The sequence below is a fragment of the Joostella sp. genome, assembly GCF_048266025.1.
GTDB lineage: Bacteria > Bacteroidota > Bacteroidia > Flavobacteriales > Flavobacteriaceae > Galbibacter > Galbibacter atrarenae.
In genome coordinates this window covers 115,344-230,686 of record NZ_JBLXAF010000006.1, presented here as the reverse complement: position 1 = coordinate 230,686, position 115,343 = coordinate 115,344, and the positions used below count along the sequence as shown (strand labels likewise).

Genomic DNA, 115,343 nt, shown 5'->3' with positions numbered 1-115,343 from the left:
CTTATTACTCATCATTACATATATTTTTACATAATATACTCCCCATTAACAACCTCTTCCGGAGGCGGTATTTTACTTTCTCCAAGCATTTCTAATAAATTGATTTCTATAGCTCTTGTTATTTGATTCAAAGAAATTCCCGAAGGAATCGCTTCGAAAGGATTTAAAAGAGCCATCCCAATTTTATGGGTAGTTAGAAACACATAACCTACAAGAATTCCTACTAATATAGACCAAGCGCCCATCCCATCTACTGCAGACCATGTTATACTTACAATAAATATCCAGATAAATACACGAGTATAGAAGTTATAAGTGGTAGGAAATACGGTATTTTTAATTCTTTCTGACATTCCCATTTCATCGCAAAAACCAACTATCATTTTATTTAACTCCAAAAACTTAAAACCATCTATATTCCCTTTATTATAATGCATTTCTAAGTCCTTAGATTGTAAGTTCAAAATTGCATTAGGAATATTAGACTCCTTCTCTACTGCCTTCCATTCTTCCTCGCAGAGGTAATTACGATACTCACGAGAAATAGTTCCTCTTAAACTTTCTTTAAGCGCATATACAAATGCAATATGTCGATAAATCATTCTAACTTTATCTTTCTTTATGCTTTCAGTAGTAACATCTCCTTTCATATAAAAGAAAACCTGTCTTCCAAAAGATCTAGAATCATTTACCAAAGCACCCCATATTTTTCTTGCTTCCCACCAACGATCATAAGCCTGATTATTATTAAAACCAATAAAAAAGGCTAAGGCTGTACCTAAAATAGTAGGTATCTTACTTGAAATAACTACTGAATCAAAAACATGGAGAGACTCTACATATCTATAAAGTGTATAAGCAGCAAGACAGGCTATTATTTCTATTAAAAAATGACGCCAAGTACCGCTTAAAATACTGTAAATATTAACTTTTTTGGAAACTAACATAAGGTTGGTAAATCTAATTTTAGATTAAATATACCTATTTAAAAGAAATTTAATACAGTTTACTTTTTAAAAATTCTGGCAAGCTCTTCATTATAATAGCATCCCAACCTGCGTCAAAACTACTACTCTCAAAATTAAGCCCTAAGGAAGAAAAATTCTCTATTCCACTATGTTTCAATCGTACATGCGTTATTCTATCTACAGAAGTTAATTGCCAACTCACAACAGATATTGCTTTGGAATATTCTGGATAACTCCAAGTATACCGGATTCTTTCCCCAGGAACAACTTCTAAAATTCTACATACATGTTTAAAATTTTTTCCGTTGGGTTCGTAAAAATAAAACTTATTCCCTTCTACTAATTTAAAATCTTGAATATTAAAATACCATTTTTTCATTTCTTCAGGATCTGTAATAGCATCCCAAAGTGTTGTTATAGCTGCATTAAATGCTATGTCTTTGACAATTGTTTGATCTTTCATTTTTTATCAATCTATTTAAAATTTAAAAGAATCAGTTTAGGGATCATCAACTCTAAAATAGCAATATATTATTCAGAAAAACAAAGTGAGATTTCTATAAAACCGCTACTTTTTATACATCAGAAATTAAATTCCTCACGATAGTGAACGAGCAAACCTATCTTATTATTGTAAAAATTAATCATAGAAATAAATCTTATTGCTGATAAAAAATTACTTCCAAATGAATATAAGCTGAAAGACAACAAATAACAGATGAATAATAGAAAAATTGAAAGGTTTTAGAGAGAAAAGCTACTAATAAAAAAGTACACTAAATACTCGAAAACACCATTTAATAAACGAAGAAAGTTAATTATTCAATAAAAAGTTTGCAACTTAGCACTATATTAATGTTAATAGGCTATAAATACGTATCTTTGCTGTCAATTTTTTTTATTGGCAACCATTTTTTACAACACCTATTAAAAATTTATTTATAAGAGTTAGTTGCAATAAAGTAATATTTTAGAGGGATGAAAATAGATAAAGCATTAGAAGATCACTTTGAAGAATTAGGTAATGACCATGCATCATCAGCGGCGGAAACTCCAATGAGAAAAGATGCTTTTGAAATATCTGATGACCAGAAAATAGAACAAATAGAATCACAAGTTTACAATATTTTAGAAACGTTAGGATTAGACTTAACAGATGATAGTTTACGCGGTACACCACGAAGAGTTGCTAAAATGTTTGTGAAAGAGATTTTCTCTGGACTTAATCCAGATAAAACACCTAAAGCTTCTACTTTTTCTAATAAGTATAAGTACGGAGAAATGCTTGTAGAAAAAAACATCACTGTTTATTCTACTTGCGAGCATCACTTACTTCCAATTGTTGGGAGAGCTCATATTGCATATATCTCTAACGGAAGTGTTGTTGGTCTTTCTAAAATGAATAGAATTGTAGATTACTACGCTAAACGTCCACAAGTTCAAGAAAGACTTACTATGCAAGTAGTACAAGAACTACAAAGAGCGCTAGGAACTAAAGATGTTGCCTGCGTAATTGATGCTAAACACCTTTGCGTAAATTCTCGTGGAATTAGAGACATAGAAAGTAGTACAGTAACTTCAGAATTTGGAGGTAAATTTAAAGAACCATCAGTAAAAAGAGAGTTTTTAGATTACATAAAGTTAGATACTGATTTTTAAGAATAAATTCTTCTAATCTAACTACAAATCTGCATATACAAATGTGCGAATACAACATTTTCGGACCGTTGAATATGCAGATAAAAAACTAACCTTTTTTAAGATATTCTCAAAAAAATCATTAAAACAACAATGCAACTATATCAAACCAACGAATTAAAAATTTATAATTCGATTACAGGAGAAAAAGAAGTATTTAAACCAATTACAGAGGGCTATGTTGGAATGTATGTTTGTGGACCTACCGTTTACAGTAATGTACACCTCGGTAATGTAAGAACTTTTATGTCTTTTGACCTTGTTTTTAGATACCTTAAGCACCTTGGATATAAAATACGCTACGTAAGAAATATCACTGATGCTGGGCACCTAGAGAATGATGCAGATGTTGGAGAAGATAGAATTGCAAAAAAGGCGAGGTTAGAACAAATTGAACCTATGGAAGTCGTGCAACGTTATACGGTAGATTTCCATAACACCCTTAATAAATTTAATAACCTCCCTCCTAGCATCGAGCCGACTGCTACTGGGCATATTATTGAACAAATTGAGGTAATTAATGAAATTATAGATAATGGCTTTGCTTATGTAGTGAATGGTTCTGTATATTTTGATGTTTTAAAATTTAATGAAACAAATGAATATGGGAAACTGAGCAAACGTAAAGTTGAAGACCTAATTCACAATACAAGAGAAACTGCTGGACAGTCTGAAAAGAAAAATCCACAAGATTTTGCACTTTGGAAAAAAGCAGAACCACAACACATTATGCGTTGGCCTTCTCCTTGGAGTGATGGTTTCCCTGGTTGGCATTTAGAATGTACTACAATGAGCACCAAATATTTGGGAGAACATTTTGATATTCATGGAGGCGGAATGGATTTAAAATTTCCTCACCACGAATGTGAAATAGCTCAAGCGGAAGCCTCTAAAGGAAAAAGTCCTGTTAATTATTGGATGCATGCCAATTTACTTACACTAAACGGGAAGAAAATGGCTAAATCTACTGGTAATAATATTTTACCAAATGAAATATTTACAGGTAATAACGATATTTTAGACAAAGCTTTTACGCCATCAGTAACCCGATTTTTCATGCTACAGGCTAATTACCGTAGTATTTTAGACTTTAGCAACGAGGCTCTTTTAGCTTCTGAAAAAGGATTTAATAGATTGATGGATGCCATACGCGCATTAGAAAGTTTACCAACTGCAAACACATCTACTTTTGATGTTAGCGCTTGGAAAAATAGCTGTTATAGTGCTATGAATGACGATTTTAATAGTCCGATTTTAATAGCAAACCTATTTGAAGCTGTAAAGCAGGTGAACTTAATTAAAGAAGAAAAGGCTTCTATTACCAAAGAAGACTTAGCTACGATCAAAGAAACCATGCATGCGTTTGTTTTTGATGTTCTAGGACTGCAAGACGAGAGAAATGCTCAAGACAATTCTTCAGATAAGTTAACTGGAACTGTAGAGCTATTAATTCAGTTACGTGCAGAAGCAAGAGCTAATAAAGACTTTGCCACATCAGATAAAATCAGAGATCAATTGGCTGCTTTGGGAGTTGAATTAAAAGATGGTAAAGACGGAACAACTTTTAGTCTAAACTAATTCTTAGGCTTTAGGCTTTAGGCTTTAGGCTTTAGGCTTTAGGCTTTAAAAATAAAATTTGTAGTCTAGCATTCAAAACATTGTAAACTTTAATATTTTAAGCTGATTCAATACATCTTATTAACTTTCAAACTTTTATACTTTAAAAAAACAAATTGCTAAAAAAAATACTCATAGCTCCTTTTATTTTTTTAGTTCGCTTTTATCAAGCGGCAATATCGCCATTTACTCCTGCTACTTGTCGATATTCGCCAACATGCTCTCAATATACGCTAGAAGCACTAAAAAAACACGGTCTTTTTAAAGGCGGCTGGCTTTCTGCTAAAAGGATTCTTAGTTGCGGCCCATGGGGAAGCTCTGGTTACGACCCAGTACCGTAACAAAAGAATTGAAACTGCTCTGCTATTTTCCTTTAACAAAACTTTGCGTTTATTCCTAAAATTTATCTTTACCATAAAACATCAATTAGTTATATTTACCTCAAAATAAACGAGAATGCACTTTTTAAGTATCACTTGGGATCCTAACGGGGTTCTTTTAGACCTTGGTTTTTTCCAATTACGCTATTATAGTTTAATGTTTGTTATTGCTTTTACATTAGGATGGTTCTTAATGCAAAAGATATACAAAAACGAAAACCAGTCGGAAGAAGCGCTAGATTCTCTGTTTATTTATATGGTTCTTTCTGTACTTATTGGCGCTCGATTAGGGCATTTTATTTTCTATGAGCCAAGTATGTTTTTAGAAGATCCACTTAGCATTATCTTACCATTCCAATTTAGTCCAACATTTGAGTTTACTGGTTTCCGAGGGCTTGCTAGTCACGGTGCAGCTATTGGTGTTATCATCGCTATGTATTTATACAGCAAAAAAGTGATAAAAAAACCAATGCTATGGATTCTAGACAGAATAACGATTCCTGTAGCTATTGGAGGCGTTTTTGTGCGATTAGGGAACTTCTTTAATTCAGAAATCGTAGGGAAGCCAACAGGAACTGATTACGGTGTAATTTTTAAGCAATTAGGAGAATCTTTTCCAAGGCACCCAGCCCAATTATATGAAGCTTTTGGATACGTATTCGTATTTATTATTTTGTTTTTCACGTATTGGAAAACCGATAAGAAAGACAAGTTAGGATATATGTTTGGAATGTGGTTGGTATTAACTTGGACAGTTCGCTTCATTGCAGAATTCTATAAAAAATCTCAAGGTGGATTCGAATCGGTTCTTGGCGTATTCTCCACAGGTCAATGGCTTAGTATTCCTTTTGTTCTTCTTGGGTTTTACCTTATGTTTTTCTTTAAACCGTCAAAAAAAGTATCATGATCAACTTTTTAATTCGCCTTTTATTAGCTTTTGTTTTTTTGTGCTTATCGTTAGTTAGTTGCAACACAAATTCTTCTCAAAAAGAAATAAAAACAGAAGAGGTTTCTTTCACTAAAGAAGGAGAATTATCTATTTATAAAGGGGATACGCTTATAAAAGACGGAATTGATATTGAGATTGCAGACAACGAATATGAGCGTCAAACGGGACTTATGTATCGCTCTTCCATGGAAGAAAAACAGGGAATGCTTTTTATATTTAAAAACGAAGAACCACGTAGTTTCTACATGAAAAACACTGAAATTTCTTTAGATATTATCTATATAAATAGTGATTTAAAGATTGTTAGCATGGTAAAAAATGCACATCCAATGAACGAATCATCACTTCCGTCTAAACTTCCTGCTCAATATGTATTAGAACTCAACGGAGGTACGGCAGATAGCTGGAAACTTACTGAAGGAGACCGCATAAGCTTTCAAAAAATATAATAAAACTATTATCAGCTTAAGCCTACCGAAGGTTTTGCATAAATCCTTCGATAAGCTCAGCATGATAATTTAATCACTTACAGAAGCTACGAAACTTCCACTTGAAACTTTTCTCGTAACGATTTAGCGGCACTTACCATGGCCACCAAAGCATCATTAGTTTCCTTCCACCCTCTTGTTTTCAATCCACAGTCAGGATTTACCCAAATATTTTTTATAGGCAATAAATCGGCTGCCTTCTTAATCAGATTTTCCATTTCCTCAGCATTAGGAACCCTTGGAGAATGAATATCATAAACCCCTGGCCCAATTTCATTAGGATATTCAAAATCTACAAATGCATCTAATAAATCCATTTGAGAGCGAGAAGTCTCAATCGTAATCACATCAGCATCCATATCTGCAATACTTTCTATGATATCATTGAATTCAGAATAACACATATGCGTATGTATTTGAGTTGCATCTTTTACCCCAGAAGCAGTAATTCTAAAGGCCTTAATTGCCCAATCTAAATACCCCTTCCAATCTGCTCTTCGCAAAGGAAGCCCCTCACGTATTGCAGGCTCATCTATCTGAATAATTTTAATTCCAGCAGCTTCCAAATCAACCACCTCTTTTCGAATTGCAAGCGCAATCTGATTCGTAGTTTCTTCTCTAGACTGATCATTTCTCACAAAAGACCATTGTAAAATGGTTACAGGTCCCGTTAACATCCCTTTTACAGGTAAATCTGTTAATTCTTGCGCATATGCTGTCCAAGCAACTGTCATTGGCTCTAACCTATCTACATCTCCGTATATAATTGGCGGTTTTACCGCTCTAGATCCATAACTCTGCACCCAGCCAAATTTTGTAAAAGCAAAACCATCTAGCTGCTCCCCAAAATATTCAACCATATCGTTACGCTCAAACTCGCCATGTACCAATACATCCAAACCGATCTCCTCCTGCCATTTTATAGCTTTTTTAATTTCCGTAGTAATAGCATCGTTATATTCGTCTTGAGATAATGAAGCATTTTTAAGTTTAGATCTCAGTAATCGCACTTCTTTTGTTTGCGGAAAAGAACCTATAGTTGTTGTTGGCAACAAAGGAAGCCTTAAACTCTCTTGCTGCAAAATCTGCCGATCCGTAAACTTACTATTTCGTTTACTCTGAGAAGGGGTAATATTACTAACCGCATACTGCACCTTTTCTTTGTGGATTAACTTAGATTCCTTTTTGGAAATCATCGCTTTTTTATTCTCCTCCAAAGCCTTTTTATTTGCATCACTATTAACTCCAGAAGCCAAATTCGAAATCACTTTCAACTCTTTGATCTTTTGCTTGGCAAAAGCCATCCAATTTTTAACCTCTAAAGGCAATGTAGTCTCATCTGTCTCATTATCGAGATCAAATGGAGTATGCAATAACGAACAAGAAGGAGCAAGTATCAACCTATTTTCACCTACTTTTTCTTTTGCCTCATTTAGCAACAACAAAGAAGCTTCAAAATCATTTTTCCAAATATTTCGTCCATCAACAATTCCCAAAGAGAATCTTAAACTACTTGGGGCGCTTTCTAACGAAGAAACCACTTCGTTACCTCCTCTTGTAAGATCAAGATGAAGAACGGCCACAGGAAGCTCTAAAACCCAATTTAAATTATCTCCGAGTGAACCAAAATAGCTAGTCAGAAAAAAAGATATTTCTGGAAATCTTTCAGCTAAAGTTGCATAAACAGATTGAAAAGCTTTGCGTTCCTTTTCATTTAAATCCATCACAAGAAACGGCTCATCCAACTGAATATTTTTAGCACCATTATCCTGTAATTCAGCAATAATTGCACAGTAAACAGGAAGCAATCGATCTATTAAATCCAAACGATGGAAGCCTTCTTCCTTTTCCTTCCCAAACAGCAGATAAGATACAGGACCTATTAAAACAGGCTTAGCTTCCACTCCCAATGCTATAGCTTCTTTATATTCTTGAACCGCCTTTGTAGAAGTATATTGAAATTCTTGATTCTTATAAAACTCTGGAACTATATAGTGATAATTGGTGTCGAACCACTTAGTCATTTCCATGGCAGTAATATCAAAACCATTTTTCTGATAGCCACGAGCCATGGCAAAGTAAAGATCCAATTGATTATCCTCTTCCAAAAGAACCTCAGAATAACGTGGCGGAATGGCTCCTAAAGCCAAAGACATATCTAATACTTGATCGTAAAACGAAAAGTCGTTTACAGGGATAAGATCTATACCGACCTCCTTTTGAAGTTTCCAATTTTCTGCTCGAAGACGCTTTCCTTCTTCCAACAGCGAATCAACATCAGTCTTTCCAGACCAATAGTTTTCACAAGCTTTTTTAAGCTCTCTTTTAGCACCTATTCGCGGGTACCCTAAATTTTGTGTGATCATTTTTTTGTTTTTAATCTATTAAACACTCTTGATCCTTTACAAGGCGCTTACGGACTAAAACAAAATTCAATAGCAGCATACACCAAATTAAAAATAAGGTGTAAAAACTATCAATTCTTGAATATTGCTTCAGGTCGCGAAAGCAGCATCATTTTAATTTCGGCAGGTCTCCTGGCTTGTAACATTTCTACCTCCTTCCCATCGTTAGACAGTGGATTTATTGATAAAAACTGGTTTGTTACTTACAGTTGCGCGACAGCTTGTGATTTTCACACAATTCCCTATTAATCTACGTAAAAGTAAAACCGCAATTAGATTGATCGATATGTAAAGAACTTATATCGGTGTAAAGCTACATAATATTTAAATAGAAAAGATATTCTTTAAAAACAGCTTCTATAAAAATTGTTATAAAAATGATTAGGGTAATTATCTTCTAGAAAAAAGAAGATACCAAGCTTTCCGCTCGTAGTATTTGCTATTACAAAGAAACTAAAGGAGAAGTCAGTAAAACAAGCTAAATCAAGGTTAAAAAGGGGTAATAGCAGAAAGAAATAGCAAAAGCTACCCGCTGCAATCCTTATTACAAAAAAAAAGAGCTACCCGAAATAGGTAGCCCTTTTAAGAAATTATATATTTTATAACTATTCAGTTATTTTATCACCTTTTTTCTTTAAAGTGTCAAACATAACTGGTGTTGCAATAAATAATGATGAATATGTACCTACAGCAATACCAACAATCATGGCGAACATAAACCCTCTTAAAGATTCTCCACCGAAGATAAATATTGATAATAACACTACTAATGTAGTTAAAGAGGTATTCAAGGTTCTACTTAAAGTGCTGTTCAATGCTTCATTAGCATTGTGTCCGCCTCTCCATCCTTTTTCTCTAACCACCTCTCTAATACGGTCAAATACAATCACGGTATCATTTAACGAGTAACCAATCACCGTTAAGATCGCCGCTATAAAAGCTTGATCGATTTCCATATTAAATGGCATGATGCTAGATGTAAGAGAGAAGATCCCTAATACTATTAAAACATCATGGAAAACTGCAACTACAGCTCCTAATGAGAATTGCCATTTACGGAAACGTAATAAGATGTATAAGAATACAACTGCAAGAGATCCTATAATAGCCCAAACTGCATTTTTCTTAATATCATCTGCAATTGTTGGACCTACTTTTATAGACTGTAAGATTCCAATTTTGTCCTCTCCACTACCTTTAGAAAAGTCTTCATAAGTAATACCTTCTGGAAGGTACTTTTTAACTGCTTCATAAAGACCTTTTTGAATCTCTATGTCAACAGCAGTTCCTTCTTCATCAACTTTATATTTTGTAGTAATCTTAACCTGATTTGCATCTCCAAAAGTTTTCACCTCTGTGTTTCCAAATACGTCATTAAGATCATTAGCTATATCAGAAGGATTCACTGGATTTACAAAACGTACTTGGTACGAACGTCCTCCAACAAAATCCACACCACCTTCAAGTCCTTTAGTCAATAAAGAACCTAAACTAATTATAATTAAGATGGCAGATATAATATAAGCTTTCTTTCTTTTTGCTAAGAAATCGAAATTTGGATTCTTAGGTAAAGATCTAGTTATAGAAGTTGTAAATGTTAATGGATTCTTACCTCCTTTTACATTCCATTCTACTAATAATCTAGTAACAAAGATTGCAGTAAATAAAGAAGTTGCGATACCTATTATTAAAGTAGTTGCAAAACCTTGGATAGGTCCTGTTCCGAACAATAATAAGATAATAGCTGTTAATCCTGTTGTAATATTTGCATCTAAAATAGAAGACAATGCATTACTAAATCCATCTGCAATTGCTTGCATTTGTCCTTTTCCTGCACGTAACTCTTCTTTAATACGCTCAAATATAATTACGTTGGCATCCACCGACATACCGATTGTTAAAACGATACCGGCAATACCAGGTAATGTAAGAACTGCACCTAATCCTGCAAGCACACCAAATATTAAAATAATATTAAATACAAGTGCGATGTCTGCAAAAATACCAGCTTTACCATAATATAGTAACATCCATAACAATACTAATACCATTGCTACGATGAAAGAGAACATACCACTACTAATAGCTTCTTGTCCTAATGATGGTCCTACAACCTCCGACTGGATAATGTCTGCAGAAGCAGGTAATTTACCAGCTCTAAGTACATTCGCTAAATCGTCTGCTTCTTCTAACGTAAAGTTTCCAGAAATCTCAGAACTACCTCCAGAAATTGCTCCCTTAGATACTCCTGGTGCAGAGTAAACAATATTATCTAAAACAATAGCAATATTACCTTGCTCTCTAAATGCTTTTCCTGTAAGTTCTTCCCAGATTTTAGCTCCACGAGAATTCATCTGCATAGAAACTGCTGGTCTTCCTGCCATATCATAAGCTTGAGAAGCATCTGTAATAACATCTCCGCTCATATCTGGAATGTTCTCACGATTAGCTTTCAACGCATATAATTCTACAACCTGTGTATCTTTAGGAGGAATCCCCCATGCGAATTTCACATATTGTAAGTTATTAGGAAGTTGTTGCCTAACTTGAGGCATTTTTAAATACTCATCGAATTTTGCAGTATCTTTAGTAGCAACCATTGCAACTACTGGAGAACCTTGCCCTCCACCACTAACGATAAGATCGAAAAGTGGATTCACTTGGTTTGCAACATCTAAAGAATCTTGATTTGCATCAGACAATAAAGAATCGATTTCAGAAGTAGCTTCTTCTTTAACATCATCCTTTTTATCAGTAACAACAATATCTTTTAAAGTATTATTAGCAGCAATTAAGAAAGGAGCTACTTGGTCTGCTTTATAAGTTTCCCAGAACTCTAATTGTGCTGTACTTTGAAGTAAATTCTGTACTCTATTTACATCTTTAGCCCCTGGTAATTCTACCAAAATACGTCCAGAAGTACCTAAACGCTGAATGTTTGGTTGTGTAACTCCAAACTTATCGATACGCTTACGCAATACTTCGAATGCAGATACAATCGACTCATCAATTTTTCTTCTAATAATTGGCTGAACTTGATCATCTGTCATTTGGAAGTTGATCTCTTCGCTCAACGATTTATTAGCAAAAATATCTGGAGATGCTAATTTTGTAGAACCAGCACTAGCCTTTTCAAATTCAGCAAAGAATAAGTCAACATAATCATCTTGACTATTTTTTGAAGCCTCATCTGCTTGCGCCAACGCTTTGTTAAAAACAGGGTCTTTAGTATCGTTCGCTAATCCTTTCAAGATATCTTTTACAGATATTTGAAGAATAACATTGATACCACCTTTAAGGTCAAGTCCTTTGTTTAATTCTTTTTCTTTTACCTCATTGTAGGTAAAATCAGCAAATCCAAGGCTAAATACCTCTTCATTTCCTAGGGAGTCTAAATACCTAGATTCTTCGGCTTCTCGCTTCGCTACGTAGTTCTCTTCTGCATCTGAAATCTTGTTTAACGCGTAAGTTTCAGCTTCATCATCTACCTTATTTGCAACAAAAGTAAAAGAAAGTTGATAAATACTTACAATACCAAACAAAATAGCAAACAGCCTAATAAGTCCTTTATTCTGCATTCTAAATTTATTTAATGGTCAATTTTAAAAACGGACAAATATAGCGTTTACGTTATGAACTGACAATTATTTTTTTGAAGATTTAAAGCACAAAAAAATCCTACAAAAAAATATTTGTAGGATTTTTCAATATCTAATCGAATTATTAGCTTTTTATAGCTCTAAAAGTCCATTTGTTTTTCTAACTCCATCTGCACTTTCTTGCATTTTAGTCTTCTCAGCATCAGATAGTTCTATTTCAACAATCTTTTCGATTCCATCTTTCCCTAAAATTACAGGAACTCCAATACAGATATCAGACAACCCGTATTCTCCGTTCAATAAAGTTGAACAAGGAAACATTTTTTTCTGGTCGCATGCAATTGCTTGTACAAGTCCAGATACCGCTGCACCAGGAGCATACCAAGCACTTGTCCCTAATAATTTAGTCAATGTAGCTCCACCAACTTTAGTATCTTCTTTTACTTGCTCTAAACGCTCTTCTGACAAAAATTCGCTAACAGCTACACTATTTCTAGTTGCCATACGCGTTAAAGGAAGCATTCCAGTATCACTGTGTCCTCCAATTACCATTCCATCAACATCAGAAATAGGAGCTCCTAAAGCTTCTGCTAAACGGTATTTAAAACGTGCGCTATCTAAAGCACCACCCATTCCGATAATTTTATTCTTTGGAAGTCCAGTTGTTTTATGAACTAAATATGTCATTGTATCCATTGGATTACTTACTACAATGATAGTTACATTTGGAGAATGCTTAATCAAATTACTAGAAACGTCTTTTACGATCCCTGCATTAATTCCGATAAGCTCTTCACGAGTCATTCCTGGTTTACGAGGAATACCACTAGTAATTACTGCGATATCAGAATCTGCAGTTTTACTATAATCACCAGTAGTACCAGTAATCTTAGTATCGAAACCATTCAAAGAAGCTGTTTGCATTAAATCCATTGCTTTACCTTCAGCAAAACCTTCTTTAATATCTAATATTACTACTTCTGATGCAAAATCTTTAATTGCGATGTACTCTGCGCAGCTAGCACCTACTGCTCCTGCTCCTACAACTGTAACTTTCATATTTTTATATATTATTTATTTAAACGATTCTATTGAAAACACAAAGCTACTAATTTTAACACAACAAGTAGCTTTGAAAAATATTAAATATGTTATAAAAAGAACACAAATTTTGGATATCTGTAATTTATTAGAAAGCTAAAAAGGTTATTGGCACAATAATTGAAAATATATCAAAACCTTTTTAGACTATAGAAATAAAACCCAATTATATGAAAACAACCACATTTAAAAACATTCTGATTGCAATCAGTTTTATTAGTTTACTCAGCTGCGCTTCTACAATAGATAAAGTTGTTGTAAATGCAATTTCTGCTCCAGATTCCGATATTAAAGTAAATCACCTTTTAATGCCAATGCCAAACGATCCGCACATGGCAATGACAGCAATTATGCCTCCTAAAGATGGAGATCAAGAAAGAGCAGATAGCTTGGCTAGAGTAATCAAAAAAAATATTACTAAATACAAAGATATAGAGGTTGCCAAGTCTGATGGATATGAATTTTTCCCTCCTGAACCTCCTGCTGATATGAATATTGTTCATCTTGTAAATAGAAAATTTTCAGCTAAAGAAAATAAAAAATTCAATTCTGAAAAGCCTGGATCTATTTTATACGAAAGAGATGGCAATGGATGGAAGCTTATCGGCGCTATGATAACTGCTCCTGTTGATGCATCAGAAAAAGAAATGAACGAAAGAGCTCCTCTTTCTGTAACGCAATGGCATTTACATAAAAATGTATGCGTCCCTAAACCTATTTGGGATGGAGAACAATGGAAGAAAACATTTCCTGACGGATCTCCTGTTTACGGACCTACAAGCAAAGTTACAACAGCTTCTGAATGCTCAAAATATCAAGGCCGTTTCTTGCCAGTTGTTTTTGGATGGATGACACATGCTTATGTTTTTGTTGACAACCCAGACGATGTCTGGAATCAAATGTACGGACACACAAGCAGTGAACACGACATGCATGGAGACCATCAAAAACATGAAAATCATTAAGCACATACAATCCAAAAAAAAAGTGCTGTCCTTTTAAAGGGCAGCACTTTTTTTATATCTAATCTATACCTTTAGTTAGGCATCAATATTTGCATAAACTGCATTCTTCTCTATAAACTCTCTACGTGGCGGAACCTCATCTCCCATTAACATGGAGAATACACGATCTGCTTCTGTACCGCTATCTATAGTTACTTGACGCAAAGTTCTAAACTCTGGATTCATTGTAGTATCCCACAATTGCTCCGCATTCATCTCCCCAAGACCTTTATAACGTTGAATCCCTGCGCTACCTCCGTATTGCTGAGCCAACTCATCTCGTTCTTTATCACTCCAAGCATATGCTTTCTTAGCTCCTTTTTTAACTAAATATAATGGAGGCGTAGCAATATATACATATCCTCTTTCTACCAATTCTCTCATATATCTAAAGAAGAATGTTAGAATTAAAGTAGCAATATGCGAACCATCGACATCGGCATCACACATAATCACTACTTTATGGTAACGTAGTTTATCAAGATTTAAAGCTTTACTATCTTCTTCCGTACCAATAGTAACCCCAAGAGCTGTATATATGTTTCTAATCTCTTCGTTTTCGAAAACCTTATGTTGCATTGCTTTTTCAACATTTAAAATCTTACCACGAAGAGGCAGAATAGCTTGGAAATTTCTATCACGACCTTGTTTAGCAGTTCCACCCGCCGAATCTCCCTCGACAAGGAATACTTCACATTTCTCTGCATCCTGTTCTGAACAATCTGATAGTTTCCCTGGAAGTCCACCACCACTCATTACAGTTTTACGCTGCACCATCTCACGAGCTTTACGAGCTGCGTGTCTAGCATGTGCTGCAAGAATTACTTTCTGAACTATTATTTTAGCATCGTCTGGATGCTCCTCTAAATAATTCTCTAGCATTTCTGAAACAGCCTGAGATACAGCAGATGTAACATCTCTGTTACCTAATTTTGTTTTCGTTTGTCCTTCAAATTGAGGCTCTGCAACTTTAACAGAAACAATTGCCGTTAGTCCTTCTCGGAAGTCATCCCCAGAAATCTCAAACTTTAATTTATCTAATAACCCTGAAGCATCCGCATATTTTTTTAACGTTGTAGTTAAACCACGTCTAAAACCAGATAAATGCGTTCCTCCTTCATGAGTATTAATATTATTTACATACGAATGTAAGTTTTCGCTAAAAGAAGTGTTATAAACCATCGCTACTTCAACAGGAATATCATTCTTCTCCCCTTCCATAGAGATCACATCACTAATTAGCGACTCACGAGTACCGTCTAAGAACTTTATAAATTCTTTAAGACCTTCTTCCGAATGAAATTTCTCAAATATAGGCTCTCCATCTTCTCCTTTAACACGCATATCTGTTAACGTGATAGTAATTCCTTTATTCAAAAAAGAAAGTTCACGCATACGACCCGCTAAAGTATCGTAACTATATTCTAATGTCTGCTTAAAGATTGTTGGATCTGGCTTAAAAGTAACCATTGTTCCTCTAAGCTCTGTATCACCTACAGACTTAACTGGATATAATGATTTTCCTCTCTCATATTCTTGTTCCCAGATAACACCTTCTCTATAAACCGTAGCTTTTAAACTTTCAGAAAGCGCATTTACACAAGAAACCCCAACTCCGTGAAGTCCCCCAGAAACTTTATAAGAATCTTTATCGAACTTACCTCCAGCACCAATCTTAGTCATTACAACCTCTAATGCTGAAATTCCTTCTTTTTTGTGAATATCTACAGGAATCCCACGACCGTTATCCTCAACAGTAACAGAATTATCTTCATTTATAACAACACGTATCGTATCACAATGTCCAGCTAAAGCTTCATCAATAGAGTTATCTACAACTTCATATACCAAATGATGCAAACCTCTTACTCCTACATCTCCAATATACATCGATGGACGCATACGAACATGCTCCATTCCTTCTAGCGCCTGGATACTATCCGCCGAATAATTGTTCTTTTTAATTTCTTCGCTCATAAAATTATCCTTTCTAAATTAATTGAAAAACCTAAAAAACAAGCAAAGAAGCTAGTCTCTTAAATCTCTTATATTAATACTTATTTTTGAAACATTTATACATAAAAAAATGCACTAGGTGCATCTTTTTGAATACTCACAAATATACGAAAATTAAGCCTGTTTTAAAAGCTTTTAAGCATAAAGCAGTTAAAATTATCAACAATTGTTGATTACTTAAAAAAGCTCTTAGAAGCTCTTAAAATTAGTTTAGAATGCATTTATTCGGATTTTAACATTTCCTAAAAACTCAAAAAACAACAAAACCTCTTAAACAAGAGGTTTTGTTGTTTTTATAATTTAAACAAACGACTATTTTCTACTTTTGGTAGGCATCTGCGTGAACTTTTGCTACCGCTCTTCCAGAAGGATCGTTCATGTTTTTAAAAGCTTCATCCCACTCTAAAGCAATCTGAGTACTACAAGCTACCGATGCTTCTTGAGGCACACAAAGTGCTGCTGCATCCGACGGGAAGTGTTCAGCAAAAATAGACCTGTAATAAAACTCTTCTTTAGAAGTTGGAGTTTGAATTGGGAAACGGAATTTAGCATTTGCTAATTGCTCATCGCTAACTTCTGCATTTACAACTTCTTTTAAAGTATCAATCCAACTATATCCTACTCCATCAGAAAACTGTTCTTTTTGTCTCCAAGCAACACTTTCCGGTAGATAATCTTCAAAAGCCTTACGAACAACCCATTTCTCCATACGCTCTCCGTTAATCATTTTGTCTTGTGGGTTAATACGCATAGCTACATCCATAAATTCTTTATCTAAGAATGGCACACGTCCTTCAATACCCCATGCAGCTAAAGATTTATTTGCACGTAAACAATCGTACATATGTAACTTACTAAGCTTTCTAACCGTTTCTTCATGAAACTCTTGTGCATTTGGAGCTTTATGGAAGTATAAATATCCTCCAAATAACTCATCTGCACCTTCTCCAGACAATACCATTTTTATCCCCATAGACTTAATCACTCTAGCCATTAAGTACATAGGAGTGGAAGCTCTAATGGTTGTAATATCGTATGTTTCTAAGTTGTAAACTACATCTTTAATAGCATCCAATCCTTCTTGAATTGTAAACTTAATTTCATGATGCACTGTTCCTATGTGATCTGCTACTTTTTGAGCAGCAGCCAAATCTGGAGATCCTTCTAATCCTACAGAAAAAGAATGAAGTCTTGGCCACCATGCTTCAGAAGTGTCATCAGATTCTATTCTTTTTTCAGCATATTTCTTAGCTATAGCAGAAGTAACAGAAGAGTCTAATCCTCCAGAAAGAAGTACACCGTATGGCACGTCTGACATTAATTGTCTGTGAACCGCTGCCTCTAATGCATCTTTTACTTCTTGAATGCTTGTTTCATTTTCCTTTACAGCATCATATTCTGTCCAATCTCTAACATACCATTTTTTAAACTCTCCATCAGAACTATGCAAATAATGCCCTGGAGGAAAAAGCTGAATTTTACTACACACACCTTCCAACGCTTTCAATTCTGAAGCTACATAAAAAGTACCATTTTTATCCCATCCAATATAAAGTGGAATAATCCCCATATGATCACGAGCAACAAAATACTCATCTTTTTCAACGTCATAAATAGCAAATCCAAAAATTCCATTCATTTCATCTATAAAGTCGGCTCCCTTTTCTTTGTATAACGCTAAGATTACCTCACAATCTGATTCTGTCTTGAAGTTATATTTCCCTTCAAACTGCTTACGAAGATCTCTATGGTTATATATTTCTCCGTTTGCAGCTAAAATAAGCTTACCATCATCGCTAATTAAAGGCTGAGTTCCAGAAGCTGGATCTACAATTGCTAAACGCTCATGCGTTAAAATAGCTTTTTCGTCACTATAAATCCCACTCCAATCTGGACCTCTATGACGTACTCTTTTAGACATTTCTAATAACTGAGGCCTTAAGTCTTCCGCCTTTTCTTTTAAATCGAATGCACAAACAATTCCACACATAACTATATATTGATTTTTTTATTTCTGATTATTTATAAGACAAATATGCAATACTGGTTTCAAATTACAAATGAATAAAGCATTATGACTTACATATATCAACTAAAAAGCATGATTATGATCGAATTTAAAATTTTATTTAAAAAAAATGAAGCTTTTTCATTAAAATTTGTAAGTTCTCGTAATTTTACTATACTATACTTATGTAAGATTACAAATAACTTATTAGCTTTAATCATTAAAAATTAAACATGAAAAAAACTATTTTCGCTATGTTATTCATAGCCGCATTATCATTCACAACACAAGTTGAAGCACAGAAATTTAGCGGACTAGACAAAAGTCCTGCTGATATTGCCTATTTTAAAGCTGATAAAAAGGCCCCTCCAATTATTAAGGTTGTTTACGGAAGACCTCAATTAAAAGGAAGAGTTGTTGGGATAGATTTAGCTCCATACGGAGATGTTTGGAGAACTGGAGCTAATGAAGCTACAGAAATTAAATTTTTCCAAGACGTTGCTTTAGGTGACACGCAAATTGCTGCTGGAACTTATAGTTTATTTACAATTCCAGGAAAAACAGAATGGACAATCATTATTAGCAAAGACACTGATGTATGGGGTGCTTATTCTTACAATGAAGCAAACGATGTTGCTCGTCTAAACGTTCCTGCTGGAAAAGGTGACGAGTCTTTAGAATCTTTTTCTATCACTTTTAGCAATACAGATACTGGCGCTAATTTAATTATGGGATGGGATAAGGCACGTGTAGAAGTTCCTTTTACTATAAAATAACAATAACTCCTTGAGTTATCTAAAAACACCCCTGAGGATATTACTTCAGGGGTGTTTTTTTATTTGTGAATAAGAAAATAACATACACTAAGTTACTAAACTCATTTACATTTACAGTTTTTCTTAAGTTTTTTAATATTCTTCTTCATCGATTTTGTCAATATTTTATAGGAAGTAGGAGCGAAAACAAAGTCTGGATCATCATCATCTTCATCTTTTGAAATAGAAACAGACCCCCTTGTATTTATATAATGAATCTGTGTTTGAGTTTTTAAATCATAAAAAGCAATAGACACCTCAGCAATATTATCATCATCAGCTAAAGGATTATCGTTCTCATAGCCCATTCCTGTAAATTCACTTTTTATTACTTTTCCTTCAACAGTAATTAGGTAAGAAGCATCTGTTCCTTCATGTAATAATTTTAACTCCTTTTCGCTAGGTTCAAATGGAATCTTTGATGTTATAAGATTTTTTTGTCGCTCTTGATGAACATCTACTATAGCATCCTTAGCACAATCTTTAAGAAAACCCATTAACGCCTCTTCCAACGCATCATTATCACAATTTTCACATGTAGCGTCATTTAATACCCATCTTCCTTGAGAAAAATCGAGAGCTCCTTTAGAGCCTAAACTCGTATTATAGGAAGCATGATAACAGGAGGCAAAAGAGATAACAACAATAAAAACAATGAATTTTCTAAACATAAGTACTTCTAATAGGAGTCTTAAATATAGAAAATTATTTCACTTGTTTTCCCCCTACAAAGGTTCTATTCACTTTTAGATTTGGAATGTCACTTTCAGGAACTTCCATTATATCTTTATTTAAAACTATAAAATCTGCAAACTTCCCTACTTCTATACTTCCCTTTTCATCCTCTTCAAAGTTAGAATATGCAGCCCAAATTGTCATTCCTTTTAAAGCCTCTTCACGACTTAAAGCATCTTTAATCTGAAAACCTCCCTTTGGATATCCCTTTGTATCTTTTCTAGCCACCGCAGCATAAAAAGTTAAAAATGTACTTACTCTTTCTACTGGAAAATCTGTTCCTAATGCTATCGTTCCAGCTTTATCTAATAATTTTTTATAAGCATACGCCCCCTTAATCCTTTCCGAACCTACTCTATCTTCTGCCCAATACATATCGCTAGTAGCGTGTGTTGGCTGTACAGAAGGAATTATATTATTAGAGAAATAATCGAAATCCTTTTCATCTACAATTTGAGCATGCTCTACTTTCCAACGTTTATCTTTTTTATCAGCTAATACTTTCTCATACGCTCTAAGCACCACAACATTTGCAGAATCTCCAATTGCATGTGTATTCAATTGAAAGTCTGTTTTAGACAATCTTTCAGCAAGACTATATATTTGATCAACTGGAGTTACCATTGCTCCAAAATGATTATGTTTATCAGAATAAGGGGATTTCATAGCAGCTCCACGAGATCCCAAAGCGCCATCGGCATATGCTTTTACAGAGCGCACATCCAACTTATCTGTTTTTAAAATTCCTCGATCTAAAAAGTAATCTACATTTTCTTTTGTATTACTTATCATTGCATACACTCTCATATCTATAGCACCAGACTTCTGTAAACTATCGATAAGTAAAATTGTTTCTTTATCAAGTCCGGCATCATTAACGGTTGTTAATCCATAATCAAAACAAATTTCTTGAGCATCTTGTAAAGCTTTAGTCGCTACACTTGTTGTGATTTCTGGAAGTATCTTATCCACAAGACTCATTGGATTATCTATTAAAACACCTGTAACCTCTCCATTTTCAATTACTATCTCACCACCATCAACCACAGTTTCTGCTGTAATACCAGCTAAATCCAATGCTTTCTGATTCACTAAATAAGCATGACCATCTATTCGAGATAAAACTACAGGCGTTTCAGGAAAAATAAGATCTAATTCTTCTTTGGTTGGAAACTCTTTTACTTCCCAATCGTTTTGATCCCATCCTCTTCCTATAATAAAATCTAAATGACGTTCATTTTGAAACTGCTGGATACGCTCTAAAACCTCATCATAACTTTCGGTGCCAACTAAATCTACATTTTGCTCTTGTAACCCTAAACCATAAAAATGACAATGTGCGTCTATAAACCCTGGATAAACTGGTTCTCCTTCAAAGTCCATAATAAGATCAGAAGTATATTTTTTTGAAATCTCTTCTGAAGTTCCAACAGCAACAAATTTCCCGTTATCAATAGCAAATGCTTCAGCTTTCGACATCGCACTATCAACAGTATAAACATTAGCATTTAAAACTACTAAATCTACAGTTTCGCTCTTAGCACAAGAAATCAATATTAAAAATGCGCTTAATAAAAATAGGTTTTTCATAAGTGAGATTATTAATGGTTTATTTGAAACAAAGATAAAATGTATTTTATAATATGGGTGTTTCTAACATAAGAATAGCGCCAAGAGCTTATTAAAATGTGAGATTAGAAGATTAATACACATAAAACTAATAATGTACCTTTGTAAAACAGAAGTAAATGAATGATACAAAGAATTACACAATTTTTAAAAAGCTATAATTTCACCAAAGGATTACTAATATCCACTGCGGCTTTTAGTGCTATTGCTTTTTGCTACTTTTATTTGAATATGACAATTGGAGCTGGCGCTGCTTTTGGTGTACTTCTTGCATCTTCGAGTGATATTCCCGGGAATAAAAAGCACCATATCTACGGAATATTAATTTCATTATCCTTAGCTGTAATTAGCTATATAACGATACATTTAACGATACCATACCCATATCTACTTATCCCTACTCTTGCTATTTTAGTTTTTGTAAATTCTTATATTTCCGTATATGGTTTTAGAGCTTCTTTAATTGCTTTTTCTGGACTCCTTGCTGTTGCATTAAGTTTTGCGCATCCGCTTACTGGTATTGATATTTTTTATAACGCCTTTTATATTATCGGTGGTGGACTCTGGTATTTATTAATTTCCTTGATTTTTGAAAACACTAGAACCAAGCAGTATAGTGAAGAACTTATTATTGAATGCATGCAGCTTACTGCGGAATATCTTAGTACTCGTGTAGCACTACTTTCTGCAATAGACAGAGAGAATGCATTAAATAAACAACTGAGTTTACAAAATGAACTCAATGAGAAACATGAAACTTTAAGAGCACTACTTTTAAGTCAGCGGCAACGATCTGGCTCCAGAAAATCTAGGAGACAACAACTCTTAGTTTTTATAGAGCTTATCGATATTTTAGAGTTTGCAGTAGCAAACCCCCTTAATTACAAAAAATTTGACAATAGCAGTGATGCCTTTAAAAAAGTAGCCATACAGATAGCATCTACAATGGAACTGGTTGCAAATAGGCTTCAACAGATCTCAGAATACATATCATTAGGGAAAGAGATTCCTGATGATACTGAAATTCAAGATTTATTAGCTACTTCCCACCAGTCTATAGAAAATTTAAAACTGAATATCGATCTCAAAAAAAATAGAGAGGAGATATTAATTCTGAGAAACCTATACGATTATACCGAACGTCAGTCTCAAAAAATAAATACAATTAAAAAAGTTGTAAAGGATAATGTTACCAATGAAATTTCAATTTTAAAAAGAAACGAACGCCTTAAGTTTATTACGAGTCAAGATTATAGCTATAAGATATTGCTTGAAAATTTCACTTTAAAATCTCCCATTTTTAAACACTCACTTCGTTTGGTAGTTACTGTTCTAGCGGGATATGCTATTGGAAGCATTTTTTCTCTACAACATGCCTATTGGATTTTACTTACCATAATTGTTATTATGAGACCTGGATATGTTCTTACAAAAGACCGATCTAGGCAACGTATTGTAGGTACATTAATTGGAGGAGCCATCGCAGGTGGAATTGTATTGCTTACCGACAATCAGACTGTGTACATTGCTATAACTTTTATAACAATGACATTATCTTTCACCTTTATTCAGCAAAATTATAAAGCCTCAGCTACTTTTATTACACTTACTATCATCTTTGTATATGCAATGCTGTCTCCAGACGCTATTACAATTATTAAATTCAGGATGATAGATACCTTAATTGGAGCTGGGCTTGCTAGTATTACAAACTTAGTTTTATGGCCTGCTTGGGAAAGTCAGAATATAACCAATCTAATCCAGCAGGCTGTACTCACAAATAAAAAATATTTAGAGGAGGTTAAGAATTTATATCATGATAAAGCTACCGTTAAAACGCCTTATAAAATATCTAGAAAACATGCTTTTATAGCCATTGGAAATCTACATGCTGGTTTTCAAAGAATGACACAGGAGCCAAAATGGAAACAACAAAATTTAAATAAACTATACGAAATTGTTGTAACTCAAAACACCTTACTATCTGCTACAGCATCTTTAGGAACTTATATACAGATTCATCACACTACTGATGCTACTATGTATTTTGACACTTATATGAAGGCAATTGATAATGAGTTGAATTATTGCGGCGGAATGCTTCAAAATAAACCTATTCAAAAAGAAGATGATCTGAATCTAGAAGAAGCTAAAAATTATCTAAATCAAGTATTTCGAGATTTATCTCAGCAAAGAAATAGTGAAATTGATGCTGGACTACTAGAAATCAATGCCGAGCTTAGAGAACGACTAAAAGAAGTTAGAATCATCTCTGAACAATTAGAGTGGCTACATAATTTATCGAAAAACTTACATACAGCCATTAAAGAGTATTCTAAACAATAAAAACACCCATAAAAAAAGAGTTAAGATAAATCACCTTAACTCTTTTATATTTTATTCGTAGTTCATATAAGACAGTAACAATTAATTCTACTTCCTAATTAACTTATTACTTTCTTACTTTCCTACTTTTCAACTTTTAACTTTTAACTTTTAACTTTTAACTTTTTTACTTTCAAACTTCTTAACTGTATCCTACAAATCAAATTTATAGGCTGCACCTGCTAAGATTTGAAATCCTTGTACCGGATAATTAACCAATCTATTATATTGAGAACCCGTTATATTATTCGCTTTTATAAATGCCGACCATTGAGCTGTAATATCATACCCAATATTAGCATTCAAATCGAAATAACCATCTAAATTCTCTATAGACAACTCCTGACTGCTAGGTAAAGTTATATTCCCGACCAAGTCTTTACGCTCACCTACATAAAAAGCATTCAATCCAGCAGACCATTTCCCTTTTGAATAATTTCCAAACAACGAACCTTTAATAGCTGGTAAATTCCATGCCTCAGTTTCATCATCTGAACTATAATCTGCAAACTCTCCGTTTATCCCCATTGTAAGGTTACGGTTTACGTCTACATTAATCTCTCCAAATACAGAAATAGTGGTAACGTCATCATAGATTACTTCAAATGAATTTCCATAAGCATATCCTTCATTATTAACGATTCCTGAATCATCTAAGCCATGAGAACTATTAGAGCGATACAAACCTTTATCATTTTCTTTTATGTACGATCCTCTTAAGTTGTAACCTACATTTGGCAGAAAACGTCCCTTAACCCCTGCGAAACCATTATACTTTTGGTCCGTTGGTGTTATATCTATTGTTGGAGAGATATAAGGATTCTCTTGAGCATAATCGTAATACGAGTTTTGTTGCAAGTCTCCTTTCACTCCTCCATATGCAGTCACATACTCTTCAACTATATTATAAGCTACATCTACTTCTGGATAGAAAAAGAAATCGCCATCGCTATTTTCGATATCTTGATTATAAACAACAGAAGCCCCTAAATTCAAGGTAAGTTTATCAGATAAAATCTGAATACTTGGAGTTACTCCTGCAAAAACATTGCTGTAATTTATATCATTTGTATTAGCATATTCTCTATCAAAACTCCCTCCTACATAATCTACTTCAACATCTAAATTCATCAACTCTTCTCCTACTGGAAATTGAAATTTTGGTTGTAAAACCGCTCTATTCTCTCCAGAACTAAATCCATCCCAAAAACGACGGTAATACACTTCTCCACCAGTAAAATAAGAATCTTCAAATTGCATATTCGCTCCTACAAAAGCCGTGTAATAGCTTTGCTTTTCATCAATATCGCTAATAACACTCTCCTGAATTTCTGCTGGCACACCATACCAATTGTAAATTTGATGCTTAAAACCTCCATTTACACCCCAGCTCATATAACGGTTTCTTTTTCTATAATATGCCTCCAAAGAAGTATCGTAAAACTTATCATCTAAAGCTACATCATCTATTCCTCCTTGTGAAGAATGGTGATTCAACATTAAGTCTAAGCTTTCATCTCTATTAAAATCACGACTCGTGTAAAAGTCTAGTTTTGCAGTATTATAATTCCCCAATCCTAAAGACAAATAGGAATTATATAAACGCTCTCTTGCCGCTTTCTGGAGTCCTGTTGCCTTTCCTTTTGAAGGTGTAAAAGTAGAAGCTACCGGCACAGAAAAAATAGTATAATTAATATCTTTTGTAGCTGTTGTAATAGAATCGTTTAAGGATGGTTTCTCCTGAATTTTATTAGCATCAGAAATAGTTGGCGTATATGGTTTTACCACATTTACCACTTCAGTTCCTATATCTTCCTCTTCTTTATTATTTTCTTTTTCCTGAGCCATTACAAAATAGCTGCTAGATAATATGAGTAGTGCACTTAGTATTAAATTCTTGCGCATTTTATATCGTGGTATATCGTTATCTCTTATTAATTGATTCGTTTGCATAAAACAAGCTTAATTTTGATTTGGATTAACAGAAGAATTTCTCTGAGCCTCTTTAGTTTTTATTATAGAGAGTTCCGTATTGGCCTCATTTACAATTTCTGGATACTGCGAGAAATTATCAATTACACTCTGTAAAATATAGGTTGCTTGAAAAGCATCATCCATGGCAAAGAAATTCTTAGCCATAATAATTAATCCTTTTGCTCCTGTTTCTTTATATGCTGAAAAGTCTTTTGCTAATCGTTGCGCTGCAACATTAGAAGCTTTATAATCTCCCTCTTTATTTTTAAAATAAGCATCATAATACAAAGCCTCTGCTCCTAGCTCTCCTGTAGCTATCTTTTGAACTTCTGCATAAGCCTTTTTAGCTTTTACTTCATCATCCGTAGCAATTGCAGAACGAGCAATCATGGTATAAGCATCACTTTTTATTCGATCGTCTACCTTTGGTGTATTCAATACCTTTTCGGCATAAGAAATAGTTTGCGGGTAGTTTTTCAATGCATAACTAGCTTTCATGATATTAGACTGTGCAAAGATGATATTTTGTTGAAAATCTGCTCCCTGCTCTAATTTCTTTAAAACTGTAATTGCTTTGTTATAATTCTTATTATCTAAATATATCTCTCCTACTCTTACATAAGATTCTTCAGAAAACTCATTTCTTTTCTCATTAACCACATACTCATAATGTGGTAACGCTTTTGCTTTATCTCCTTCTTTATAGTTTAGCTGAGCTAAGTAAAAATGTGATTTTAAAGCGTTCGTTCCTTGCGGAAATTCATTTAGATAAGCTTCAAAACCTTTCTCTGCAGCAGCATTTTTATCTTGTAAATATTGTCGCTCAGCAGCTTCAAAAGAAGCACTCTCCAACTCACTTTCTGTAACATTTACAAAATCTAATCCTTTTACCCATGAAGCATATTCGCCTACACGACCTTCATCTACATAAACTTGTTTTGCTGTAGAAACGGCTTGTAAAGATTCTGGAGTTCTCGGGTATTTACTAACAACTGCTTTAAACTGACTTAAAGCTTTCTCGTTTTCCCCTTTGTTATAATAAACAAGTCCCTCTTTTAAGATTGCTTTCGGCACAAAAGAACTCATACTATATTCGGAAGCTAGCTTCCCGTACGCATCGATTCCTTTTTGTGTTTGGTTATCATTTATGTATGTATTTCCAAGCTCGTAATAAGCATCATCTCTTAATGGAGATTTCGGAAAATCGTTTACAAAAGATTCTAATTCATTTATCTTCTTCTCATTTCTATCTACAAAACCATAGCTAATTGCTTTTTGGAAGTGTGCATAATCTGCTTGATCTCCTCCCAATTCTATCGCTTTATTATAAGCTTCCATCGCTGGCCAATATTGACTAGCTGCAAACTGACTATCTCCCATTCGCAAATAACTATCCTTTATTCGCTCTACATCATCTTTATTACCAGCAGCTATAAAAGATTTAAAATGACTAGCAGCCTCACTATAATCTTTTTGCTTGAAATAAGCATATGCTAAATTATAATCTAAGTTTTTAAATTCTGGAGTCTGCGCAGCCATTGCATTCTGATCAAACTGCTTAAAGCTAATTATAGCCTCATCATACTCTTCATTTAAATAAGACACTTCTCCATTCCAAAAAGTTGCTCTCGCTGTAAAAACTGGATCTTGTTGTTCTTTTGCTGATTTAGCAAAATACCCTTGCGCCTCATCATAATTCCCTTCATTATAAAGTTCTAATCCTCTATAAAAGGCTACTTTCTGATAGGTCGTTTTTGTACTGTAATTCTTATTACTTTCCAATAATTTTAAAGCAGCATCATAATTCTTAGATGTAATATATGAATCTACTAAAAGCTCTTGAATCTCTTGTGTATTTTCACTCTTTGGATATTCATTTAGATAATTACTAAGAACCAAAGGAGCACTCTGATAAGGATTCCCAATCTCATAACTCAAACGAGCATAATTTAAAAAGGCATCTTTTTTTATCTGAGCATCATAATCCATTTGTGAAGCATTTCTAAATGCATTTAATGCCTCTTGCTTTTTATCAGTCTCTAAATAACATTCTCCCAAATGATAATATGCATTTTGAGCTACCGAATTATTCCCCTCTACAATCTTATTAAATTGTCCGATTGCCAACTCATAATCTCCTTGCTTGTAATATGCATATCCTAGTAAATAGAAATCGGTGTTACTCCACTTTCCACTCTTTCCTTTATATTCTTTTAAATATGGAATGGCAGCCTCATATTCTTTTTTATTGAAATAACTCTCCCCTATAATTTTATTTAATTCTGAAAGTTCATTTCTATCTGCTGAATTTAATTGCTCTTTTCCTAAAGTGATTGCTTTATCAAAGTTTCCGAGCTTAAAATTCATATCAGCTTGGTAGTAAGATAAATTTTTATTCAACTCTTGATTACCAGAAACTTGATCAAAATATTCATTCGCCTGATTGTAATCATCTCCTTGGTACGCCATATACCCCATATAATATTTCGCCTGAGAACCGTATTTTGGAGAAGCAGAAACACGCTCTAAATACTCTCTAGCTGGCGCATACTTTTTAGCCACAAACAAAGAATATCCCTTTTTAAAGTTGAATTCTTCACGTTCAGAAGCACTCATCGATTGATCTTCAGCAAGATCATACCAATGTAAAGCATTTGGATATTTAGCCTGATTAAAATAATAATCGGCAACATCTAAATAAGCAGAATTTCTTTTTGTTGAAGTAGGATAATTAGTCACAAAGTCTTCCATCAACTTATCTGCTCCCAATTGATTGGTGCGAATCCCAGCGTTGGCAATATAATATGCAGCATTAGCTTCCGTTTCTGCATCTGTAGTAGCTCTCTTTACATTTTCGAAAATTACTTGGGAAGCCTGGTACTGCTTTTTGTTATATAAATCTAAAGCCTCATGAAAATCTTTTTGATCGTACGTGTAAATTTTTGATTGTTGTGCAAAAGAAAAAGTACTTCCAAGTACTAATAGCACAGTAAATCCTTTGTTGGTCAGATTCATAAAAATTAGTTTAATCCCTATATTTGGGTTTAATTATTTCGATGTTAAAACATCAATATAAGTTGATTCTATTTAATTTCAATATTTCGTAGCATATACTACAAAATCGTCGGTTTATTTATTCAAAAATACGTGAATGAACGTATTAATAACGTGGTTTTTTTGTTATAATTATCCTAAAGGAATAAATTCTGATATAGAATTACATATTATATTTACCTTTACAATAAGTTTTACCAAAAGTTATCTGATAATCTTAATATTACATTTGATATTTTTACTGAGATTGTTCTGATAGCATTATAAAAACTAAATTTAACTGTAGAAAACAAACAACCTTTACTAGAGACTATGAGTGAAATAATATTAGAATTAAGAGATGTTGCTATTTATCAAAAAGAGAATTTGGTTTTAAGTGAGATTAATCTTAATATTTCACAAGGAGAATTTGTGTATCTTATTGGTAAAACTGGAAGCGGAAAAAGTAGCTTCATGAAAACACTTTATGGAGACCTTCCTCTTACACAAGGCTCTGGTAGTATTGTTGACTACGATCTACGCTCGCTTAAAGAAAAAGAAATTCCATTTTTAAGAAGAAAATTAGGTATTGTTTTTCAAGACTTTAAACTACTTCCAGACAGAACTATAAACGATAATTTATTATTTGTTCTGAAAGCTACTGGATGGACAGATAAAAGTCTTATCACTGCAAAAATAGACGAAGTACTTACTAAAGTAGGAATGGCAACCAAAGGGTTTAAGTTCCCGCATCAATTATCTGGTGGTGAGCAACAGCGTGTCGCTATTGCAAGAGCTTTATTAAATGACCCTGAACTTATCCTTGCAGATGAGCCGACAGGAAACCTCGATCCACAAACAAGCGTAGAGGTTATGAAGGTATTGCAAGACATCAATAAAAATGGACGTACCATCTTAATGGCAACTCATGACTATGCCTTGCTATTAAAATTTCCTTCTAAAACCTTAAAGTGCGACGGAAGTAAAGTATTTGAAGTGGTTCAGAAAAACGTGTAACCATACAAGTATTTTTTAAACATGTATAATCCTTACAAACCATTTTTAAATTCCTTTTTTGAAATTATAACTGATTTCAAACATTCTTCTAAACGAGTTAATAAAGTATTACTAGATGATGTGAAAAAACACACTTCTAAAGAAGCAATATATTCTGCTGGAACCTCTCTTATTATAGGGGACTGGACTGGACCAACAGATAATGGATGGAAACTTAGCTTTCATACTGGCATAGATAAGTTTACGGTAAAAGAAAATTATAAAATTGAAATTGAAAAAATACTATCAAGAGAATTTGGATTAGCTTTCTCTCAATGCTACGAAGCTTTTGAAACATTTTTAAAAGATTGTATAGATTCTAAAATTATTCGTGACCCTAATTTTAAACAATCACTAAATTTTAAAAACTCATATTCAAGAAAAGAATTAAAAGGTGGTGATGAATTATTTAAATTAATCAAAAAAGCTAGCAATAATTTATTCAATGAATATTCAAGAGAAAATAACTGTAATTTCAAATTCAAAGAATTATTTAAGGTATATTCAGAAGTAAGACACTCTATAACTCATTCACAAAGAATACTAACTGTCTCAAAAATCCCTAAAACACCATATTACGTTGGATTGTTCGAGCACTTATTTCCTAATAACAAATTAGAAGGAGAAACTATAGAAATAAAACTTAATTATGAAATCCTCAATAGAAATTTAATATATTTCTCTGAATTTGCATTTCAAATTTTCAAAATACTAAGTCAGTCCGAAAGTTATGAATGGAAACATTAAGAACTAAATCTTCTAAATTTCTGTTTTTACTCTTTACTTTTTTCTTTCTTGATAAACAAATAATAGAAGTTTACTCCGAGAATAGCTGCATTAGTTATAATAATAGGGATGGAAGGCAACATCAATCCATAGATTACAAAAAATAAACATCCTATAGAATTCACAATTCGGAGCTTTTTAATCTCTTTCATAAAAAAAGAAAGCAACACCCCTAAAGAAGCGGCATAACCTATTAATTCTGTGATTGACGTATCTAAAAATTCCATATATATTTTATTAAACTATTAAGTTAAAAGCAAAAACTTTACATCTCTTTATAAAAATAAATATAGCTTAAAAGTTGAATTATTTTTAGAAAATATTCAAAAAACAAGGAATAATAATAACAATCTCTTATTTTTACGATATTAAGGATTACTTTTTTAGAGATAGATATATGGAAATTTTAGGAATAGATATAGGAGCTTCTGGAATGAAAGGAGCCATTGTAGATATAGAAAAAGGAGTATTAATGACAGAGCGATTTCGAATAGAAACCCCTAGACCAGCTACTCCAGAAGCTATGAAAGCTGTCATAAAAGAAATTGTAGATCATTTTAGTTGGAAAGGGCCTGTTGGCTGTGGCCTCCCTACAGTTGTTAAAAATGGAGTTGCCATTACCAAAAGTAATTTACACAAGAAATGGGTAAATGAAAATGCCCAAGCTCTTTTTGAAAAAGAAACAGGTCTCCCTTTTATAGTAATTAACGATGCAGATGCCGCTGGAATTGCCGAAATGAATTTTGGAGCAGGTAAAGGTAAAAAAGGGTTTGTTCTCACTATTACTATTGGGACGGGATTAGGCTCTGGAGCGTTCTATAACGGAGAATTGCTTCCTAATTTTGAATTAGGACAGATGTATTATAAAAAGCATAAAAACATAGAAAATTATGCTGCTAACTCCGTAAGAAAACTTAAAAATTTGAGCTTCAAGAAATGGGGTAAGCGTTTTAATAAATTCTTAAACCATGTAGATCTTATTTTATGTCCTGATTTATTTATCCTCGGTGGTGGCGGAAGCAAATATTTTGATGAATTCGAAAAATATTTAGACAAAAAGGTGCCAACCATAAAAGCAGAAACATTAAACGAAGCTGGTATTATTGGCGCTGCCTATGCAGCTAGAAAATTAGCTGCTAAAAAGGAAAACTAACATTAAAAAATTACTGTTCTATAAAACGAACAGGCTTCAAAACAATAAAAACTAAAAAGCGGATAGAAATTAAATTTCTATCCGCTTTGTTATATCAAATATCGCTTGGCGAATTATCCTATTTGTTTTCCAAAACGTTTACGATCTGTTTCTTTTAAATAGATCTTACGAATACGCATTGTTTTTGGAGTTACCTCAACATACTCATCTTTTTGGATGTATTCTAAAGCTTCCTCTAAAGAGAATTTAATTGCCGGAACAATTTTAGCTTTATCATCTGCACCAGAAGAACGTACGTTAGATAATTTTTTAGTTTTAGTAATATTCACAGTCATATCATCACTACGTGAATTTTCACCTACAACCTGACCTTCATAAATCTCTTCATTTGGATCAACGAAGAACTTACCTCTGTCTTGTAATTTATCAATAGAATAAGGAATTGCTTTTCCATTTTCCATAGAAATTAAAGAACCATTATTTCTTCCTGGAATCTCACCTTTATATGGTTGATATTCTAAGAAACGGTGATTCATAATCGCCTCACCAGCAGTTGCAGTAAGTAATTGGTTACGTAATCCGATGATACCTCTAGAAGGAATATTAAATACAATATTCATACGATCTCCTTTAGGCTCCATACTCAACATTTCACCTTTACGAAGCGTTACCATCTCTACAGCTTTTCCAGAAACACTCTCTGGTAAATCTATAGTTAACTCTTCTATTGGCTCACATTTTTTACCATCAATTTCTTTGATAATAACTTGTGGCTGTCCAATTTGAAGCTCATAACCTTCTCTACGCATCGTTTCAATCAATACTGAAAGGTGTAATACCCCACGACCGAAAACTAAGAATTTATCTGCACTATCAGTTTCATTAACACGAAGTGCTAAGTTTTTCTCAAGTTCTTTACTTAAACGGTCTTTAATATGACGAGATGTTACAAATTTTCCATCTTTTCCGAAGAAAGGCGAATCGTTAATTGTAAACAACATACTCATTGTAGGCTCATCAATAGCAATTGTTTTAAGACCTTCTGGCTCTTCAAAATCCGCAACAGTATCACCAATTTCAAAACCTTCAAGACCAACAATCGCACAGATATCTCCTGTTTGAATTTCGTCTACTTTTATACGTCCAAGACCTTCAAATACATGAAGCTCTTTAATTTTATTTTTCACAACAGAACCATCACGTTTTACTAACGATATGTTTTGCCCTGTTTTTAATTCTCCTCTTGTTAAACGTCCGATAGCAATACGTCCTGTAAAGCTAGAGAAGTCTAAAGAAGTAATTAACATTTGAGTATTTCCTTCTGGTAACTTAGGCTCAGGAATATGTTCGATAACCATATCTAATAAAGGCTCGATATTCTCCGTTTCATTTCTCCAGTCTGTACTCATCCAGTTATTCTTAGCTGAACCGTAAACTGTCGGGAAATCTAACTGCCACTCCTCTGCTCCTAATTCGAACATTAAGTCGAATACCTTTTCATGAACTTCCTCTGGAGTACAGTTTTCTTTATCTACTTTATTTACAACCACACAAGGCTTCAACCCTAAATCAATTGCTTTCTGTAATACAAAACGCGTTTGAGGCATTGGCCCTTCAAAAGCATCAACCAATAGTAATACACCATCAGCCATGTTTAATACACGTTCAACCTCTCCACCAAAATCGGCGTGACCAGGAGTATCAATGATATTAATCTTTGTATCTTTATAAATAACAGATACGTTTTTAGAAGTAATCGTAATTCCACGCTCACGCTCTAAATCGTTATTATCAAGAATTAAATCTCCTGTATTTTCGTTTTCACGAAATAATTGACAGTGATACATTATTTTATCAACCAACGTTGTTTTACCGTGGTCAACGTGCGCAATAATTGCTATGTTTTTAATAGAAGTCATATTATACCCTCGCTTTTAAGGGCGCAAAGGTAATGTATATTTATTTTAGATGAAGCATAAAATTAAAAATATTTAATTGTTTGATTTTTAATCTTTTATATTAGTTTTTAAGAATCTTCCTCAACGCGCTATATCCTTAAATATTAGCTTTTTATTCTTCTGAAGGAAAACCGATAAGAATCTTTGAAATTAGTGAGATTAAATTATTTCGTAAAACAGTATCTTTGTTAAATAAAATCTATTCAAAATGAAACTAGATAAAATCCCACAGATAAAACATACACAAGGTAATAACTTCTTTTTATTAGCAGGACCTTGCGCCATAGAAGGTGAAGAAATGGCGATGAGAATAGCCGAAAAAGTAGTGACTGTTACAGACAAGCTAGAAATCCCTTATGTTTTTAAAGGGAGCTTTAAAAAGGCAAACCGTAGTAGAATTGATTCTTTTACTGGTATTGGAGATGAAAAAGCACTTAAAATATTACGTAAAGTTTCTGAAACATTTAATGTGCCAACTGTAACCGATATCCATGAGATTAGTGATGCTACAATGGCTGCCGAATATGTTGATATTTTACAAATACCTGCTTTCTTAGTACGCCAGACCGATTTAGTGGTTGCTGCTGCAAATACAGGAAAAACTATCAACTTAAAAAAGGGACAATTTATGAGTCCTGAAAGCATGAAGCATGCTGTACAGAAAGTTTTAGATTGCAACAATGAGCAAGCATTAATTACAGATCGTGGTACAATGTTTGGCTACCAAGATATGATTGTTGACTTTAGAGGGGTTCCTACAATGAAGGAATATGCCCCTGTTGTATTAGATGTAACTCACTCATTACAGCAACCTAATCAAACTAGCGGAGTAACCGGAGGACGACCAGATATGATAGGAACTATTGCCAAGGCTGGAATAGCTGCAGGAGTAGACGGTCTTTTTATGGAAACGCACTTTGATCCTGCAAATGCAAAAAGTGATGGTGCTAATATGCTTCACCTTGATCATTTAGAAAAACTACTTACCCAATTAACAGCTCTTAGAAAGACTGTGAATTCTTTCTAAAGAGTATTAAAACTGATAGTTTTCAGTTTACATTTAATTAAGTCTTTTTGAGAAGCGTAACAATTATTATCTTCTTAAAAAGACTTATTTTTTTATTCATTTGGAATAGTGAATATTTTCTCATACATTATAAATAGTTATAACTTATAATATTACATAAATGAGAAAATTTTTTAACCCTTTTACAGAACAGATTTTAGAATTCATGCCCAGCGTGCTTGGTGCTATATTAGTACTATTTATAGGATGGCTCATAGCACGAGGAGTTAAGAGTATTGTAGTAAGACTCCTCAAAAAAACTTCATGGGATGAAAAAATTCTAGGAAAGGCTGATATAGGAAATACCAATAAATTTATTGGAAATATCTTCTATTATGTTATCATGATAATTGTTATTATGGTCGTTTTAGAACTTCTAGGTGTTAGCCAAGTGCTTACTCCTGTAGAAAATATGGTAGCACAAATACTAAATTTTGTTCCTAGTATTATTGCTGGATTTTTAATTGCATTTGCAGGATACTTACTTGCTAAATTTGTTTCCAACCTAATCAACTTAGGAGGTTCTTTTCTAGATAAACTAGTAGATAAAACAGGGTTTAAAGACACCGAAACTCTTGTTAACATCATTCAGAAAGTAGTTTTCATATTGATATTTGTTCCGTTTTTAATTCAAGCTTTCAACGCATTGAATATTAAATCTATTTCTGAACCTGCAAATCTTATTTTGCTGAAGTTTACCGATTTAATTGGAGAAGTATTGGTTGCTGCAGCTATTTTAGTACTCTTTATTTGGGGAGGTAAATACTTAACAAACCTAATTGAAGACTTACTTAAAAGCATGAAGATTGACAGTTTATCTGAAAAAATTCAGCTTCAAAAAATAATAGGAGAGAAACAATCGTTAGCAAAAATACTTTCTAATATATGCTACTTTTTTATAGTATTCTTTGGAATTATTACTACCACAGAAATCTTACAATTAGATCATCTTACCTATACATTAAATGAGATCCTAACGCTTACCGGACAGATAATTTTTGGGCTACTAATTCTAGTTATTGGAAATTATATATCCTCGCTTATCTATAACATGCTTTTAAAATCTAAAGGCAATAATTTCATAGCAGGTATTGTAAGAGCAGCTTCATTGGCTTTGTTTATTGCCATTGCATTAAGAACTATGGGAATAGCTAATGAAATTGTAGAAATCGCTTTTACTTTTATTATGGGTGCAATTGCTGTTACAATCGCCTTGAGTTATGGTCTTGGAGGAAGAGAAGCAGCTGGAGAACACTTTAAGGAGATAATTCAAAAATTAAAATCTAAAACTCCATCAGACAAAGAAGAGTAATTATAAACTACTCCTATATTTTTTAGGAGTCTTATTGTAAAAACGCTTAAATGCCGCACTAAAATGTGTGGCATTTTTGTATCCAATTTTCTCAGCTATTTCATAAATTGGAAGTTGTGTTGCTATTAAAAGGTCCGAGGCTTTATTCATCTTCTCCCTTGTGTAATATTCATTAATTGCGCACCCAAAAATTCGTTTAAACTCCTTTTTAAAAATATATTCATTTAATGCTAATACTCTCGACATCTCTTTGATAGAATAATTCTTATCAATGTTTTCATCCATTAATTGTTTGGCTGCATATAGTTTCTTTAAAATCTTATCTTGATTTGTACCCACCTTAGCTACCAAACCCTTTTTATAAAGTTCTATTTGCAATGCTAATAATTCTAGAATTTTTGACTCCAAATACAAACGGCGACTCACACCTTTCATTTTGGTTTCTTGAATACTCATCAAAATAGATAATATATCATTAGAGATAGGCTGTATTATATTCGCATCATTAAAAGAACTAAAAACAGTTACATCAGTAATTCCTCTGTTTTTTAAGTAAGAAATCGGAATGCTAACTCTAATTTCTCTAAAAGGCTTCCCTCCTGTTAAACGAACATATCCCTTAAATTCTTTGATCCGTGAAGTGTAACACTCTTGACTTTCATTCAAAACATCATTATTACCTCGTAAGGAAACAATTTTCTCTCCATCAATCAGAAAAGACATTTGTAAAACATCCTCTTGATATTCATCATAAAAGACTAAATCTCGACTTAGCTCTAGATTACAAACATCAATTGTGACTTCAGCTATTTGAGTAGATAATATACTCCCCTTTCCATATTTAGGAGTCACTTGATATTTAGTATAGAGACTCCCAGAATTATTTTCCGACAAGACACAACTAGCAATAACCTCTCTAAAATTCTTTTTCAATTTTAAAAGATTGATTAATTCACAATTAATAAAATCACGTCTTTTTTTATCCATATCGCGTCACTAATGATGCATTTGCTTTTCTAAATTTGCTCTCTATTTTATTTAGACCAAATATAAATAATAATTTAACGTATGAAAAATATAATTACTATACTATTCTTATCCATTACTTCTTTTGTTATTGCTCAGCAAGGGCAAATTAAAGGGCAAGTAATTTCTGATAGCGGGGAAGCAATTCCGGGTGCAAATGTAATTTTAACAGGAACAAATATTGGAATTAATACAGACGACTCTGGTTATTTCGAAATAGAAAACGTTCCAGCAAAAAGATATAAATTAAGAGTTTCTTATATAGGATTTAGAAGTACTTCAAAAGATATTCGTGTTTATAATAATCAAACTACAAATTTAGGTTCCATCGAAATTATCGAAAGAAGTGAAGAGCTTGGAGAGGTAGTTTTAGAAGGACATAAAAAGAATAAATTTTACCGTTCAGAGAGTACTGTTGTATCTAAACTTCCTTTAAAAGATTTAGAAAACCCACAGGTTTACAACACCGTTTCTAGTCAGTTATTAGAAGAGCAAGTAGTTACCAACTTTGAAGATGCTCTTAAAAATGCTCCTGGTATTTACAAACTTTGGGAGTCTACAGGTCGTGGTGGCGATGGTGCTGGTTACTATTCTTTAAGAGGTTTTGCAGTACAACCAACCATGATGAATGGATTGCCTAGTTTAACAAACGGAACTATGGATCCTGCTAACATCGAAAATGTAGAAATTATAAAAGGACCTTCTGGAACGTTATATGGAAGTAGTTTGATTTCTTATGGAGGATTGATAAATGTAAACTCAAAACGTCCTTATTTTGATGAATTTGGAGGAAGCATATCTTATACAGGTGGAAGTTACGGTCTAAACCGAGTTACAGCAGACATTAATACTTTATTAAATGATCAGAAAAATGTTGCGCTTCGTATAAATACAGCTTATCACACACAAAACAGTTATCAGGATGCTGGTTTAAAAAAATCTTTTTATATCGCTCCATCACTAGCGTACAAAGCAAGTGATCGTTTATCATTTAACATCAATACTGAATTTTATAATGGTGAAAATACCAATCAGATGGTGTTGTTTTTAGATAGAGGTTCAGAACTACGTGCTCATAATATTGATGAGTTAGGATATGATAATAATCGCTCATATACGAGTAATGACTTGACTATAAAAAATCCAACTTTCAGCCTTCAAGGGGAAATGCGTTACAAATTAAGCGATAATTGGACTTCACAAACTGCTATATCTAGCTCTAGCGCAAAATCAGATGGCTATTACTCTTATTTATATGAAATAACAAATTCTGTAGACCAAGTTTCTCCAATTGAAGATGGTACAATTTTCTCTCGTTATATCAGTAAACAAAATTCAGAAAAAACAGGAATTGATATCCAGCAAAACTTTATTGGAGAATTCAATTTAGGAAACTTTAAAAATAAAATGGTTGCTGGATTGGATTACTACAATCAACGCATCATTAACAATAGTACTGGATACGCAAACCAAGGATTTGTTTATATAGGTACTAATAATGCAGAGTTTGCTACAGTTGCTCCTACTCTACACCAACAGTTTGGGACTCCAATGAACGAAAACTTTGTAGACGATACAGGAATTTTAACTCAAGCTGGTGCCGATGCTAGTATTGCTACATTAGGAAATCCAAGCGCTCAATACAGCGAGACTAAACAAGAAATATATAGTGCTTATGTTTCTGATGTTATTTATTTCATGCCTCAATTATCGGCTATGGCAAGTTTAAGATTAGATCATTTTTCGAATGATACGCACGAACAAACGGCATTATCTCCTAAATTCGGTTTAATATATCAACCAATACTAGATAAGGTTTCTGTGTTTGCTAATTATATGAATGGTTTTAGCAACGTTGCTCCAAGAATTGTACAAGATGGAGAAACAACTACAACCTTAAGTTTTGATCCTGAAAAAGCGAATCAATTTGAAGTAGGTACAAAACTTAGTTTATTCGAAAACAAATTAGCTGCAACGTTAAGCTACTACGATATTAAAGTAAGTAACATCGTTTTAACTACAGGACCTACAACCTATTCTCAAGGGGGAGAACAATACAGCAAAGGTTTTGAAACAAGCATTACTGCAAACCCTATAGAAGGTTTAAATATAATTGCTGGATATAGCTATAATGATAGTGAAATCACAGAAGGAGACGCGGACTTCTTGAATAAACGCCCTGAAGAAGCTGGTCCTCAAAATTTAGCCAATCTTTGGGCTAGTTACCATTTTTATAATGGTTCTCTAAAAGGATTTGGATTAGGATTTGGAGGAAATTATGCTGGAGACAATATGGTTTTCAATAGAAATCTAGCTGGTACTTTTACAGTTCCTGAATACACAGTACTAAATGCATCTTTATTTTACGAAGTTAAAGACTTTAGCATCACTCTTAAGTTAAACAATATCGCCAACGAAGAATACTACGGTGGTTGGTCTACTGTTAGTCCACAAATGCCAAGAACATTCTCAGCAAACTTTACATATAATTTTTAATTAAATATAAAATGAAAAAAATAATAGCAATCGCAATATTCCTACTTGCAACAACAAACACCTTTGCACACTATCTTTGGATAGAAACGGACACCAATGGTGAACTAGGAAAAGAACAAGCCGTTAAAGTACATTATGGAGAATATACTTACGGGGTAATTGAAGAAGTAAATGGAGAGGCTTTTTCTAAAGTGAATAAATTTACCGTTTGGTTAGTATCTCCATCAGGAGTAAAAACTCCTTTAGAGACTTCTGCTAAAGAAAATTATTATTTAACTTCTTTTACTCCTAAAGAAGAAGGTACATATACCATCCTTTTAAATAATAACGAAATTGATGTTATTGATTACACTCAGTATGATTTTGGAATTTTTAAAACCCACTATCACTCTGTGGCTAATGTAAATGTAGGAAACAAAACCAACGATACTGCTACACAAAATAACGAAGGTATTACTGTTAAAAGAATTGCTTCTGATAAAGATGAAGTAAAATTACAGATCTTATACAAGAACAAACCTTTGGCAAAAAATGAAGTAAATGTTTTTGTTGCTGATCAATGGTCCAAAACTTTACATAGTGATGAAGAAGGATATATTTCTTTTAACCAACCATGGGACACAAAATACATTCTAGAAACAACTCATAAAGAAGAAGTTCCTGGGAATTATAATGGAGAAGATTATCAATTTATATGGCACTGTGTAACATACTGCATGCCTTAATAATTGCAATTTAACTTATAAGAAAACAACTCTGAATTTTAGTTCAGAGTTGTCTTTGTTTAAGTCTAGTATCTAAATAATATTAAAAAACCCAGTTAGGGAAATAAATAAAAAACATGATTGCGTTAGCTTCAATATTAATATTTATAGGTTTTTACTGCTTGTATAGCGGATCTAAAAAAGCAACTTTAAACACTTCCGTAATTGATAATTGGTTTCAAAAGGAAAATGAAAATTTAAAGTTTGTAGGTCCTATTTTATTAATAGCGGCACTCGTTATTTCAGTTTTAGAAAAAGGCTTTGCTTCAGGAATTTTCTTGTGGTTTATTATCCTAATGACAATAGGGAGTTTAATTGTAATCCTCTCTCCTTTAAAAATACTGAATTATAAAACTGTACTAGCATCGTTTATCTTTATTGTAATTATTGAAAACTTTATCCTATAATTATGTCAGCAAATAAAAAACATCTTACTGCATCTCCATCGCAAAGATTCGCCAAAATATCTGCTGGTTTTTTGGGTGGATATTTAGTTACCATAACCTTACATTTGGCATTAGCATCTTGGCTTAATCATGTAAATGTTATGATTACCTCAACATATTCAGGTTTTATACTTTGGTGCGTTCTTATGATTCTTGCTTTTCTAAGCAAAAATGGATGGAAAGTATGGGCACTTTACTTACTGCTTGCTGGTCTGTTTTATTTGGCATTTTATTTTGGTAAAATTTATAACCCTATTATCCCTTCGTAAATGAACAATCGTTCTTATAATATATTCTTTCACCTACATACCATTAGTGGTATTATAATAAGTGCTGCTCTATTTGTAATTTTCTTTGCAGGTTCCTTTTCATTTTTTAGAGATGAAATAGCAAACTGGCAAAAAAATGAAGAAGTAGCCGCTGTTGATAAAGGAATTACCATAAACATAGATACCGTAATCGATTCCCTAGAAAACACATACAACCTCTACGGAAGAGATTTGGAGATTGCAAAGCATTATAATGAAAGGAGAGTAGATATAAATATAGGTGCTACAAAAGATACCCTAGCTGCTGAAGAAGATAAAGCAGGGGCTTTCTTTTATCTGGACACAGAAAACTTTAATACCTATAATTACATCAAATCGTATACTTTAGGAGAATTTTTATACCGTTTACATTTCTTTGCTCAAATCCCCTACCCCGCTGGATATTACCTCTCTGGATTTGTGGCTTTCTTTTTTTTATTCGCCATCATTACTGGGGTGTTAATACATTGGGATAAGATAATTTCAAACTTTTATATCTTCCGCCCACGAGCTAAATTAAAAACAATCTGGACAGATGCACATACGGCATTGGGAGTTATAGGACTTCCTTTTCAATTTATATATGCCGTTACTGGAGTGTTTTTTATGCTGAGTATTCTTATGGCTGCACCAAGTGTATTATTGCTTTATGATGGAGACCAAGAACAGATGTACCAAGATTTAGAATATACAGATAAACCAGTTGCTCTAAATTATAATAAACTTTCATCTATTCCTTCTGTTGAAAAATATATCAGTAACACGAAAGAAGAATGGAAAGACTTTAATATTACCCATATCCATGTTTATAATTACGGAGATGAGGCTATGCAAGTTGCTATTGAAGGGGAACTAGATAAACATGTTGAGTTTACTGGAACTGGAAAAGTAATTTATCAAGCGTCTACTGGGGCTGAACTTTATAAAAAAGATCCTTATTCTGAAAACACATATCTCGATGGAGTAAAAACGGCTATGTATAGACTTCATTATGGAGATTATGGCGGTTTTTCGCTAAGAATTATAAGCTTTATTCTCGGAATTATTTCTTGTTTTGTAATTATTTCTGGTGTCTTAATATGGCTGGTTGCTAGAGATAAAAAGAATGTCCCCGAAAGAAAACGTCGTTTTAATCGTTGGCTAGTAAATATCTATATGGCGGTATGCCTAGGTATGTATCCTATTACGGCTTTAAGTTTTATCGTGGTAAAAGTATTTCACCCTATAAATCAGACGCAACTGTATCAATTTTACTTTATCGGTTGGTTGCTTATCTCAGTGTTTTTCATCTTAAAAAAGAACTTATATTTCACCAATAAATACAGCCTTATTTCTGGAAGTATTATTGGCTTCCTAATTCCAATATGCAATGGTTTGGTTACTAAAGAATGGTTTTGGACAGCTTTTATAAACGGAAATTATCAAGCATTTTTTATCGATGTTTTTTGGATTGTATTAGCAACTATTACCCTTCTTGTGAGTTTTAAATTAAAACCGGAAGAGAAGAATTAGTTAGTATAAAACTTCTAACTCTTTCAATATTGGAATAAGAACTTCGCTATTTATGGCTTCGGGTGTATGATAGCGAAGTGATTTTATCATTTTCCGATTTTCTGTCACTAAGAGCTCTTTAAACTTGGTGATTTCAAATCCCTTCCAAAAACACACATCCACATATCCTTTGGTAACATTAAAATAGCAGAATGGCTTTCCGTTAAGGTAAAAAAAAGGAATTTTGTATTTATATTTTAATTCTAGATTTGGCAATGTAGCCGTTACAAGTATTTGCAACTCCAAGAGCATACTTCTGTATGGTTCTTTCTGGTTTAGAATATAGACTTCAGCAGGATTCATTTTATGAATTTAATATAAGTAATTGACAATTCAGAAAGTATAATACGTTTTCTTAATACTACAATTTCATTCAGTATACAAAATTTCGTAATTTTACTATTAAAATATATTATCACTTGTTAATTCTAAATTTTAGTTTTTTAAGAAAATAAAATTTATTTTAGCATAAAAATTATACAACATGAAGAAGAAACTCATTATCCCATTTTTAGCATTAGTATTAGTTTATGCTTGTGGAACTACTACAGACATTACTGCTTCCTGGGCAAATAAAGAAGCTTTTACAACTAAAAAATACAAAAGTGTATTTATCGCTGCAATCACAGGAAATGTACCTAACAAAACTATTATCGAGAACGAATTAGGTTTCCAATTACAACAAAGAGGTATTACTACCACTAAAAGTCACGATGTATTCCCTGGGACTTTCACTAAAGATAACAAGCCTACAAAAGAGGTTTTACTTGGAGGTATTAAAGAATCTAAGAGTGAAGCTATTCTAACAGTTACGCTTCGTGATCAAGAAGACGAAACAAGATATGTACAAGGTAACAGCTATATGTATAACCCAATAGGTTACGGATATGGTTATTATGGTAATTTCTACGGATATTACAACAATGCATATGGATACGGATATGATCCTGGATACTACACTACAGACAAAGTATATTATTTAGAAACTAATATCTATGATGCAGAGAGCCAAGAATTAATCTGGTCTGCACAATCTAAAACATACAATCCTAACAACATTGAAGACTTTACAAAAGGGTACACAGATGCTGTTATTTCTAAACTTCAAAAAGATGGTATTTTAGCAAAACTAAAATAGACTTTCTTTAAAAGAAGCAACTTATTATAAAAACGGTTATCGTAAATATTTACGATAACCGTTTTTACATTTAAAAATATCTACTATATTTATAGTACTGTAGAAAATACATATATTCTACACTATAAACTCTCCCCCTCCCTATAATTAAATAGGTAAATAATTTAATTTTTTATTGAAACATGTATGTAAAGAACTTTACACTTTTAAAACTATTATTGGTTTTTACTGTAATTATAAGTTTCCAAAGTACTCAAGCTCAAACTGCAGATACACTTGCATTAGATAATGGGGATATTATTGTGGGAGAGATTAAAGAAATGAAAAATGGAGTTTTAACTATTGAAACAGATTATAGCGATAGTGACTTTACAGTAAAATGGATTAAGGTAGATAGGATTAGTAGTAACCAACACTATTTAGTTACACTTACTAATGGCGTTAGACTTAATACAGATTTACATACCAAAGCAGGTGAATCGGGGGTTGTAGATTTAACAGATATAAATCAAACGGTTACCGTTAATATAGAAGATATTGTTTATGTAAAAGCTGTAAAAACAAGCTTCTTTTCTCGTTTAAGCGCATCTCTGTCTGTTGGTTACAACTTCACTAAAAGTAATAATTTGAGTCAGTTTACGGTTCGAAGTAGCCTTGGTTACATAGCCGATAAATGGGGATTTAGTGGGAGCTACAACTCCGTTCGTAGTAAACAAGATGATGTTGATGAAACCAATAGAACCGATGCTAATATTGGAGGGAAATACTTTTTAAAGAACGACTGGTTTGTTGCTTTATCTGGAGATTTCTTATCGAATGACGAACAGAAATTAGACTTACGAACCACGATAAAAGCAGGGGTTGGAAAATATATCATCCATTCCAATCGTGTTTATTTTGCAACTGGTGGAGGTTTAGCACTCAACAACGAGAAATTCTCCGATGATGCAAATACGAGCAGAAATAGTATGGAGGCATATTTAGGATTAGAATTAAATATGTTTGATTTTGACGACATTAGTTTGTATTCAAACTTAACCGCTTATCCAAGTTTAACAGAGTCTGGAAGGGTGAGAACAGATTTCTCTTTAGATCTAAAGTATGATTTACCTTATGAGTTTTTCATAAAAGTAGGGTTTACTCATAACTTCGATAGTAAGCCTATTGAAGATGCTGCAAAAGTGGATTACATTTTCCAAACAACATTTGGTTGGGAGCTATAAAGCCCAATCATAAAATAAATCATAACAAAAAAAGTCATGAAAAAAGCACATTCCCTGAAAGCGTTTAAAAAGAGTTACTATATCTTTTTTGTCTTTGCAATGATTACTGTTGGTATAAATGCTCAAGAAACAGAAAATGAAAACACAACAGAAGAAACAGAAGATGTTTATAATGAAGAAGAAGAGTCCGAAGAATTTAAAAAGCATAAACTAGCAATATTTACAGGATATAGCTGGATTCCTCAAGGAGAAAATAATGAAACTGGCGACAGAGAAACTCTTTTTGTCCCTTCTATTGGTTTCTCTTATGAATATTGGTTCTCAGAAAAATGGGGAATAGGAACTTATGATGATGTCGAAATTATTAAATATAAAATTGACCGTGAAGGGGAAGAAGATCTTGAACGTGAAAATGCATTTGCACTAACAGTTGGAGTTGTAAGGGAGATTTTACCTCTCTGGACATTTGTTCTTGGTGGTGGTGTAGATATTGATAAAAATGAAACCCTTCCTATTTTACACTTGGCTACCGAGTATGTAATTCTAGAAAAAAATAACAACGAGCTTTCTGTCAGCCTATCTTATAATTTTAAAGAATATTACGATACGTTCTCTATAGGCTTCGTATACGGTAAGAAATTTTAATCATAAAAATTAACAATTAAATTATTTAATCATGCTAAGATCTCTTACAAAAAACTGGTGGGCACTCGCTCTAAAAGGAATAATTCTAATCATTTTTTCTGTTCTAATTTTTATGAATCCTGCTGTCACTGCCACCGGTTTGGCATTATGGATAGCCTTTTTAATGATTGCTGATGGGGTATTTACAATTATTGCAGCTATTGCAAGTTGGAAAGAAATAGAAGATAAATGGCTTATTCTATTGGAAGGAGCTGTAAGTCTAATTTTAGGTATCATTCTTTTAAATATGCCTCAGCTTACGTTATTGATTGTTGGCTTCACCATCGCTTTCTGGTTCATCTTTGGAGGTGTTAGTAGAATTGCCATGGGAATCCAAGTGCGTAAAGAAATTAAAGGGGAAGGTTGGATCATCCTTGGAGGTGTTTTAGCCGTTATTTTCGGACTTATTATACTTTCAGCACCAATAATAGGAGTTACTTATGTAATGTGGATTATGGCATTTTCAGCACTTCTCATTGGTATTGTATCTATAATTGTTGCTTTCAAATTAAAAAAAGGAGACAAATGGCTGAAAGAGAATCTTGAAGAAATTCAAGGATAAACTTAAATCTAATTTTAATTCTAATTATAAAAATGAAAAAGAGAAACATTTCACTAAAACTGGCATCCCTTTTCATAACAATTTTAATGATTAGTTGTTCTGATGATGGACCAGATTATGTAGACGAACTAGATGTTGTCTATACAAATTACGATTCTAGCTTTGATTTTAGTACTACCACAACGTATGCGCTTCCAGATAGAGTTATAGAAGTTACTGGAGAAAATATAGGTGATACTGATTTTGATGAAGATGTAGATTATGTAGATCCTGTTTATGGGGATCCAATATTAGCAGGTATAAAAGAAAATATGGATGCCTTTGGATGGCAAGAAGTAGACGAAAGTAGCAATCCAGATGTAATTATATTACCTACTGCTATGGATACCGTAAATCTATATTACTATTACGATTGGGGTTATTGGGGTTGGTATTACCCAGGCTGGGGTCCAGGTTGGGGTTGGTATTATCCTGGTTACTACCCTCCTATTATTAGCGGATATCGCTCAGGGACAATTCTTTTACAAATGACGTATCCTAGTGGTATTGGTGTAAACGATAATATTCCAGTGCTATGGACAGGTGCTATAAATGGACTTTTAGAAGGAAGTACTTCTTCTATTCAGACTAGAATAGAGAACACCGTAGACCAAGTGTTTAAACAATCGCAATACTTAAATAAATAAAAAACGATGAAAAATATTTTTCCTATTATAGCTTTTATCAGTTTTATATCATATTCTGTACAAGCGCAAAACATACAATTAAAATCTATCACAGAGTTTAATTATTCTATTGGAGTTCCTACAGGTAATTTAAGCGATTTTATTTCGGAGGTGAGTCCAAGAGGTTTCTCTATAGCTTACAAAAGAGCTGTAGCACCCAACCTTTACTTAGGAGGTGAATTTGGGTTTAATGATTTTTATGAAGACTTTCCTTATGATACTTATACCGAAGGAACTGCTTCTATAACAGGATATCAAACAAGATATAATACCTCTATGCCTATTTTACTGGCTGCAGATTATATCTTTCAAGATAATGCAAAATTCAAACCCTATCTTGGACTTGGTATCGGAACCATTTATAATTTAAGAGAAATTGACTTAGGACTCTTTGAAAGTAGTGTAGATACTTGGTTCTTTACAATCAAACCAGAAGCAGGTATTATTTTTAATATCAATTCTTATACTGGTATCAAAGTAGGTGCTAAATACTACCAAACATTCGATACTAAAGATATCGATGCCTATTCTTACTTTAGTTTCGATATTGGTTTTGTCTTAATGCATTTCTAATATAAAATAATAGTGAGCACCAATGCTCATCAATAGAAAAAAGCGCGTAACACCTAAATGTTATGCGCTTTTTAAAACAACCTAACCAATAATATAAATCTAAATCTTTATTTTGAATGGGTTTGTATCTTCTTTTTCATAGCGATTGTTTCCCCTTTTTTCTTTTACACAAGATAATAAATGTTTAACAAAAAACAAATATTGTTAAACAAAATTATATGTTAAATATTATAATGTGATTATCCGCTGTCATCTTGTCATTATAATTCAATTGGTATTTTTTTTGACTACTAGAAAATAGAAATTAATACTAATAAAAAAATTACATATATGACAACTGGAAATATCAACGTATCTGTTGAAAACATTTTTCCGCTGATAAAGAAGTTCTTATACAGCGATCATGAAATCTTTTTAAGAGAACTTATCTCCAATGCTACCGATGCTACTTTAAAGTTAAAACATCTTACCAATATTGGGGAAGCTCCGGGTGTAGAATATGGAAATCCTGTTATTGAAGTTAAGATCGATAAAGAGGGTAAAAAACTACATATTATCGACCAAGGATTGGGGATGACGGCAGAAGAAGTACAAAAGTACATCAATGAAGTAGCCTTTTCTGGTGCTGAAGAGTTTTTAGACAAATACAAAGATTCTGCTAAAGACAGTGGTATTATTGGTCATTTTGGTCTAGGATTCTATTCTGCTTTTATGGTTGCAGATACTGTAGACATCATTACAAAGTCTTATAAAGATGAGCCTGCTGCACATTGGACTTGCGACGGTTCTCCAAAGTACTCTCTAGAAGAAGCTGACAAAAAAGAAAGAGGAACAGAAATTATTCTTCATATTAATGACGACTCTCTTGAGTTTTTAGAGGAAGGAAAAATAAACGAACTTTTAACGAAGTACAATAAATTCATGCCAGTGCCTATTAAATTTGGTACGCGTGAAGAAACAAATACTGTTGGAGAAGGCGACGATGCTAAAGAAGAGAAAACTACAGTAGACAACATTATTAACAACCCGAACCCAGCTTGGACAAAGCAACCGGCAGATCTTAAAGATGAAGAATACAATAGCTTCTACCGCGAGCTATATCCTATGCAGTTTGAGGAGCCTCTTTTCCATATCCATCTAAATGTAGATTATCCGTTTAACCTTACAGGAATTTTATATTTCCCTAAGCTTTCTAACGATATGACCATGCAGAAGGATAAAATTCAGCTGTACCAAAACCAAGTATTCGTTACAGATAATGTAGAAGGTATTGTTCCTGAGTTTTTAACGATGCTTAAAGGGGTAATCGATTCTCCAGATATTCCATTAAACGTTTCTCGTTCTTACCTTCAGGCGGACGGAAATGTGAAGAAAATATCTAGTTATATCACCAGAAAAGTAGCTGATAAATTAAAATCACTATTTAACGAAAACCGTGAGGACTTCGAGAAAAAATGGGATGATATCAAAATCGTTATTGAATACGGAATGCTTTCAGAAGATAAATTCTTTGAAAAAGCAGATAAGTTTGCATTATACCCAACTGTAGGTGGAACTTATTATACTTTTGAAGAACTTCAAGAGAAAATAAAAGATAACCAAACAGATAAAGACAATAAGCTTGTTGTACTGTATGCTAGCAATAAAGACGCACAGCACACGTATATCAACGAAGCTAAAGAACTTGGGTATGAAGTATTGCTATTAGATTCTCCTATTGTTTCGCATTTAATTCAGAAATTAGAAACTTCTAAAGAGAACCTTTCTTTTGTACGTGTAGATTCAGATTCTATTGCTAACCTTATTAAGAAAGATGAAGAGAAAATCTCTAAGCTTTCTGAGGAGCAACAAGAAACTCTTAAAACTGCTTTAGATGCAGTAATTCCAAAAGAGAAGTTTACAGTACAATTAGAAGCTTTAGATAGCAAAGCATCTCCATTCAGTATCACGCAACCAGAATTTATGCGTCGTATGAAAGAAATGAGCGCTACTGGTGGTGGCGGTATGTTCGGAATGGGTAATATGCCAGAAATGTACAACTTGGTGGTAAATACCAACCACAGTCTTGTAAACGAAATATTAACTACAGAGGCTAAAGAGACTCAAGAGCGACTTATTAAGCAATCTTTAGACTTGGCGAGATTATCGCAAGGGCTACTTAAAGGTGAAGAGCTTACTAATTTTGTGAAACGTAGTTACGAAATGATTAAATAAGTTATTTCAACACATAAACTAAAGCTGTATAGAGATTAAATCTATACAGCTTTTTTTATGATACTATCCTAAACTAGCTATCAAATACAGAAGCACTTATATAAACTAGGGGCGCTCCAATATCATGCTCAAAACAAGTAAGCAAATGCATAATGCTCTCCTATTTTATATAAATACATCATTTTTTGTTATCTTTTTGCTAGCGCTACGTCTTATTAGTTAAGATTAAAAAACCAATTATAAATCGAGATATTAACCTATCTTAAAAATCAAAAACAATTCATGAAATATCGTTTATTAATCCTTATTGCATGTGTATCATTTTCACTAACAAATTGTAAAGACACATCAGAAAAAGAAAAAACTCCAGCAGTTGTAGATACTGTACTAAAACCTCAATCTTGGATTGATGAAAGAGTAGAGAAAGCTTCAGAACGTTTACATAAAAGTGAAGCTGGTAAAATTGTTTGGAATGCGATGGAAGCCCACGGCGGACTAAAAAAATGGTACAGCAATGGAGCCCTTTCTTTTCATTTTGATTACAAACCTTTGGATGATAAAACACGTCGAAATACCAACCAAACGGTAGATATATGGAGTAATAAATCTCGTCACCAACATGTTACAGATGCCACTCAAGAGTACGGATGGACTGGAGAGAAAGCTTGGAAAAAGGTAAAAGATTCTACTGTTTTTCCATACGATATGCGTTTTTGGGCATTAACTCCTTACTATTTCCTAGGGCAACCTTTTATTTTTGATGGTGAGGGAGTAAACCTAGAAAAACTAGCAGATACTCAATATAAAGATAAGCCTTATAATACTATAAAAGTAACTTTTGATCCAGGTACAGGCGATGCTCCAGATGATTACTATATTCTTTACTTCGGAAAGAAAGACCATAAGTTGGCGGTAATTCGTTACATCGTTTCGTATCCAGAATACTTTAAAGATGGCGGACATAATCCTGAGAAATTAATGGAAGTTCAAGGTACTACCGTTGTAGATGGCATTGAGCTTGCTACTGGTTACCACACACATTGGCTTACTGAAGATGAGAAAGCTGGAGAATACATTACTGAGATTACTGTAGATAATATTAAGTTTGATAAAACTGTAAAGAACAGCTATTTTGAAGTTCCTGAAGGAGCAGAAATAATAAAATAATCTATTGTTTGCTTTTAGACTCAACTGAGTTTTATAAAGCAATGACCAGAATTATAAGCATAAAAAAATCCGTCGTGTATTTACATGACGGATTTTTTTATGAATTATATATAAACTCTTAAGCTTCTTGAGCTTCAGCTTCTACTTCCTCCTCTTCTGTTTCCATAACAGAATTCTTAACCTCAATAAATTTCTTTACACTGTCCAAATCATCTTCTTCACCAGAAAAATAAGGAAATACATCCATAATTGGAGATTCAGAAATCATTGGGATCGTATAATCTCCCATCGTATCTTTCATCACTCCTACCGTATTATCGTACGCCTCTTTTACATCATTTGCTTGTACCAGCAAATACATATTTGTTTTGCGCTCCTTCCCACTTTCTTCATCATAGGCAACCAAAGCTACCTTCGATTTAAACCAGCGATCAGAGTTTTCAAAAGGGTGAATCTCTGCGTAGTTCGCTACTTTTATATTGGTAATCTTAAACTCTTCACTAATATAAGCAGACATCTCCTCGTTAATTCTAGACTCCGCCTCTGTATAAGAAACAGCATCTACCAAATAAGGTTCTGTAACTACTTTCTGAACACCAGTGTCGTTTGTTTTTCTATATTTTACTTTGCATTCGTACCAAGTTGCACTCATAATTTTATTTTTTAAAGGGTGCCAAATATAACCGTTACCAAAGAATCTGTTTGCCAATTTCCAAAATAGATATTCACAATTTAAAATTCAGATGTATATCTCCCTTATTTTAAAATAGTTGCTTAAATTTGATATATTAAAAAACAATAAACCTCCCTCCTATACTGCCGCTTTTAACCACAAAGTAAAATAGGTAAATTACCTTTAAAGCAACTAGTCTAAACCACGTACATAGCGTATGGACTAAAACTTAATTTTAATTTGATAATCATACTATAGAAAAGTATTTCTTAATATCTAAAAGCGAAATCACTATGAGCGAAATCAGAAAAAACAATGCTGTTAATTTTTACAGAACAGCTTATGAGGGCAATCCTAAGAAAGCAGTAGAATTGTATGTTGGAGCGGAGTATATACAACACAATCCTGCTGTGGCAAATGGAGAAAAGGGGTTTATTGAATATTTTGAAAGGATGCAAAAAGAGTATCCCGATAAGAGTATAACCTTTGTACGGGTAATTGCCGAGGGTGATTTGGTTGCCTTACATACGCATCAAGTATGGCCAGGAAATGATCAATATGTTACGATGGATTTCTTTAGGTTTGATGAGCACGATAAAATTGTAGAACATTGGGATGCCATTCAGCAAATACCACTAACTTCGGCAAATAAAAATAAAATGTACTAGAGATTTTTATATATTGGGCTTCTCTGATATTTACAAAATCGCTGGCTATGCCTACTTTTAAAAAGGGATTTTTTTAAAGTGACTTATCAGAATTACATACCATGTATCTCCTTAAAATAGTGGTACATACCTAACAGCTAAGAAATAACTATAAATTATGGCTCCCAATAAGAAACCATCTATAAAGTCAAAGCTCCACCCTCGTAATAAGAATCGAGAAAATTACGATTTGGCGGCTTTGGTAGCTTGCACGCCAGCATTGGCGGCACATATAAAGCTAAATAAGTCTGATGAGCCTTCTATAAACTTTGCCAATCCTGCGGCGGTAAAACTTTTAAATAAAGGCTTACTGCATCATTATTACGGAATTGAGCATTGGGATTTTCCAGACAATAACCTCTGTCCGCCCATCCCTGGGAGAGCCGATTATTTACATTATATAGCAGATTTATTAGCAGAAAACAATGCTGGGAAGCTTCCTAAAGGGAGTAAAATTACCTGTTTAGATGTGGGTATTGGTGCCAATACCATCTACCCTATTCTTGGGGTGGCTATTTACGATTGGAACTTTATAGGTTCGGATATTGATGCAGCTGCTATTGCTTCAGCAGAAAAAATTATAGCCGCCAATCCTTCACTTAAAGATAAAATTGAATGTAGGTTACAAAAAGATAAGCATGCTATTTTTAAAGGAATTATAGGCGCAAAAGAAGCTGTAGATATAACCATTTGCAATCCCCCATTTCATGCTTCCAAAGAAGATGCTATAAAAGGAACGATGCGGAAGGTTAAGAATCTATCAGGAAAAAAAGATAAGCACCCTACGCTTAATTTTTCTGGCGTTAGTAATGAGTTGATTTATGAAGGTGGTGAGTCTCAGTTTATAAACAATATGATTTCCGATAGTAAGAAAATGGATAAGAATTGCTTTTGGTTTACAACATTAGTTTCCAAGGAATCTAATTTAAAAGGGATTTATAAACACCTTAAAAAAGTAGAAGCTACTACCATAAAAACCATCCCAATGGGCACTGGAAATAAATCCACACGCATTGTAGCATGGACGTTTTTAAACAAGCAAGAGCAACAGAATTGGATAAAAAACAGGTGGAAATAAAAACCGTTGCCTTCACTGTTAACGCCCATATAAAAGGAGCTCCCTGTTGGTGATAGCTTCCAAAAAACAACTAACTTTTTAGTACCTTCGTTACTATGAATACAATAGAAATTAGAACCGTAGATGTGGTTCAATACATAAAACCCTTACGAGAGGGCGGCTCACTTCCTGCCATTGTAAAGGCAGACGATGGCTATCTTTATGTGCTTAAATTTAGAGGTGCTGGGCAAGGTAAAAAGGCGCTTATAGCAGAACTTATAGGCGGAGAATTGGCACGAGCAATCGGATTAAAAGTACCAGAGTTGGTATTTATGAATTTAGACGATTCTTTTAGTAAAACGGAACCCGATGAAGAGATTCAAGACCTTTTAAAATTTAGTGTAGGTTTAAATTTAGGCTTGCATTTTTTATCTACCGCCATTACCTACGATCCGCTTGTTCCTGTTGGAGACGCCACTACGGCTTCTAAAGTCGTATTGCTAGACAGTATAATTAGTAATATTGACAGAACGCCAAAAAATACAAACCTCCTAAATTGGAATAAAGAATTATGGCTTATAGACCACGGTGCTAGTTTGTATTTTCATCATAATTGGCAACATTGGGAAGGGCATCTCTCCAGAACATTCCCTCTTATAAAAGACCATGTACTTTTGGAACGTGCCAGTAATTTAACGCAAGCAGCACAAGAAATAAAACAGTTAGTAACTCCAGAAAAAATTTCTGAAATTGTAAATACCATCCCAGAAGAATGGCTTATAACGGAAGGAGATGCACTCACCCCACAAGAAATGAGAAGTGCATATATGGAGTTTTTAAACACGCGACTTTCTAAGATTGATATACTTGTTAAAGAGGCAGAAGATGCAAAATAAGAATAAATTTGAATATGCAATTATTAGGTTGGTACCTAAAGTAGAACGAGAGGAATTCTTTAATATAGGAGTGATACTTTTCTCGAAAGGGAAGAAATTTCTTGGTGTGAAATACCATATCGATGAGCATAAATTAAAGGCTTTTACTGATGAATTAACTATAGATTTTTTAGAAGATTATTTAAGCTCATGGACACATATCTGCAAAGGGGAAGCCTCTGGTGGCGCCATTGGGAAGTTAGAACTCTCAGATAGATTCCGCTGGTTAGCAGCCTCCAGAAGCACCATTATACAAAGCTCCAAAACACACCCCGGTTTATGTGAAGACCCCGAGGAAGCATTAAAAGATATATTTGAAAAATACGTTTTATAATTCCCCATAGAAAAAGCCTCTTTTATAGAATAAAAATTACTTCTGAAATTTATAATGTACTGGATATGTATTTATTATAGATTTTAATCTCTATATTTAGAAAAATAACCCATAAATATAGAGCCATGAGAAATGTGATTACCACAAAGCTTAGTAATGCTGACGAATCAAAAATCAACTCGCTAGTAGACCAATTAGAAAAACTAATTAACGGAAAACTAACAGCATTAACAGAAGATGAGCGTATAAAATACGGATCTATAAACGAGCAGAATAAGCTACTGGTTAATAAGGTATTCGATTTTAATAAACGTTCACCAGAACTAAGCACCAAAGATGTAGATTGGATAGAGTTTAAAAAAGATTTTGAGTCCCGAAGCTTTTTAGAAAACACACTAGAACGTATAAAGAGTGTAGCCTACCAAATGGAAAGTACAAAAACACTGCATGATTACGACAACTACCAAGATGCGCTGCTAGATTATAGCCACGCACAATACAAAAAAGGCGCAGGTGCAAATGGGTACACAGAGAAAGTAGCAGATTTAAAGCAATTCTTTCCGAGAACAAGAAAAAAACAAGAAGACGAGAACGAATCTTAAACCTTTAGTTGCTAGCATATAACGATTAGCCTCCATCCCTAAAAATTTAGGTTTGGAGGCTAATTCTTTTAGGTTGCGTACCTAAACGTTTAGGTACGCAACCTAAAGTTTTGAGTCCGCCCTATATATCTTTAGGTGAGTTATAGCAGCGTTTAGCTAAACTATAGATGTCTTTAGGTTCCCAATAGAAGTCATTGGGTTATTTACTGTCCCGTTTCGGTCTTTTAATGATGTGTTTAGGTGAAAAATAGATGTTTTTAAGCCCAACGATTAAAATTTTGACCTCCGTCATTAAAACTTTCATCAAATCACTTAAAGTTTTATTCATCCTCGCTAAAGTTATGAGTGTCGCACTCATAATTTCCCCCCTTTTAATTAAAATTATCATTAAAGAACCTAAACGGGACACCTTTTGACCTAAACGGATGTATTTTTCTGTTAAAGTCTCTTTTATAGGGATAATGTGAAGTTGTGAGATTGCAAATTTGCGAAACTGTGAAACTGTGAATTTGCTTGATTGTGATTTATGTTTAAGACTTCTACTTTAATTTTCTGTATATATCTAATAGACTTCCTTTTTTAAGTTTTAATAATAGGTGGGTTCTTTAGAAGCTTTCGTTTAATTCTCTAAACATTTGAATTGTATCAATGTGCCGTACACTAAACTGATTACAAACTTCAGGTATTTTTATTCTGTTTTTTCTTTCAGGTTGGCTTTTTTCATATGTAACAATAGTCCAATTATTACTCATAGCGAAAGCAATAAGCCAAGGGTCAGCCAAATCAGTTTCAAGAAACTCCTGAATGGCATTTGATGTAAAATGATGTGACATTGAATTAGTCCAATTTATAATCGCAATATAATTTTGAAGGACAGTATCTGTATTAACAAAAAAATCTTCAGGCAAATTAGAATCACACCAAATTTTAAGCTCATCTTCGTGCGAAGAATTGTCGTAAATTTCTTTTTTTACTTTATCAATACTTACAATTGTTCCGTTTTGAGATAACGCATTAATTTTTAACCAAAAACTTTGAACAACATCAAGAGGATAAATTGAACGATGGGCTTGTATAAAGAAGTTTGAATCTACAATGTACTTACTCATACTTGATATAGGTATTCATTAATAAACTTCTCGTATGTATTACCTTTTAAATTTGTTAATTTATATGCGTCTCTATATAAAAGGTTGTTTTCATTTACTGCACTATTTACATAACTAGCAAACCTTAAACTAATTCTCTTTTTAGCAGTAGCGTAAAAATTACCTCCAGAACTTTGGTTTTCTTTTTTGTTTTTAAATTCCTCAATATAATTGTTGTAAAAATCAAAAAAAGTAGATTTAGATATTAAGTTTAAATCTAATGCTCTTCTAGCAATCACAATTGGACTAACTTTAAAAACTCTACTTAAATATTTTATGTTTTGACTACTATTCCACTTTTCTTTAAAGAAAACTTCAGGAACTAAAAACTCAGCTGCAACTTTATCACATAACAATTCTGTCGGGTCATCAGCTGGAAGCATTTGTTTATTATCAAATCCAGCACTTTCTCCTAACCAAATATGAGCTATTTCATGTATTAAAGTAAACATCTGAGCTGCTTTTGCATCTCCTGAATTTATAAATAAAAAAGGTGCTTTATTATTTACTAAAACAAAACCTCTACATTCTTCAACTAAAATTTTTCTCCTAGTATTGTTTCCTACAATTCCATTAAAATTGATAATTATTCCAATCTCTTCAATCTGTATTGTCAAATAATCTAAAGCCTGCTCCCAATTACCAAGTTTACTAGCCCAGTTAACAGGTAGTTTTAATGTGTTCCTAATATCATTCGCAATCTCTTTATAATCAGAATTATCATTGTATTTCCCAACAAAATCCAAATCGGGATACTCACTTTCTTGTAAATAGTTTGTTAACCAATTTTGTCTATCCTTTATTATTTGAATAGTGTGGTAAACATTTAAAGAAACATTATCTCTAGGTGATGCCCCAGTTCTAAAAAAAGGTATAGGAATTTCTTCTTTTGGTGGCTCAGCCATAAACATATATCCAAAAGGAACGTGGACCTTATGAGTGAAGTTTTCTAATTGTTTTATAGTAGGCTTTTTATTTCCTTCTATCCAATCTAAAACATCAGGATTATCCGCATAAAATTCTTCAAGGTTATTACCTGCTCTAGTAATTGCCCAGTTTATAATATCAGAATTTATATTTTCAATCCTAGTTGCCATTAAGCAAATATAATTTATTATTTATTACTAACTATTTTTATCTTTAGTCGATTGATTTTCATATTACATACAATATGAATGCTTTCACTAAATCATTAAATTGAATTATCCTTTTTAGAGATATAAAAAAGGATATATACAAAGTAATAGGAGTAATTTACTAATCAGCAAAAACTGCATACCGCTTATAGCTTACCGCCTACCCTATCATCTCTTCTTTTCTACTAAACAAGATAATTAGCACCCTTAATTTGTTTATTTTTATTTCGTCTAAAGAAAAAAGCATTTCATGAAGATTATCTCCACTAACATAGCAAAGCCAACAACATTCATTTGGAATGGTAAAGAAGAGACTACGGGTATTTACAAAAAGCCTGTTGATACTCCTATTTACTTATCTAAAAATGAGGTATTAGAAGATGAGGTCTCCAACCGTGTGTATCATGGTGGCTATTATAAAGCTTGTTATATGTTTTCTGCAGAACAATATCCGTATTGGAAAAACATATATCCAGATTTGGAGTGGACATGGGGAATGTTTGGAGAGAACCTTACTGTTTCTAACTTCGATGAGCGCAAGGTACATTTGGGAGCCATTTATAAAGTAGGCGAAGCCGCTGTACAGGTTTCTCAATCGCGAGAGCCTTGTTATAAGTTTGGCTATAAATTTGGGACTCAGAAAGTACTCAAACAGTTTATAGAACACGGCTTTGGAGGTACTTACTTAAGCATTTTAGAGGAAGGCCATGTGGCCAACAATGACGAGTTTGTTTTAGTAGAACAACCAGAAAACAGCTTAACGGTTGCTCAGTTATTTGAGTTGCTATGGGCAAAAGAAAAGAACCAAGAGTTATTAAAGATAGCCGCAAATAGTAAAGCCCTTCCGCCAAAAAAGAGAATGTTTTTTAGTAAGTATATTAAAGAATAGGTTATAGATTTTCCAAACAATCCTACTGACAAAGAATATAATCTATATATTTATAGCTGCCATAATACAAGCATATGGCATCCATTTATATGAAGACAACTATTACATGCCACCCATACTCACACTTAAAGGTAGAATTAAATGAGTTAGAAAGTATTATTGTAGAAAGGGGTGCATTAATATTTTCTGATGGAGATTATAAATTGATAACAAAATCAGAAGCAAAAACGTTCAACAATTGGATAGGGATAGCTTTTGGAGGAAAGAGCATTATTTACAACCAGTATAATGCAAAGGAAAAAATGGAAATGCTATTCTCCCCTAATCAGAATGCAGAAATATTTGAAGTTGAAATCACCAATCAGAAATCAGTAATCATTTCTCCTGATGCTCATTTTGCTAGAACTAATAAAATTGAATTAAAGATAATTAAGCAAAATTGGAGGGCTGTTGCTCATGATGGTTTAAAAATGAAGGCATCTGGAGAAGGGCAATTATTTTTAATTGGATATGGAGAAATTATAAACAAAAAATTAAGCCCCGAGAAGGAATATTTAATAGATGAAGATTATTTAGTAGCATATGATAGCCACTTAAATATTAAACGTGTTTCCCGTGGATTAAAAGAACTTGTGAGCAGTGGAGAGGGCTTCTTATATTCAATAAAAGGAGATGGAGAAATCTGGCTTCAGACTAGAGACAAAGATGAGATGTCTTCAAGTGGAGGAATAATTAATCGTATTCTAAGCTTCTTTTACTAATTCTATGTAACTTTCTTAGGAGGATATAAGTAATTATCTTTACGCAAACTAGATTTAATGCAACTCATAAGACTTAAAAATACTACTGATAATTATTTTTCTGAAGCGTGGGAAATATATCAAGAAGCCTTTCCCTTTGATGAACGGAGGTTGCTTGCCGTTCAAACCCAAGTGATGAAAAACCCTGCTTATCATTTTGATATAGTAATGGAGGAGCAACAATTAATAGGGATTATTTTATGGTGGGATTTTGATGCTTATAGATATATAGATCATTTCGCTACGGCAACAGCTCATAGAAATAAAGGATATGGCAAACTAATATTAGAGAAATTTAAAAGCGATAATAAGAAGTCAATTCTCTTAGAGGTAGAATTACCAGACACTGCAATTAACAAGCGAAGAATAAAATTCTATGAGCGCTTAGGCTTTAAATTAAATATGCACCATTATAAAGCACCCGCTTTGAGTGCGCAACAATCTCCATTAGAATTCCTATTGATGTCCTACCCCAACGCAATCTCCTCTGATGATGTGGCTCAGTTTGTAGCGGAATGCCACCCTATTATTTTTGGAAAATAAAAAGCTAGAAACTAGTCGCTTTAAAAGACAGTATACATTGTAGTTACAATAACTCCCTTATACCCTTCTGAAGTGAGAGATAGCAGTTGCTTTTCTTCTTGTACTTTAAAATTAAATGGAGGAGCTAATAAATTCAATCCGCTGTTCTTTTTCAACCTGATTCCTTGTCCAGATATAATGTCCTTATTAGGAGTAAACGCTTGTTCTGGGAGGTGTTCTGTTAGGATAATATATTTAAAGTTAACCAACTTAGGCACGATACTTTGTATTTCTGCATTCGATAAATGTTGCAATACTTGTCGCACTAAAACACAATCTCCAGCTGGCATATTATCTTTAGCGATATCTAAACAATGGAATTCTAAATTGCTATCCTTAAACTTTTCTTTATTGCGAGCAATAAGAGTTGCCACAATATCTACAGCGATATACTTTTGGGTATGTGCCACCAATTCTTTACCCACATTAAAATCTCCACAGCCTAAATCGCAAACTACCAAAGGCTTTTTAAAAGAAGTAAGAAACGAAGTAACCGTTTCTATATACGGGTTTACAATCTCCGGATCATGAGACCCGAAACCTGAGTAGAAATCAGATTTATTATCGCCCCAGAGTTTCATTGCATACACCTGCTCCATAGCGTCTTTTGTTGGCCATGGTTTCTTTATTTTTTTTGCACCGCTATTATTATCCTTCATAAACCTGCTTACTATTAAAACAAACCTACAAATTATATGGAATAGTGTTATTAAAATTGAATAAATACAATAGTAGACCATAGCTATAAAACTATTATTGATCTGCTCTTCTTTGTCTGCAAGACCCTAACTAAATGTTATTGACAGAAATACGCTATATTAGTACTTTGAATATAAGTTCCCTACTTGTTGAGGTTACAATACTTAACAACACAAATATTATATTAAAGAATAAGTAAATCCTTTTTGTAGAGTAACGTTAATAATCAATCATTCAATAAAATAAAATATTAGGATATATATTTGATTTTACTGAAAACGTATTGATTTATACTTCAGTAATAGATAAATACTAAATGAAAGAATACTTTCTTCTTCAATTTAAAATGCTAAATAGAAAGGTAATTGAGTACGGATTTCCCCTTTTACTCGGCTATACTCTTATTCCCATACTATTTGTTTTACTGTCTGAATATTTGTTTTCAAAAACAGAATACGCTGTCTATTTTTATGGACTATTCATGTTATTTTATACTTCCAAGTTATCGGAATCTCAAAGAAATGATTTCTTAAAATCTATTTATAATAAGAGGGACTACCTAAAATTAAGAATCGTAGAGAACATAATTTGCTCCGTACCATTCATACTGTTTTTAGTTTATAAACAATTATACTTAGCAGCTCTTATCCTTTGCATTATAAATACAATCATTGGCTTAGTTCCTTTAAACATGAGTTTTAACTACACCATTCCAACGCCTTTTAGCAAAAGGCCTTTTGAGTTTGTAGTAGGCTTTAGAAACACTTTCTTTATATTCCCTATTGCATACCTATTAAATTATATCGCGATAAGAGAAGGTAATTTTAATCTTGGTGTTTTTTCAATATTTATTATTGCATTTGTTTGTTTCTACTTCTACTCTAAAATAGAAAACGAATACTATGTGTGGAATTTCAATTTAAATCCACATGAGTTTTTAAAAGAAAAGATTAAAACTTGTTTGTTATATTTTACCATTTTATGCATTCCTATTGTATTACCATTGTCGTTTTTCTTTTTTAATGAAATAGACATTCTTTTTATTAAGCTATTGCTATCTAGCTACAATCATATTAGCTAAATACTCTGCATTCCCTAATAATATGAATTTATCACAGGGGATACTTTTTGCGGTTAGCTTTATCTTTCCTCCTTTATTATTTATAACCATTCCCCTATTTTATTCACAATCTGTAAAACGATTAAACACTATTTTAAAATGATTAAAGTCAACAATTTATCTAAGTTTTACGGAAAGAAACAGGTTCTTAACGCGATAAATTTAGAATTTGAAAAGGGAAAAGTATATGGAATCGTTGGAGAAAATGGAGCAGGAAAAACAACTCTTTTTAGATGTATTTCTAGACTTGAAAGTTATGATGGGACAATATCTTCTGATTTCAAGCCTTTAAAAAATCACTTAGGATTACTATTAACGGAGCCCTATTTTTTTTCAAAAATCACAGGAAAAGAATACATACAACTTCTAGCTAATACAAGGCAAGTAAAGTTACAAGACATCGAAGAGAAAAATATATTCGATTTACCTTTACATCAATATGCCTCTACTTATTCTACGGGAATGAAAAAGAAGTTAGCACTAACCGCCATTCTATTACAAAAAAATGATGTCTTTATTCTTGACGAGCCTTTTAACGGAGTAGATATTCAAAGTAATCTAATTATCAGAGGACTTATTATTAAGCTTAAAAATTTAGGGAAGACTATTATTATTTCTTCTCATATATTTTCAACTTTAGCTGATACATGTAATGAAATCTATCTCATGAAAATGGGACAAATTATAAGAAAAGTTGAGAAGGAAGATTTTAGTAGTCTCGAAGAAGAGATGAAGAAGTTTACAGTTGGGAATAAAATTGACAAACTAAGTTTATAAAGAATATTTAGGATTACTACTACATTCGCTCTCAATAGATCAAGCCTGTATAATTTTAATAACTGCGACACTTTTTTTAACTTTGCACGAAATTTTTTTTGGATGATTTGTACTGTAGAGAAAAAGGAGATTGAAGACATTAACCCAACAAATATTTTACCTCAAACACCATACTGGGGGCGGCTTAAAGACCAACAGGGATTTATTCCTAATGGATTTGAAGTCACTATTTCTAAAGACCTTTTAGGAACTTCAGAGAGTGATTTGGCAAAAGCACAAGACGATTTGTTGGTGCTTATAAAATATATAACTCCAGATTTCTGTTACGCATACGTACCTTACGGTCCAAAAATAGAACCTACTTTCGAAAATCAAGGGTTGTTTTTAGAAGAGCTTTCGGAAACTATAAAACCTCATCTTCCCGAAAACTGTATGTTTATCCGTTATGATTTGATTTGGGAAAACCAATGGGCTACGGAAGACGAGTATTTTGATGCGGAAGGAAATTGGAACGGTCCGCCGCAAACTAGGATTCAAGAGTTTAGAGTGAATTACAAAACTTCTGAATGGAATTTACGTAAAAGTCCGAGTGATATATTACCAAAGAATACTTTCTTTTTAGACTTAAAACAGAAAGAAGAAGATCTCCTTTATAATATGCGCTACAACACGAGATATAATATCCGACAGGCAAATAAAAAGGGAATTGAAGTAAAGGAATATGGAGTAGAAAACATTAAAGATTGGTACAAACTTTATGTAGAAACTTCTCAGCGCCACCAAATGGGACTGCAAAGTGAAGCTTATTTTGAACGTATTTTAAACAATCAAGACAACCATAAGAATGGCGTTAATGTAAAAATGCTAATGGCAAGTCATGATGATAAATTCTTAGCTTCTATGTTTTTAGTATTATCTAATAAACGTGGAAACTATTTATACGGAGCTTCTTCTTCGGATAATAAACTAGCTAGTTATGCCCTCCAATGGGAATCTATAAAAACTGCCAAGCAATGGGGATGTACAGAATACGATATGTTTGGTTCTGCGCCAAACTTAAGTAAATCGCATCCATTGCGTGGAGTTCATGTTTATAAAAAGGGATTTGGAGGAGAATTATTCCATAGAATGGGATGCTGGGATTACCCATTTAATCAAAAGGAATACGATTTATTCCGACTCCAAGAAGCTAGTAATTAATTATTAGCACATATATAATTACCACACAGAGCTTTTCTCTAATACGCTAAGGAACTTTTTTACAGCTTATTCGTGTATATAATCTTGTTGGGGGTTGATATTTTCTTTAACTTGTATAAGTTATCCAAACCGCTAGAAAACATGAAAACGCTATTTGAAAAACTGAAACTAGAACACCAAAAGGAGATTCTTATTATTAATGAGCCTGATGGATTTGCTGAACAGTTGGCAGCACTGGTAGATATTGAGATCTATCAATCGCTTATTCAAGTAAATAAGATGGAATTTGCTTTAGTTTTTGTTTCTACTATTAAAGAATTAGAGAACCAAGTGCATACACTTCATCCAAAATTAAAAGGAGATGTTGTTTTATGGGTTGCGCATCCTCGGAAAAAATCGGAGACACTCACCACAGATATTACAGATGATTACGATTGGCATCCTTTATTGAATCACCGTTATGAGGCAGTAAAAAATGTAAAGATAAATAACGATTGGGAAGCAATACGCTTTAGAAGATCAGAATATCATAAGATGTCTTAATCGTAAAAATAATAACAAGCCCAAATCTAAACACTTAAATTAGATACTCAATTTAAACCAATCGATGAAAAATATTATCTCCATTGCCATACTCTTGCTTGTTATGGCTTCTTGTAAAAATAAAGAGGTTCCTAAGGAAGTTATGGTTACTAAAACTCCTATAGATTCTATTTTTAAAGCATATTATGAAGAAAGTCTTAAGCTATATCCGCTAAATGCAACGTATGCTGGAGATAATCGCTATAATAATTACTTGCCTAACGATATTAGCTCTTCCTTTAAGAAAAAGGAAAAGGAATTTTATTCTAAATATAAAAGTGAGCTACTAAATTATACCAAAGACTCTTTAAGTAAGGAGCAAAAAATGAGTTATGATGTACTTATGTGGGAGTGTAATATCAATATCGATAAATTACAATATCCTACAGAGCTAACACCTATAAATCAGTTTTCTTCATTACCGCAAACTATTGGGCAGCTTGCTGGAGGAACAAGTGCACAGCCTTTTAAGACAGTTGAAGATTATAAAAATTGGTTGCAGCGTTTGGATGATTATGTAGTTTGGTGTGATACTGCCGTTGTAAACATGAAAAAGGGAATGAAATTAGGCTATGTATTACCAAAAACACTCACGGTAAAAGTAATTCCGCAAATGGAGAGTTTTAGTTCTGGAGACCCAAAGGAACACCTATTTTATACGCCTATTAAAAATATACCTTCTTCTTTTACTGCTGCTGAAAGAGATACCCTCGCTACTTTATATGAATCAATGATTGCAAATAAAATCATCCCGACTTATAAAAAGCTCGAAGATTTCTTTAAAAGCACATACCTAGATGCGAGCAGAGAAACATCTGGGATTAAAGAAGTACAAAGAGGAAATGCTTATTACGGGCATCAGATACAAACTTATACCACAACAACTTTAGAGGCAGATTCTATTCATAAATTAGGACTTTCTGAAGTTGCTAGGATTGAAAAGGAAATGAAGAAAGTTATGGAAACCGTTGGCTTTGACGGCGATTTAAAATCTTTTTTCAATGCGGTAAGAACAGAAAGAGCATTAATGCCTTTTGATTCTCCTGAAGAGGTAATTGAGAACTTCAATGAGATTCATAAAAAGATGAAGCCGCAGTTAGCCAAACTCTTTGACCTCACTCCAAAAACAGCTTTTGAAGTTAGAAGAACGGAAGCCTTTAGAGAGGCATCTGCTAGTGCAGAATACAACCCTGGTTCTTTAGACGGAACACGACCTGGAATTTTCTACGTTCCAATTCCTAATGTAAAGCAATACAATGTATATGCCGACGAGGATTTATTTTTACATGAAGCAATTCCTGGGCACCACTATCAGATTTCTTTACAACAAGAAAATGATAAGTTACCTAGTTTTAGGAAAACACTTTGGTATAGTGCGTATGGTGAAGGTTGGGCGCTATATTCAGAATCATTAGGAAAAGAGTTAGGTTTGTATAACGATCCGTATCAATACTTCGGAATGTTAAGTGCAGAAATGCATCGTGCTATTCGTTTGGTTGTAGACACTGGAATCCATACAAAAGGATGGACACGAGAGGAAGCAATTGAATATTCTTTGGCACATGAGGCAGAATCCGAAGAAAGTATAATCTCAGAAATAGAGCGTTATATGGCTTGGCCTGGGCAAGCATTATCTTATAAAATAGGGCAACTTAAAATAATAGCTCTTAGAGATAAAGCTAAAAGAATGCTAGGCGATCAATACGATGTAAAGATATTTCATAATATAGTTTTAGAGTCGGGATGTATCCCTTTAAAACTACTAGAAGAAAAAGTAAACACTTGGATTTTTAAAAATAAAAAGAATGAGTAATTGGCACTATTATCTAATGGCTGTGTTATACATCATAGCTGGAATATTACATTTTATAAGTCCGAGGAAGTATCTCTCGATTATGCCGCCCTATATTCCATATAAGAAAGAGATGGTATATTTAAGTGGTGTAGCAGAAATTCTGTTTGGAGTATTGCTCTTTACAACATTAAAAGACTATGCTATTTGGGGGATTATACTAATGTTAATTGCTTTTATCCCTGTGCATATTTATATGCTTAAAGAGAAGAAGTTTGAGAAAGTAGCCCCAAGGTGGGTGTTAATAATACGTGTTCCGTTACAATTTGCGTTTATGTTTTGGGCGTATTCTTATTTATAGAAACAAAAAAAAGGGAGCTCTAACAACTCCCTTTTCGAACTTTAAAATCTAATTATAAGATTACAAGCTAACTGTTTTGTAAAATGTATTTCCTTTTCTAGTAACTTCAAATCTGTAGGATTTCTTTTCTACATTTGTGAAGTCAAATCTTTTTCCTAAGCTCTTTTCTCCCTTTAATATTTCTTCGTGCAATAATTCGTTTGTAGACTCATCGTATACTTTTACGAATACTGGAGATTTATCTATACTTAGCATGTTAACGCTTACTATTCCGTTATCATTTCTAAAGTATGGTTTATAAATAACCTCCTCGTTTTCTCTATCTACAAGTGTATTATCATCTGTAAAAATAACTGGTACTTTTTCTATTTTAATGTCATTCTCTACGATAAAATAGTACTTTCCTGTTGGAAGTCCTTTAAAGTTGTATCTCTTTACGTTCTCTGGTAAATCTTTAAAGTTATAGTTATATAAAACTTCTCCTTTAGCATCTACGAATGAAATTGCTATTGGTTGATCTTTGTGGTCTACGAACAAATCAACAGTTCTATTATCTCCTTTTTTTACTGACAGGTAAAAATCGTTGGCTCTTGCCATTCCTAAAGTTGCAATACTTAGTAATACAACTAGCATACTGTTTCTTAATGTGTTTTTCATATCAAGCAATTTTTAAATGGTTATACATTTATTTTAACTACATTACAAATGTAAGACGGATACTACAGTTAAAATACATCAGGATTTTCTAGTTTATGCACTATTTTACCACAAGTAGCATGTTAACACTTTCTTAATGATAAAATAGCACATATTTGTGGTAATATTTTGTATATTTGCCTCTTTAACAACATCTACCTTTATATAATAAATTACTACTGCTATGAGTATTAAAAAACCTGCATTAGAAGTCATTAATCCTACATTTGGTAGTTCTTTTTCTTTCATAAAGTTTGATGAGAACGAGAATCAGAATGCATTATATTGGCATTACCACCCAGAGATAGAATTGGTATATGTAAAGGGTGGATCAGGGAAAAGGCAGATTGGGAGTCATATTTCTTATTATACAGACGGAGATCTTATATTAATAGGAACGAATCTCCCACACTGTGGATTTACAGATAAACATACTGGAAATGAAAATGAGGTTGTTATACAAATGCTTCCTGATTTTCTGGGGGAAGAATTAATGTCTAAACCAGAAATGAACAATATTACCTTACTATTTAAAAGGTGTAAAGGTGGATTAGCATTTACAGGACAGACTAAAGAGGTGATTGGTGAAAGAATAGAGGCATTAGAGAAATTAAATAATTTTGAACGTTTACTAGGGTTCCTTTCTATTTTAAATGAATTACAATTATCTGAAGATTATCAAATATTAAATGCTGAAGGATATTCTTTACAAGCTGATGTTCAAGATAATGACAGGATAAATATTGTTTTTAATTATGTGAAGAAAAATTTCCAGCAACAAATAACACTCCAAGAGATAGCAGATATTTCTGGTATGACAGTTCCTTCTTTTTGTAGATATTTTAAACAGATAACTGGAAAGACATTTACAAATTTTGTAAATGAATATAGATTGGTTCATGCCTCTAAGTTATTAGCTGAAAAACCTATTGGAATTACAGAGATTTGTTTTGAAAGCGGATTTAATAATTTTTCATACTTCAATAAATCTTTTAAAAAGTTTACTGGTAAAACACCTTCTCAATATAGAAACGAACTAAAAACAGTTCTTGAAAATTAATCTATAACTGATTTGCGTTAAGGATTGAGCAATTTGTTTGAGCTCTTTACTATTAATCTCAAAAAGCAAAAGGTTTGCTCCTCAAATTATTGGATATGTATTTTTAATAAAATCTCTAAGCAGTAAAAGCGAGTTGAGAAAGCCTGACCGAAAGGGAACGCCATAAAAAAAGCCACATTCATAGGGGTGAATGTGGCTTTTCAAACTAACCAACTTAAAAAATAATCAAACTAACCTTTATATCATATCTACTATTTACTTACTTATTATATGTTCTTGAATTTATATTTTGAATAACTATTACTCTTTAAAATAAAAAGAGTCGCACAGGTTATGGGTCTGAGGGAATGTGCGACTCTTATGAATTAACCAATCAAAAAAATCTATCCTGCATATTTATCTGCAGGGATGATGAAAATAATTACATCATTAATTATGAAAACTATTTTAAAGAACGTGTTATTTATCTTCTTAATTACACTACAAAGTTACAACCCTAATAAAGCTTTTAACTTGTAAAAAACAATACAAAAATTTCCTTTTTAGAATTCGTTAACCTTTAATTACTAACCAATTGTATAAACACAAAAAAGCCACATTCTTAGGGAGGAATGTGGCTTTTCTAAACTAACCAACTTAAAAAATAATCAAACAAATCTTTATATCATATCTACTATTTACTTACTTATTGTATGTTCTTGAATTTATATTTTGAATAACTATTACACTTTAAAAATAAAAGAGTCGCACAAGTTTTGGGTTTGAGGGGAAGTGCGACCCTTTCGAATTAACCAATCAAAAAAATCTAACCTGCCTATATTTGCAGGCATGATGAAAATACTTACATCATTATTTATGAAACCTATTTTAAAGAACGTATTATTTATCTTCTTAATTACACTACAAAGTTACAACCCTACTAAAGCTTTTAACTTGTAAAAAACAATACAAAAATTTCATTTTTAGAGTTCATTAACTTTTATAGCTAACTCATTATTACGGATATACAAAAAGCCACATCCATAGGGTGAATGTGGCTTTTCAAACTAACCAACTTAAAAAATAATCAAACTAACGTTTATACTATAAATAGTAATAAATGTTATGAGAACTATTTTAGTGCGAGACAAAGTTATAACAGCTTTATCTTCTGTAACTTGTAAAAACTACCATAAATTTTTCTATTTTTGATTTAATTAACTGATTTTAAATATTTAGCATCGAATATGAGTAGTTTTCATGAAGGCTTCCTTATAGTTAAAGAAGATATAGCACTTAAGAAGGTCTCTAATTATAGACATAATTATTTTCAGATTATCTATATTAGAGCTGGAGAGGGTGTGTGTACTATTAATGACATCGATGTGACCTACAAAGTGGGAAGCATTTTCTTAACTGCTCCCGAGGATAGTTTTACTATAAAACCTACCGAAAAGACAAGTTATACTGCATTACAATTTACAGAAATTCTATTCTCTAATAAATCTAGTCTTCCTGATAGGAAATACTGGTTAGAAAGGATTGAACATATCTTACATAATCCTAATATTATGCCTGGAGATTGTATTTCTAGTCCCGAAGACAGAAAGAGGCTTTGGAGAATTCATGATTTTATAGTGGAAGAATATGAAAATAAAAATGAATTCTATTGGAGTATTATTACCAATGGGATTACTACTTCTATTAGTATTATAGCTCGAAGCATTATAAAAAAATACAATCCAAATAAGGATATTACTCCTTCGGTAGATCTAAAAAAATCTGATCAGATTTTGGCATACATCCGTACGAATGTTTACGACCCTGAACTTATTAAAATAGAAAATTTGGCTACTAAGTTCAATATGTCTCAAGCTAATATTGTGAGTTTATTTAAAAAAGAAACTGGGGAAAGTATCCGTCAATATGTTATTAACTATAAATTGATGCTTGTAAAATATCGTCTTAGAAATACCAATTATACTATCTCCGAAATAAGTTATGAATTAGGTTTTACTGATGAAAGTCACCTTACAAAATCTTTTAAAAGTAGATTTCATAAAACTCCAAAGCAGTACCGCCTAGATTTAATAAATGAATAGATTAGAAAATATCATTTAATACTTTAGCCAATCGCAATCCCCCTTTTTCTAATTGGGCTCTTACTGTATCAAAATTATCATACATATAATTATAACCTAGCTTCTCCCCTACTTCCACAGAACCGTAGACTTTAATAGCTAATTGTTGCGATTCTTTAACCCAATCTAAAAGAGTGCCGTCTGTTATAGCTTCTTGTTGAGCCTTAGAGTAAACAGGAAGATTATTTGCTAGCTCACTATAACTCATTCCGTAAGAATCTATCATATCGCTATCCCAAACTCTATGCAAATTACTTCCATCGCCAAACCAACGTACCTGAATGTCATTTCCACCTTTATCTTCTCCTCTTCCAACATGCATCGGTTGATGTAAGTCTCCAATAAAGTGAATTAAGAGCTTCAGATAAAAAACTTTGTCTTCTTGAGTGGCGTTGTCGTCTTTTATAACACTAATACATTTCTCAATCCCCATTACTATATCCCCATTTTCGCTAGGAGTAACATCTTTATAATCTTTATCAAAAGGGAAATTAACATAGTGCCAAGGGCTAAAACCTCTAAATCTTTTATCAGATTTAATATCATCTGCATAAGTAGCAACAATGGCTAGACTCTGCCCTCCTAACAACTTTTCTATCTTACGTTTAGTGCTGTTTTTTATGTGCTGCTGCGCAACTTCACCAACTACTCGGTGTCCAGTTTTACCCCAATATGGAGTATTTGCAAAAGATTGTTGAAAAAAAAGTATTGCTAGAATAAATATAAAACGCATGGTTATAAATTTTTGACAAAAATAAAACTCTTACCTTTAAGTAGATGTTAAATCTATGAATAGATTTATAATCTAACATCCATTATTAATATTCCTAACACTTTAGTACCTTTACAAATGGAAGTTAGCGTATATAATACGTTACGTTCTTCCCCAAAAAAAACACAAGCTTATCTACTTAAATGCTAAATGAATTAAACATGTTTAAACCAACACTAACAAACAATAAGTGATGAGATTAAAATATACCGTATTTTTTTCGGTAGTAGTTTGCTTCTTTAACTTTGGTTTTTCGCAAATCCCAGAGAATATAAAGAAAGAAGTTCAATATAGAGTTAATAATAAAATTAATCCTTCTATTGCGATTGGATTAGTTGATTCTACGGGAACTCATTATTATATTCAAGGCTATAAAGATGTTTCTAAAAAGTTAAAAGCAGATGAGAATACACTATACGAAATAGGCTCCATAACCAAAACATATACTGGACTCCTATTAGCAAAATATACCATAGAAGATACTTTGACTCTTGAGGATCCTGTGAATAATTTCCTCCCTGACTCTATTAACCTTACTGATAAAAAAGGTGTAGAAGTAACCTTAAAAAATCTATCTACTCACAGTAGTGGATTACCAAGGCTTCCAGGGAATATGGATCTATCAAATCAACTGAATCCTTATGCTTCTTATTCTCGAAACGATATGTTTTCGTTTTTAAGTCATTACATTCCTAGAAGTGTTGGTAAGAATTTCGAATATTCTAACCTTGGAGTAGGGTTATTAGGTGAAATACTATCTATCCACAAAAAAGAACCTTATAAAGAGCTATTAAAAAAAGAAGTCTTAGCTCCTTTAGGACTTAAAAATACTTATTTTACAGTTCCAGATCTTCAGCAAGAAAATTTCTCAAAAGGATATATTGTAGATCAAGAAGTTCCGCATTGGAATTTTAAAGCTATAGCTGCAGCTGGAGGTTTACGTGCTAATATTAAGGATTTGGTTAAATACGGTAAAACTTATTTAAATCCTGAAAATCCATTATCAGAAGCTCAAAAAGTAGCTACTACACTACAATTTACAGATAAAGAAATGCAAAAGCATGGCCTTGGCTGGTTTATAAACAATAACAATGTGCTATTTCATGGTGGCGGTACAGGTGGCTTTAGAACATTTATAGCCGTTGATCAAAAAAATAAAAGAGTAATTGCTGTAATGACGAACTCTGGTTCTAGTCCTGCTGAAGATATTGCTGAATATTTGATAGATCCAAAAAATAACTCTTTAGATTTTGCTAAAGAGAGTGTTGAAATTACTCCTGAAGAACTTATAAAATACGAAGGGAATTTTATAAACGATGGCCTAGGTCTAACTTATGATTTTCAAGTGGATGAAAAAGGACTTCTTAAAGCAAAACTTTCTGGGCAACCAGAATTTCCTATTTTCTATCAAGGAGATTTTACATTCTCATATAAAGTAGTAAAAGCTAAGATTGTATTTGAACATGATGAGAATGATACAGTTGTTGGGCTTACCCTCTTCCAAAACGGACAAGAAATACCATTTATAAAAACAACCCCTTAAACCACAAGGATGTATAAAATTATTTTTACTGATATCGATGGAACCTTATTAGGTCCACAAAGAGAGCTTACGCCTTTTACCATAGAACAAATGCTTAAAGTAAAAGATAAGATGCCACTAATTATGGTGTCTTCAAGAATGCCTAAGCAAATGCATCATTTACAAGAAGAGCTAGATATTATCGATAATCCTTTAATTGCCTTTAATGGAGCTTATGTTATTAAAGACAACGAAGTTATAAGTTCTACAGAAATTCCAGTTTCTATTATAGACCAACTCGTAGAATTAAATGAAAATGCTGGAGAAGATAGCATTCATATCAGTCTATTTAATGCTAACGATTGGTATGTAGATTGTATGGATTATTGGGCTCAAAGAGAGCAGAGAACTACAAAAACTACTCCAGAAGTTAAAACAAATAGAGAGGTGGTTTCTCTTTGGAAGAAAGAAAATAAAGGAGCTCATAAAATTATGTGCATGGGTAAAAAACCACATATTGATAAGGTTTATGCCTTCTTGGAAGCTAATTTTAGTGATTCCATTCACCTCTACCGATCTAAAGATACCTACATTGAAATTGCAAGCAAAGAAGTTTCTAAACTTACAGGGATTAATGCTATGCTAGCGTGTTGCTACCCTGGTATAGAACTAGAAAATGCAATTGCTTTTGGAGATAATTATAATGATGTCGAAATGATTGGCGCTGTTGGCCTTGGTGTTGCTGTTGAAAATGCTCGCGATGAAGTAAAGCAAGTTGCAAAAGCCATTACTACACATCATAAAGAAGATGGTGTAGCCAAATATTTACAGAAACTTTTTAAATAATGTAACATTTAAGCAAAAAAGAAGTCTTATACACAAATTTATAAATGAAATATATGAAGAAGTTAGTCTTTACAATTTTTGCTGCGACCATCGTAGCCTGTACGCCTAAAGTAAACGACTTAGTTACCAGTGCACCTATTAAAGCATCTGTAGACCTTGTTAATGTTACTAATGACAAAGTGCATGTATCGCTAGACCCAGGACGTTTTACTACTGAAACAATTAATTTTTACATTCCAAAAACGGTTCCAGGAACGTATAGCAATAATAATTACGGTCAGTTTCTAGAGAATGTTACTGCCTATGACTACGACAATAATAAAATGGAAATTTCTAGTGTTGACACCAATACTTGGAAGATTACAAATGCTACTGATCTAGATAGAATTGAATACGATGTAAACGATTCTTTTGATACAGAAACAGAAGTTGATGAGGCTGTATTTTCTCCAGCAGGAACAAATATAGAGGCTAACAAAAACTTCTTCCTTAACTTACATATGTTTGTTGGTTATTTTTCTGATCTTCAAGAAAGACCATACGAACTTACATTCACACATCCTTCAGGGTTTGAAGCTTCAACATCTTTACAAAAAGTGGCTTCTAAAAATGAAAAAGTAGATACAGATACTTTTATCGCTAATCGTTATTTTGAAGTTACCGATAACCCTATTATGTACTCAAGACCAGATTCAGAAACTTTCTCTGTAAATGATATTGAGGTAACACTTTCTATATACTCTCCAAATAAAGTGTATTCTGCAGCCAGCATAAAAATGGAAATGGAGAAAATGATGAAAGCTCAAAAGACTTTCCTAGGAGATATAAATTCTACAAAAAAATACCATATTCTTCTATTTTTAGGAGCTATGGGAGAGGGTGATCCTACAGGGTTCGGAGCTTTAGAGCATCATACAAGTACAACGGTTGTATTGCCAGAAACGATGCCAAAAGAAGCTTTAGTAGAAACTATGACAGATGTAGTTTCTCACGAGTTTTTCCATATTGTAACTCCACTTACAGTCCATTCAGAAGAGATTCAATATTTTGATTACAACGATCCTAAAATGTCAGAACACCTTTGGATGTATGAAGGAGTTACAGAATACTTTGCAAATTTATTCCAGATAAATCAAGGGCTTATCGATGAGCAAGCTTTTTATGATAGAATTGCTGGAAAAGTTCAAAACTCAAAAAAATACAACGATGCACTTTCTTTCACCAAAATGAGTAAGAATGTTTTGGTAGAACCTTATAAAGATGATTACGGTAATGTATATGAAAAAGGTGCTCTTATAGGGATGTGCGTAGATATTATTATCCGTGAACAAAGCAATGGTGAGAAAGGAATTTTATGGCTAATGAAAGAACTTTCTAAAGAATATGGAGAAGACAAACCTTTTAAAGATGATGAGCTTTTCGATAAAATCATAGCGCTTACTTACCCAGAAGTTGGAGATTTCTTTACCACTTATGTAATTGGAGACACGCCTATTAATTATGAAGATTTCTTAGGTAAAGTTGGATTGTCTTTTACTTCTGAAATGACTCCTACTGGTTTCTTTTTAGACGGACAAACTCCATATGTAGATGTAAACCCTAAAAACAATGAGATTTTCGTAAGAAATACAACTTTAAATTCTTCGATGATTGCTCTTGGACTTCAAGCTGATGATGTTATAAAGTCTGTAAACGGAAAAGAGTTTACTATAGAAGCAATTCGCGATGTTATTATAGGTTCTATGTCTTGGCAACCAGATACAGAAGTTACTTTGGTAATCGATAGAGACGGTGAAGAAAAAACGCTTAAAGGAAAAGTTGGAACGCCAACTGTAGAGAGTAAAAAGCTTTCTGAAATGGAAACTACAAATTCCACACAAGATAAATTACGAGAAGCATGGCTTAAAGGCTAAACAATAGCTTTTCAATTTATTAATGAACCCGCAAAGAATTATATTTTTTGCGGGTTCATTTTTTATAAAATCAAACTTTTCATCCTTTAAAAAACAATTATCCATAAGTCGCTTTAGGTGTATTAAAAAAATATTTCAAATTAGAAACGTCCTGTTACCCCAATAAAATCAACACATTCTACATATTTATTATTTTTTTCAAAATTTCTTGTAACATTTTTTCTAGTAGCTACGTATAATACCCGTATACCCAATTCATTCATTTAAAACAATCAGGAGAGAATAGATGAGACAGCTCAAAATTACGAAGCAGGTAACCAACAGAGAAACCGCTTCCCTGGATAAGTATCTTCAAGAAATTGGTAAGGTAGATCTAATTACAGCAGATGAAGAAGTAGAATTAGCACAACGTATCAAGGCGGGAGACCAAATAGCCTTAGAAAAACTTACAAAAGCTAATTTACGTTTCGTTGTATCTGTTGCAAAGCAATACCAGAATCAAGGATTAACTTTACCCGATTTAATCAACGAAGGGAACTTAGGCCTTATTAAAGCTGCACAACGTTTTGATGAAACGCGTGGTTTTAAATTTATTTCTTATGCTGTATGGTGGATTCGTCAATCTATCCTACAAGCATTAGCAGAACAATCTCGTATTGTTAGATTACCATTAAATAAAATTGGTTCTATCAATAAGATTAATAAAACCTTTGCTTTCCTTGAGCAGGCGCACGAACGTGTTCCTTCTGCTGAAGAGATTGCAAAAGAATTAGATATGTCTATTAATGACGTAAAAGAATCCATGAAAAACTCTGGTCGCCATGTATCTATGGACGCACCTTTAGTAGAAGGAGAGGATTCTAATTTATATGACGTATTACGTAGTGGAGAATCTCCAAACCCAGATAGAGAACTTTTACACGAATCGCTTCGTACCGAGATCGAAAGAGCTTTAGAAACGCTTACCCCTCGTGAGGCTGATGTTATTAGACTTTATTTCGGATTGGCAGATCAACATCCTATGACTTTGGAAGAAATTGGAGAAACATTTGATCTTACAAGAGAGCGTGTTCGCCAAATTAAAGAAAAGGCTATCAGAAGATTAAAACATACTTCTAGAAGTAAAATCCTAAAAACCTATTTAGGTTAATCATATTACCTTATTTTTTTGTAATTTTAAGTTTCGACTATAAAGCTTACAAAGATATATACGGCAACAACAGTTTATCATAAACTGTTCGTTTTTTGATTGATGAATAAACTCCGGCTGATTACCGGAGTTTTTTAATTTATGGTGAATATAAAATCCTTTCAAAACCCTTATTTAACTATGAGTTTAGTAAATAAACTGAAAGGATCACCACACTTTAAACAACACTTTTTAATGAAAAAAAAGTTTAGCACTGGAATTTATAAAGGTGGATTTAAAGGCAAATGGTCTGATCTTGACAAGTCAGAAAAAAATAAAGCCTTAAAAAAACAATGGTATTTGCGTTGGTCATTTCGTAACCCAGAAACTGGAAAGATGGAAAGACAATATAACATATATGGAGGTGTAAATGAGTATCATTCTTATAAAGAAAGAATTGAGTTTTTAAAAACATTAGAACGCAATTTAATAGAGCTTTTAAACACTGGATTTAATCCTTATAATGACATTAAAAACAGCGTAGTATCCGTTCCCTCAAGTTTTGAAGCAATAGAAAACGCTTTAGAAATAAAAAAACTACACATGAAGCATGATAGCTTTATTAGATTTAAAAGCGATATAGGTAAATTCAAAAATTATCTTAAGGCAAATGGTTTTGATCGTAGATTTATAACCTCTATAAACAAAAAAACCGTTACAGACTTTTTAAACGAGGTTCTTAAGGACGTGAGTAATAGAAGTAGAAATAATTATAAGACATCAATTAGCACACTATGGCAATCAATGGAAGATAACGGAGTTATTGAAAAAAACTTTGTTAAATCAATTCCAATGCTTAAATCTAAGCCACAAAGAAATAAAACATATTCAGATAAGCAGGCTGAGGAGTTGTTCGATTATATGGCTAAAAACTATCCAAATATGCTATTGTTTATAAAATTTGTAAGTTATAATTTTTTACGACCTATTGAAGTATGCAGGCTAACTGCACAGTCTATAAATATTAAAGATAAAACACTGTCTGTTATGGTTAAACAAGGTCAATTTAAAACTAAAATAATTCCAGATATACTTATAAACGACCTCCCTGGCCTTAGCGGTAAAGAAGGGTGTTTATTCACTAAAGACGGATTGTTTGGATATTGGAATGCTTCTGACAACTCAAAAAGGGGACATTTCTCTCGAAAGTTTAAAGAAATAAAAGATCACTTCGGACTTGGTGAAGATTATGGAATCTATTCATTTCGACATTATTATACTACTAAATTATATAGAAAATTACGTGAAACACTTTCGCCTTATGAGGCAAAAAGCAGACTCATGCTTATTAGTGGTCATGAGTCTATGGATGCCCTTGAAAAATACTTAAGGTCTATTGATGCAGAACTTCCAGAAGATTATTCTAAACTTCTGGAATAACTTTTTAAACAACTGAAACCCCTTGATTTTCAAGGGGTTTATTTTTTGGGGGAAAATAAAGGGGAAAAAATGACTATTTTAGCTTTTTAATAGGAACTATTTTTTTTATCCATACAATTTCATTTTCTGGATCATCGTAATTGTTAATTTCATTCCAATCGTCACAAAGAAGCTGTATGCATGTATATTCTTTTTCTTGACCAGTGATAAAATAATATACTTTAGATTTTCCAAAACTAATACCATCGCTAAGCTTTTTAGTTATAGTTTCCATTTCAAGACCAAACTCCTTATTTATATACTTTGCATGATGTTGATCTACAAAACCTAAAGAGGATATAAATTCCCATCTTATGTCCTCTGGAGATAATAAATTTTTCATTTTTTTAAATATTTCTTAAATCCCTATTAAGTTCATAAGTCAGAAAATAATAAAAGAAAGTTGCTCTCATTGGTTTAGATAGTTCTCTATTGCCGGACATAACCAAACTTAAACTAGATTTATCAATAGCTAGTTGTTTTATTAAATCCTTTCTTTTAATTCCAAATTCATTCATTTTTGACTCAACCCACTTTAAATCTATGTCGTCAACATTTAAAGCATAAACTACTGGAATTATTTTTTTATCTGGAAAAACCTCACGAGCTCTATCGTGCAGCTGCTTATTATTAAGTATGTATCCATTTATTAAACGAGATTGAGTTATTTTAATCGTTTTATCATCGATTGCCTCAATATCTATACCTGCAGCAGCATAGCTTGAAATGCTTTTATTTTGTGATTTCATAGTATTATATTTAATTATTTTAACTCCATAGCTTTTTGGCTACATCTAACTTTTTAGTTATCTCATTAACTTCTTTTTTAGCGTAAGTTAAGGAATAAGAGTGATCTCGTTCTATGGTTCCGTTTTTCATTCCCTCATGTCTTTGTTTAGCTTTCTCAAGTAAATACTCATAATATTCTAAACTCTCTGGCATTGATAAATTAATATCGTTCGATTTACTTTCCCAATAAGTCGCTCTATTGATGTAATTTTCAGCCTTTTCTCTCTCTTCGAAGCTTTTACGCATTTTACTGTCATATTTTTCAAAAAGCTTTCTATGTCTTTTTTCGCTATGATGACCTATTTTAATAGGCTCACCTAACTTCATAAACTCCAATTCGCTTTTTGTCGCCCTAGAATCATAAGCTTCATTACTTCTGCTTTCGGCATTAGCAGCGTAACTTTTAAGTTTTTCAGCTCTTTTAATAGCTCTCTCTTTTGCGTCAAATCCGTCTAATCTAGTTATAGAATAGTAGTAACTACCATCTTTGTCTCTACCAACTAAATTATGTATTACACTTTCGTTTTCCTTTCCGTATCTAGTGGTTAGTGTTATAACCTCACCCTTTTCGTGTGATTCTGGACATTTAGCAACAAAAACATTTGGACAATATTTTTTATATGTATTCATAGTATGGTGTTTTTTAAAAGTTGAAAAAATAAGCAAGGGCGGGGAGATTATCTCCCCTATTTAATTTCTATTTCTCTAAGGTTTGTTAAGTCAAAAATTGCGAGTTGTTTGTTTTTTTTAGCAAACTCAATCGCTTTTTCTAATTCTGAATTTTTAAATTTTTTTACTGAATCGTAGTAAAAAAATCCGTTTTTGCTATTAAACCAACCTCCAATTATTTTTTCGTGGCTTAATGCATGGTTAATTACTTTTTCTAAGGCCTTTTTGCCAAAGCTGTTTTGCGTTTCGTAGTATGCTACTACAATTCCAAATTTTACAGCTTTCATTGTTTCAATATTTATAGTGAAACCGTTAGGATTGTTTTTTGAGTGATCCAAAACTCTATCAATTAATTGTTTCATTTTTACAACTTTATTTGTTAATCATTATTTCAAAGAACCCTTGCTTGTTATTACTGATGTAAATATACAAAATAGTTTGCGTAAAGCAAACTATTTATGATTTATTCGATGAAATGCATGATATTTATGTGAGGTTAAATATTTTTGTACCGACATGCCATACAACTACAATTATATACACGAAGATCTTTATCCAAATGAGGAATTTCATTTGCAAAGAATAGAAGCTTTTGAGTTTGCTTTTGATTTTTATATAGTCCCAGAAATCAATCCAGCTACATTTGTAGATTTAAAAATTGAATACAACCCAAGCAATTTAAAGTTCAGATTAATTGGCGATAATTCTTTTACTCATCGAATAAATAGGTGCATGGAATTGAATAGGGAGTTTTATAAAAACTTTATAGATGTAAATTACGAAGTGAAGGCTAATTATGGAGGCTTTATTTAATTTCAGTTGTCAAGTATTACTTTACAACTCGATCCTTCAACCAAGTTAAAGGGTTTATCTTTTTCACATACAACCGAATAGCGAATAACACAACAGCTATTGCAATAAACAACCATAGCCAGTCGAATACATTAAATGAGTTGTCTTTGTCTATATCTTTATTTAAAGCCTCGCTTTCGTCTTTAAAATCAGTATTGGTGTTATCTGATAAATCAACTTCGGAGTTGTCTTTAATTTCAGTATTCACCTCTTCTGCAGTTTCCTCTTTTGTTATTTTGGCATTTTTAAAAGGTATGCCGTTGTAACTAGATTCTTTGCTTTCGTCCTTTGGCTCTATGGTTGTTTTAACGCTAGTTTTAACAATGCTTACATTTGCTGTAATATCGTTCTTTACATTTGTTTGAACGTCTTTCTTTTCAGTATAAACAGTCGATTCTTTTTTCCGTTCGACTACCTTTTTTTTAGAACCGCAGGAAGTTTGCATAAATGCAAATAAGAAGGCGAATATGATTATTATGTTTTTCATTTCGAATACATTTTATAGGCTTTCAGCATCTTTTCATCATAACGGTTTTTTGCATAGCTCGGGCCATTATAACCACGTGCGAAACCTTGCCAATCTTTACGGCGCAATTCATCATCCAAGCCAACCGAGAAAATGAAGTTAACAAAAGCTTCTAAGTGTTTACGTTCGCTTTCGTCCATGGCTACCATGAAGTTATATATATCATCAAATCCAGCGCGCTTATAGTTGAATCCCATTATTTGAAACTTACCCCAGCTTGCAGATTTAATTGCTGCTACTTGATCTAATTCAAAAGCACGTTTAAAACGCTCGTACTCTTCGAATCCATCTTCACCATAATACTTAGTAGTCCAATTCTTATATGATATGTCTTTATAGATTTCACGTTTTGAATACTTGCCGCCAGTTTCTCTGTGGAAAATATGACCTTCAAATAATATCTTTGGCGCACCATCCGACAAAAAACCAGTCTTTGCACTTTCTACTTTCGCTACTGCTTTGATTACAGCAAGTTCACAACCTATTTTATCGGCTGCCCATTGGAAATCATTATTTGTTAATATTGGCTTCATCTTTCAATTCGTTATCTTGTTTCTTTATTTGGCGCCTTATAATATTAAGCGTATCAAGTTTTTGACTAATAGATTTAGACAATTCATTGTTTTGTTCTAATAAATCTAAATATCGCTTCCCAGCGTTATTAGTGAAGCTATCTATCCTTGAATACCTACGCGCTTCAATAAGATACTTTGCGCTCAATTTATCATAACTTCCCTGGAGCATTTCCAGTTTATCATTTAAGGTATTATTCTTTACTTGCAGATCAGCTTTTTCAAGCCAACTAAATACATTTGTAGTTGTTATTATGGCTATTAAAATATAAAAACCGTTAATCTTTCTAAACCATCTACAGAAATGCTCCCATCTAACTAAAAATTCTCTCTTTTTCATTTTTTTAGTTCTTTAATTTTTTCGTTGATTTGGGATAATTGCTCTTTAAGAACCTCAATCATATTTCGCTCATGTATACCTATTGCAGTTTCCATTTGCTTTAGATTATCAGCATTCATATTGATTACTTTTTCAAGCACTTGGCTCTTTTCGTCCGCTTGCTCTTTAAGTTCTAAAAGCCTCTTTTCACGCTCGCTACTTAACAAATCTCTGATGTCGTTAGCTTCCTTTTCTAGTCTTGTACGCTCTCTAACTAGCCAAACTATAATTGCGACTAATAAGCCTACAATACCAGCTTTTTGTATGTTATCTAAAAGACTAATACCTTCCATTTGGAGTATTATATTTAATAGCATTGTAGGTCTTGTTTGTGGTTATTTTTTGTTTGACTTATTCAAAGACTTGAAATCTTCATTTAAATCATCTAATTCCTTTCTTAAGTCTTTATTTACTCCCTCTAGTTTTTTGTTTTGAGCTGTTAAGTTGTTGATGTGCTCAATAATTGAATCAAAAGCATTGGCTGTACTTCTACTTTCTTGAATTGTTAAGGACCCATTTCCTTTATTTAAAGCTGCTTCTAAAATTGATAATTGTTGTTGCATTGTTTGTGTTTATTTGAATTGATTATTAAAAATTTAATTTAGATCACTTACTTTAACTGTAAATGGAAGTATTGACATTGAGTATCCATTTTGAGTCGATACTTTGACCCTTATTTTAAAGCTGTTCCTAAAATCTATTCCTGCTACTGATGCATTTCTGTATTCTGTTGAAGTTCCAGAAAAATCTGTTATGTCAGAAACTGAAAAACCATAAAATAACCCACCAGATTGTCTAGATGTAAAATTAAATTTAAAGTACCCAGCAGCTCCAGGAGAAGAAGTGTTAAGGTTTATAGTGTTCGCTGGAAAATCAAATGTAGTACCGCCTTGTATTATTGTTAAGTTCAACAACAAGTTAACATCAAAGCTCACTGATGTCACATCAGCATACATCTCTACCTCCATTAATCCTTTTCCGCTGTTTTGAAAACTTCCAGCTGGCATTTCGTATTCATATATGTTAGATGTGCTTCCCTTTTTTAAGTAAGACCCTGTTCCTCCATTATAAACGCCAGAATCTACTGACTCAACTAATTTAACTATTCCACTTCCTTGGGTGGCAATAGGTAACACCTGTCTTTTTGTAACGAAATCAGTGTCGCTTGTTGCATCGCTTCCGCTTAATCTTCCGCTTATTGTTTGGTTTCCGCTTGTTTTAATTAGACTGCTTGCGTGAAATCCATCTACTTGGTCGGCATTTACGTTGGTTAGTTCTGATCCATTTCCATTAAAATCATCAGCTTTAATTATGCCATTGTAATCCAATACACCATCATCTTTTAACTGAAGGTTTTTGGAAGTGATTTCGTTTCGTAGGAATAGATTTGAAGAGGAAGGAGTTGGAAATCCGACATAACCTTGTCTTGTAATTCCATCTGATTCATAAAAAGAGCAATAAGATACATTCGACGAACCTGACCCTATTCCTCTAATCCTAACACCGTTTCCTCCAGCTCCGGATGGCTGTATAAAGTCTCCAAACACACCCCTCCCTGTCGCTATAAAATTACCTGTAGTCCTTTGAAACCTAAATATTTCAGAGGTTGTATCTCTTATTATATAGTCTCCAGAATACAATCGATGTTCTGTATTCCCTCCAGTCTCTCGAATAGCAGAAATATTAGAGTTTCCAAAAAACAAGAAAGCATCGTGAGGTATTCGTACACCTGAATTTAAAACATCCGTGATGTCTTTTCTTAAATACATCCCATCACTTTCCGCTTCCGTATAATACCTGTCATCATGATTGTGCGCACTAGGAGTGAATGTAGTAGGCTTTCCATCTAACGTACTCCACGTTTGGTCGCCTGTGTTTATTCCTGATAAATTCGCCCCCGTTATACTTCCAGTTGCCGAGAAATTCCCTGTTGTTCTTCCGAACGAAAACCTAGCATCTGCCCCGTCTCTTATGCTAAAATTACCCTCATATAATCTCAGTTCTGAATTTCCATAAGTCGCTCGTAAGCCTGCAATGTTATCGTTACCTAACATCAAGAACTTATCATTATCAATCTTTAGTTCATTCCCTGTGAATACACCACTAACATCTTTTCTTAAATATCGCAAATCTGATGCCGACTGCGTTGTTGCCCCAACATCACTAGCAGTCAAGTTTCGGGTAGTCCAGTTGCTTATGTGCCCGTATGCATCTACATTTAGATTGCTTATAACAGTTGCCCCCGAAAGATTGCTTTTTCCTGTCCATGTGCCTGTATCATGATTTATTTGGTTCCCGTCTAATGAAATCTTATTACCTCCTATATAATTACTAGCTCCCGAGATTTGCTCAAAAATTAAATTACTTGTACCTAACGTTATTGGATTAGGTGTTTGCAATTTCCAACTAGACTTTCCATTCATTACACCCTCTTGAACGTAGAAGGTTGCACTTTGAGTTATTTCGTCTGATGATACTGTATCAAAGTCAGAAGTTCGAACCCAAGTACTAGATTTAACCAAGTAAGAACCGTTTTTAGTAGCATCTGTTTGATTCTTTACTAAAACCCTGTCATTAACTGATAAAGCTACGGAATCAATAGTTTGAACTCCAGACAAAGTAATGTTTACAGTTGTAGCGACTTTACACCCTGTACGTGTTTTATTTCCACTATCATATCTGTCATCTAAATAATCAAAATCGAGATTAATGTTTCTGTTTTGTGACAAATCGCCAATGGCTTGTATTCCATTACCAGCTGTTAATGTTCTTGTAAGTGGCGTATATTTTGAATCGCTTTCCATTTCGGTTAAATAACCGTCTAAATCATCCGATTGCAAAGCAGTACTAAGTGTAACTTTCTCTGCATCTGTAAATGCATTAGTATTGGCGTTGCCCTCATAAGATGCTTTGATTTCTGCATCCGTTCTTTCTTTAAAATAAGGCTTGTCGTCAGTACCTAGAATTAAAGAGTTATCCGCATCAGCTGATACGCCAGAAACAAATCCATCTATATCATCCTTTAAATCTTGAGCAGTTCCAGCATATCCTCCTCTATCTAATTTTTCAGTTATATCAGCATCTAAAGTGTCTAATTGATTTTTATAAGCATCTGTAAACGCGTTTGTGTCTGAATTACTCTCATAGGCTGATTTTATTTCGGCAGATGTACGCTCTTTAAAATAAGGCTTGTCATCTGTGCCTAAAGAAAGTGAATTACCCCCATCATTAGAAACTCCAGATTCAGCAAATCCATCTAATTGATCGTATAGATAGTTAAGCTTGTCTGATATCTTAGTAATTAAATCATCTAAACTCCCCATTCCCATTTTAAAAGTCTGTTTTAGTTTCTAAATCTTCTGCATAATCATAATCTCTTATTTGAGACATATCAGATTCTTTGGCAAAATATGTCGAGTCATTACCGTCTAGCTTATCGCTGTCAGCAGCTTTAAAGGTGTCTTTTCCTTTTATGAAAGCAGGATCTTGACTATCTGTTTCCATTAAATCAGACTGCGGACTTGCTTGTATAGTTATCTCGTCAATAACCTTTTGTACTATCTCGTCAATATTGTAATAAGCCATAACTTTAAGATTTATCGATATCTCGACTATGTTTCCTTTAATTTTTGAATTATACCCATCCGGACAATAACATTGATATCCATATCCGCCATGTACAAAGTGCCTTAATCCCTCTTTTGAAATGAGCTTGTTAAAAGCATTTAGTTTTGACGCCATATCAGATTTTGATACGTAAATTCCAGTAACCTTTAACTCAACTTCTGGCGGATCCCGAAACACACTTAAGTAATTGTTTTGATACGATGTTTTTTTGCTACTTTGCAATTTTGGAACATCAAAGCCATTTACTTTTTGAGTTAATAATCCAAAGTTTATAAGATCATATCCGTCTATTCTTACACTGGATTCACCAATAATACTTGGTAGTCCTCCAGATAAGTCTGGATTTAATTCTTTGAAAGTGATTTTAACCGTCTTTCCAGAAATACCGAAATCCTTCAATACCTCAATACTATCTATTTTACACAAATAATCACCGTAATCAGTGCTTAGTATTTCCGTAGTTACGGCATTTCTAAGTATTTGAAGTGACTCTCTAAAATCAGAACTCATTCTATTATCCCAGTAGGCTAGAACTTCAATGTTTCGAGTGCCAAAATAGATGTCATTTTCATCCACTAACGCAAAGAAACCATCACCCCAATCGTATAAGGTGTCGCCTTTTCTTTTTGGCAAATCCAAAAGTCCATTCATTGACTGAATAATGAATCCTAAGTTTTCTATATTTATGTTTCCGAATGTCATATTACTTAAGTACTAATCGCGTCCAATAATTACCGTCAAAAATTAATAAATTAGCTTCGCCTGTATTTGACAACCATACGTCATTACCTTGGTTCTCATCAAACCAAAAGTTATATCCATTACCTACAACATTAACACCTGCGGACATTCTTTTTATAAAATAAATCTTCCCTACAGTTGGGTTTATGGGGAGTGTTATTTGTATGTTTGAATTGTAATTATAGCAGCCTATGTAAGTGTCGTTTATTGAGCATAAGTAATTAGATTTAGCTATCTTAACAGCAAAATTAAGTCCGTTAACAAGAAGCTCCCAAAATGCACCTCCATAAGAAGGAGCTGGATTACTAGCGTAATTTTTAGCTCTACCTATAACACCAGCAATAAACTCACCCCCGTATCCTTTATTCATTTTGCCATATCCTAAACCAACTAATGCGCCTTTAGCTTCTATTCCCGTGGAAGCAGGTAAGGCGTCTGTCCCAGCTGAATTAGCAAATACTCCTTTAGAATTTAAATAAGAAGTAGCGGCTAACTGTTGGCTATCTCCAGACCTTGTAGCTGTAATGGATTCATTATTTATAACAATCTTTTGCTCATAAGTGCGATTTCCAAACTCTGTATAATTATCAATTAAACCAGAAAATCTTAGTTCACCTGGATTACCGTTTAATATTGCAAATGGTATTTGCTCATTTGAGTTGTTGGGATTTGTATAATTGCTCTGTGAAACTATGTTTTCATTAACAATATGCCAGTTACCGATATTAGCCTGCTCAGCCAAAAGAGTGTCTGTGGCTATTATCTCGAAGCTATCACCTATTAATTGCCAATTGGATTGAATCCATTCTGCTTTTGTATGATCTTCTCCAACGAAATAATACCAGTATTTTACACCTTCTGAATCATACCTAAACACGTAGTCACGTCTATTTTGATTGTTGTAATAATAAGTATCTGCATCAAATTCATTTCTATTTACATAAACAGCTGTCTTAACATTTTTTAAGTTATAATAAAGTCTATTATAAAGCTCATTTTGCTTTATCTCATTCAGATATATCTCATTACGTATGTTCTTTGTATCATTTATTACTTGCGTTAAGTAGTTTAATGTAATTTGATTTCCTATTGTTAAACTGTATTCAAATTCATTAACTAACTTTTGAGTAAGAGACAGTATTCTAACTTCAAAGCTTATCCCGAAATCATCATCTTGAATAGTAATTATGTCGCCCAAATTAAGTTTTGTATTATCCATTCTTAACTTTGGATAATTAGGCGTTATTTTATAAACCACGTTAGGCTGTGAATATGTTTCAAGGTATTCAACGGCTTTTTCTTGCAGCTCTATTTCTGCATTATCAATGTATGATTGTGGCATTTTGATGTCCCAAAACACATACTTGTCACCTATACGTGGTTTTAATGTTTCATTAGGTAATGTTAATCCAGTGTCATCTGAATAAGCTATTATTTCTACTGTTTTACTTGAATTTTGATATGCAGATATTTCAAACTCTCTACCTGCTAAATCGCCAGTATTAAAAGTTACCTTAGCGGTCATTCCTGGCGCTAACTGATTGTTTATATCAAAGTCAATTCCAGTGTCTTTAAAAGTGGTTAAAGTTGGAGTGGCGCTAACCGAACCTTTAAACCTTGGATATACATCTTCGAATATATGCGTTCTCTCAATAGTTCCGAAAATAGACGTATTATTACTTATAGGACTTACCCTAAGTCTTTTACTTCCATAATCAGTAGTGATGTTTCTAGTGCTCCCAAAAGGATATAAAACTGTTACCAATTCACTATTCTGAACGGATTGCCTTTCAATTTCTCTTAATTCCTTTCGGTATTCAAAAACAAGTCCAGTCTCTTGACCTATCTTCTTTTTGAATGTTATTTTTTTACCTTCAATTCTAAATTCACATGATAATTGAGAGGCTATATTCTGAATTGCTGACAAACAATTATAGTTGTTGAAATAAAAGTTTATTTCTTCTGTATCTTCTACGAAATCTGCATAATATCCACCATAAACACGGTTTAAGTTGCTTATTATTTGAGATACTAAAGTTTGAGCATTTCCAAACAAATAAAACTCTGAACTATCATCAAGCAATACAAGCACATTCTTAAGTAAGTATAAACTTGACTTAAACTGTAAATTATAAGTGAAATATCCTTGTGATTTTTTAACTTGTGGCTCGTCAAGTATCGTGTAATCAAGTCCATTCCAAGTCACATAATCCCCTATTTGTAAATCAATCTTTTCGGGTAATGTGAATCTTGATGAAATTAAATCTTCGCCCGAAATGCTTTGTTTAAGCTCGGTGTTTGCATCAATTTCTATATCGTGAATTTCTACTTCGTTTCTATATATCTTCATTATCCTTGCGCTTGAATTTGTAATAATCCACTTTCAATACTTCCTATTCTATTATCGATGCTCTCTAAGAATCTATTATATTGAGTGTTTGCTACTATTTGAGATAAATACTGACTGTTTTGTGTTGCAACTGACAATCCGCTAGCGACATCAAGTCTTATGGCATTTAATGTTCCTGCCAGTATATTGGCTGTATCTTCTGTAATAGTAGAGATAGCTCCTGTTAATCCAGGCTTACTATTATCAGCTCCCAAACCATCTAATCCTAAACCATCCAAAACCTCGTTAATAGCTTCGATGTCAGACTGAGCACCGTTTATGATTGAATTATATAGTGATCTTAAAGAAGCTATTTCTGCAGGTGTGTATTCGCTGTCTTTACCTGCGGCTGAAAACTCTTTATAAAACCCTTCAATGGCATCCTCCAAATATTTAGTTTGGAATGCTTGAAGCATAGCATCTTGCATCAAATCCTTAAAGTTATCTGCAAAATCTGCAACTGATTTCTTGCCTTCTTTTAATCCGGATATAATTCCGTCAACAATATTTGATTGTGTGGTCCCTGTATATAATTCGTTAAGTTCTTCTCTCAACGCTTCGACCTCTTGCCTTGCATCTTCTGCAGCAGTTTGCAGCTCTTCTAATTTAGCTTGATCTGTTCCAGAACCTCTACCTTTTTTTGCAATTGTAAAAATCCCTAAATATTTGATTTCCTTTCTTGCATCTGCTTCTGCTTGAGCGGCTTTTTCAGCGGCTTCTTCTAATTCTTGCAATTGTTCTATCTGAGATATTCTACTTGTAATTCTGTCCTCACCCACTGATTTACTTATAGTATAATCTAGCTTTTCGATAGCGTCCTCTAGCCTTTCAATAACAGCCTCAAACCTCCCAGTATTTGAGTCTATACCACTTGAAAAAACTGCATTTAAAGCTTGCAATCCTCCTTGGACCATTTGACCAGGATTTCCAGAAAATAAATTACCTGCGGCGGTTCCAAGCTCTGAAAGCATCGTTAATGCTTCACTTACATCATCGCCTGCTCCAAAGGTTTCAAATAATTGTTTAGCTTCATTTATGGATCCTGTAACTTGACCAAACACTTCTACTATCTTATCTGATGTAGTTTGAGCGATAGCATCTATTTGATTCATTACAAGTTCATACTCGTCAGTTCCTTGGCTATACTGTTTAAGAAGTTCTTTCCAGTTGTCTTTTTCTTGCTTTAATCGCTTAAGACTTAAATCCTGTAATTGGTAGTTTGCCTTTTTTTGAAGTTCTTCTAAATCACTATGTCCATTTCTAGCAGCATCAAGTCTTTCCTCCCATTCTTTTCTAATGCTGTCATAAAAAGGCCTGTCACTCTCGCCTGCTTCTTTCCAAAGGTTTGTTATATAAGCTATTTGCTTTTCTATGAAACTTATAGAAGTAGTATCAATGTTAAACTCAAAATCTAAGTTAACTTTCTGACCTTGAATTGAACTTACCTCCGAAACATTAGGTCTGTTTACGGTGTCAGCATCTCCAGTAGGCGTGAAAACATATTCTAATATCTTCTTTCTCTCCTCAGCAGCTTTTTTAATTTGTTCGTTTTCTGATTCGAGATATTTAGCCAATGAATTTGGATTAGCTTTATATTCCTCTTTCGTAATGTCTTGTATGGATTCTAGCGACTCTAAAACCACCTTTCTATCTTGAATAGCGTCTTTAATACCTTGAAATGAAAACTTTTTATCAAACTCTTCAAGTCCAGATAGCGAGTTTACTTTTTCTACTTGCTTAACAATCTCTTTGTAACCTTCCGCATTATCATATAGCTTTACAGTAAAATTATCCAAGCTGTTTTGGTTTTCTTCAACGACACCTTTTGCTTTCTCTAATTGATAATAGAAAGTACTTACGGCTTTTTCTGCTTGAAATAAAGGAACTACAAAATCTTGATAAGCACCATCAACACCATCGAAAGCATTTTCTATTTTACTATATATGTCACTTGGATCATCATTAATTGAAATCGGTATCTCAATTCCATTCTTTTCTGCAAAAGCCAACGCTTCACCAACTAAAGTTTCAAAATCTGATAACTGTCTTTGATATATAGCGTCTAATTGATTTCTAGTAGCTTCCGCTTCTGATACTTGCTGTTGTAGTCCTGAAACAGCTACACTCTTGTTTCTTAAATTCTGAATTTGTTCTAAAACACCTCTTACTCCCTCTAGTGTTTCTTTTAAATTATCGTTTTTAACTTTGTCTAAATCAAGACTTGATAAATATTCTGGATATTGATTTTTGAGTTGAGTTAATATCTCTAATTTCTTATCAAACTCCACATTAGAATCATACAATGAAGCTACTAAGTTTCTATATTCGCTAGATTGCTTTGCAACTTCATCCGTTAAATCTTCTGTACTACCTATCGCATCATTCATCAATCCAACTACAGCATTAGAAAAAGTAAGAAGGCTTTCTCCGATTCCTTGAGTGCTCGCTTTTATTTTATTAAAAAATATGTCGAATTGATTTGCATTGGTTCCAGTAATTTTTGAAAATGAACGGTCAACACTTCCAGCTGCATCGCTCATTGCGTTTAAATCTTCTACAGCTCCCTCAAAGTTTTTTCCTGCAATAGATAAAATACCGTTAACAGCCTCTACTCGTCCAGCCATCTCTTTAAGAACTGTTTGACTTCCATCGGCAGCTTTATACATTTCATTGAATGCATCTTGAAGAGATAATGTTTCAAAAATTCCATCCCCCATAACTTCGGTGGTTGAAACTATTGCCGAACGTATTTGAGTCATAGCTTGACCAGCTGGAACCCCTTGTTTTGTTAATGTAGAGATAGCGGCTCCAATCTCTTGGAATGATATATTACTTGCCGCTGCTATTGGTGCAACTTGTGCTATTTGACTTGATAGTTCATCAAATGATATCTTACCTCTATCAACTGTAGCAAACATCACATCTGCTACTTCTTGCGCATCTTCTGTTTGTAGTTGAAATGCGTTTAATATAGTAGTAAGTCCGTCTGCTGCTACCTCTGTAGATGTTATCCCAGCAGTTGCGGATTTTGAAGCTATTTCTAAAATGTCAAGAGCCTCGCCAGCTTCATATCCAGCACCTATAATTTCATATAACCCCTTTGCTAATTTATCTGGTGGTTCGGTTCCAAGTCTTTTATAAATGCTAAAAATACGCTGCTCTAGTCCTCGCATTTCCTTTTCGCTAACATTGGCTATCGTGCTGACTTCTGCCATTGCAGACTCAAAGCTTTTAGCCATGTCGTAAGCTTCTTTTGATATAGCAGAAAAAGCCGCAAGTGCTCCAACTGCCAAAGCAGCAAAAGGATTGATTTTAGCAATAGAACCACCCATTTGACTAACAATATTAACCGCTTGATTGGCTCCTTGTTGTAGTCCAGAATTATCTATTCCGCTTGCAAAATATAAACTGTTATCCCCTCTAACTGGCATCGTTACTACTTTTCTCCTAAATTACTTTGAGGCAACGTTTTAAAGGCTTATTTTAGCTATTCAAATCCGTAGTTACGTTTTTTAATGAAAGGCAAAAAGTTATTTAGTTTACCAAGTGGCGAAATGATGCTTAAAGAGCCTTTTGAGTACTATAAACGTGAAGGAAATCGATTCTTTTTTAAAAATAAATGGTCTAAATTAGACTTCGAATTAAAAGGGAAAGAGTTGTACGATTTTGTAGATAAATACGAGGTTGGGGATTTGGTTAAATTGTTTGAGTGAAAATTGAAGTCCTTTGATTGAAGATAAACGACATCTAAAACTCATACGAGGCAAGCGGTGGAAACATTTAATGTATTTGTGGACTGTACTAGCAGTTTTATGTTTATTGTAAATAAAGTTTGTTAGCTTAGCGATAACAAGCCGTTATAAAGCGAGTTAACCACTTACCTACTAGAATTTAGGCAAAGGACTTTTTAAATGGATAAAAATTATGGGTTATATATATTGTCTTTTTGATATTAAAAACAACATTACAAGGGTAGGCAAAACTAAAACTAAAGATAAATCTAGGCAAAAACAACAATTAGGATATTATCCTTTTACCTTATTAGAATGGACTTTTAAAGTAAATAATTATGGAGATGTAGAGACTGATATTCATAGACAGTTCAAAAAACATAAATGTAATGGAGATTGGTATTCTTTAAATATAACCAAAGTACTTGAATATATAATGAACAATCACATTTGGGAAGAGCTAGACTCCCCTTCCCCAAGTAAAGTACTATCTGTTATGGTCAATAACACCTAATCAACTAAATAACCGTACATCCAACGCCTGCAGAAACTGAAACATTCTCGTTTTTACGAACTACACTTTTATTTTCAGCTACTACAATACAATCATCCCAAGCCTCGCATAATCCAAAGCCTTTAACCACTATTTTGGCATTATGAAAACCGTTAACAATACAGTCTTTAACGGTTGCTTTTGAGTTATTAAAACACGTCACAAAAGAAGTATCAAATCCCTCACATCGAGCACTATCAAATAATATTACTTTGCTATGACCAGAAGCTTCAATATAGCAATTACCTATTCCAATAGCTTTATTGTTTTTAATCACGTGAGAACCTTTGAAATAGATGTTATGGTCGCTTAGTTCTTTTTCTGAAAACCATTCAATTAATTCAAGCGTTTTAATGATGTTTTTGTTAACGAGCCATTCTATATTGTCGAAAAGCAAATCCCAACATTCAGACTCGTTGTAGTTACCTTTTAGTCGTAAAAGTTTGCTCCAAAAATCAACGCATATTTCGCTTTCTAATCTTATTTTATTTATTCTCTCGAATACTATTTCAAATACTTTTTTCATTGGTTATCCATTTAAAAAATCCATTAGACTATCTGCTTTTTCCTCTTTCTTTTCATTACCATATTGAGGCACGGATGCCGACAATAATATTAAGTTTCTAAAAGGTAATTCGTTAACAACGAAATCCCAACTATAATTGTAGTAGTTACAAACGGATCCGATTAATTGATAAGGGTTTAATCTTTCGGACTTCTTTTTCTCATTGCCATCGGGTTCTCGTTTGCAATCTGGAAACAGTTCAAAAAAAAATCAGTCTGCATTTTAAGTGCGCTCTCGTGAAAGATGTAATAAACCTCTCTGGGCGTTAAATTTTGAGACATAAAAGATTCATACCATTCTGGATAATTAGAAGTTTTGCCCCAAGATAAAACGCAAATCATTTTAATCATTTTATCGACGTGCTTTATAGCCTCTTCGATACTTGTGTTTTTACCAGACTTTAACTCTTCTGGAATATCTTCTAAGTGAATAGCGCACTTAGCGAGCGTGTGCATTGTTGGCGCCTTAATGGTAAAGGAAATTGTTTTCCTTTTATTAAGGTTTTTAGGAAGCATTGAATTGTCTTGTACATCTACCTCGTAAGTAGATGGTTTTTCAATGATGGATTCAAGAAGTTTCTTTTTTTCGTCCATATAAATTTAATAAAAAGCCTTACCTATATTGATAAGGCTTTTTTTAATTGATTGTTGTTTTGTTATGACGTTGCAGCCGTAAGACCGATAATCATTTTCTTAGTGGCTGTCATTCCTACTGGAGAATTGACATAAGCCTCTACTGAAATTGACTCGATAGCATTCTTTGTCAAATTATTTCCACCAAATCCTGCAAATACATTACAGTAAGGAAGTGTAATTTTAATTTGATTTCCTGTTGAATCAGTCTCGCCAGTATAGATGATAATTGATTTAAAATTATCTTCTTGAGAGTCTGGTGCTGACCATTCATCATCGCCTGCTTCATAAGTTCCTCCAAAGAATAAAGGATAATATTCAAGCGGTAAACCGTAAACTTGAAAGTTTACTTGTGACGGATCAACAGAATCTCTTAATGTTCTGTATGCGTCATCGCCTTCCGTGTCGATGTTAGTCGTTGTCGGAATAGGCTTTACTAACTGAACGGTGTTAGTTGTAATGTACTTAGCATCGATTTCGTCGAAATTAGCTTCGTTTAAGTCCTCAGAAGGATCTCCGATAAGTATCTTTTTAACACCAAACAAGTCGTATTTCTTGTCTCCTATTGTTGCCATGATTAACTGTTATTATGTTGTTGAAATTCTAATCTTAAATTGTAAAACCACATACCATCGTGATCAGTATCTTTAAAAAACCCCTTATCATCATCTATCTGAAAAAAATAAGTGTAGTCTTTTTGAGCGTCCAACACTAATGGTATTAATACGTCAATGATCTGCTTAAATCTGCTTAAAGGCGGCACTCCCGACGATGGTTCCTGTACATAAACATTTAAGTTCATATACCCATTTTGAAGGTACTGATTTGGATTTGTAAGGGTGTTAATAGTGATGTTTTCATCTTGATTTCCGTCTGGAAAACTTCCTATATACACCTTACCAGAAATAACATCATTAATAGCTGGTACATTTACCAGTCTATATAATGCACTATTAACGTCCAAAGTTGATACCATCCAAAATACTCTTAAATAGTTCGGCTGTTGGTGCCGATCCTGTTATTACATCGTAATTTTTAGCTTCTACTGCTGCTGCATATTCCATTCCAGCCACACCAATTAAAACAAACCCATTCGGGTATTGTTGAGATACTTCGTCTGCGGTTTCCTTTCCTTTTTCTTGACCTTCATTGTTTCCCGAGAAATTTTGGTCAATTATTTGACCATCTTTAAGAATAATATATCCTATTGAACTTCTAAGGTTTCCAGTCCTATCTGTATAATTCCCTGTAAGCCTTGCTTTATTGACAAACTGCTCGCCTGCATATTGCAAAGTATTGAGCATCTTATCGTCTTGCTGCCTAACAAAATCATCTAAATAATTCTGAACGCCATTAATTGAAAAAAGAGGTTTTAAACCGTTTACTCTAGCCATATCTCGCAATGTGTTTGATAGTTAAATAGATTTACTATACTGAATGTTTTGCCTGCAAAAACAAGCTTTGCACCGTCGTACTGAAACCTATTAACTGATAATGTCGGACAATAAAACTTAGCTGAATAGTCTAAATTTGTATTCTGTCCTGTTGGATCATATCTACCCTCTTCAATGTCAATAGTAACAGGCTCCGTTGTAGGTATTCCCGAACCATCATCAATGCTAGTTGTGTATTTAATTTGTGCGCTATGTGGGTATCGCTTAAGCATAATCAGAAGCATCTGAAATTGTAGGTGAAACATCCCTATCACCTAATCCGTCGCCTGCTGGATCATCATATTTACCATATATGGCAATAGCTCTACTGATAAGTAAATCATTGTCATAGGTAACTGATAATTGACCTTCTTTCCATGAAGGTTGCAGGGCCATTTGAACATAGAGGTCAGCACTAACAAGTGCGACCTCTTTTTTTTGTTCATCTGTTCCCAAATACTCCTCGCTACTATCATAACCACGATTTAAAAAAGTAGCTTCAATAGTATCGTTTGGAATACTTGCGAATATTGGATTAGCTTTTATTGCTTCAAATACAGTCATTGACTATTTTATTTAGCTTGTTGCTGTTTCCGTTTTAGTGTCTAAAATGTAAATTTGATCTACATTTTCAAGTACCGGAATAACGTTAGCCATTGCACGAGAAAACTCTTGTAATGGTTCTGTTACTGAATACTTAGATGCTAAAACAAACGTGCTTGTTTTAGTGTACGTAACACCTTCAACTGGATGATTCTCTTCTGCTAAATCCCCATATACTAACGAACCTACGTTGTTAGAAGTTAGGAAAGTAACTCTACCTTCCTCCCATGGTTTTACAGAAGTTCGAACCCCATTACGTTCAATCTTAATCGAACGGTCAATGATTTCGATAGTAAATCCTTTATCAGAAAGTAAAAATTCATTCACTTTATCTAATGTAGGAACTGCCGTTTTTTGACCAATAAATCCAACTGCAAAAGAAGCATAAGCCTCTTTAACTTGAGTCGTTTTCTTGAAGTTGTTGAAAGTAACACGATCCATTTTAACCGTGTTGATAGCTACACCGTCGCCACTAGCTTTTGATAATACAATATCAATATCATCTAACGGCGTTGAACTTACGTCTGTCCATAAATCAGCTACTGTAAACTGATTTTCAGATGGAATACCATAATCAACACGAATCCCCTTACCAGTATTGTTTTGGTCTGCTCCTTCGTTTGCAATGGTTGTAACACCAGTTGATAATGCTTGTAAAAGCATGTATTCAAGTCTCTCGTGAACACCATAAATACATTTCTGCAAGTCGTTGAAAAGAGCAGCTACGATTTCATTCTCGCGTCCACCTCTTGACTTCATAATGTCGATGTTCTGTAGCTGACTTTCATTGAGATACATCTTCATACCAATCTTAGGGACATCACCAGAAGCTGTTTTTAAACTGTCTCTTAGTTTAAGTGGTAATTCAGAATCCAATGATACAACGTCCGCTGCAACTGTAGTTCCATTTCCACTTAAAGCTTCCCACTGAAGTGTTGGTGAGTATTTCTTTGTAAGCCACGTTAAATGTAAGTAAACTGGCTCTCCGTCTTTTCCGTTGATTTTGTTAGATACGCTCAATACAAGCTTATCCATCCACTTATCTACGTACTCTTTAAATAAACTTTCTGTTGCCATCTTATTCTGTTGTAAATTGGATTACTTTAAGTGCTGTTTTTGCTGCTGCTGGAATTGCATAAGGAACTAAGTCAGCACTCTCGTTAACTGTTCCTCTAGTCATAATTGCCGCGTGAGGCTTACTTACCAATACTGAATTTGTAAGTATTCCAGCGTATGTGTGCGATGCTGGTAAAGTTTCATAACTACCACTAGAAAGACCAAGAGCCTTAAACTCTCCTGTAGCTGTTTCTCTGATAATTACGTGACCAGCTTGTAATACAGTCAATGCGCTTATTCCAGGTCTGGAAACATCAAGCGTTCTACCTCCTGGAACTGTCTCTAGTAACTTCATAATTACTACATTGTCCTTGGAAGTATCAACTGTAACCTGATTTGTTGTATCTACTACTGCCATGATTTAATTTTATTAGTTCATTTGTGATAACACTTCTTTAACTTCATCATCTGACGGTTTTCCGTCAACTTTGCCGCCCGTAGGTAAACCACGTCCAGCAGTTGAACCGATAACATCCTTTTGAAAATCTTCATACTCCTCAACTAGCGTATTTGCTTGCGCTTCAAAGTCCTCATTTTCTAAGTCAATACGACTTAACCACTTCTCTTGAAATTTCTTTGGCAACTTTGATTTCTCTAAAGCTTCTCGTGCTTTTTGTTGCTTTGATTTAGTGGTTTGTTGCTTCTCTAAGCCGTCAACTTTTTCCATGAGTGCTTTTGCCCATGCTGGTGCTTTTTCGTCCTCTTCCATTTCGTCGTCGTTATCTTCTTCGTTTTCATTTCCTCCCTTTCCTTTTGTTTTAAGGAACTTCTCTAATCGGGTTTGAATCCCTTTAGTTACACGTTTGTCGTGCTCACTTTGAAGCTTAGTATTAAGCTTAAGCAGTCCGTCAAACCCATGCTTTTCAAAGAATTTACTGAAATCTTCAGAAGCGATTACTTCGGTGAAGTCCAATTCTTGAGGTGGTGTTTGAGTTGATGCCAATGAACTAACTATCCCCTCAATCTCACTTTCGTTTTCGATTTTCACGATATCTGCGAGCCCCTCGTTAAGCCCTTTTTCCTTAAGTGCTTTCTTAAGTTTCTCAATTAATGTCATGTGTGTTGAAATTATATTATATGTTCGAGGTACTAATTTACACGCCTTAAAGACTCATTAATAGTATTGTAAGGGTTTAACTCCGTAGTTACGTTACTTTGTTGTTATAGAAGTCTTTTTCTATTGTTGATACACAATTAAATGTCATTTCAGACAATTCAATTAACATTTCTTTGAATGTCTTTTCGTTCTGATGTTTATTGATATAAAACTCAACAAACAGTTTACGCCTATCCAATGCTTTCTCGCTTCTTTGCATATTATGTTGCTTTAAGTAGTCTTTAAATTCGTTATGCAATTGGTTGGCGCGCTCGAACTCCGCAAGTAATAACTCTGGCGTTGTATCTAATTGGTGTTTTTTAATGTATGTTAATAGATTATCGAGCATTATTGTATTATAATAGATTTCTTAACTTCGAAACCATCTTTAGTATTTTTAAAATTATCTCTAATGAAATAAGGCGTGTTTTTCCAGCCTTTTATTTGCTGTGAATTATCGTTTAAATAGTTTTCGGCACGTCTTGGAATCGTTCTAGTGTATCTTTGCTGTCTTATCTTTCCACCGTTAACGTATTCAATAAACTCTTTTTGTGATAGTAGTACGTTGGTTGTAAAACATAAACAGTTTGGATGCCAGCCTACAAAAACAAAGTCCTTTGGGTATCTACCTTGTAATTCGTCGCAATTATGAACTACTACACCGTTAACTACATAAGAATTATCTTCTTCTACTTCAAAATTCCACTTAGTAATTGGTGTTGATTGTTTTTGAGTGTAATGTCTAACCTTAGAAATAGGGTATTCTAAAAACTCATATTTACCCTCATGATTATAAACAGCTCTTTGAATTTCATTTGAAACTGTTTTCAAATCATTTCTTATTTGACTACCTTTAAATCTCAACACTAAATACCCCATAGACTCTAATTCTAATTGTCTTTTAAGGTCTTTATCTACGGTTTTAGAATGCCAATAATCACCATCACACTCTATTATAATTTTATAATCGCTTAAAACAAAGTCTGGTTTATAATATCTTCTTTGTCCATTAGGCTTAGTTTCTTTTCTATATATTATTTTTTGAGTTTCATTTTTTATTTTTAACTCATCTAATAACCATTCCATTTTTTTTTCAATAAATGAACGGTTGTGAGAATTTCCTAAAGCTTGAGCTGATTTTTTTATATTTTCAGGCTGAATAAATGGATGAGTTCCATCTTTCATTTTTTTATCTGAAATAGCTTTTAATGATTTTACTCTTTTTTCTTTAGCTGATTTAGAAGTGATGTTTTTTATGTTTTCCCCTGAATTAATCCAGTCTTGAAAGTATGGTATAATACCTCCATTATCTTCTATTACTTTTTTACGCTTTTCTGAAACAGATTTAACGTGTTCTGGGTTTTTCCATTGGTTAGTAGCTGTGTTTTTAGAAGAGCATGATTTAGAGCAATAATCACGGTACATAGGTATTTTAGTACCACATGATTTGCATTTAGTCGCGAGTATTCTGATATAATCACCTTCTTTAGCTTGGTCAATACTTTTCCATTCGCCATTAATTAAAAAAGGATGATTAGATGTAGCAGCTATTTTTTTTATTTTACTCCTATTATCATAAGGTACCTTGTATTGAATTTCAGTCTTATCAACCTCATTACATGAAGATTTAAATAATCTTAAAACTTTTCTAAATCGACCTTTATGAGTTAACACTAAATCTCCAACTTCAATATCTTTTATATATTTTAAACCTTTAGATGTAGATATTTTATATTGCCAGGCTGTAAAGCACATATCATAAGCTGGATGCGCATTACTTAAATTAACTTGTATTCCAGTAACAAAGTCTAACTGCTTTCGTCTTTCGTTGTCAGCACTTCTATATGCGATATTAGTTTCATTACGCGCTAATCTTAAAGCGTTTTTATAGCTTGAACGATATACACCTTGCCCCGGATGATAATCTGCTCCTGGAGAAGTATAAACAAGCTTTCCGTTTTTATCTCTTATACGTCTGTATCTTCTATCTGGCTCAACCAAATACTCTTTTAAATCCGTCGCCATTTTGGAGGCACTTCTACCTTCCATAACGCCACTCTTAAGAATAGTTTCTAATTGGTCTTTTGTTTGATGCGTTAAATTCCAAACCCTATCACTTAAATTTAAACCCGCTGAAACTCTATTTCTATAAGCTGCTAATGCTTCTAAATTTCTACCAAAGTATATTTCCTTGTTAGGTAATTCAACTCCTTTGGTGTAAGAGTTTACCAAATCATCATTGCAATCATTAGACATCCCCCAACCAGTATTGATGTTGCTTTTAATGTAAGTGTCAATGTCTTTTTGGTAGTCAATCATTACCTTGTCAAGTTCCGCCTCTATGCGTTTGTTGCCTTTCCAAATGTTGGTGTTTGACGATTTACCATAGCCATATTTACGCAACACCTTTGCCCATCTCTCGGAATAATCTGTATATATCCGTGATAGGTGCCAGTCTTGTGTTTCAAGAAGTCCTAATAACTTTTTATGACATGGGTTTGTTGGCATTGTTATTTTAGGTTATGGTATTTTCTTATTTCCTCATAAGTTTCACATCCTGCATCCTTAGCCTCTTTAACCATGTCAATGGTTATATTTAATGTTTCAGCTATTACAGCCAATGGAACACCTACAATAATGCCTGTAACAGTTCCTACCACTTCACCTATCCCTTTTGCTAAATCTGATATGAATCCAAACATATTATTCCTATTTAAAAAATTGTTTTCTCTCTTGATAATTCAATGTCTACACATTCTTTTTCTCCAAATTCACTAGAAACTAGATAAGTATAGTTATCACCTCCTCTATGAATTACACCAGTGACTAAAAGCTTAGACTGCTCTTTGTCGCATATATGATAAACCGATTCACCGTAATTATAATTTGGCATCTATTTTTACTTTACTAATTACCTTACTAAATTCAGTCATAGCCAATACCGCATTTTTAGCAGCAATAGCCAAAGATTCTGCTGCCTTCTTATCTATTAAGGGATTTCGACTATGAAGCCTTACTCTATGTTTAATAGGCTCCATGTAATAAGTAGAACCTAATATTGGATCGTGAGTGTGTTTTAGCATTGGTTAATTAATTTTAAGCATTTACTTTTCCAGTTTTCTTTTGTTACATCAATGCCCTTGACTTCTGTGATATTATTAATATCAAATACCTCTATATCATCATCATCTAAATGCCAAATAACATTTGTGTTGTATAGATATTCAGCTTTAGGTCGCATACATTGAAACCTTATTTTTGTACGAGATATTCCTAAACTATCTGTAACCTTATATAAATCCTCATTTGTAGGATTCAAAGCGTATCTATGTTTATGAAGTTCATCATATCGAGAAGTTAAAACCCAAACATCTATACCTTTTTCAATTAATGACTTAGCAAATAATTGAACATCATTTCTACTAAGTGTACTATCAAAATCAAATGTTACAATCATCTCTTAAACATTAAAACTATCTCCTAAACTATTGACTCTTACAGCCTCTTGATTGATTCTGTCAAGCTCCTCGTCATTATCTTGTACCAATGGATTTGCAGCAACTGAACTTTCTTGACTTATAATAGGCTTACCACCGTTCGCCTCCACTAACATTTGAACTGTTTCGAGTAGGTTTCCAGGCAATACACTTTGATATTGAACATCAATGTATAAATCCGTTAACTCTTGCTCTGAAATTCCTTTAGGCTTGGTTATATTAAGCAGTCCTGCTTTCATCACATTTATAATGCGACTTATAACTACATTATAGTCTCCTTGGTCATCTTTAGCTTTCAGCATTGGTGCCAAAAACATAAGTTCTAGTGCTACACCCGAAACATTACCAATACCCTTTACATTGTCGAATGAAAGGTCTGGCGTGTCCGAAAGTCCGTAAATAAGTCCTTTGCCAGTCTCAAGCTCTAATTCAATAGATTCTGGACCATGATCCCACGTCAAGAAATCAACGTCAGCCTCAACGATTTGCCCTTTAGCGGTCTCATGTATTGGTAAGCGTATCATTTTTCCACTTTCATCTTTTTGCGGCATAGAGTCTATTTTTCCCTTTGCCTTAAACATTGGATGCGCGAAATAATCATTGGTATCTGCAAACTTTGAAAAGTTCATTTCGTATCTATCGATAAGTGTCTGAACTTCCCACCACTCAGTATTTTTTTGAGATAGATATACGACTGGAATCTTTCCAAATAAGTTAGGATTAGAATCAATTAGTTTTTCTCTATCAAAATCATAAACCATGTCAGCCGTCCAGACTCTTAGCCTCTCAACCTCTTCTCCGTCAACTTTTGTAGTATATTCCCAACCAAAAGAAACAAGGTCGCCATACTCGTCGAAGTTTGTGTAAATGGTTCCGTTGTCTTGACTCAAAACCCTCGCTTTTATTTTGGTTTCCTTGTCGGTTTCCTTTTTAAAATGATAAAAAACAATTGCAGCTTCTGTTTCGCTTTTAACTTTCTTAGCGAAATCTAGCAGCATAGAATCCATACGTAAATCACTCCAAAAAGAGTCTAGTGCATCCCAAGAATCATTGCTTTCATTTGGAACCAATTTAACTGGCGTACCAAACAAAAAAACAGATGCACTTTGTACAACCTTTCTTTGAAATGGAATAGGAATTTTAGCAACCTTTACAGTTTCTTTTTTAGTGATTTTGTCACGTCTTTTCCCTACTTGAGTATCTCTAACGCTTCTGTCGTTGTTATACTCTTTGTATGCCTCCGTAACGCCTTTTTTCTGACCTTCTTTAAGTTCAGATATAGCGTCACCGTATTTTTCTTCTTTTAACTTATCTATTACGCTCATTGGTTAATGATTTGTATTTTAAAATATCCCCAAATCATCTGCTGTGATTTCTGGAATTATTGTTTCTGATTCTGTATTTTCTGTTTCTATTATACCGGTTAACACATCTGGTCCGTCATCATGTTTATTCGCTTTAAATACCTTCTTAAACTTTGTTACGTGCTTGTAAAACTCTGGCCATCTAATGTGCCAATCATTAGGAAATACAATCTCATTATTCACACTAGCACTATTTGAAAAGATTCTAGCTTCTTTATTTCCCGACTGATGAAAAGGAATTATGTGTATTCCTTTTGACGTCATACCACCTACATTTCTAGCAAATCCTTCGCCTCCATTATTACTTTCAATTCTCACCTCGTTAACTTCATGCTTATTATACATTTCAGCAGCTTTGCCTTCTGTTATTTCCATTCCCTCATTCGTGTATAAAACATCAATCACGTACTTATGGACGTCTGTTTCTCCCAATGGAACACCGTAAACTATACTACATAAGTAGTCGTCTCCTTTATCTGCAGTATCGGTATAGTTCTTTTTAATCTTAAGCTCTGGAAGGTCTCTATATGTTTTAAATTCATTTGAGTATAAAAGACCTTGTTTATTAGTTGGATTACCTTGATACAAGCAATCAAACATATCTGGGTCCTTAGCTCTCGAACCCTCCAACTTCCTTTTTGAGTGCCTCTCTTTCCATAAAGGCTCACCTTCTTTTCTTGAGTCTAACGCGTTTGGACCACCTTCTTTTAATGCTTGAAAATTCACTAATAGAAACTTATCATCTAGGTTTTCTATTACCGTATCTAAGTCCTCGCTGCCATCATAAACAACTACCATCCCCATGTCAATGAGTTTCGCAATCAAATCTTGTTCACTCCATCTTGTGAATGTGATTAACTGCTGTGAATCATTGTGAAGTCTTGAATCTGCTACGGAAACATACCACTCCCAAACACTCTGTTGTGTTACTGGTGAGTTAGCATCTTTCCATCCTTTGTATAAATCATCTAAGATTAATATATCTACAGGATCACCAGTTAACGGACCTTCAACCCCTACAAACTTCATCCAACCATCTGAATTGATTGACTCCCTTTGCATTTGAGTATTAGACTTTGCGCCTGTATATCCTCTTTCTGGGTATTCTACCTTTGGAAAGATGTCTTTAAACTCTTTCTCTCTCATGATTGACATTATCTCTCTACCGAACTTTTGCGCCTTAGTAGCTGCATAACTAACAACTGCTATTTTTTCGTCTGGGCGTATGCCTGTTATGAAAGTTGGAAGCCTTCTAGTGCTTCCTTCTGATTTACCATGTTGAGGCGGTGCAGAAATTATGAGTCTGTTTATCTGCCTAAATGCAAACCGATTTAATATGTCATAGAACGTTTTATGAAACTCTCCAGGTTTAAATTTTTTAAAAGTAGTCTCCGTGTATTTTAAAAGATGCTTTCTACTTTGCTCAACATCTTTATCATACAATAGTTTTTCAAGCTCCTTTATCTCTTCATCTGTAATGCTCATTTAAAACCTTTAAGCGATACTTTTTAAGTCAAAACCCCGTAAATTTTAATAGTTTTTGATATTTACAGAACTTTAAGCGTTATTTTTTAGCCTTTTTAATAAGCTCTTTTATACGAGCATCACGCTCTTCATCGGTCATTGTAATCTTATCCCCGTCAGTAGTTAAATCCTTCTTGTCAATTAAACCTAAATCTCTAGCTATTATGTTGGGATTTAATTGATTAGAAGCTGCTCCTTCAAACTTTTGATTGTATATAATCTGTCGTGCACGTGTAGTGACTCCAATAAAATCATTTCTTTTTTCGTATAACTTAAAGCCTTCTACACTGATATCCAAGTAGTTACACATTCCTTCAATAGTGAAAGGTCGCATCTTTGGCACTTCAACTATTTCAAAGTTTTTAACTATCTTAATCACTTCACCATCTTTCTCATCCTCTTCTACAAACCTTCCTTTAACTACTTGTGATTCGAGTATAGGGTTTAACAAACACCATTGGAAGTAATCATTTATAGCCTCTGATAAATCCTCTGGAGTTTTAAATATCTTATCTCTTCCGTCTTTGCTTCTAAGTTTCCAATATTGATTTCCTATCTCTCCCATGTTTATGTATTTAAAAATTCTAGTCTTTCCCAGTGTCCGTCTTACGAATATTTAGGTGCTATGAAATACCCTATCCAAAGGTTCAGAAGTACACCAACTAACTTTCGCATATCCGCGTCCAACATTAGCGACAACTAAGGATTAAATTCACTTCTGATTATTGTTTTTTATATACTCTATAGTTACATCTATTGCATTACCTAATTCAGTAGGGTTTACCATTTTCATTTCAGAAGTAACGTTTTTATCTCGCCTCCATTCATTATGTTGTTCCAATACTTGTAATGCTCTTTCTATTGTCATATCAAATCTTTTTCTCTAAACTCAACATACTCTTCACTTGCTGCCAACTGATTAAACAAATACCTACCTTCATTCAAATACCTCACACGCTCATTAATGCTAAAATTCCTTTCGATTTCTCCATGTTCGTCCATGGAGTAGAATAGCTTCTCGCTTCCTATTACGTCCATGTTTTTGTATGGTGTAAGTCCAGCGTTGTGTATTCTTCTTGTAAAGTCCGTATGCTCATATAATCCTAATCCAAAACCTTCATTAAAGCCGCCTACTTTATCAATACATTCTCTAGTGAAATACAACATACATCCATTTGGAATCTGACTAATTTTAAAGCCATTTATTTCTTTTGACTGTCTTTTAGGTGTGCCTTGGTATGCTTTATCGAAATTGTAGCTTAAGTGGTGAATACCGCTTTTTATATAGGGTAATTCCCAGCCTTCTTTTATCGGATAAATATCATCATCAAACAAGAAGATGTGTTTTGAACCAGTATTGTAGCAAAGCTCTAGCGACTTGTTTTTTGCTTTTGGTATTCCTGCTCTTTCTATGAAAAAATGATTAACCCATTCAGCATATTGCATTAGGTTTATTGAATGACTTGCATCATCTACAACAAAGATTTCAGCGTTATTAGGTTTGAATCTAATAAGCCTATCCAAAGTCGTTAAAAAAGCCTCTGGTCTATTTCGTGTCGTTATGCCTATTGCTATATCTGTCATTACTTATGCTTAAACCAAGAAATTTTATTATTCTCAAATGCTTTAAAACTCGTACACACTTCACGTCCATACATAAGTTTATCATTGAAATAAGTATAGGCTACAAAGTTGAATAACCCCATATCTCCCTTTTCTCCTACTGATAAATCTTTTTTGAATGCTACGTTGGCGTAATTCGTGAAGTAGTGATCTAAGAATATTCTTATGAACTCTTTTACAATATCTGTTTGACCTCCTATGATGCCAGCATTTACAAGTGTCATATTGGAATAGTCTTTAAAGAAGTTTTGGAGGAACCTAGCTTTGTGATTTTGTCGCATCCAATCACTACCTAATGTTGTTGGCTCGTAACCTACGTACAAAGTGTTTTCTTGGATATAGTTAAAAGGATTCTTAAGTACTTCAACATCTGTAGCATCTATACAGAAAACAGTATCATAATGTCTTTCTTGTAAAAACTGATATATACTTATCCATCTTTGGAAGTATGGATTATGAGAGGCTTCTGTTTTGATGTAAAAAACATTTTCATCAAACCCCTCAAAGGCATCTGTTAATACAATAAGCTGGACATCTTCTGGTATGTTATCTATTAAAGCGTCTAGTTTACTTTCATCTGCTTCAAAATGCGTGTTTCTTTGTGGGTCCTTAACGCTTGTGAAATATGTTGTTATGAATGCTGTTTTAGAGCTTCCATCTTTATAAGGCACAAAGTCTTTTGAATCTTTAAGAGATCGATATAAAGCATCATTCTTTTTTATTTGCTCTTTTCTGTCTGTACCAAAAACTGTACTTTTTACTTTTTGATGCTCGTCTAGCGAGTATATTAATTTATCACTACCAACAACATCTGCATATTTAAAAGTAGTAAGTCCGTTATTGTAGATTCTATCTGATAATTCTGGATGCTCCCATCCCCATTTGCCAAATAATGGATTCATGCCTCCGACTTTCTTTAAAACCTCTCGATCAAAGTAAAGCATACAACCACGTGAATGAGAGTATGCTTTTAGCTTTGAATCTTCAAAAATGAGTACATTGTCATTAAGGTTTTTTTCAGTCGAAAAGTCTTGAAAAATATACATAAGGTGAGGCTCCTTGCTATTTATGTAAGGCAAGTGCCAATTTTCACTTATGCAATACGTATCGTCGTCAAATAAAAATATATGGTCGCAATCGTCTAGCAGTTCAAAGCATTTATTCTTTGCTTTAGCTATCCCTACGTTCTTATCAAATCTGAATGTAGCCTCTTTAATAGGTAAATCACTAGCATCGTCAATAACTACAATCTTAGCATCCTTTGGAGAATACTTTTTTATCTCTTCAAAAGATTCTTTAAATACCTCGTATCGGTTATGTGTTGTTATGCCAATCCCTATTTTCATGCTGCTATCTGATTATATTTAATTTTATAATTCTCTATAATCTCGATAAGCAAAATGCGGTCATGCTTATAACCTACTCGCTTGTAGTATTTCATCGTTTGCTCTAAATCATTAAAGCTTTTTTGACCTATTTTTTTTATTAAATTATCTCTATATGGTAGAAGGTTTCCGTGTAAGAAGTTATTACAACGTAAACATTGTTTATTTACGTTCCTTTCATCAAATCTAACAGCAGCATGATGTCCAGCACTAAAAAAGTGTCCAGCGTGCATAACACCAGAATAAGAGCCACAAGATATACAGCCGACCTTAGCATCACGCTCTCGGATATATCTATTGAAGTAGAATGTAGCTTTATCTAAAAGCCACGGCAAACTTCTTGATTTATACTTACTGATTGTATTTGAATCCAATAAAGGATTTTAACGGAACCTCGATTGCCTATATTTAAAATATTAGGACTTGAATCTTCTGCATATCTAGCGACACGCTCATAGCAAATATAGTAATTTTCAGTTAATTACAATTATTTTAAGCATAAAAAAAAGAGGTTTTTATACCTCTTTTTTGTTTATTATTTCACCATGCTTTATAACAAAGTATAACTTACCTTCTTCTGCTCCCCATTCTGGATTCCCATAGCCTATCTCAATGCCTTTGTGTTCCAGTTCGATTATCCTTTCCGTATCGGTTGATTTTGGATAACCTAAAGTCATTTTGTTTACCTTTAAACTTTTAAAATCAAGTATATTTAAGCTGCTCATAAAACTATTATGTAAATTAGGAAACAAACCATTTGATTCACCCACATAACCCCAATTGCCCACAAGTCTTTTAGCCCAATAAGGAGTTATTTCCCTATAATCTTCGGTTTTAATTTCTGCTTTAGTCATTTCAAACCATTTCTTTTTTAAAGATAGTTGTAGTGTTTTCATAATAGTTTAGTGTTAAGTATTGATTGTTTGTCTACTGAAGCATCGTACCAGCTACCGCTATTTCCATTTTTTACCGTTCTAGCATTTTTAGCCGCACACTGCAAAACTTCTTTAGCATAGCGTTTAGCTATTTCTTCAATATCTTTTGCTAGCTTCAAATTATCATAACCATTGTCATTATCTATTCTGCTTGCTATTTTTTCTAGTAATGTCATAATTGTTTAGTGTTTTTAATTTCCTTTTCAATTTCTGTAATTATCTCGTTGAAGTCTTTACTATCTACAACCCTTAGTTTTTCGCCTGCTTGTGTTTCTATTCCAAATACCCATTCATCAAATTTCTGGCGTATCAAATCACAAATATTGTTGGAATTATCATAGATAGCCTGTTCGCTTGTTGCTGGGTACTCTTCTATTATTTCGGCTAGTTGGTTATCTTTACCTCGGCACAAAAGAATAGACGGAAGGTAATAAATCTCTATCCACACGTTGCTTGTGTATATATCTACATCAAAGACTCTATTTTCTTTTTTTATTTCGAATATGACATTTCTAGCTAAACATCTAACTCTCTTTGCGTTCTTAAAATGCTCTTTTACTACTTCTAGTGTTTTCATTTGTTTGGTGTTTTAGTTTTAGTATACCTGCATTATATATACCTATCCGTTAACTACAAGCACTACTTTTGTGCTTCTTTATCAAGTTTTTTGTAATGTCGTATAACATACCCAAGCTTATCCTTAAAATTAACCCTTCGTAATTGTTGAATAATATCTCTGAATTTTTGTGCTTCATCATACGGTATCATTGAAATAAGTATGTCATCGTGTTCACAATGTATTGTTTCCATAAAAACATCTTGCGTTAATCCTTCATCGCAATGGTCATACATTTTTAATCTTGATGCTATTTCAGCACAATGTTTGTGAGTTTTCCAGTCATAAACTTGACCATCGTGTTTATGCGTAGATTTTATGTAAATATCACCTTTAGGTATTCTACAAGCACAAAAATTACAGCTATGTACTTTAATCGCTTTCGTTTCTTTTGGGTATGTTAATGTTTCCATATTATAATTAAGTTTTTAGTTTAAATCCCGTATCAGTATATAACACGGTATATATTGCATTCGTGCCTCACGCACCATATAATTGTCCGTTACTCCTGCTTATTATAAATTTCATTAAATTTAATAATCGCTTCTTTTTGCGCTTCGTGTCGAGAATTAAATACTTGCATTATTCCCTTTATTTCAGAGTAATATTTTTCATAGCCTCTAGATACTTTTGCAAGCACCCTGCTCTCTATATCATCTTCTACACTATCCGCAAACTCTTGTATTACTCCAAATTGCATTGATATTGGTAGGTTATAAAATACATCTTGTAAATCTAAGCTTCTACCAATATAACTTCCTCCTATAAAGGATAAATCAAATATATCTGTGTTACTTTCATAGGTTTCAAACCACGTTTCAAAATCCTTTTCGCATTGTCCTGTTAGTAGTTTCATAGTTCATTCATATTAATTGCTAAACCTTTATCTATAAGTCCGAAAACGTCAAAGTGCCATTCTATCATTTTAGAAATAACTTTATACGGAAAATTATTTATGTTCCTGTAATCCATATTTAAAGATAAATCAAGAGGTATTTTTAACTCATTGTAAGGGTAAAATCTATCTCCATTATAATCTATTTCTTTGGTTAAATCGCTTAAAGGTCTTAGGACTGGTTTACAGTTTTTAGATTCATAATTTGTATCGTAGCCATCTATAAATATTTCCTCTTTTGTTAACCCTTCAAGCTCCCAAATAGATGTATCACCATCTTCAAAATCTATAAAATAATTTATCTTATAAGGTAAATAAGGTGCTAAATGTTTTAATTCTAGTTTCATAATCTATTTATTTTTTGCGTCCATCTTATCAATGAACTCTATTAGTTTTTCGGTTGTATTACAAAAAAAGTTATGAGGTTTAACCGTAGTTTCAATCTTCATTACCCCTTTTTGTATTATTATAGAAGATAAGTAACTCCTGGAGTCTATTAACTCCTGTAATTCGTTGATTGCGTCTGTTATCATCTCAAAACTTTTTTAGTGATTCCTATAATACTATCCTTGTCTTTTCGATAGGCTTTAATTACAGAAGATATCTCTCCTACTTCTTGTATCTTAGTGGGTGAAACTTCTTTTATAAAATCATAAAAAGCATTGTAAACATCATGTAAAGAATCCTCTTTGATCTCTTCCATGTTGTCGAACATTCGCTCTTTAACCGAAAGCTCTTTTATTACTCTTTTTAATAAATTTTGCGTTCTTAAATTAAGTGTTGGCTGCTCATTTTTTCTAAGCTCTTCTGTATAATGTAGTGCTATCGTTGAAGATATAACGCTATGTATTACTTTTTCCTCGAATTTCATTGTGATGTTGTTTTATAACCCAGCTGTCAAGGAATACTTGACAACTGAATTTTGTTATTTATGCTAGTTCTAAATCGAAAAGTGTCGGCATTGACATCTTATATTCTATTGACTTTAAATAAAACAAACCATCATCGTAATACTCTGGATTGAGTTCAGCCGAAACAGCTTTTCTTTTCATTTGAATAGCTTTATAAGCAGTAGAAAATAAGCCGCCGAAAGGATCATCCACTAAATCGCCTTCATTTGTAAAACGAGTAATTAAACGCTCTATAATATCTAGTTGAAGAGCGCATATATGCTTCTCTTTCTTCCTGTTTACTTGATTAGCATTAAGCGTATTCATTCTGTTAATATCAGTCCAAACCATATCAGAATTAGATATTGGCGGTATAGTCATAAATAGTTTAGATAATTTACCGACTGAATCTAAATCATTGCAAACCCTTAAATGTTCTTGGAAATCATAAATTGTTTTCTTGTCATAATCTTTCCACATGTTGAATACTGTTTTCATATCTGCAGTAGATAACTCTTTTGAACTTAAAAAACGGTTTCCGGATGATTTCCAATACGCATGAGCATCTAGTTGCCAAAGCGATAATAAGTATTCGTCTATTTTTTTAGTAACTGGATCGTCTGCATAGGCGTTATTTGATTCCGTAGGTGCTTTTCTGAATAACAAAACGTACTCTGGCAAACCAACCCCCATCTTTGTGGCGTCCTTTCTTTGTTCCCCCCATGTCAATCTATAAGTTTGATTATTCTCTCTAACAACATCTGTTGTAATAGTTATTTTCCCAACCAAATAAAATCCGTGTTTTTCAAAGTGTCTAACTGTTTGACCGCTGAAATCTGAAATAGTAGTAAATGAAGTTCCATTTTGGTAAGAATATCTTATACGGTCCTTTACATGAATGGCAGCTATTCTACCAGGTTTTAAAGTTCTGTGAGTCTCTGGAGTTAAAAAGTCCATTTGTTTAAAAAATTCATCATTCCCATAGTTGTGTCCGAAATCATTGTAGTTATCAGAATACTCGTAATGATCCCCGAACGGAATTGAAGTTAAAATCATTCCAGTAGAATTACTTTCCATTTCCTGATGAATGATTGTAGTATCTTCATTATAAACTTGTGCGTCACCTACTTTTGCGCTTCTTCTATTTTTAAAAATTTGTCTTTTCATGTCGGATGTAATTTTATCGGAGTTAAGGCCATACTCCCTAACTAGGTTGATCATTTCTTCTTGTAATTCAATATGACGTTGCCACTTTTCTTTAAGTGTTTTTAATACTTCTCTTTCGTTATTTGTATAAATGGCATATACATTAACCTCTTCACTTTGTTTAAACCTGTGGCATCTATGTATTGCTTGTATGAAGTCGTTAAACTTGTAATCAATGCCCACGAATATCATATTGTGACATTCTTTCTGAAAGTTGCAACCAGATCCTGCAATCTTTGGTTTAGATGATAGTATCTGATATCTACCATGTTTAAAGTCGATAAGCAGCTTTTCTTTTTCTTGGTTTTTTTGAGAACCATAAACAGACCTTAAGTCCGCATATCCGCCTTTAAATTTCTTTTCAATAGCAGTCCTTTCAGCTTCCAAATGATGCCATAGAATCCAATTCTTAAACTCTCCATTTTCTTGTACGATTTCAAAGGCTTTATTAACCCTTAAATCAATACTTGAAGATTTTTCTCTGGAGGTATCAATAAGACTTTTAGTAGTGTCTTTAAACAGAACTATATCACCGTTTTTATTGTAAACAACTCCGTCTGGAATGTTTTCAATCTCAACCTCTTTAAAGTTTAATTTTGGCAGATCATAACCAGTATCGTCATATCCTAAATCAGAAGGTTTATTTATGAAAACCGCCCAAGTAGATACCCATTTCCAGAACTCTTCTTTTTTGTTTGGATATAAAGTAAGTTTACCAGCTTTAGTGCTATCTCTTTGAAAGAATCTAGTTAACGCATGACCTCTGTCAATAACACCTAAATAGTCAGCATAATTAAGTATTTCAATGTAGTTGTTTGGCGTTGGTGTGGCCGTAGCTACAAATCGATAATTAACTTTTCTAAAATGCTCTAAAACGTAGTTTGTTGTTTCAGTTTTTAAGTTTCTTAAAATAGATGCTTCATCAAAAGAAACACCTCCGAACTTTGTCGCTTCTATATCTCCTTTTCGTACACGTTCGTAGTTGGTGAGATATATACCTAACTTTTCAACAGATACATCATCAGAATCAGTTATGTAAGTTATATCAAGTCTATTGTTGAAATAATCACGATTATCGTCTTTAAACTCCCCAACCACACCTAAAGGCATACAAATAAGAAACGGCTTTTTTGTCTTTTCAATTACTTGATAAGCTATTTCTAACTGCATTGCAGTCTTAGTAAGTCCAAAACTTGCAAATATTGCTCTTCTACCTCCTCTAATAGCCCATTGAGTTATCTCTTTAGCGTGTGGTAGTAAATCACCTATACACGGTTTAGGTTCAAATCCTTCTGAACCAGCTACTACAATTTTGTTTTCTAAGAATTGTTTATAGTTCATTTTTAGATAGATTTAAAAGTTTATACTCGTCAAAATTGTAATCACTAAAATGAACTAGTGCGTGTACATTCTGGTTAGGAAGTACAGCTAAATTTTCAACAGAATTATTATGTTTATTCTCATCGATATGATGTACTACCTCGTATTTATTTAGTCTCCTTTTTAAAACTATTTCAGCTACTATTCTGTGTTCGTGAACTCCCCCTGTTTTAGGGTATGTAGTCGGTTTAATAGAATCTCTTCTATCTATCATGTAGCAATCTCTACTGCAGTAGTTTTTGTCACAATCTAATTCACAAATAAATTTTTTGAATTTTGACTCACATCTACTACATGTAACTTCTACTTTTGTTTTACTAGCTTCGTATTTGCATTTTTTACTACAATACTTACCTCTTCCTTTTTTTAATTGACATGGCAACTTGTGGTGAATTTCACCACAATTCAAGCAATTAAGCTCTATTCTTTGTTTTCTCATTTTCTTAAGATGTAATAGAGTAATAGGTGGCGCCTTGCCTATTACATCTTTGGTTAAACTTAACTTGTTGTTACTTTGTTTATTATTAAATTATACACGTGATTTAGTGATTGTTCCAAAGCTTCGTTAATAGTTTTGGAAGTGTGTTTGTAGGCTCCAACTGTTTTCTTTTTTTTAAAAACAGCTTGTCTACCATCCCAAACACAAACTGCTAATTTAAATCCGTTTGTTTCTGGATAAATTTTAATATCATTCTTTAAAAGAAGGCTTATTTTATTGCTTGGACTTTCCATAATTAAAACGGTATATCATCTTCTTTTTCTTCTAAATCAAAGGCATCAGAAGGGTTTACAAATGGAAGTGAACTATCTTCTTTTTCTTCTATTGGATTGTTTAAATAACCTGGGATATATTCACTATCAGAAGCATAATATCTGCCAGAAGGCAAATGATATTTAAACCTTATTTTTTCCCCAATTTTACCTTGAAAACTAAATTTTGTCTTAAGGTTTATAAACTCTGTTTCATCTTCAACTCCAGTATCTTCATTTTCGAAATATCTATAAATTGCAAATCCATCATGTGTTTGATTTCTAAAATCTGCTGAACCCGAAACATCATAAAGTGAAGGACATGAGTAAAGTCCTGTCTCTTGGTTTTTCTGCATTTTTGTTGGATGCGCTACCACAAATATTATTACGTTATTTCTTTGAGCGAATGAAGTGAGTTCTGTAAGCACTTCATTAATTAAATCAAGCCTATTGCCTTTTTTATCAAACTGTACTTTATTGAAAGCATCTACAACAAAAATATCTATACCAAAAGCATACATCTGCTCGTTGAACTTATCAAACAACCACTTCCAAGTTGGTGACTCATTTTTTTCTGGTCCAGTAAAGTAAATTCGCTCGTCTGCCCAATCTTTATAAAGCTGCTTTTCTTCAACAGACATCCTCGGAACACCATCAACTTCTCCAAAAAAAGGCTTTCCTATAAATCTTTGTGCAAAACTTGCGTGGTGCAACTGCATTGGATGATGTTCTGGAGAAAACCAACTCCCTTTCATTCCATAATCTTCAAGCAAATTCATTACATACCAATCCAAAGTATTACTTTTCCCATGTGAAGGTATCCCTGTAACTATAACTAAGTGACCTCGCATTGTAGAGAAAATATCTTTTAACCCTCCGAAAGACTTTGATTTTGGATATATAGTTTCTGGCAATCCGTTCTCGTACAAATCATCAATATCATCTGACAAATCAGAAACTGTAAAGGTTCCGCTAACTGGATATCTTTTTACGTTTTTAATACTGTTTTCAAGTATACCAGCTATTAAATCACCATTTGCATCTTTATACTCGAATTCAATC

Annotated in this window: 117 protein-coding genes and 1 riboswitch (1 of these 118 only partly in view); of the genes, 49 read left to right on the top strand and 68 right to left on the bottom strand. The window is 33.3% G+C overall.

What is annotated here, in order from left to right; translation table 11 throughout:
- Positions 1-26 precede the first annotated feature (26 nt).
- Together ACN0TY_RS12100 and ACN0TY_RS12095 are read right to left on the bottom strand one after the other, a co-directional pair.
- Positions 27-947, bottom strand: a complete 921-nt coding sequence (locus tag ACN0TY_RS12100; RefSeq protein WP_417444712.1) for a bestrophin family protein — start codon at positions 945-947, stop codon at positions 27-29.
- A 49-nt stretch (positions 948-996) separates the two neighbouring features.
- Positions 997-1,431: an SRPBCC family protein gene (locus ACN0TY_RS12095; protein ID WP_417444711.1), complete on the bottom strand. Its 435-nt coding sequence runs from the start codon at positions 1,429-1,431 to the stop codon at positions 997-999.
- Positions 1,432-1,946: 515 nt separating this feature from the next.
- Here ACN0TY_RS12095 and folE point away from each other — a divergent pair.
- The 5 genes from folE (at position 1,947) to ACN0TY_RS12070 (ending at position 6,061) form a co-directional block, all read left to right on the top strand.
- The gene (gene folE / locus ACN0TY_RS12090; protein ID WP_417444710.1) at positions 1,947-2,627 is read left to right on the top strand and encodes a GTP cyclohydrolase I FolE; all 681 of its coding nucleotides are present in this window, start codon (positions 1,947-1,949) and stop codon (positions 2,625-2,627) included.
- Between the two features lie 132 nt (positions 2,628-2,759).
- The gene (gene cysS, locus ACN0TY_RS12085; RefSeq protein WP_236959901.1) at positions 2,760-4,244 is read left to right on the top strand and encodes a cysteine--tRNA ligase; all 1,485 of its coding nucleotides are present in this window, start codon (positions 2,760-2,762) and stop codon (positions 4,242-4,244) included.
- A gap of 155 nt (positions 4,245-4,399) precedes the next feature.
- Positions 4,400-4,624, top strand: coding sequence for a membrane protein insertion efficiency factor YidD (gene yidD, locus ACN0TY_RS12080; RefSeq protein WP_236959902.1), 225 nt, complete (start codon positions 4,400-4,402; stop codon positions 4,622-4,624).
- A gap of 115 nt (positions 4,625-4,739) precedes the next feature.
- Positions 4,740-5,570, top strand: coding sequence for a prolipoprotein diacylglyceryl transferase (gene lgt / locus ACN0TY_RS12075; protein WP_236959903.1), 831 nt, complete (start codon positions 4,740-4,742; stop codon positions 5,568-5,570).
- The gene (locus tag ACN0TY_RS12070) at positions 5,567-6,061 is read left to right on the top strand and encodes a DUF192 domain-containing protein (protein WP_417444709.1); all 495 of its coding nucleotides are present in this window, start codon (positions 5,567-5,569) and stop codon (positions 6,059-6,061) included. Before lgt ends, ACN0TY_RS12070 begins: the two co-directional genes overlap by 4 nt.
- Positions 6,062-6,147: 86 nt before the next feature.
- On the opposite strand, the gene metE is transcribed toward ACN0TY_RS12070, so the two are convergent.
- The 3 genes from metE to ACN0TY_RS12055 all read right to left on the bottom strand — a co-directional run bounded on the left by metE (position 6,148) and on the right by ACN0TY_RS12055 (position 13,163).
- Complete coding sequence (gene metE / locus ACN0TY_RS12065; RefSeq protein WP_417444708.1) at positions 6,148-8,466, bottom strand: 5-methyltetrahydropteroyltriglutamate--homocysteine S-methyltransferase; 2,319 nt, start codon at positions 8,464-8,466, stop codon at positions 6,148-6,150.
- A gap of 143 nt (positions 8,467-8,609) precedes the next feature.
- Positions 8,610-8,791: riboswitch (cobalamin riboswitch) on the bottom strand.
- 319 nt (positions 8,792-9,110) lie between these two features.
- Positions 9,111-12,083: a protein translocase subunit SecDF gene (gene secDF, locus ACN0TY_RS12060; RefSeq protein ID WP_417444707.1), complete on the bottom strand. Its 2,973-nt coding sequence runs from the start codon at positions 12,081-12,083 to the stop codon at positions 9,111-9,113.
- A 153-nt stretch (positions 12,084-12,236) separates the two neighbouring features.
- On the bottom strand, positions 12,237-13,163 hold the full coding sequence (locus tag ACN0TY_RS12055) for a malate dehydrogenase (RefSeq protein ID WP_417444706.1): 927 nt from the start codon (positions 13,161-13,163) through the stop codon (positions 12,237-12,239).
- A gap of 212 nt (positions 13,164-13,375) precedes the next feature.
- Here ACN0TY_RS12055 and ACN0TY_RS12050 point away from each other — a divergent pair, with 212 nt between their 5' ends.
- Positions 13,376-14,170 (top strand): hypothetical protein, encoded by a 795-nt coding sequence (locus tag ACN0TY_RS12050; protein WP_417444705.1) that lies wholly within the window; start codon positions 13,376-13,378, stop codon positions 14,168-14,170.
- A gap of 75 nt (positions 14,171-14,245) precedes the next feature.
- On the opposite strand, the gene gyrB is transcribed toward ACN0TY_RS12050, so the two are convergent.
- Both gyrB and asnB read right to left on the bottom strand, forming a co-directional pair.
- On the bottom strand, positions 14,246-16,186 hold the full coding sequence (gene gyrB, locus ACN0TY_RS12045; protein WP_417444704.1) for a DNA topoisomerase (ATP-hydrolyzing) subunit B: 1,941 nt from the start codon (positions 16,184-16,186) through the stop codon (positions 14,246-14,248).
- A gap of 358 nt (positions 16,187-16,544) precedes the next feature.
- The gene (gene asnB, locus ACN0TY_RS12040) at positions 16,545-18,215 is read right to left on the bottom strand and encodes an asparagine synthase B (RefSeq protein ID WP_236959910.1); all 1,671 of its coding nucleotides are present in this window, start codon (positions 18,213-18,215) and stop codon (positions 16,545-16,547) included.
- A 251-nt stretch (positions 18,216-18,466) separates the two neighbouring features.
- Here asnB and ACN0TY_RS12035 point away from each other — a divergent pair, with 251 nt between their 5' ends.
- Entirely contained in the window at positions 18,467-19,009 is a 543-nt protein-coding gene (locus ACN0TY_RS12035; protein ID WP_236959911.1) for a DUF2911 domain-containing protein, read from the top strand.
- 101 nt (positions 19,010-19,110) lie between these two features.
- Here ACN0TY_RS12035 and ACN0TY_RS12030 read toward each other — a convergent pair whose 3' ends face one another.
- Both ACN0TY_RS12030 and ACN0TY_RS12025 read right to left on the bottom strand, forming a co-directional pair.
- Positions 19,111-19,719, bottom strand: coding sequence for a hypothetical protein (locus ACN0TY_RS12030; RefSeq protein ID WP_417444703.1), 609 nt, complete (start codon positions 19,717-19,719; stop codon positions 19,111-19,113).
- Positions 19,720-19,753: 34 nt separating this feature from the next.
- Entirely contained in the window at positions 19,754-21,373 is a 1,620-nt protein-coding gene (locus tag ACN0TY_RS12025) for an amidohydrolase (RefSeq protein WP_417444702.1), read from the bottom strand.
- A 162-nt stretch (positions 21,374-21,535) separates the two neighbouring features.
- Between ACN0TY_RS12025 and ACN0TY_RS12020 the strand changes: the two genes are divergently transcribed.
- Positions 21,536-23,758 (top strand): FUSC family membrane protein, encoded by a 2,223-nt coding sequence (locus ACN0TY_RS12020; RefSeq protein ID WP_417444701.1) that lies wholly within the window; start codon positions 21,536-21,538, stop codon positions 23,756-23,758.
- Positions 23,759-23,950: 192 nt separating this feature from the next.
- Here ACN0TY_RS12020 and ACN0TY_RS12015 read toward each other — a convergent pair whose 3' ends face one another.
- Both ACN0TY_RS12015 and ACN0TY_RS12010 read right to left on the bottom strand, forming a co-directional pair.
- Positions 23,951-25,702 carry a TonB-dependent receptor gene (locus ACN0TY_RS12015; RefSeq protein ID WP_417444700.1) on the bottom strand — a complete coding sequence of 584 codons (1,752 nt, stop codon included), beginning with the start codon at positions 25,700-25,702 and terminating at the stop codon, positions 23,951-23,953.
- A 57-nt stretch (positions 25,703-25,759) separates the two neighbouring features.
- Positions 25,760-28,786: a tetratricopeptide repeat protein gene (locus tag ACN0TY_RS12010; protein ID WP_417444699.1), complete on the bottom strand. Its 3,027-nt coding sequence runs from the start codon at positions 28,784-28,786 to the stop codon at positions 25,760-25,762.
- A 351-nt stretch (positions 28,787-29,137) separates the two neighbouring features.
- Between ACN0TY_RS12010 and ACN0TY_RS12005 the strand changes: the two genes are divergently transcribed.
- Together ACN0TY_RS12005 and ACN0TY_RS12000 are read left to right on the top strand one after the other, a co-directional pair.
- Complete coding sequence (locus tag ACN0TY_RS12005) at positions 29,138-29,821, top strand: cell division ATP-binding protein FtsE (protein ID WP_417444698.1); 684 nt, start codon at positions 29,138-29,140, stop codon at positions 29,819-29,821.
- Between the two features lie 21 nt (positions 29,822-29,842).
- Complete coding sequence (locus tag ACN0TY_RS12000; protein WP_417444697.1) at positions 29,843-30,607, top strand: hypothetical protein; 765 nt, start codon at positions 29,843-29,845, stop codon at positions 30,605-30,607.
- A gap of 26 nt (positions 30,608-30,633) precedes the next feature.
- Here the strand turns inward: ACN0TY_RS12000 and ACN0TY_RS11995 are convergent, their stop codons facing one another.
- Positions 30,634-30,873 (bottom strand): YgjV family protein, encoded by a 240-nt coding sequence (locus ACN0TY_RS11995; protein ID WP_236959918.1) that lies wholly within the window; start codon positions 30,871-30,873, stop codon positions 30,634-30,636.
- A gap of 170 nt (positions 30,874-31,043) precedes the next feature.
- Here ACN0TY_RS11995 and ppgK point away from each other — a divergent pair, with 170 nt between their 5' ends.
- Entirely contained in the window at positions 31,044-31,799 is a 756-nt protein-coding gene (gene ppgK, locus ACN0TY_RS11990; RefSeq protein ID WP_417444696.1) for a polyphosphate--glucose phosphotransferase, read from the top strand.
- 113 nt (positions 31,800-31,912) lie between these two features.
- Here ppgK and typA read toward each other — a convergent pair whose 3' ends face one another.
- Entirely contained in the window at positions 31,913-33,718 is a 1,806-nt protein-coding gene (typA, locus tag ACN0TY_RS11985; protein WP_236959921.1) for a translational GTPase TypA, read from the bottom strand.
- A 247-nt stretch (positions 33,719-33,965) separates the two neighbouring features.
- On the opposite strand from typA, the gene kdsA reads away from it, so the two are divergent.
- Together kdsA and ACN0TY_RS11975 are read left to right on the top strand one after the other, a co-directional pair.
- Positions 33,966-34,784: a 3-deoxy-8-phosphooctulonate synthase gene (gene kdsA, locus ACN0TY_RS11980; protein ID WP_417444695.1), complete on the top strand. Its 819-nt coding sequence runs from the start codon at positions 33,966-33,968 to the stop codon at positions 34,782-34,784.
- 160 nt (positions 34,785-34,944) lie between these two features.
- Positions 34,945-36,135 carry a mechanosensitive ion channel gene (locus tag ACN0TY_RS11975; protein ID WP_417444694.1) on the top strand — a complete coding sequence of 397 codons (1,191 nt, stop codon included), beginning with the start codon at positions 34,945-34,947 and terminating at the stop codon, positions 36,133-36,135.
- On the opposite strand, the gene ACN0TY_RS11970 is transcribed toward ACN0TY_RS11975, so the two are convergent.
- On the bottom strand, positions 36,136-37,122 hold the full coding sequence (locus tag ACN0TY_RS11970; RefSeq protein WP_417444693.1) for a helix-turn-helix transcriptional regulator: 987 nt from the start codon (positions 37,120-37,122) through the stop codon (positions 36,136-36,138).
- 81 nt (positions 37,123-37,203) lie between these two features.
- On the opposite strand from ACN0TY_RS11970, the gene ACN0TY_RS11965 reads away from it, so the two are divergent.
- The 5 genes from ACN0TY_RS11965 (at position 37,204) to ACN0TY_RS11945 (ending at position 42,687) form a co-directional block, all read left to right on the top strand.
- Entirely contained in the window at positions 37,204-39,657 is a 2,454-nt protein-coding gene (locus ACN0TY_RS11965) for a TonB-dependent siderophore receptor (RefSeq protein ID WP_417444692.1), read from the top strand.
- 11 nt (positions 39,658-39,668) lie between these two features.
- Positions 39,669-40,382 carry a DUF4198 domain-containing protein gene (locus tag ACN0TY_RS11960; RefSeq protein WP_236959926.1) on the top strand — a complete coding sequence of 238 codons (714 nt, stop codon included), beginning with the start codon at positions 39,669-39,671 and terminating at the stop codon, positions 40,380-40,382.
- A gap of 116 nt (positions 40,383-40,498) precedes the next feature.
- Positions 40,499-40,828: a DUF3325 family protein gene (locus tag ACN0TY_RS11955; protein ID WP_417444691.1), complete on the top strand. Its 330-nt coding sequence runs from the start codon at positions 40,499-40,501 to the stop codon at positions 40,826-40,828.
- A 2-nt stretch (positions 40,829-40,830) separates the two neighbouring features.
- Complete coding sequence (locus tag ACN0TY_RS11950; protein WP_417444690.1) at positions 40,831-41,136, top strand: hypothetical protein; 306 nt, start codon at positions 40,831-40,833, stop codon at positions 41,134-41,136.
- Positions 41,137-42,687, top strand: a complete 1,551-nt coding sequence (locus tag ACN0TY_RS11945; protein WP_417444689.1) for a PepSY-associated TM helix domain-containing protein — start codon at positions 41,137-41,139, stop codon at positions 42,685-42,687.
- Here ACN0TY_RS11945 and ACN0TY_RS11940 read toward each other — a convergent pair whose 3' ends face one another.
- Positions 42,688-43,029, bottom strand: a complete 342-nt coding sequence (locus ACN0TY_RS11940) for a DUF1801 domain-containing protein (protein WP_417444688.1) — start codon at positions 43,027-43,029, stop codon at positions 42,688-42,690.
- A 181-nt stretch (positions 43,030-43,210) separates the two neighbouring features.
- Here ACN0TY_RS11940 and ACN0TY_RS11935 point away from each other — a divergent pair, with 181 nt between their 5' ends.
- The 8 genes from ACN0TY_RS11935 to ACN0TY_RS11900 all read left to right on the top strand — a co-directional run bounded on the left by ACN0TY_RS11935 (position 43,211) and on the right by ACN0TY_RS11900 (position 51,012).
- Positions 43,211-43,864 (top strand): hypothetical protein, encoded by a 654-nt coding sequence (locus ACN0TY_RS11935; protein ID WP_236959931.1) that lies wholly within the window; start codon positions 43,211-43,213, stop codon positions 43,862-43,864.
- 182 nt (positions 43,865-44,046) lie between these two features.
- Positions 44,047-45,087, top strand: a complete 1,041-nt coding sequence (locus ACN0TY_RS11930) for a DUF481 domain-containing protein (RefSeq protein WP_417444687.1) — start codon at positions 44,047-44,049, stop codon at positions 45,085-45,087.
- Positions 45,088-45,123: 36 nt separating this feature from the next.
- Positions 45,124-45,732, top strand: a complete 609-nt coding sequence (locus tag ACN0TY_RS11925; protein WP_417444686.1) for a hypothetical protein — start codon at positions 45,124-45,126, stop codon at positions 45,730-45,732.
- A 31-nt stretch (positions 45,733-45,763) separates the two neighbouring features.
- Entirely contained in the window at positions 45,764-46,333 is a 570-nt protein-coding gene (locus ACN0TY_RS11920) for an HdeD family acid-resistance protein (protein WP_417444685.1), read from the top strand.
- Between the two features lie 32 nt (positions 46,334-46,365).
- Entirely contained in the window at positions 46,366-47,019 is a 654-nt protein-coding gene (locus tag ACN0TY_RS11915; RefSeq protein ID WP_417444684.1) for a DUF4136 domain-containing protein, read from the top strand.
- A 6-nt stretch (positions 47,020-47,025) separates the two neighbouring features.
- On the top strand, positions 47,026-47,631 hold the full coding sequence (locus tag ACN0TY_RS11910; protein ID WP_236959936.1) for a hypothetical protein: 606 nt from the start codon (positions 47,026-47,028) through the stop codon (positions 47,629-47,631).
- A 330-nt stretch (positions 47,632-47,961) separates the two neighbouring features.
- A complete protein-coding gene (htpG, locus tag ACN0TY_RS11905) occupies positions 47,962-49,845 on the top strand; it encodes a molecular chaperone HtpG (protein WP_417444683.1) in 1,884 nt (627 codons plus the stop codon).
- A gap of 282 nt (positions 49,846-50,127) precedes the next feature.
- Positions 50,128-51,012: a hypothetical protein gene (locus ACN0TY_RS11900; protein WP_417444682.1), complete on the top strand. Its 885-nt coding sequence runs from the start codon at positions 50,128-50,130 to the stop codon at positions 51,010-51,012.
- Between the two features lie 118 nt (positions 51,013-51,130).
- On the opposite strand, the gene ACN0TY_RS11895 is transcribed toward ACN0TY_RS11900, so the two are convergent.
- A complete protein-coding gene (locus tag ACN0TY_RS11895) occupies positions 51,131-51,664 on the bottom strand; it encodes a DUF4494 domain-containing protein (protein ID WP_236959939.1) in 534 nt (177 codons plus the stop codon).
- 314 nt (positions 51,665-51,978) lie between these two features.
- On the opposite strand from ACN0TY_RS11895, the gene ACN0TY_RS11890 reads away from it, so the two are divergent.
- From ACN0TY_RS11890 to ACN0TY_RS11870, 5 genes are all read left to right on the top strand, one after another.
- Positions 51,979-52,353 carry an ester cyclase gene (locus ACN0TY_RS11890; RefSeq protein ID WP_236959940.1) on the top strand — a complete coding sequence of 125 codons (375 nt, stop codon included), beginning with the start codon at positions 51,979-51,981 and terminating at the stop codon, positions 52,351-52,353.
- A 157-nt stretch (positions 52,354-52,510) separates the two neighbouring features.
- Positions 52,511-53,470, top strand: a complete 960-nt coding sequence (rlmF, locus tag ACN0TY_RS11885; protein WP_417444681.1) for a 23S rRNA (adenine(1618)-N(6))-methyltransferase RlmF — start codon at positions 52,511-52,513, stop codon at positions 53,468-53,470.
- A 95-nt stretch (positions 53,471-53,565) separates the two neighbouring features.
- Positions 53,566-54,345 carry a HipA family kinase gene (locus ACN0TY_RS11880; RefSeq protein ID WP_236959942.1) on the top strand — a complete coding sequence of 260 codons (780 nt, stop codon included), beginning with the start codon at positions 53,566-53,568 and terminating at the stop codon, positions 54,343-54,345.
- Complete coding sequence (locus ACN0TY_RS11875) at positions 54,335-54,718, top strand: DUF3037 domain-containing protein (protein WP_417444680.1); 384 nt, start codon at positions 54,335-54,337, stop codon at positions 54,716-54,718. The genes ACN0TY_RS11880 and ACN0TY_RS11875 overlap by 11 nt, the downstream gene beginning before the upstream one ends.
- Before the next feature lie 125 nt (positions 54,719-54,843).
- The gene (locus ACN0TY_RS11870) at positions 54,844-55,320 is read left to right on the top strand and encodes a hypothetical protein (protein WP_236959944.1); all 477 of its coding nucleotides are present in this window, start codon (positions 54,844-54,846) and stop codon (positions 55,318-55,320) included.
- A gap of 605 nt (positions 55,321-55,925) precedes the next feature.
- Here the strand turns inward: ACN0TY_RS11870 and ACN0TY_RS11865 are convergent.
- Together ACN0TY_RS11865 and ACN0TY_RS11860 are read right to left on the bottom strand one after the other, a co-directional pair.
- Positions 55,926-56,429 (bottom strand): DUF4411 family protein, encoded by a 504-nt coding sequence (locus tag ACN0TY_RS11865; RefSeq protein ID WP_417444679.1) that lies wholly within the window; start codon positions 56,427-56,429, stop codon positions 55,926-55,928.
- On the bottom strand, positions 56,426-57,565 hold the full coding sequence (locus ACN0TY_RS11860; RefSeq protein WP_417444678.1) for an ImmA/IrrE family metallo-endopeptidase: 1,140 nt from the start codon (positions 57,563-57,565) through the stop codon (positions 56,426-56,428). Before ACN0TY_RS11860 ends, ACN0TY_RS11865 begins: the two co-directional genes overlap by 4 nt.
- A 289-nt stretch (positions 57,566-57,854) precedes the next feature.
- On the opposite strand from ACN0TY_RS11860, the gene ACN0TY_RS11855 reads away from it, so the two are divergent.
- From ACN0TY_RS11855 to ACN0TY_RS11845, 3 genes are all read left to right on the top strand, one after another.
- Entirely contained in the window at positions 57,855-58,493 is a 639-nt protein-coding gene (locus ACN0TY_RS11855; RefSeq protein WP_417444677.1) for an MOSC domain-containing protein, read from the top strand.
- Between the two features lie 74 nt (positions 58,494-58,567).
- Entirely contained in the window at positions 58,568-59,254 is a 687-nt protein-coding gene (locus ACN0TY_RS11850; RefSeq protein ID WP_417444676.1) for an AIM24 family protein, read from the top strand.
- Between the two features lie 57 nt (positions 59,255-59,311).
- Positions 59,312-59,836 carry a GNAT family N-acetyltransferase gene (locus tag ACN0TY_RS11845; protein WP_417444675.1) on the top strand — a complete coding sequence of 175 codons (525 nt, stop codon included), beginning with the start codon at positions 59,312-59,314 and terminating at the stop codon, positions 59,834-59,836.
- A 20-nt stretch (positions 59,837-59,856) separates the two neighbouring features.
- Here the strand turns inward: ACN0TY_RS11845 and ACN0TY_RS11840 are convergent, their stop codons facing one another.
- A complete protein-coding gene (locus tag ACN0TY_RS11840) occupies positions 59,857-60,534 on the bottom strand; it encodes a class I SAM-dependent methyltransferase (RefSeq protein ID WP_417444674.1) in 678 nt (225 codons plus the stop codon).
- 1,259 nt (positions 60,535-61,793) lie between these two features.
- Here ACN0TY_RS11840 and ACN0TY_RS11835 point away from each other — a divergent pair.
- The 5 genes from ACN0TY_RS11835 (at position 61,794) to ACN0TY_RS11815 (ending at position 66,406) form a co-directional block, all read left to right on the top strand.
- Positions 61,794-62,471 carry an ATP-binding cassette domain-containing protein gene (locus ACN0TY_RS11835; RefSeq protein WP_417444673.1) on the top strand — a complete coding sequence of 226 codons (678 nt, stop codon included), beginning with the start codon at positions 61,794-61,796 and terminating at the stop codon, positions 62,469-62,471.
- A 102-nt stretch (positions 62,472-62,573) separates the two neighbouring features.
- Positions 62,574-63,671 (top strand): lipid II:glycine glycyltransferase FemX, encoded by a 1,098-nt coding sequence (locus tag ACN0TY_RS11830; protein WP_417444672.1) that lies wholly within the window; start codon positions 62,574-62,576, stop codon positions 63,669-63,671.
- 141 nt (positions 63,672-63,812) lie between these two features.
- Positions 63,813-64,214: a hypothetical protein gene (locus tag ACN0TY_RS11825; RefSeq protein WP_236959953.1), complete on the top strand. Its 402-nt coding sequence runs from the start codon at positions 63,813-63,815 to the stop codon at positions 64,212-64,214.
- A gap of 64 nt (positions 64,215-64,278) precedes the next feature.
- Positions 64,279-66,066 (top strand): DUF885 domain-containing protein, encoded by a 1,788-nt coding sequence (locus ACN0TY_RS11820; protein WP_417444671.1) that lies wholly within the window; start codon positions 64,279-64,281, stop codon positions 66,064-66,066.
- Positions 66,059-66,406 (top strand): MauE/DoxX family redox-associated membrane protein, encoded by a 348-nt coding sequence (locus ACN0TY_RS11815; RefSeq protein ID WP_417444670.1) that lies wholly within the window; start codon positions 66,059-66,061, stop codon positions 66,404-66,406. Before ACN0TY_RS11820 ends, ACN0TY_RS11815 begins: the two co-directional genes overlap by 8 nt.
- Positions 66,407-66,466: 60 nt before the next feature.
- Here ACN0TY_RS11815 and ACN0TY_RS11810 read toward each other — a convergent pair whose 3' ends face one another.
- Positions 66,467-67,063 carry a DUF3244 domain-containing protein gene (locus tag ACN0TY_RS11810; RefSeq protein WP_236959956.1) on the bottom strand — a complete coding sequence of 199 codons (597 nt, stop codon included), beginning with the start codon at positions 67,061-67,063 and terminating at the stop codon, positions 66,467-66,469.
- A 223-nt stretch (positions 67,064-67,286) separates the two neighbouring features.
- Between ACN0TY_RS11810 and ACN0TY_RS11805 the strand changes: the two genes are divergently transcribed.
- Both ACN0TY_RS11805 and ACN0TY_RS11800 read left to right on the top strand, forming a co-directional pair.
- Positions 67,287-68,162 carry an AraC family transcriptional regulator gene (locus ACN0TY_RS11805; RefSeq protein ID WP_417444669.1) on the top strand — a complete coding sequence of 292 codons (876 nt, stop codon included), beginning with the start codon at positions 67,287-67,289 and terminating at the stop codon, positions 68,160-68,162.
- Between the two features lie 1,226 nt (positions 68,163-69,388).
- Positions 69,389-70,243, top strand: a complete 855-nt coding sequence (locus tag ACN0TY_RS11800; RefSeq protein WP_417444668.1) for an AraC family transcriptional regulator — start codon at positions 69,389-69,391, stop codon at positions 70,241-70,243.
- A 1-nt stretch (position 70,244) separates the two neighbouring features.
- Here ACN0TY_RS11800 and ACN0TY_RS11795 read toward each other — a convergent pair whose 3' ends face one another.
- Complete coding sequence (locus ACN0TY_RS11795) at positions 70,245-71,015, bottom strand: S1/P1 nuclease (protein ID WP_417444667.1); 771 nt, start codon at positions 71,013-71,015, stop codon at positions 70,245-70,247.
- Between the two features lie 232 nt (positions 71,016-71,247).
- Here ACN0TY_RS11795 and ACN0TY_RS11790 point away from each other — a divergent pair, with 232 nt between their 5' ends.
- The 5 genes from ACN0TY_RS11790 (at position 71,248) to ACN0TY_RS11770 (ending at position 77,904) form a co-directional block, all read left to right on the top strand.
- Positions 71,248-72,597 (top strand): serine hydrolase domain-containing protein, encoded by a 1,350-nt coding sequence (locus ACN0TY_RS11790; RefSeq protein WP_417444666.1) that lies wholly within the window; start codon positions 71,248-71,250, stop codon positions 72,595-72,597.
- 9 nt (positions 72,598-72,606) lie between these two features.
- Positions 72,607-73,422, top strand: coding sequence for an HAD family hydrolase (locus ACN0TY_RS11785; protein ID WP_236959961.1), 816 nt, complete (start codon positions 72,607-72,609; stop codon positions 73,420-73,422).
- A gap of 53 nt (positions 73,423-73,475) precedes the next feature.
- The gene (locus ACN0TY_RS11780) at positions 73,476-75,335 is read left to right on the top strand and encodes a peptidase M61 (RefSeq protein WP_417444665.1); all 1,860 of its coding nucleotides are present in this window, start codon (positions 73,476-73,478) and stop codon (positions 75,333-75,335) included.
- 286 nt (positions 75,336-75,621) lie between these two features.
- Positions 75,622-76,485, top strand: a complete 864-nt coding sequence (locus tag ACN0TY_RS11775) for a sigma-70 family RNA polymerase sigma factor (RefSeq protein ID WP_236959963.1) — start codon at positions 75,622-75,624, stop codon at positions 76,483-76,485.
- 234 nt (positions 76,486-76,719) lie between these two features.
- On the top strand, positions 76,720-77,904 hold the full coding sequence (locus ACN0TY_RS11770; RefSeq protein WP_417444664.1) for a tyrosine-type recombinase/integrase: 1,185 nt from the start codon (positions 76,720-76,722) through the stop codon (positions 77,902-77,904).
- A 73-nt stretch (positions 77,905-77,977) separates the two neighbouring features.
- Here ACN0TY_RS11770 and ACN0TY_RS11765 read toward each other — a convergent pair whose 3' ends face one another.
- From ACN0TY_RS11765 to ACN0TY_RS11750, 4 genes are read right to left on the bottom strand one after another with little or no spacing between them, the layout of a single operon-like run.
- Positions 77,978-78,286: a hypothetical protein gene (locus ACN0TY_RS11765; protein WP_417444663.1), complete on the bottom strand. Its 309-nt coding sequence runs from the start codon at positions 78,284-78,286 to the stop codon at positions 77,978-77,980.
- A gap of 4 nt (positions 78,287-78,290) precedes the next feature.
- Complete coding sequence (locus ACN0TY_RS11760; RefSeq protein WP_417444662.1) at positions 78,291-78,692, bottom strand: hypothetical protein; 402 nt, start codon at positions 78,690-78,692, stop codon at positions 78,291-78,293.
- A 19-nt stretch (positions 78,693-78,711) separates the two neighbouring features.
- On the bottom strand, positions 78,712-79,362 hold the full coding sequence (locus ACN0TY_RS11755; protein WP_417444661.1) for a DUF3560 domain-containing protein: 651 nt from the start codon (positions 79,360-79,362) through the stop codon (positions 78,712-78,714).
- Between the two features lie 56 nt (positions 79,363-79,418).
- Positions 79,419-79,763: a hypothetical protein gene (locus ACN0TY_RS11750; protein ID WP_417444660.1), complete on the bottom strand. Its 345-nt coding sequence runs from the start codon at positions 79,761-79,763 to the stop codon at positions 79,419-79,421.
- A gap of 154 nt (positions 79,764-79,917) precedes the next feature.
- On the opposite strand from ACN0TY_RS11750, the gene ACN0TY_RS11745 reads away from it, so the two are divergent.
- Complete coding sequence (locus tag ACN0TY_RS11745; RefSeq protein ID WP_417444659.1) at positions 79,918-80,214, top strand: hypothetical protein; 297 nt, start codon at positions 79,918-79,920, stop codon at positions 80,212-80,214.
- 16 nt (positions 80,215-80,230) lie between these two features.
- On the opposite strand, the gene ACN0TY_RS11740 is transcribed toward ACN0TY_RS11745, so the two are convergent.
- Genes ACN0TY_RS11740 through ACN0TY_RS11700 form a run of 9 tightly spaced genes read right to left on the bottom strand, consistent with a single transcriptional unit; the run spans position 80,231 to position 91,918 of the window.
- Positions 80,231-80,740, bottom strand: a complete 510-nt coding sequence (locus tag ACN0TY_RS11740) for a hypothetical protein (RefSeq protein WP_417444658.1) — start codon at positions 80,738-80,740, stop codon at positions 80,231-80,233.
- On the bottom strand, positions 80,737-81,312 hold the full coding sequence (locus tag ACN0TY_RS11735; protein WP_417444657.1) for an N-acetylmuramidase family protein: 576 nt from the start codon (positions 81,310-81,312) through the stop codon (positions 80,737-80,739). The genes ACN0TY_RS11740 and ACN0TY_RS11735 overlap by 4 nt, the downstream gene beginning before the upstream one ends.
- Positions 81,290-81,691: a hypothetical protein gene (locus ACN0TY_RS11730; protein ID WP_417444656.1), complete on the bottom strand. Its 402-nt coding sequence runs from the start codon at positions 81,689-81,691 to the stop codon at positions 81,290-81,292. The genes ACN0TY_RS11735 and ACN0TY_RS11730 overlap by 23 nt, the downstream gene beginning before the upstream one ends.
- On the bottom strand, positions 81,688-82,023 hold the full coding sequence (locus ACN0TY_RS11725; protein ID WP_417444655.1) for a hypothetical protein: 336 nt from the start codon (positions 82,021-82,023) through the stop codon (positions 81,688-81,690). Before ACN0TY_RS11725 ends, ACN0TY_RS11730 begins: the two co-directional genes overlap by 4 nt.
- 42 nt (positions 82,024-82,065) lie before the next feature.
- Positions 82,066-82,293, bottom strand: a complete 228-nt coding sequence (locus ACN0TY_RS11720) for a hypothetical protein (RefSeq protein ID WP_417444654.1) — start codon at positions 82,291-82,293, stop codon at positions 82,066-82,068.
- 33 nt (positions 82,294-82,326) lie between these two features.
- Positions 82,327-85,059 (bottom strand): hypothetical protein, encoded by a 2,733-nt coding sequence (locus ACN0TY_RS11715; RefSeq protein WP_417444653.1) that lies wholly within the window; start codon positions 85,057-85,059, stop codon positions 82,327-82,329.
- Position 85,060: 1 nt separating this feature from the next.
- Positions 85,061-86,059 (bottom strand): hypothetical protein, encoded by a 999-nt coding sequence (locus ACN0TY_RS11710; protein WP_417444652.1) that lies wholly within the window; start codon positions 86,057-86,059, stop codon positions 85,061-85,063.
- Between the two features lies 1 nt (position 86,060).
- Positions 86,061-88,448: a phage tail spike protein gene (locus ACN0TY_RS11705; protein ID WP_417444651.1), complete on the bottom strand. Its 2,388-nt coding sequence runs from the start codon at positions 88,446-88,448 to the stop codon at positions 86,061-86,063.
- A complete protein-coding gene (locus ACN0TY_RS11700; protein ID WP_417444650.1) occupies positions 88,448-91,918 on the bottom strand; it encodes a phage tail tape measure protein in 3,471 nt (1,156 codons plus the stop codon). Before ACN0TY_RS11700 ends, ACN0TY_RS11705 begins: the two co-directional genes overlap by 1 nt.
- Before the next feature lie 84 nt (positions 91,919-92,002).
- On the opposite strand from ACN0TY_RS11700, the gene ACN0TY_RS11695 reads away from it, so the two are divergent.
- Positions 92,003-92,200: a hypothetical protein gene (locus ACN0TY_RS11695; RefSeq protein ID WP_417444649.1), complete on the top strand. Its 198-nt coding sequence runs from the start codon at positions 92,003-92,005 to the stop codon at positions 92,198-92,200.
- A gap of 211 nt (positions 92,201-92,411) precedes the next feature.
- Entirely contained in the window at positions 92,412-92,732 is a 321-nt protein-coding gene (locus ACN0TY_RS11690) for a GIY-YIG nuclease family protein (RefSeq protein WP_417444648.1), read from the top strand.
- 4 nt (positions 92,733-92,736) lie between these two features.
- Here the strand turns inward: ACN0TY_RS11690 and ACN0TY_RS11685 are convergent, their stop codons facing one another.
- From ACN0TY_RS11685 to ACN0TY_RS11520, 34 genes are all read right to left on the bottom strand, one after another.
- Positions 92,737-93,297 carry a hypothetical protein gene (locus ACN0TY_RS11685; protein WP_417444647.1) on the bottom strand — a complete coding sequence of 187 codons (561 nt, stop codon included), beginning with the start codon at positions 93,295-93,297 and terminating at the stop codon, positions 92,737-92,739.
- Between the two features lie 176 nt (positions 93,298-93,473).
- The gene (locus tag ACN0TY_RS11680) at positions 93,474-93,929 is read right to left on the bottom strand and encodes a hypothetical protein (protein ID WP_417444646.1); all 456 of its coding nucleotides are present in this window, start codon (positions 93,927-93,929) and stop codon (positions 93,474-93,476) included.
- A 62-nt stretch (positions 93,930-93,991) separates the two neighbouring features.
- Positions 93,992-94,543, bottom strand: a complete 552-nt coding sequence (locus tag ACN0TY_RS11675; RefSeq protein ID WP_417444645.1) for a hypothetical protein — start codon at positions 94,541-94,543, stop codon at positions 93,992-93,994.
- Positions 94,544-94,545: 2 nt separating this feature from the next.
- Positions 94,546-94,944 carry a hypothetical protein gene (locus tag ACN0TY_RS11670; RefSeq protein ID WP_417444644.1) on the bottom strand — a complete coding sequence of 133 codons (399 nt, stop codon included), beginning with the start codon at positions 94,942-94,944 and terminating at the stop codon, positions 94,546-94,548.
- Positions 94,922-95,362, bottom strand: a complete 441-nt coding sequence (locus tag ACN0TY_RS11665; RefSeq protein WP_417444643.1) for an HK97 gp10 family phage protein — start codon at positions 95,360-95,362, stop codon at positions 94,922-94,924. Before ACN0TY_RS11665 ends, ACN0TY_RS11670 begins: the two co-directional genes overlap by 23 nt.
- On the bottom strand, positions 95,350-95,634 hold the full coding sequence (locus ACN0TY_RS11660; RefSeq protein ID WP_417444642.1) for a hypothetical protein: 285 nt from the start codon (positions 95,632-95,634) through the stop codon (positions 95,350-95,352). The genes ACN0TY_RS11665 and ACN0TY_RS11660 overlap by 13 nt, the downstream gene beginning before the upstream one ends.
- On the bottom strand, positions 95,627-95,965 hold the full coding sequence (locus ACN0TY_RS11655) for a DUF6706 family protein (protein WP_417444641.1): 339 nt from the start codon (positions 95,963-95,965) through the stop codon (positions 95,627-95,629). The genes ACN0TY_RS11660 and ACN0TY_RS11655 overlap by 8 nt, the downstream gene beginning before the upstream one ends.
- Before the next feature lie 12 nt (positions 95,966-95,977).
- A complete protein-coding gene (locus ACN0TY_RS11650) occupies positions 95,978-97,081 on the bottom strand; it encodes a major capsid protein (protein WP_417444640.1) in 1,104 nt (367 codons plus the stop codon).
- Position 97,082: 1 nt separating this feature from the next.
- Positions 97,083-97,478: a hypothetical protein gene (locus ACN0TY_RS11645; protein WP_417444639.1), complete on the bottom strand. Its 396-nt coding sequence runs from the start codon at positions 97,476-97,478 to the stop codon at positions 97,083-97,085.
- A gap of 12 nt (positions 97,479-97,490) precedes the next feature.
- Positions 97,491-98,177 (bottom strand): hypothetical protein, encoded by a 687-nt coding sequence (locus ACN0TY_RS11640; protein ID WP_417444638.1) that lies wholly within the window; start codon positions 98,175-98,177, stop codon positions 97,491-97,493.
- A gap of 88 nt (positions 98,178-98,265) precedes the next feature.
- The gene (locus tag ACN0TY_RS11635) at positions 98,266-98,565 is read right to left on the bottom strand and encodes a hypothetical protein (protein WP_417444637.1); all 300 of its coding nucleotides are present in this window, start codon (positions 98,563-98,565) and stop codon (positions 98,266-98,268) included.
- The gene (locus ACN0TY_RS11630) at positions 98,565-100,724 is read right to left on the bottom strand and encodes a DUF559 domain-containing protein (RefSeq protein ID WP_417444636.1); all 2,160 of its coding nucleotides are present in this window, start codon (positions 100,722-100,724) and stop codon (positions 98,565-98,567) included. Before ACN0TY_RS11630 ends, ACN0TY_RS11635 begins: the two co-directional genes overlap by 1 nt.
- A 2-nt stretch (positions 100,725-100,726) precedes the next feature.
- Positions 100,727-100,918, bottom strand: a complete 192-nt coding sequence (locus ACN0TY_RS11625) for a hypothetical protein (protein ID WP_417444635.1) — start codon at positions 100,916-100,918, stop codon at positions 100,727-100,729.
- Positions 100,919-100,929: 11 nt separating this feature from the next.
- Complete coding sequence (locus tag ACN0TY_RS11620; protein ID WP_417444634.1) at positions 100,930-101,109, bottom strand: hypothetical protein; 180 nt, start codon at positions 101,107-101,109, stop codon at positions 100,930-100,932.
- Positions 101,096-101,299: a hypothetical protein gene (locus tag ACN0TY_RS11615; RefSeq protein ID WP_417444633.1), complete on the bottom strand. Its 204-nt coding sequence runs from the start codon at positions 101,297-101,299 to the stop codon at positions 101,096-101,098. Before ACN0TY_RS11615 ends, ACN0TY_RS11620 begins: the two co-directional genes overlap by 14 nt.
- Positions 101,293-101,673, bottom strand: a complete 381-nt coding sequence (locus ACN0TY_RS11610) for a hypothetical protein (RefSeq protein ID WP_417444632.1) — start codon at positions 101,671-101,673, stop codon at positions 101,293-101,295. The genes ACN0TY_RS11615 and ACN0TY_RS11610 overlap by 7 nt, the downstream gene beginning before the upstream one ends.
- A 3-nt stretch (positions 101,674-101,676) precedes the next feature.
- Positions 101,677-103,038 (bottom strand): phage portal protein, encoded by a 1,362-nt coding sequence (locus ACN0TY_RS11605; protein WP_417444631.1) that lies wholly within the window; start codon positions 103,036-103,038, stop codon positions 101,677-101,679.
- A gap of 18 nt (positions 103,039-103,056) precedes the next feature.
- Positions 103,057-104,562 (bottom strand): phage terminase large subunit, encoded by a 1,506-nt coding sequence (gene terL, locus ACN0TY_RS11600; RefSeq protein ID WP_417444630.1) that lies wholly within the window; start codon positions 104,560-104,562, stop codon positions 103,057-103,059.
- Positions 104,563-104,641: 79 nt separating this feature from the next.
- On the bottom strand, positions 104,642-105,166 hold the full coding sequence (locus ACN0TY_RS11595) for a DNA-packaging protein (RefSeq protein ID WP_417444629.1): 525 nt from the start codon (positions 105,164-105,166) through the stop codon (positions 104,642-104,644).
- 147 nt (positions 105,167-105,313) lie between these two features.
- The gene (locus tag ACN0TY_RS11590; protein WP_417444628.1) at positions 105,314-105,469 is read right to left on the bottom strand and encodes a hypothetical protein; all 156 of its coding nucleotides are present in this window, start codon (positions 105,467-105,469) and stop codon (positions 105,314-105,316) included.
- Complete coding sequence (locus tag ACN0TY_RS11585) at positions 105,466-106,185, bottom strand: glycosyltransferase family 2 protein (RefSeq protein ID WP_417444627.1); 720 nt, start codon at positions 106,183-106,185, stop codon at positions 105,466-105,468. Before ACN0TY_RS11585 ends, ACN0TY_RS11590 begins: the two co-directional genes overlap by 4 nt.
- Positions 106,185-107,570: a glycosyltransferase family 2 protein gene (locus ACN0TY_RS11580; RefSeq protein ID WP_417444626.1), complete on the bottom strand. Its 1,386-nt coding sequence runs from the start codon at positions 107,568-107,570 to the stop codon at positions 106,185-106,187. Before ACN0TY_RS11580 ends, ACN0TY_RS11585 begins: the two co-directional genes overlap by 1 nt.
- Positions 107,567-107,983 (bottom strand): recombination protein NinG, encoded by a 417-nt coding sequence (locus ACN0TY_RS11575; protein ID WP_417444625.1) that lies wholly within the window; start codon positions 107,981-107,983, stop codon positions 107,567-107,569. The genes ACN0TY_RS11580 and ACN0TY_RS11575 overlap by 4 nt, the downstream gene beginning before the upstream one ends.
- Before the next feature lie 141 nt (positions 107,984-108,124).
- Entirely contained in the window at positions 108,125-108,505 is a 381-nt protein-coding gene (locus tag ACN0TY_RS11570; protein WP_417444624.1) for a hypothetical protein, read from the bottom strand.
- Positions 108,502-108,720, bottom strand: coding sequence for a hypothetical protein (locus ACN0TY_RS11565; protein ID WP_417444623.1), 219 nt, complete (start codon positions 108,718-108,720; stop codon positions 108,502-108,504). The genes ACN0TY_RS11570 and ACN0TY_RS11565 overlap by 4 nt, the downstream gene beginning before the upstream one ends.
- Positions 108,717-109,121, bottom strand: a complete 405-nt coding sequence (locus ACN0TY_RS11560; protein WP_417444622.1) for a hypothetical protein — start codon at positions 109,119-109,121, stop codon at positions 108,717-108,719. Before ACN0TY_RS11560 ends, ACN0TY_RS11565 begins: the two co-directional genes overlap by 4 nt.
- A gap of 62 nt (positions 109,122-109,183) precedes the next feature.
- Positions 109,184-109,573: a hypothetical protein gene (locus ACN0TY_RS11555; protein WP_417444621.1), complete on the bottom strand. Its 390-nt coding sequence runs from the start codon at positions 109,571-109,573 to the stop codon at positions 109,184-109,186.
- An 89-nt stretch (positions 109,574-109,662) separates the two neighbouring features.
- Positions 109,663-110,016, bottom strand: coding sequence for a hypothetical protein (locus ACN0TY_RS11550; RefSeq protein ID WP_417444620.1), 354 nt, complete (start codon positions 110,014-110,016; stop codon positions 109,663-109,665).
- Entirely contained in the window at positions 110,013-110,402 is a 390-nt protein-coding gene (locus tag ACN0TY_RS11545) for a hypothetical protein (protein WP_417444619.1), read from the bottom strand. Before ACN0TY_RS11545 ends, ACN0TY_RS11550 begins: the two co-directional genes overlap by 4 nt.
- A 182-nt stretch (positions 110,403-110,584) precedes the next feature.
- Positions 110,585-110,926: a hypothetical protein gene (locus ACN0TY_RS11540; protein ID WP_417444618.1), complete on the bottom strand. Its 342-nt coding sequence runs from the start codon at positions 110,924-110,926 to the stop codon at positions 110,585-110,587.
- A gap of 58 nt (positions 110,927-110,984) precedes the next feature.
- On the bottom strand, positions 110,985-113,492 hold the full coding sequence (locus ACN0TY_RS11535) for a DNA methyltransferase (RefSeq protein ID WP_417444617.1): 2,508 nt from the start codon (positions 113,490-113,492) through the stop codon (positions 110,985-110,987).
- Positions 113,482-113,745 (bottom strand): HNH endonuclease, encoded by a 264-nt coding sequence (locus ACN0TY_RS11530; RefSeq protein WP_417444616.1) that lies wholly within the window; start codon positions 113,743-113,745, stop codon positions 113,482-113,484. The genes ACN0TY_RS11535 and ACN0TY_RS11530 overlap by 11 nt, the downstream gene beginning before the upstream one ends.
- A gap of 284 nt (positions 113,746-114,029) precedes the next feature.
- Positions 114,030-114,263, bottom strand: a complete 234-nt coding sequence (locus tag ACN0TY_RS11525) for a hypothetical protein (protein ID WP_417444615.1) — start codon at positions 114,261-114,263, stop codon at positions 114,030-114,032.
- 2 nt (positions 114,264-114,265) lie between these two features.
- Positions 114,266-115,343: the 3' portion of a bifunctional DNA primase/helicase gene (locus ACN0TY_RS11520; RefSeq protein ID WP_417444614.1), read on the bottom strand. Its footprint extends 728 nt past the window's final position; only the last 1,078 of its 1,806 coding nucleotides appear in the window; its start codon lies off the right edge, out of view; it ends in the stop codon at positions 114,266-114,268.

Coding starts and splice junctions, on each gene's coding strand:
- ACN0TY_RS12100 (WP_417444712.1), bottom strand. CDS start 947: ATGTTAGTTTCCAAAAAAGTTAATATTTACAGTATTTTAAGCGGTACT.
- ACN0TY_RS12095 (WP_417444711.1), bottom strand. CDS start 1,431: ATGAAAGATCAAACAATTGTCAAAGACATAGCATTTAATGCAGCTATA.
- folE (WP_417444710.1), top strand. CDS start 1,947: ATGAAAATAGATAAAGCATTAGAAGATCACTTTGAAGAATTAGGTAAT.
- cysS (WP_236959901.1), top strand. CDS start 2,760: ATGCAACTATATCAAACCAACGAATTAAAAATTTATAATTCGATTACA.
- lgt (WP_236959903.1), top strand. CDS start 4,740: ATGCACTTTTTAAGTATCACTTGGGATCCTAACGGGGTTCTTTTAGAC.
- ACN0TY_RS12070 (WP_417444709.1), top strand. CDS start 5,567: ATGATCAACTTTTTAATTCGCCTTTTATTAGCTTTTGTTTTTTTGTGC.
- metE (WP_417444708.1), bottom strand. CDS start 8,466: ATGATCACACAAAATTTAGGGTACCCGCGAATAGGTGCTAAAAGAGAG.
- secDF (WP_417444707.1), bottom strand. CDS start 12,083: ATGCAGAATAAAGGACTTATTAGGCTGTTTGCTATTTTGTTTGGTATT.
- ACN0TY_RS12055 (WP_417444706.1), bottom strand. CDS start 13,163: ATGAAAGTTACAGTTGTAGGAGCAGGAGCAGTAGGTGCTAGCTGCGCA.
- ACN0TY_RS12050 (WP_417444705.1), top strand. CDS start 13,376: ATGAAAACAACCACATTTAAAAACATTCTGATTGCAATCAGTTTTATT.
- gyrB (WP_417444704.1), bottom strand. CDS start 16,186: ATGAGCGAAGAAATTAAAAAGAACAATTATTCGGCGGATAGTATCCAG.
- asnB (WP_236959910.1), bottom strand. CDS start 18,215: ATGTGTGGAATTGTTTGTGCATTCGATTTAAAAGAAAAGGCGGAAGAC.
- ACN0TY_RS12035 (WP_236959911.1), top strand. CDS start 18,467: ATGAAAAAAACTATTTTCGCTATGTTATTCATAGCCGCATTATCATTC.
- ACN0TY_RS12030 (WP_417444703.1), bottom strand. CDS start 19,719: ATGTTTAGAAAATTCATTGTTTTTATTGTTGTTATCTCTTTTGCCTCC.
- ACN0TY_RS12025 (WP_417444702.1), bottom strand. CDS start 21,373: ATGAAAAACCTATTTTTATTAAGCGCATTTTTAATATTGATTTCTTGT.
- ACN0TY_RS12020 (WP_417444701.1), top strand. CDS start 21,536: ATGATACAAAGAATTACACAATTTTTAAAAAGCTATAATTTCACCAAA.
- ACN0TY_RS12015 (WP_417444700.1), bottom strand. CDS start 25,702: ATGCGCAAGAATTTAATACTAAGTGCACTACTCATATTATCTAGCAGC.
- ACN0TY_RS12010 (WP_417444699.1), bottom strand. CDS start 28,786: ATGAATCTGACCAACAAAGGATTTACTGTGCTATTAGTACTTGGAAGT.
- ACN0TY_RS12005 (WP_417444698.1), top strand. CDS start 29,138: ATGAGTGAAATAATATTAGAATTAAGAGATGTTGCTATTTATCAAAAA.
- ACN0TY_RS12000 (WP_417444697.1), top strand. CDS start 29,843: ATGTATAATCCTTACAAACCATTTTTAAATTCCTTTTTTGAAATTATA.
- ACN0TY_RS11995 (WP_236959918.1), bottom strand. CDS start 30,873: ATGGAATTTTTAGATACGTCAATCACAGAATTAATAGGTTATGCCGCT.
- ppgK (WP_417444696.1), top strand. CDS start 31,044: ATGGAAATTTTAGGAATAGATATAGGAGCTTCTGGAATGAAAGGAGCC.
- typA (WP_236959921.1), bottom strand. CDS start 33,718: ATGACTTCTATTAAAAACATAGCAATTATTGCGCACGTTGACCACGGT.
- kdsA (WP_417444695.1), top strand. CDS start 33,966: ATGAAACTAGATAAAATCCCACAGATAAAACATACACAAGGTAATAAC.
- ACN0TY_RS11975 (WP_417444694.1), top strand. CDS start 34,945: ATGAGAAAATTTTTTAACCCTTTTACAGAACAGATTTTAGAATTCATG.
- ACN0TY_RS11970 (WP_417444693.1), bottom strand. CDS start 37,122: ATGGATAAAAAAAGACGTGATTTTATTAATTGTGAATTAATCAATCTT.
- ACN0TY_RS11965 (WP_417444692.1), top strand. CDS start 37,204: ATGAAAAATATAATTACTATACTATTCTTATCCATTACTTCTTTTGTT.
- ACN0TY_RS11960 (WP_236959926.1), top strand. CDS start 39,669: ATGAAAAAAATAATAGCAATCGCAATATTCCTACTTGCAACAACAAAC.
- ACN0TY_RS11955 (WP_417444691.1), top strand. CDS start 40,499: ATGATTGCGTTAGCTTCAATATTAATATTTATAGGTTTTTACTGCTTG.
- ACN0TY_RS11950 (WP_417444690.1), top strand. CDS start 40,831: ATGTCAGCAAATAAAAAACATCTTACTGCATCTCCATCGCAAAGATTC.
- ACN0TY_RS11945 (WP_417444689.1), top strand. CDS start 41,137: ATGAACAATCGTTCTTATAATATATTCTTTCACCTACATACCATTAGT.
- ACN0TY_RS11940 (WP_417444688.1), bottom strand. CDS start 43,029: ATGAATCCTGCTGAAGTCTATATTCTAAACCAGAAAGAACCATACAGA.
- ACN0TY_RS11935 (WP_236959931.1), top strand. CDS start 43,211: ATGAAGAAGAAACTCATTATCCCATTTTTAGCATTAGTATTAGTTTAT.
- ACN0TY_RS11930 (WP_417444687.1), top strand. CDS start 44,047: ATGTATGTAAAGAACTTTACACTTTTAAAACTATTATTGGTTTTTACT.
- ACN0TY_RS11925 (WP_417444686.1), top strand. CDS start 45,124: ATGAAAAAAGCACATTCCCTGAAAGCGTTTAAAAAGAGTTACTATATC.
- ACN0TY_RS11920 (WP_417444685.1), top strand. CDS start 45,764: ATGCTAAGATCTCTTACAAAAAACTGGTGGGCACTCGCTCTAAAAGGA.
- ACN0TY_RS11915 (WP_417444684.1), top strand. CDS start 46,366: ATGAAAAAGAGAAACATTTCACTAAAACTGGCATCCCTTTTCATAACA.
- ACN0TY_RS11910 (WP_236959936.1), top strand. CDS start 47,026: ATGAAAAATATTTTTCCTATTATAGCTTTTATCAGTTTTATATCATAT.
- htpG (WP_417444683.1), top strand. CDS start 47,962: ATGACAACTGGAAATATCAACGTATCTGTTGAAAACATTTTTCCGCTG.
- ACN0TY_RS11900 (WP_417444682.1), top strand. CDS start 50,128: ATGAAATATCGTTTATTAATCCTTATTGCATGTGTATCATTTTCACTA.
- ACN0TY_RS11895 (WP_236959939.1), bottom strand. CDS start 51,664: ATGAGTGCAACTTGGTACGAATGCAAAGTAAAATATAGAAAAACAAAC.
- ACN0TY_RS11890 (WP_236959940.1), top strand. CDS start 51,979: ATGAGCGAAATCAGAAAAAACAATGCTGTTAATTTTTACAGAACAGCT.
- rlmF (WP_417444681.1), top strand. CDS start 52,511: ATGGCTCCCAATAAGAAACCATCTATAAAGTCAAAGCTCCACCCTCGT.
- ACN0TY_RS11880 (WP_236959942.1), top strand. CDS start 53,566: ATGAATACAATAGAAATTAGAACCGTAGATGTGGTTCAATACATAAAA.
- ACN0TY_RS11875 (WP_417444680.1), top strand. CDS start 54,335: ATGCAAAATAAGAATAAATTTGAATATGCAATTATTAGGTTGGTACCT.
- ACN0TY_RS11870 (WP_236959944.1), top strand. CDS start 54,844: ATGAGAAATGTGATTACCACAAAGCTTAGTAATGCTGACGAATCAAAA.
- ACN0TY_RS11865 (WP_417444679.1), bottom strand. CDS start 56,429: ATGAGTAAGTACATTGTAGATTCAAACTTCTTTATACAAGCCCATCGT.
- ACN0TY_RS11860 (WP_417444678.1), bottom strand. CDS start 57,565: ATGGCAACTAGGATTGAAAATATAAATTCTGATATTATAAACTGGGCA.
- ACN0TY_RS11855 (WP_417444677.1), top strand. CDS start 57,855: ATGAAGATTATCTCCACTAACATAGCAAAGCCAACAACATTCATTTGG.
- ACN0TY_RS11850 (WP_417444676.1), top strand. CDS start 58,568: ATGGCATCCATTTATATGAAGACAACTATTACATGCCACCCATACTCA.
- ACN0TY_RS11845 (WP_417444675.1), top strand. CDS start 59,312: ATGCAACTCATAAGACTTAAAAATACTACTGATAATTATTTTTCTGAA.
- ACN0TY_RS11840 (WP_417444674.1), bottom strand. CDS start 60,534: ATGAAGGATAATAATAGCGGTGCAAAAAAAATAAAGAAACCATGGCCA.
- ACN0TY_RS11835 (WP_417444673.1), top strand. CDS start 61,794: ATGATTAAAGTCAACAATTTATCTAAGTTTTACGGAAAGAAACAGGTT.
- ACN0TY_RS11830 (WP_417444672.1), top strand. CDS start 62,574: ATGATTTGTACTGTAGAGAAAAAGGAGATTGAAGACATTAACCCAACA.
- ACN0TY_RS11825 (WP_236959953.1), top strand. CDS start 63,813: ATGAAAACGCTATTTGAAAAACTGAAACTAGAACACCAAAAGGAGATT.
- ACN0TY_RS11820 (WP_417444671.1), top strand. CDS start 64,279: ATGAAAAATATTATCTCCATTGCCATACTCTTGCTTGTTATGGCTTCT.
- ACN0TY_RS11815 (WP_417444670.1), top strand. CDS start 66,059: ATGAGTAATTGGCACTATTATCTAATGGCTGTGTTATACATCATAGCT.
- ACN0TY_RS11810 (WP_236959956.1), bottom strand. CDS start 67,063: ATGAAAAACACATTAAGAAACAGTATGCTAGTTGTATTACTAAGTATT.
- ACN0TY_RS11805 (WP_417444669.1), top strand. CDS start 67,287: ATGAGTATTAAAAAACCTGCATTAGAAGTCATTAATCCTACATTTGGT.
- ACN0TY_RS11800 (WP_417444668.1), top strand. CDS start 69,389: ATGAGTAGTTTTCATGAAGGCTTCCTTATAGTTAAAGAAGATATAGCA.
- ACN0TY_RS11795 (WP_417444667.1), bottom strand. CDS start 71,015: ATGCGTTTTATATTTATTCTAGCAATACTTTTTTTTCAACAATCTTTT.
- ACN0TY_RS11790 (WP_417444666.1), top strand. CDS start 71,248: ATGAGATTAAAATATACCGTATTTTTTTCGGTAGTAGTTTGCTTCTTT.
- ACN0TY_RS11785 (WP_236959961.1), top strand. CDS start 72,607: ATGTATAAAATTATTTTTACTGATATCGATGGAACCTTATTAGGTCCA.
- ACN0TY_RS11780 (WP_417444665.1), top strand. CDS start 73,476: ATGAAGAAGTTAGTCTTTACAATTTTTGCTGCGACCATCGTAGCCTGT.
- ACN0TY_RS11775 (WP_236959963.1), top strand. CDS start 75,622: ATGAGACAGCTCAAAATTACGAAGCAGGTAACCAACAGAGAAACCGCT.
- ACN0TY_RS11770 (WP_417444664.1), top strand. CDS start 76,720: ATGAAAAAAAAGTTTAGCACTGGAATTTATAAAGGTGGATTTAAAGGC.
- ACN0TY_RS11765 (WP_417444663.1), bottom strand. CDS start 78,286: ATGAAAAATTTATTATCTCCAGAGGACATAAGATGGGAATTTATATCC.
- ACN0TY_RS11760 (WP_417444662.1), bottom strand. CDS start 78,692: ATGAAATCACAAAATAAAAGCATTTCAAGCTATGCTGCTGCAGGTATA.
- ACN0TY_RS11755 (WP_417444661.1), bottom strand. CDS start 79,362: ATGAATACATATAAAAAATATTGTCCAAATGTTTTTGTTGCTAAATGT.
- ACN0TY_RS11750 (WP_417444660.1), bottom strand. CDS start 79,763: ATGAAACAATTAATTGATAGAGTTTTGGATCACTCAAAAAACAATCCT.
- ACN0TY_RS11745 (WP_417444659.1), top strand. CDS start 79,918: ATGCCATACAACTACAATTATATACACGAAGATCTTTATCCAAATGAG.
- ACN0TY_RS11740 (WP_417444658.1), bottom strand. CDS start 80,740: ATGAAAAACATAATAATCATATTCGCCTTCTTATTTGCATTTATGCAA.
- ACN0TY_RS11735 (WP_417444657.1), bottom strand. CDS start 81,312: ATGAAGCCAATATTAACAAATAATGATTTCCAATGGGCAGCCGATAAA.
- ACN0TY_RS11730 (WP_417444656.1), bottom strand. CDS start 81,691: ATGAAAAAGAGAGAATTTTTAGTTAGATGGGAGCATTTCTGTAGATGG.
- ACN0TY_RS11725 (WP_417444655.1), bottom strand. CDS start 82,023: ATGGAAGGTATTAGTCTTTTAGATAACATACAAAAAGCTGGTATTGTA.
- ACN0TY_RS11720 (WP_417444654.1), bottom strand. CDS start 82,293: ATGCAACAACAATTATCAATTTTAGAAGCAGCTTTAAATAAAGGAAAT.
- ACN0TY_RS11715 (WP_417444653.1), bottom strand. CDS start 85,059: ATGGGAATGGGGAGTTTAGATGATTTAATTACTAAGATATCAGACAAG.
- ACN0TY_RS11710 (WP_417444652.1), bottom strand. CDS start 86,059: ATGACATTCGGAAACATAAATATAGAAAACTTAGGATTCATTATTCAG.
- ACN0TY_RS11705 (WP_417444651.1), bottom strand. CDS start 88,448: ATGAAGATATATAGAAACGAAGTAGAAATTCACGATATAGAAATTGAT.
- ACN0TY_RS11700 (WP_417444650.1), bottom strand. CDS start 91,918: ATGCCAGTTAGAGGGGATAACAGTTTATATTTTGCAAGCGGAATAGAT.
- ACN0TY_RS11695 (WP_417444649.1), top strand. CDS start 92,003: ATGAAAGGCAAAAAGTTATTTAGTTTACCAAGTGGCGAAATGATGCTT.
- ACN0TY_RS11690 (WP_417444648.1), top strand. CDS start 92,412: ATGGGTTATATATATTGTCTTTTTGATATTAAAAACAACATTACAAGG.
- ACN0TY_RS11685 (WP_417444647.1), bottom strand. CDS start 93,297: ATGAAAAAAGTATTTGAAATAGTATTCGAGAGAATAAATAAAATAAGA.
- ACN0TY_RS11680 (WP_417444646.1), bottom strand. CDS start 93,929: ATGGACGAAAAAAAGAAACTTCTTGAATCCATCATTGAAAAACCATCT.
- ACN0TY_RS11675 (WP_417444645.1), bottom strand. CDS start 94,543: ATGGCAACAATAGGAGACAAGAAATACGACTTGTTTGGTGTTAAAAAG.
- ACN0TY_RS11670 (WP_417444644.1), bottom strand. CDS start 94,944: ATGGTATCAACTTTGGACGTTAATAGTGCATTATATAGACTGGTAAAT.
- ACN0TY_RS11665 (WP_417444643.1), bottom strand. CDS start 95,362: ATGGCTAGAGTAAACGGTTTAAAACCTCTTTTTTCAATTAATGGCGTT.
- ACN0TY_RS11660 (WP_417444642.1), bottom strand. CDS start 95,634: ATGCTTAAGCGATACCCACATAGCGCACAAATTAAATACACAACTAGC.
- ACN0TY_RS11655 (WP_417444641.1), bottom strand. CDS start 95,965: ATGACTGTATTTGAAGCAATAAAAGCTAATCCAATATTCGCAAGTATT.
- ACN0TY_RS11650 (WP_417444640.1), bottom strand. CDS start 97,081: ATGGCAACAGAAAGTTTATTTAAAGAGTACGTAGATAAGTGGATGGAT.
- ACN0TY_RS11645 (WP_417444639.1), bottom strand. CDS start 97,478: ATGGCAGTAGTAGATACAACAAATCAGGTTACAGTTGATACTTCCAAG.
- ACN0TY_RS11640 (WP_417444638.1), bottom strand. CDS start 98,177: ATGACATTAATTGAGAAACTTAAGAAAGCACTTAAGGAAAAAGGGCTT.
- ACN0TY_RS11635 (WP_417444637.1), bottom strand. CDS start 98,565: ATGCTCGATAATCTATTAACATACATTAAAAAACACCAATTAGATACA.
- ACN0TY_RS11630 (WP_417444636.1), bottom strand. CDS start 100,724: ATGCCAACAAACCCATGTCATAAAAAGTTATTAGGACTTCTTGAAACA.
- ACN0TY_RS11625 (WP_417444635.1), bottom strand. CDS start 100,918: ATGTTTGGATTCATATCAGATTTAGCAAAAGGGATAGGTGAAGTGGTA.
- ACN0TY_RS11620 (WP_417444634.1), bottom strand. CDS start 101,109: ATGCCAAATTATAATTACGGTGAATCGGTTTATCATATATGCGACAAA.
- ACN0TY_RS11615 (WP_417444633.1), bottom strand. CDS start 101,299: ATGCTAAAACACACTCACGATCCAATATTAGGTTCTACTTATTACATG.
- ACN0TY_RS11610 (WP_417444632.1), bottom strand. CDS start 101,673: ATGATTGTAACATTTGATTTTGATAGTACACTTAGTAGAAATGATGTT.
- ACN0TY_RS11605 (WP_417444631.1), bottom strand. CDS start 103,038: ATGAGCGTAATAGATAAGTTAAAAGAAGAAAAATACGGTGACGCTATA.
- terL (WP_417444630.1), bottom strand. CDS start 104,562: ATGAGCATTACAGATGAAGAGATAAAGGAGCTTGAAAAACTATTGTAT.
- ACN0TY_RS11595 (WP_417444629.1), bottom strand. CDS start 105,166: ATGGGAGAGATAGGAAATCAATATTGGAAACTTAGAAGCAAAGACGGA.
- ACN0TY_RS11590 (WP_417444628.1), bottom strand. CDS start 105,469: ATGACAATAGAAAGAGCATTACAAGTATTGGAACAACATAATGAATGG.
- ACN0TY_RS11585 (WP_417444627.1), bottom strand. CDS start 106,185: ATGACAGATATAGCAATAGGCATAACGACACGAAATAGACCAGAGGCT.
- ACN0TY_RS11580 (WP_417444626.1), bottom strand. CDS start 107,570: ATGAAAATAGGGATTGGCATAACAACACATAACCGATACGAGGTATTT.
- ACN0TY_RS11570 (WP_417444624.1), bottom strand. CDS start 108,505: ATGAAAACACTACAACTATCTTTAAAAAAGAAATGGTTTGAAATGACT.
- ACN0TY_RS11565 (WP_417444623.1), bottom strand. CDS start 108,720: ATGACATTACTAGAAAAAATAGCAAGCAGAATAGATAATGACAATGGT.
- ACN0TY_RS11560 (WP_417444622.1), bottom strand. CDS start 109,121: ATGAAAACACTAGAAGTAGTAAAAGAGCATTTTAAGAACGCAAAGAGA.
- ACN0TY_RS11555 (WP_417444621.1), bottom strand. CDS start 109,573: ATGGAAACATTAACATACCCAAAAGAAACGAAAGCGATTAAAGTACAT.
- ACN0TY_RS11550 (WP_417444620.1), bottom strand. CDS start 110,016: ATGAAACTACTAACAGGACAATGCGAAAAGGATTTTGAAACGTGGTTT.
- ACN0TY_RS11545 (WP_417444619.1), bottom strand. CDS start 110,402: ATGAAACTAGAATTAAAACATTTAGCACCTTATTTACCTTATAAGATA.
- ACN0TY_RS11540 (WP_417444618.1), bottom strand. CDS start 110,926: ATGAAATTCGAGGAAAAAGTAATACATAGCGTTATATCTTCAACGATA.
- ACN0TY_RS11535 (WP_417444617.1), bottom strand. CDS start 113,492: ATGAACTATAAACAATTCTTAGAAAACAAAATTGTAGTAGCTGGTTCA.
- ACN0TY_RS11530 (WP_417444616.1), bottom strand. CDS start 113,745: ATGATAGATAGAAGAGATTCTATTAAACCGACTACATACCCTAAAACA.
- ACN0TY_RS11525 (WP_417444615.1), bottom strand. CDS start 114,263: ATGGAAAGTCCAAGCAATAAAATAAGCCTTCTTTTAAAGAATGATATT.